The following is a 113,653-nucleotide window of genomic DNA, read 5'->3' as shown; positions in this document are numbered from 1 at the left end:
AGTACGCGGTTCGCGCGCCGATTGCCTTCAAGCCGCACGACCCTCATCGCGCAGAACCGTCCTCGGATATCGTGCGGACTTCGAGTGTACAAAGCATCCAACACTGATCTTGTTAAATCATGATTATCGAGAATTAGTGGGAGGTGTTCTGCGGCCGACCTAAGGTTGGCAGTTCGTCTAGGAATTGCCGAGTGCATCTTCCAGAATAGCCTTAAGACGCGCGGCTTCCTTTACCACCTCGCGATCCAGGTCCGCTTTGATGGCCACGGCATAATCGTTGCTGATCCTACGGCGTGGCCCGAATCGTTGTGGTCCAGCGTTCCTGCGGGCAGGAGCTGATAGGCTCTTATACCCAGGGCGTGCTTATCGTTCGCGCAAGCAGCAACTCGTGCTTCATCATAGGGCTGGGCTTCGACTGTCGGCAGCGGACCGGCATCCAGCGCATCAGTTTAACTCTCCCACGATACGCTTGGTGACCGACCAGAGAGGTCCTCCCACATGCTGTGGAATGTCGGCGCGCGCGTACATCACGTGCCGTCGGGTCGCTTCGCGTGCAAGATGACATAAAGTTTGTTACCGCATTGATCGCCGTTGTGTTCGCTTGCGTGAACGGCTGCTCCAGGTCCCCAGCCAGATGGACAACGAGCCTCAGCGCACGCAACCTGTCTTCCTCAGGGCGTGAATTGTCTTTGAGGATCGCAATCGCCGCCGGAAGACCTTCGAGGATGCAGGTTCCCTGGTTGTGTTCAACCTTGCAACCAAGAGCGACGTCATATGTCGGCCGCTCGATGTCGATATCGACGAAATGCCGGCGATAGGTGTCCTTTCCTTCCGGCGTTGATTTATAGTCGCCCACCCAGTTTGAGATGGCGGCCAGCGAAATGTGCCGATCGGCTCCTTGAGCTTGAGCTGCCGGACTTAAGTGCCGCTACGCCAGTTCCGCGATGACAGAATGACGTAGCTGTCCCCACGCTAGGGCGTAAGCGTCGTTCCGCTCCCACCTTCTCGGGGCACATCGGATAGGCGAGTTTCACGATCTCTTTGAAGGGATCGGCTTGTGTCTATGCTTGACCATACGTTTAAGTCGGACGTGACGGCGCGCCGGCTGGAAGTGATCACGGAGACGGGACGCCGTCGTTGGTTCTCGAAGGACGACAAGGCGCGGATCGTCGAGGAGACGCTGGTACCAGGCGCGGTCGTTTCCGAGATTGCCCGGCGACACGGACTGACCCCACAACAAGTGTTCACCTGGCGCCGGCAAGCCCGCCGGCTGCCCACGGCGATGGCTGACGATCCGCCGTTTGTACCGGCGGTGGCAGACGCCATGGTGCCAGCCGAGGCGGTTGGCCATGAGCGCAAGGGAGCGCGACGCACGGCCAAGCCGGATGCCCGGGCTCGCCGTTGCGATGTCGGGGGCATCGAGATCGAAGCCGAAGGCGTCACGATCCGGGCCGGCCGAGGCGCGGACGTGGCGATGATTGCGGCCATCGTCCATGCGTTGAAGGCAAGCCGGTGATCGGCCCGTCCGGAACTGTCCGGGTAATGGTGGCAACCAAGCCGGTCGACTTTCGCAAGGGAATGGAGGGGCTTGCCATGTTGGTACGCGAGCACATGAAGGCGGATCCGTTCTCGGGTGCTGTTTATGTGTTCCGAGCCAAGCGCGCGGACCGGATCAAGCTGATCTTCTGGGACGGTACGGGTTTATGCCTGTTCGCCAAGCGGCTCGAGGAAGGCGTCTTCCGCTGGCCGAAGATCGAGGATGGCGTGATGCGTTTGTCGGCGGCGGAATTGTCGGCGCTGCTCGAAGGGCTTGATTGGCGGCGTGCACGCGGCACGGGAGACGGTCGTCCCGACGCAAGCCGGATAATTGTGGGCCGCGCTGCGGCGAAGTGAATCAGGGGCATCGAGCACGTCGTCAGGCGGGCGCGAATATGCTCTGATTTGCCTGTGAGCGATAACCTTCCCGATGATCCTGAGACGCTGAAGGCGATGCTGCTTGCAGAGCGGCACGAGAGCGAGCGGCTGCGCCAGATCATCAAGGAGCTGCAGCGTCATCGCTTTGGCCGGAAGGCCGAGTCGCTTCCCGAGGAGCAGATGCTGCTCGGTCTCGAGGACGTCCAACAGGTTGCGGCCTGTACGGAAGCCAGCCAGGACGAGACAGCTCCGGAAGGCCGGGCGGAGCGCGCACGCAAGCGCCGCGTCAATCGTGGAGCACTGCCGGCGCATCTGCCGCGGATCGAGGTCGTCGTCGACATCGACGACAAGACCTGCCCCTGCTGCCAGGGCGAACTGCATCGGATCGGTGAAGACAAGAGCGAGCGACTGGACATGGTGCCGGCGCAGTTCCGCGTTGTCGTCACCCGACGTCCCAAATACGCCTGCAGAGCCTGCGAAGATGGCGTCCTGCAGGCCGAGGCTCCGGCCCGGTTGATCGAGGGCGGACTGCCGACGGAGGCCACCGTCGCCCAGGTTCTGGTGTCCAAATATGCCGATCATCTGCCGCTCTACCGGCAGGCCCAGATCTACGCCCGCCAGGGCATCTATCTCGACCGGTCGACGCTGGCAGACTGGGTGGGACATGCGGCCTTCCATCTGCGCCCGCTGCATGAGCGCCTTCTCACTGTGCTTCGCGCGAGGTCCAAGCTGTTCGCCGACGAGACGACGGTGCCGGTGCTCGATCCCGGTCGAGGGCGCACCAAGACCGGCCAGCTCTGGGCTTATGCCGCCGACGATAGGCCCTGGGGCGGCCTCGATCCACCCGGCATCGCCTATGTCTATGCCCCCGACCGCAAAGCCGAGCGGCTGTTCAGCCATCTTGCCGGCTTCAAGGGCGTCCTGCAGGTCGATGGCTACATCGCCTACCCAAAGCTTGCCGACCGCGGCGAGGTCGAGCTTGCATTCTGCTGGGTGCACATGCGGCGCAACTTCTACGAACTCGCGACCGCCGGCCCCGCGCCAATTGCAAGCGAGGCGCTGAAGCACATCGCCGCATTCTATGCGATCGAGAAGGAGATCCGCGGCCGCAGCGCGGAGGAGCGCCGCCTGGTGCGGCAGCAGAAGAGCCGACCACTGGCCGATGCCTTCGAGGTATGGCTGCGCGCCAAGCTGGCTCTCATCAGCCAGAAGATCAAGCTCGCCGAGGCCATCCGCTACGCCCTCTCGCGCTGGCAAGGTTTAACGCGCTTCATCGATGACGGCCGCATCGAGCTCGACAACAACACGGTCGAACGATCGATCCGTGGCATCAAGCTCAGTCGCAAGAACTCGCTATTTGCTGGATCCGACGGCGGTGCCGAACACTGGGCTGTCGTCGCGTCCCTAGTCGAGACCTGCAAGATCAACGACCTTGATCCGCTCGCCTATCTCACCGATGTCCTGACCAGGATCGTCAACGGACATCCAAACCGCGACATCGACCAGCTACTGCCTTGGGCCTACCGAGCTCAAGCCCTCAAAGCCGTGGCCTGAAAACGACGCTTACGCTAGGGCGGAAGATGTGTTGCCTACAGCTGCGGTGCAGATCGCAAGTATGGGTCTGAGTGATTGCCCAATATTGATGAAGTGCGTCAAGTCGAGAGGACATAGGCAGGTGCTTGTGTTACCGCACGTCAACCGGGGGCATGGATGCCGTCGGGCGTGGCACGAAGCCATTTTGGTGCTGGTCACGTGCCGCCAACATTATCGTAAAAGCCGCGAGGAGGATTAGGAGTAGGGCCAAGGATCCAATACTCACTCTGACGATGGCGACAAGGTAAACGACGGCCAGGAGATTTCTCGCAAGCTTGTCGTAGCCGGTTGTAACGCGCTGAAACCTCCTTGAGCCGGCAGAAGCACGCATCGATAACACCGCATGCTCGTCGGCGAGTTGGGGGTCCACCCGGTTAGATTTGTATGCACGGAGGGAATTCCCCCTTTGTGCGCGCACGCGGTGATGATGACGACTACTGGCTCTAGTAGGTTTGTTGTACCCCCAAATGAGTTAGCGATCAGAATTGCTTTGACAGATGGGTTCCGCGCACAGGGTGCACGCCGGGACAGGAGAAACTCGATGCATTTGACCGCGCTGCGCCACACCTCTCTTGCGCTGATCCTGTTTGCCTGCGGGGGAATGGAGAGCGCTCTAGCCGCCGATTCGGCGCCTGTTCAGGTCACTACGTCGCCCGGCCAGAAGGCTGGCGCTGGGCAAACGCCGAGTATGCGATCGCCGGCCGAGCAGCATCGCCTGCCGCCGGACTCCAGCACCGCGCAAACGCTTGAGCTCCCCGGGCGGACGCTTTCTTTCGTCGCGACCGCCGGCTCCATCCGCCTATTCGACGACAAGGGCGAGCCCCAGGCCGACATCGCCTATACTGCCTATCAGCTTGACGGAGCCGACCGCGGCTCGCGCCCCGTAACATTCTTCTTCAATGGCGGACCGGGCTCATCATCGGCCTGGCTGCACCTCGGTAATGCCGGACCGTGGCGGTTGCCGATCAATGCGGACGAGGTCACGCCATCGACCTTTCCGGAGGCGCGGCCAAACGCGGAAACTTGGCTCGATTTCACCGATCTCGTGTTTCTTGACCCCGTAGGCACCGGCTATAGCCGCTTCGTCGGAACCGGCGATGATGCGCGCAAGCAGCTCTATTCCGTTGACGGCGACGTCAACGCGCTCGCGCTGGTGGTCCGCCGCTGGCTCGAAATGCATGACCGGCTGTTGTCGCCGAAATACATCGTGGGTGAAAGCTATGGCGGGATTCGCGGGCCAAAGGTTGTCCAGCAGTTGCAGATGCAGCAGGGCATAGGCATCAAGGGACTGATTATGGTCTCGCCACTGTTCGACTACAGTCAGTTTACCAGCACGAGCCTGCTGCGATACGTCGCAACCCTGCCAAGCTATGTCGCGACCCTGCGCGAAGCCGAGGGTCCGGTAAAGCGATCTGATCTTGCCGACGTGGAAGCCTATGCACGCGGCGAGTTTCTGGTCGATCTCATGAAAGGCCAGGCGGACAATGAAGCGACCACGCGCCTGGCCGACAAGGCCGCAGCGCTGACTGGCATCGACCAGAAGGTCAGTCGTAGGCTGGCGGGCCGCTTCGGCCTCCCGGAGTTCCGCCGTGAACTCGAGCGTAAAAACGGTAAGTTAATTGGCAATTATGACGCCTCGGTGCGTGGCCTCAATCCGTATCCGGACTCCGATTTCCCACTTTCCGGTGATCCCTCCAGCGATACGCTATTGGCGCCTCTGACCAGCGCCACTGTCGATCTGCTTACGCGCAAGCTTAATTGGCGGCCGGACGGGTCTTACGAGCTGCGCAACGGCGCGGTTGGGCGGGCTTGGGATTTCGGTCGCGGCTCTCCAGAGTCCCTTTCACAGCTGCGCCAGATTCTGGCAACGGACCGGAAGATGAAATTGCTCGTCGCACACGGCCTGTTTGACCTCGTCACCCCCTATTTCGCATCGCAGATCGTGCTGGATCAGTTGCCGCCGTTTGCCTCGGCACCGCGCCTCAAGCTTGTAGTCTATCCGGGCGGCCATATGTTCCATTCACGAGATACCTCGCGCCAAGCTTTTCGTGCAGAGGTCGAAGCGATGATGAAGTAACGCCGACGATTTGGTCACAAGCAAGTTCGCGTGAGGCGAATGACTCGCCGAAAGACTTGTATATCACCTAAAGTCAGGAGCAATGCTCCTGGACGGCCGAGGTTATGATGCGGACCGGAAGAAGGCGCATCGGCCAACATTCCGCAGCGCTGCAATCGCTGAGATCCAATCAATCTTCGCCCGCATCTCTATTTGAACCGGAATTCCGTCGAGCGCTTCCTCAACAACGTCGAGCATACCGGCGCGTGGCACGCGAAGACAAACTCACCGCCAACTACCCGGCCCTCATCCAACTTGCATCGCATCAATCAGGCTGTGGGTGCATGTTGATGAGTGCCCGTGCCAAAGCTGGAACGATCTTTGCTACCATCTCGCGGCTGGCTCAAGCATGCAAGAAGAACCGGCGCGCTGAGAGTACATCGGGTCTGGCACGAGCAATGTTCTACGGCTATGAATCAAAATATGTCGCTTGCAAGAGCAAACTCATCTTGCTCCTGGCCTCGACCATCGTTTCGCTCTCTGCAGCGGCACCTGCATCCGCCGCGACTTTTGCGCTGCCATCCGCCGCCTCTGAGACATCCGCGGCAGCGACCCCAATTCTGCTAGCCCGCGACGTCGCAGAGCCTCTGCCTGGAGCGCTCGAACGCCACAAAGCGAGGACGGCATTAATACCTCCAATGAAAGTGGACAATTGTCGATGCGACGACCCCCTAGGGACCCTCGAGCCGGCGACATTGCACGTCGTAGAATTCTTAGCAGCCTTTTTCGGAATATGCGGGTTGGTGCTTTACCAGTTAGGAGAACGCGCATGCAACCAGGATTACTCGAAACGATATATGCAATTATGAAACGGCTCACATCCCGTGCCCTGGAGAGGGGCGGCCTTACGGGGCATCCCACCCACACAGCCTATTGGCCACCAACACTTCACAAAATTTGATTCTCGTTCGTTCTCGCCGTTAGCCACCGAACAGCGGGACATTTGCGCTCAAAAGATGCATTTTCCCTCGCAGACCGCAGGAATAGTGCAGCGAATTTGAGTAGTAATCGGGTGATCGGCTATTCACCGTGAAGGCAGCCGCCCCCCTCGTGCTGCTTCCCCATGAAGGACGGTTCATGCGCGATCATGACATTGTGTCCGGCAGCCTGTTGGCGCTGACAGCCGCTGGGCTTGCGCTGCTTTGCTCTAGCCTGCTCGCATTTGCTTTGATTTAGATCCCGCGGTCGACCTTTGGCGCGCTAGGATCCCTGCAAGACGTCACGCAAGACGGTACGCAGCCGGACAGAGTGCGCTGGTATGGTTTTCCACTTATGGCGGCCCGGCGGTTGTAGATGACCTGCTTAAGCAGCCGTAGGGATCCGCTTCCTCGAAACGCTTCGCTTTCGCATGTCGTGCCCGCCTTTTTTGAACGGCGGATCTGATCTCCTGGCTGGGCTTCGTGCAGTGCCCACTAACAACGTAGGTCCCTCTCCATCGAACGATATAGTTAGTCTTATGATTGCGCTCGCATCACGCGCTTTTTGCGTGGCTTGCGCAGCATTTCTGCGCCAGGTCAACTTCGGCGCGACAACTATCGACCCTCGAACAATCAGGCACAGGAGCGCTGGGGGCGTCACCCAGCAAATCCCCAACGCGCACAGCGTTTGAGTGAGGCGGCCCCCTCAAGAGCAAGCAGATATGAATGTGCTTCACGGGTAAACCCCTCTACCGGCCCTCATTATTTACCTCACCACCTGGGGCGCAATGCGCAGCTCGTACAAACCCTGATGCGATGAAGCCCCGGTTTTGGGGACAACATTGCTGAAAACGATGCAGCGGGGGTTGCGGCTCGCGGCAGCTCTTGACCATCTTCTGCTATCGCGGCAACGAGAACAACCAAAGCAGATCGAGATGATGAGAGCGGGGTGTGGCTGTGCCGGATCAATCCCAAGCATCGGAGTTGCCGCCGGTCCTGCAGAGACCGTCGAAAGGCTTTCGGTGGATCGTTGCTCTTCTAGCCGTATTGCTCGCTTTTTGCGCCGGAGGCGCCTATTTTTGGACGAATATCGAAACGTTTGCGGAGGCGCCGCCGGCGCATGAAGTCGTGCCTCCCACGCTTGGCTTGTCACCTGAGGATAGGGACGTCCTTTTAGGGATCCAATCAGGGCAGCAGAAGACAGCCGATGAAATTGCCGAGCTCAATCGCAACGTCGATGCGCAGCAAGCCGAGCTAAAGCGGGTCTCGGATCAGATCGCAGCCCTGGCCCAAAGAATCGAGGAGCTGCAGAATCCGGCGCATATTGCTTCTCCTGCTACTTCTACCACTTCGCCACCCGTGCGTACCACATCCAAGCCGGCCAAGAGAGACGTCCGGCCCTCGAAACCGCAAGGTCCGGTTTCTGTCGGAGGCGCGCCGCTGACCGCGGAGCCGAGCACGGAACAGCGCTGATTTCCACAAAATGCCTGCCATTTGACGCTGCGCCTTCCAACCACTTCGGAAACCAACGGTCCACCATCTTGATGGAGCCTCTCATTGCTCCGCGTGGTTTCGGAAATCCTCTGTCAGTCGCAAGAAGTTCATAAGCAGGACGTGCCCCTGTGAGGTAAGTATCGACTCGGGATGGAACTGGACCCCATAGGTGGGATAATAGCCGTGCGTGATGGCCATGATCTCGCCTTCCTCCGAACGCGCTGTCACTATGAAGTTCTGCGCACATGACTGATCAAGCTCGACGATAAGAGAATGGTAGCGCCCGACGTCAAGCGGGGTCGGCAGCCCCTTGAATAACCCTCGGCCGTCATGCGCAACGTATGAGGGCCGACCGTGCATGGGTCGATACGCACGCGCCACCCGTCCTCCGAAAACGCTCGCAATGCACTGATGTCCAAGGCAGATGCCAAGAATTGGCACGCGCCCTGAAAGTTCGCGGACCACTGCTATCGATATTCCTGCCTCTGTTGGGGTGCAGGGGCCGGGCGATATCACCACCGCGCGCGGCTTGAGACCAACGAGCTCGCTGATGCTGATAGCGTCGTTTCGGATCACTTTCGTGGCTTCACCGAGCTTGTGAAAATAGCGGGCAATGTTGAACACGAAGGAATCGTAATTATCGATGATCACAATCAAAATGCACCAGCTGGTTCAGAACCAAATGCATCAAAGATTCGCTCTGCCTTGGCGAGCACTTCCTCGTATTCGGCCTCGGGCTCCGACAGGGCCGTTATACCGCTGCCTGCATGAAACACAGCCAGGTCGCCGTCGATCGTGACAGTGCGGATCGCAATACTTGTGTCCATGTGCCCGTTGAAGCCGATGAAGCCGATCGCCCCGCAATAGACCTCTCGCGCTATGCGCTCGATTTCTGTAATAATTTCCATCGACCGCAGCTTTGGCGCTCCCGTAATGGAGCCGCCCGGAAAGCAAGCACGGAGCAGGCTAACGGCGTCTTCCTCTCCGGCAAGTTCCCCCATAACGATCGACACGAGATGGTGCACCGAGGCATAGGACTCGAGATTGCACAGGGCCGGAACCTCGACCGAATGCGCAGTGCAAACGCGTGACAGATCGTTTCGCAAAAGGTCGACAATCATCGTGTTCTCGGCATGATCCTTTTCGGAAGCGAGGAGAACAGCCGCACGGCGGTGGTCTTCCTTAGAATCAGGCGAACGCGCGATTGTGCCCTTGATGGGTCGTGTCTCGACTTGTCGCCCCTCAAGCTTCAGAAATCGTTCGGGCGAACTTGATGCGATGGTCAGCTTTCCCCATCGCAGCAGGGCCGCAAAAGGCGCCGGATTCAATGATCGCAGCTGGCAATAGAAGGCGATCGGATCAAACGAGGTCGGCAGGCGGGTGCTGAAACGCTGCGCAATATTCGTCTGGAAAACGTCACCGGCCAGGATCAAGTCGATCACGCGCTGCACCGCGGCAATGTAGCCCTCGCGGCTGAAGTTCGAGCGCCATGCGCGCACTTTGCCGGCACAACCGTTCTGTGGCGCCTTTGGACGGGCAAGCAATGCTGCAAACTCGTCGGCTCGACGACGCGCGCGCTCGCTCCGTCGCGCGCGATCCTGCTCCGGCCTTCCGGTCGAGACAATCCAGCATTTGTTATCCCGGTGATCGAAGCTGATGACCACATCATAAAAATGCAGGATGGATTGGGGCAAACCCAGACCGGCAATTGCCGGCGCAGACAGTCGCTCCAATGTCCTGTTCATGTCGTAGCCAAGGTAGCCCGCCGCTCCTCCCTGGAACGGCGGGAGATCCGGACGATGCTCTTGCGGGTACTTCGCGAGTAGCGTGCGAAGGACCTTCCATGGATCGGCCTCGAGAGTCAGTCCGTTCCAACTGCCTTGGCCGTTCGCGACCGTATAGGTGCTGAACGGGTCGCACGTTAGATATGAGTAACGCCCGAGCAACTCGTGCCTTGCTGCGCTATCGAGAAACGCAAGATGCGACCGATGCGCGAGACATTGCATCGCCGTGACAGGTTCAATCCACTGCAATTCGCGAACGTACATGGTGTTATCGGTCACCGGAGCCTGACGTCGAGGAAGTGTCGTTCATCTGTTGCCCCCAACCCGATGAGAATGACGCCCCGTCTGCGATGGGCCGAAAGCTTGGTCCATTGCCAAGTTTACGCGGCGGTAGACTTTTGCTGCCGGCACCGGCTGGCTCATCCTGCCGGGCAGGCGGAAGGTGCAGATACATCGTAGTCGGCCGCGAACCGCAGCTCGCGGAGCGGTCGGACGCGTTTAATCGACTCCTGGTAAAGATCGTGCGCTTTGTACGCTGCGAGCTCCGCCTCGCTGTCGAACTCACCGTAGACCACGATGTCGATATCGTTGCCGAGTTGATCGGCCTTGCGGTTGCGGGCAACCTCAAGCCGGCTGGCATGTGGTATCGTTGTCAGAAGTGAAAGACCTTCGAGGATCTGGTCGATATAGGCCTCGTCCTTGGCGCTGAAGAAGACGATGTGACGAATCATGGCTGTCCGTGAAGATGTCGCTAGCGGGCGGCATAACTATCTGCGAATAGAGCCCGTTGCAATGAGGCGAGTCACTTCCAGCATGATCGTCGCTCGCATCGCCGGCAATCCGCAAGCTGATCCTGCCAGGGTGCTCAGGACGCCGGAAAGGCAAGGCGCTCAATGGTCTGAATGTGCCGCGTCAGCAGGTTACAGGCTTGATCGACGTTGCGCGTTCGCAAGGCTTGCAGAATCAGGCGGTGATCTTGATTGGAGCGCGGTCGCCAGCCCACCGATCGCGCCATCGCGAACACCAATCGTGAATTGGCAAGCTGCAGTCCATCGAGGCTCGCGAGCAGACGCGGCATTCCGCAAGGCGCGACCAAGGCTTGGTGAAAAGCGCGGTTGGCCATCTCAAACTCCTCGATCGTCTTTGCATTGTCTCCTTCGGTCAAGGCGAGCTCGATCCGAGCCAAATGAGCTGTTGTGAGCCTTGGGCCCGAATGGCGCAATGCCACCACTTCCAGCGCGGCGCGCATTTCGGCGATCTCCTTCACTGACCGGGTATCGAGCGGGGCAACCCGAACACCGCGACGCGGCACAGCGACAACAAGATGTTGTGCCTGCAGCTGCCGAAAGGCCTCGCGCACCGGGACGTGGCTGGAATTGAATTCTCGTGCGACGTGATCCTGTCGGAGTGGCGCGCCTGGCTCTAGGGCGCCGCTGATAATGCGCTCAGCGATTGAGTCCGCGATGCGCGCCACCGTCGTCATGTTGTCGCCAGTGATCATAGATTATCTACCGCAATAACCGGTGCATTTGCGAGGCAGCTCGATTAGCATCTCTTCGAGAGCGATGACCATAGATAATTCACGCGATTATCTACAATTGAGCGGGATGGGCTTATGGATGCTGCTGCGCAAGTCCAAGGGAAGGAAACCGGCGACCGGGCGCAGGTTCGTAATCATTGGAGCGTCGAAGAGGCTAAGGCGCTCTACGCCCTTCCTTTTGCCGACCTGATGCTTCAGGCGCAGCGCGCTCATCGCGAGAACTTCGATCCAAACCACCTCGAAACTGCGAGCCTGCTCAGCATCAAGACCGGGGGCTGTCCGGAAGACTGCGGCTACTGCTCGCAAAGCGCGCATTACGAGACCGGCCTGAAAGCCACCCGACTGATGAATTGCGCCGATGTGGTTACGACCGCGCGGCGCGCAAAGGATGCGGGCGCGACGCGCTTCTGCATGGCTGCGGCCTGGCGCACTCCAAAAGATCGCGATCTCGATTCCGTTTGCGACATGGTCAATGCGGTCAAGGGACTTGGCATGGAAACGTGCGTCACGCTCGGCATGCTGACACCGAACCAGGCCGCTCGCCTCGCCGAGGCCGGCCTTGATTTCTACAATCACAATGTCGACACATCACCCGAGTTTTACAGCAAGATCATCACGACTCGCATCCTGCAGGACCGCATCGATACGCTGGCGCATGTGCGCGACGCCGGCATCAAGATCTGCTGCGGCGGGATTATAGGGATGGGCGAGCACGTCGAGGACCGCTTAGGTATGCTCGTGCTGCTCGCCAATCTCCCCAGTCATCCCGAAAGCGTGCCGATCAACCTATGGAACAGGATCGACGGCGTGCCGGTGGAAGACGCCGCGGAGCCTCCCGATCCGATCGCGCTGGTCCGGCTGGTGGCGACCGCGCGGATCATGATGTCGGGTAGTGTCGTTCGCTTGTCCGCCGGGCGGCAATACATGACCGATGAATTGCAGGCGCTTTGCTTCTTGGCCGGCGCAAATTCAATCTTCATCGGCGACGTGCTCTTGACCACCCAAAACCCGAAAGTTAATCGCGATGCAGATCTGCTGGCCCGGCTCGGCATCACGTCCGGGCTCGCCGGAGGGAACCAGTGCGCGTAATCTGTTACCCCTACATCCAGCCTAGGTGAGAAATGCAGATAACCTTAATGAAGGGCAAAATCCATCGCGCCTCAGTGACCGAAGCTGATCTGCACTATGAAGGATCGATCTCGATAGATCGTACGCTCCTGGAGGCAGCAGGAATGGTGATCAACGAGCGCGTCGAGATCTACAATGTCGAAACTGGAATGCGCTTTGCCACCTACGTGATCGAGGCGCCGCCGAGGTCTGGCACGATAAGCTTGAACGGTGCGGCCGCCCGACTGGCGATGCCCGGAGATAAGATCATTATCGTTGCATATGCCTCATTCGACGAGGCCGAAGCAAAGATATTCAAGCCACGCATTGTGCGTGTGGACCGAGATAATCGCGTCCTGGCCGGTTGAGCCTCAACGGCCATCCTTCCTTCTTCAATGGCCCACCGGACCATTTGCGTTTTGCGATCCTGGGAACGATGAATGCGGTCAATCCAAGCAGCTAGACTTAGTCCCTACGTCGCAGCGTTGAATGCCTTGAACGAAGACAAACGGCTGCGCTGTCTCAAGCCGCGCGCGGGGATCGATTTCGCATCAAACGACTATCTGGCGCTCGGGAGCGCGCCGCGCATCAAAAAGGCGATGGTCGCCGCGCTAGAGGCGGGCACTCCGGTCGGAGCCGGTGGGTCGCGGCTTCTGCGCGGCAATTGCGAGGAGCATGAACGGCTCGAAACGGAAGCGGCTCAGTTCTTTGGCGCGGAGGCGGCGCTTTTCTTTGGAGGCGGCTATATAGCAAATTTTGCCCTCCTGACGACGCTGCCGCAGCGCGGCGATCTGCTCGTTCTCGACTCGCTCGTGCACGCCAGTATTCACGAGGGGGCGCGAGCCAGCCGCGCAGATTGCCGAATTCACGCGCACAATGATCCCCAGTCACTTGAAGACGCGATTCGCGACTGGCGAGCCAAAGGTGGAGCGGGCCGCGTCTGGATTGTGGCCGAAAGCCTCTACAGTATGGATGGCGACTTCGCTCCGCTCGAAGAGCTGGTGGCAATCGCCGATCGCCATGACGCATTTCTGATCGTGGATGAGGCTCATGCCACAGGTGCTTACGGGCATCAGGGGCGAGGGCTCACGGCCCCTTATGGCAGGCGCGACAATCTCATCGTCGTTCATACCTGCGGCAAGGCGCTTGGTGCCGCGGGTGCCCTTGTTACGGCCTCCGGCATCCTGCGCGATTTCATGGTCAACCGCTGCCGTCCGTTCATTTTTGCCACCGCCCCATCACCTTTGATGGCTGTTGCCGTTCGAGAGGCACTCCTTATCCTGCAGAAAGAGCCGGAGCGGCAGCAACGGCTTGCCAAACTTGTTGCGTTCGCGCATCGGCGGATCACCTCCCTTGGTTTGCACACGCCGTCGACCTCTCAGATCGTGCCGTACATCATCGGTGACAATGCTCAGGCAATGCGACTTGCCTCTGCTCTGCAGGCGCGCGGCTTCGACATCCGCGGAATTCGGCCGCCAACCGTCCCAACAGGCACCGCCCGCTTGCGAATTTCGTTGACACTCAATGTTCGCGAAGCGGATGTGCGCGCAATGCTCGATGCGCTTGTTGAGGTGACGAGGGGGGCGTTTTGATAAATAAGCGGATCGTCGTGACTGGTACGGACACCGGGGTCGGCAAAACGATATTTTCCGCAGGGCTCGCCGGCCTTCTCGGCGCGAATTACTGGAAGCCGGTCCAGGCTGGTCTCGAACAAGAGACCGACTCCGAGTGCGTCCGCCGCCTCGGCGGCCTCTCGTCCGATCGGATTGTCCCGGAGCTCTATCGACTTCGGACGCCTGCGTCGCCCCATTACTCCGCGGAGATCGACGGCGTTCGCATAGACACAGAGACGCTTGGACTCCCGGACAGCGGCGAGCGGCAACTCGTGATCGAGGGTGCCGGCGGACTCATGGTGCCGCTGACAGCGCGCACTCTTTACATCGACATCTTCGAGCGCTGGCAGCTTCCTGTCGTGCTTTGCGCAAGGACGGGACTGGGCACAATCAATCACTCCTTGCTCTCAATAGAGTCTCTGCGGAAGCGTCAGATCCGAATCCTTGGAATTGCTTTCATTGGGGAAAGAAACGCCGAAACTGAAAGCGCGGTTTGCGAGATCGGGAGAGTGCGTTGGTTGGGACGGCTCCCGTGGCTTGTTCCCCTCACGAACGAAAGTCTGCAGGCCGCTTTCAAAGGATCCTTCGTTGGCAGTGATTTACTGAATCTATGAAGATAACCAAGAGGTCGCGGATCTGGCACCCGTTCACGCAGCATGCTCTGCAGCCGGACATGACGAAGGTGCTGCGGGCAGAGGGGGCTTATCTCTACACCGTAGATGGCCGACGCCTTATCGATGCAATCTCCTCCTGGTGGGTCGTCACCCACGGCCATTGCCATCCATGGATCGTGAACGCCATCCGAGAACAGGCAGACAAGCTCAACCAGGTTATCTTCGCCGGATACACTCACGACCCGGCTGAGCAAGTTGCGACGGAACTATTGAAGGTCACCTGCCCAGCGCTTGAGCATGTGTTCTTCTCCGATAGCGGCTCAACCAGCGTCGAAGTCGCCCTAAAAATGGCGCTCGGCTACTGGCACAATACCGGAAGACAGCGAACCCAAATTGTGGTGATGGAGCACTCGTACCATGGCGACACGATCGGGGCGATGTCGGTAGGTAGCCGAGGCGTCTTCAACTCAGCCTACGGCGCGCTGATGTTCGAGGTCACCTCGATTCCGTTCCCGGCAAGAGATCGCGAGCAAATAACGCTGGATGCGCTGGAAAACGCGTGTCGAAACGAACGTCCCGCAGCCTTTATCGTGGAACCTCTGATATTGGGTGCCGGTGGAATGCTGATGTATTCTCCGTCGGTGCTAAGAGAGATGAAGCGGATCTGCGAAGCCTTCGACGTCCTGTTCATTGCGGACGAGGTCATGACGGGCTGGGGCCGGACAGGTAGCTTGTTTGCGTGTGAGCAGGCCGATGTCACGCCCGATATTGCCTGCTATTCGAAAGGCCTCACGGCGGGGGCGCTGCCGCTCGCCGTCACACTCTGTCGTGCCGATATTTTCGATGCGCATTATTCCCAAGATCGTACGCGCACGTTTTTTCATTCGAGCTCATATACGGCAAATCCAGTGGCCTGCGCCGCAGCCAAGGCTAATCTGGACTTATGGCAGGATCAGGAATATCGCCGCCGCGTGGCGTCCTTGGCCGGGATGCAAGAAAAGGCACTCGCCCCATTCCGCGCCGATTCACGGTTTGCAAACGTTAGGCGGACAGGAACAGTCACAGCGCTCGAACTCAATACGAGCGATGTCGGCTATCTGGCGAACATCGGTCCGAAGCTTTTGGGTTACTTCCAAGCACGGAATCTGCTGTTACGCCCGCTCGGTAACACGATCTACGTGATGCCGCCTTACTGCGTTACGACGGCCGATCTTGATGAAATCTATGCTGCCATCCGTGAGGCTGCCGACTTGCTGATGTGAGATGCATCAGACTTGGCAATCGTGTGCAGTGCAGGATCTGCGAAACTGTCCGTATCGCTGCCATTTGATAGTTCAAGGAGGATGCAGCACCCCGCGGCTAGCGCGCTGACCTGCTTTAAGCACTTGCTTTAAGCGCTCTTGATCCAACCGCCGCAGTAATGCTGCGGAGTAGATAGAAAAGACGCAGCCTTTAGCTAAAATGCCGAGAGAATTGCGTTAATCCCGATAGGGAAATCCACTATCTTGAAAAAAGTCTCGTCGAGGTATTCTGCGCAAAGTCCTGCTTCGCAAGGCAGCCGCATATCAGAGCCAAGGCTCTTGATGGTTGTTTAAATTGGACCGCCGGGCGGCCGCAGCGTTGGAGCCGTGCGTGGTGCTGCGGTGAGAGGTCAGGGGGCTTCCCACGTAAATGCCTAACAGGAGGCGAGAATGCACATTGGCTTCCGTCATTCACTCGACCATTCAGCCACATGCTGTGCGATATGTGGCGGCAAGTTTGGGCTGATCCGCCATTACTGCTGGCGAACGGCCCTTTGCTCCAAGAAATGCGTCAACCGCTTCAAGGCGCGGCGGGAGGCCGATCAGAAATGGCTTCGATGGTTGCGGGCGGCTTAGGAATAGACCGAGCTGTGCCGGTACCGCTCTGGTCAGACTTGTTGCGAGTCCGGTTCGCCCTCTAGAGCGCGTGGAAAATCAAGTGACAGAAACATCGGCAAAAATAATCGACTTCAGGACCTACAGGGCCGCCAGGCTGGCTCAGTCCGAGCGCCTTCGCGACGACATCTACTCGACCGCCATTCTCGCTGCGCTTACAGCGGCCTGTGACCTTTGGACATTCCTGGCCTGGCATCCGTTTGCTTTGCTCGGTGCGCCGGTGCCGAAGCAGGAGCCTCACGAGCATCCCTAGGTTGGCGGACAGGGAGATGTGCCCCATAAGACGATGCATCTGCAGCTCGGGTCCGGTCGAGCCGTCATTTGCAGACACTGCAATCAGCCAAGCAACGCGTGCAGATGGTGGCCCGTCGCGAGCGCCTCTCCCCGATCGAGGCGGCGGCCGGCATAGTCGCTGAAACCGTACGGGAGACGATCTCGGGTGGTGAAGTCGCGATGAGGAAGGTTTTGGCTCATGGTTGCGCGACCAATGGACTTTTTTGCATCGTTCTCCAGAGAGCTGAGGTCTCCATCATCCATGCCATTGACAGGTTTCTCCTGCCTTCTCTAGGAAGCTGCTGACGGTGTGTGGGAGCGGATACGATATGAGCCACAGTTCAGCGCAGCCTCTAGAGCGTGTCACGATTCCGGCACTACAGCAGTGGAAGGATGAAGGACGTCGTGTCGTGATGACCACCGCCTACGATGCGGTTGCGGCGCGCATCGCGGATCCCATTGTCGATATCATTCTGGTTGGCGATAGCGTTGGAAACGTCTGCCTGGGATTCGACAACACGCTGCCCGTCAGCGTGGCCATGATGAATCATCACCTGGAGGCCGTTGCGCGCACCAGGCCTCATGCCCTGCTTGTGGCGGACATGCCCTTTCTTAGCTTTCATCTCGGTTCTGAGGATACGATTCGCAATGCTGGCGGTTTTCTGCAGCGTGGCGCCGATGCTGTGAAACTCGAGGGCGGTGCCAAACGCGTCGAGATGGTACGCGCTTTGGTCGATTGCGAAATTCCTGTGATGGGACATCTGGGGCTGACTCCCCAGAGCGTCAACGTCATGGGTGGATTCAAGGTACAGGGAAGGACAACGGATACAGCCTTGCGGCTGCTCGATGACGCCCACCGTCTGCAGGAAGCCGGCTGTTTCGCCCTGGTCCTGGAGGGAATTCCTGCCGAGCTCGCGGCGCGAGCGACCGAATTTCTCACGATACCAACAATCGGGATCGGAGCAGGACCCGATTGCTCGGGCCAAGTGCTCGTGTTCCACGATGTCTTGGGGTTGACCGAGGGCCATCACCCCAAATTTGTTCGTGCCTATACAGATGGATTCCAGCTGTTTCAGGAGGCGCTGTCGCGCTGGGCTGCCGATATCCGCAAAGGTGCCTTCCCGAGCTCAGAGGAGTGCTATCGGCTTCCTTATGAGCTTCGGCATGCCATTGCCAACTGGGTGCCCTCCAATTCAGCGTGAAGCAAGGTAAGAAATGCAAGTCATTACAAAGGTCGCTGAGCTGCGCCGGGCCCTTGCAGAAGGCCGCAACGCCGAAAAGCGCATCGGGTTCGTTCCGACGATGGGACATCTGCACGACGGCCACCTGGCCCTGATCTCGGCTAGCCGGGGGCACTGCGACGTGACTGTCGTTAGCGTATTCGTCAACCCCACTCAGTTCGGCCCAAATGAGGATCTCAGCAGGTACCCTCGCGACTGCGCGCGCGATGAAGCCTTGTGCCGAAGTGCCGGGGTCTCCATCATCTTCGCGCCAAGTGCGGAAGAGATCTATCCCGCTCAATTTGAGACCTTTGTCGAACCGGGCGAACTCGCAAGACCGCTCTGCGGAGACTTCAGGCCGGGACATTTTCGTGGTGTAGCGACTGTCGTCTGCAAGCTATTCAACATGGTGCAGCCGGACGTGGCGTACTTTGGACAGAAGGATTTTCAACAATGCGCCGTGATACGCCGCATGACGGCTGATCTGAATCTTCCGATCGAGATTGTCACTGTACCAACCGTGCGGGAGGCAGATGGGCTCGCAATGAGCAGTCGCAACCGTTATCTGAGCCCGGAAGAACGTGGTCGGAGCCTTGCGATCAGCCGTGGCTTGTTCGCCGCAGCTCAAGAGTTCGGCTCAGGGGAGCGCGAGGCGTCAACGCTGATTGCGCTTGCAAGAAAGCATTTGGAGAGAGTCGATCGACTCCAGTACCTTGAGCTTGTCGACGCTGGGACCCTCAGGATTGCCGAGAGCCCTCTGCGCTATCCGGCGGTGCTCTGTGTCGCAGCGTACGTCGGCCCGACTCGGTTGATTGACAATGTAGTCCTGAGCTAGCTCGTAGCTAGATCCGCAAGCGACTGAGCTCAGAATCAGTCAAACCCGATCAGTTGGCCCTGAAATCCTCTATCCTGGAAGAACTCTCAAATGGCATCCGGAACTGCTTCTTTGCGTCCTGAACAACCGGCCCCGCGCTCGATCTCATGATGCCAGTTGATTGGGTCTGCCGCTGACACGTGGAGCGGTACGGGGCCGCTCCACGCCACCGAGAGAGCAGCCAGTGCGAGTTCGCTTTCCGTATTATATCTTCGGCTGCTCGCTCAGGCGCTCCCGGACATTCCGACCGCTTCGGGCGCTTTCTGCGACTTGGCGCAAAGCAATTTCAGAAAGTCGTACAACGAGCTGTTTGAGGCGCTCAATCTCCTGCTTACAGCGTTCAAGCTCGTGCTGTTCGGCCGTCATCACAGATGTTGTGCGACGCTGACTGCTGCCGAGATGATTCACGTAGCTTCCTTTCCGGTTCGACAAACACAGCAGAAAATCTGAATAGACCAGTCGCTTCTCTTCTCTGAGCGCCTCGGCGTCAGATCGGAGCGTTTCACATGCAGCCAACCGTGGGCTGGTTTGCTAGCTCACTCCCTGCAAAGGGCTCGCGACCAGCTTGAAGATGCAACTGCACCTTCGGCCATGCCCATCTCGCTCATGCCTCAGCTTAGTTGCAGTAATGGCTCTCAACGGGGCTGCGGAATACGCCGCCCCCGGGGCTGCATGTGAGTTGCTCTGGCGGAGACTGTAACAAAATGGCAATATCGATTAATGCGACCAGCCGCGCTTCCGCGCTCAAATCCTGCATTACGGCAGCGCCCTCCGATGAATTTTGACACGACTTCGCGTGTCCGTGCTGGGGTCCCTCAGCTACACCAGGTGCAGGATGCGAAACGCTTGGGCTTGGTTGGACGCCGCACGCTCGATAAAGCGGCAGTCCTCTGGCCGCAATAGAACCTGATGAGGTCGGCAACGAACTAGCGTCCGAACATTGGCCGTGCGCCGCAGCCGGCCAGCCAGTCCGGCGCTCATAGATGGCTGAGAATGCCGTACATGATCCCAGAGCATGATCACAGGGCGTCACCCTGGCTCTGAGCTCTGCCGATCTTGTCTGTTAAAGCGAGAGGGCGGACGAGAAACAAAAGCAGGTCGATCAAGCGAGCTGCTGCAGTGATCAGTCATCGCAGAGACGCCGGACATTGCACCGCCGTCAAAATCGGGTGACCCGCAGTCGCGAAGCCTCATACGATCTGGTCTACTTGCGTTGCGGTCCAGCACATGCCCATTATCTTCCTCGATGGGATGAGGGAGATCTCCCAATGCTGGACGGTGCCACGACCGCGCTCCTGCGCACGATCCTGGATGAGGTTTGCGAGAACGTCTCACCGTATGACGCCGGCGTCCGCGCCTACGTTGCCTCCAAAATCCTGGAAGCCGCCACCAGAGGTGAGACGCGCCCCGATCTGCTTAAACAGATCGGTCAGGAAGCTCTTTCGAAAGCGCCTACGATGTGGCGATAGATCTAGGACATGGCTTGTCATCGAGGTGAATTTCCAAGTCACAGTGCTGAATATCCTGGCTTGTTATCCAGGTTCGCGCGCCGTCATCGCCTGCTGCGTAGCGATCTGACGAGCTCGCAGGGGTGTATCGTGGTCGCAAATCTACGGCGGGCCGACGTCACACATGATGCGCGTTATCCGTTGAAGCATTGTCATCGCGCATCCTTTTCCCGCGCAGAGGACGCGGACGGCTCGCGCGTTTAAGTTCATTGTTCATTTCGTGGCCGACATTCACCGGCCTGCGGCGGTGGGCGGTGTGCCGATTGAGAATCAGCACGCGGTGTTCGTCGACTACTCGTCCAACGGGACGTTTGTGCGATGGAGACCGGCGAAGTGTCTTATCGTTGCGCTCGAGCCTTCCTGGCGGCAAGAGCGTTGATACGCTCTTAATGCCCATCGCATGCGCAGGCTCGAACGATCACACACCCTCGCATCTCGAAAGCTCAGCTCAAGATCAGACCTTGTTCTCCCGCGAAGCGGTGAGCATTCGCTTTATCCGTTCGGCTTGTTCGACGGTTAGATTGGCTGCCAAGTCGGCCCCAATCAGCGCTGGGCCCTTACGTTCCCGATCATAAACCATCCAACCCTTCCCGCCCTTGCGAACAAAGTATCTGTTTTGCGAACAAGTGCCATCAGTCAATCTTAGTCCCCCCAGTTCTTTACCGCGATCCGTCACGATAGGCCCATGCAAGCCGCCGTCCCGCATTTGCATATGTGAATCGGTTGGCGCATTCCTCGCTGCGAGCGGCTGATCGTTGAAACAAGAGAGCAGCTCGCACAAGAGGTCGCGCATCCAAGGCTCGGCGCACGCATCCATGGGCCGCAATGCCGGTGAGGCGTCGTGCTCATATTTTTCATCCGCAAACGCGTGCGAAATCAGCGTTCGGCGTCGGAGCGCCGTCAACTCACGCGAGCCGGTGCCCCGTTGCTGTTTACTCCGGTGCCAGCGCCGCAAGTGCCTTTTCGATCACTGTGATTTCCTGACTGACCTGAGCGATCGCTTCCTTCGGATCAATTCCAGTAACGCAGTTCAACTTCTGCAGTAGCTCCCGTCGATGCGACAGAAGGTTCTCTAGCGCCTTGCGCTCGTTTAGTTTCACATAGCCGCCCACAATCAATTCAATCGAAAGAGACATCGAAACTCTCAAACAAACCTGTTCTCAACGAAGATGCGTATAGCACAACGGCAGATGATGTTCAGCTCGTCGGGAGAGAATACTGACGGGTGGGCTTGTTGGAGACAGCCGCCACGCGTCCTGACCGACTATTCCTTGGCGCCTTACAAGCGTCCAAGTCTGTTTGAGCGACTAGCCGAGCAGAAAAACGGCGTATGGCGAGCCAGAAACGCCGCGGATCGTCGAAATGGAATGCTAAGGATGATATCAGGAACTGCCCTGGTCCATATTCGCCTGCCGAGCGGCTTCCGAGATGCGATGACAGGCGGCGCGTTGACCGGCGACATGCTCGCCTGATTATCTCTTCGTAGACATTGCGACGACGTCAGGAGCGTCAAGGATGCTCGATGAATATTTGGCCCGCATTCGTGCTCACCGCAACAACATCCACCGCTATCGTCGACTGCTGAAGTCGAACCTGTCGGATGTTGAACGTCAGTTCATCGAAAAACGCCTCACCGAAGAGCAGGCCGCGCTCGAGTCTCTTTCGGCCGAGACCTTTCCGCTCGCGTTTAGTCTTCGGAAGGTTGACATGCCGGCGAGCTAGGCTCGGAGCCGCGAACGACGCGCGGTTCGGGACCTCGGCGGCCGATCTGCTGACCTGCGTGGGGTGCGGGAGGGTGCCGCGGGCGAGAATGTCTGGGTCACTCTGATAGACGCCGATCGCTTGGGTAGACCTCGTCATTGTAGCGGATCGTCCGGCCGGCAAGCTGAATGGATCTGTTTGTGTTCGGCTCTTCGCCTGCCACCAAACGACCGCCGCCACCTTCCGTACGGTGGACGCGCGAGTTGTCAGAATGAACGATATCATCGCCATTGGGGCAGCGCGATCGCCACCGCTGCACGCTTGAACAGCTGCGACCCCTCACGGTGTGGCGGGCGCGTGAAGCTCGGGCAGGACTTGTCGATATTTCCACTGTTGGCTAGTCAAGCGACGTCACGGTTCGCTGCGCCCTTCACTCAGGGCGTAAAACAGAGGAGTGAGAAGATCCTGGATCGGGCGCTTAAGGCCGGCCAAGTCTGCGACGGTCGTCCGTTTGCCTTGAGGAGGTATGGTGGCTCTATCGTGAACGCGAGCCAGTCAGACTAACGGTCTCCGACGCGCCAGTCCGCGCCATGAAGCCGCGTCATCTCGCGATGAGCGCGTCTGATGAAGGCACGTTCCAACCAAAGGCCGGCAGCGAATGACGCGGCGAGCGCGAGGATGCACGCGAAATAGCTGTTCACCAGATCCCAGGCAGCGTTGCCGGCTGCAATCGCGAGGAAAGTTCCTGCCATGACTATATTGCGAATGCGTCCCACCATGTTGGTCCCGGGCAAATAGGAGGGCCGATTTTAGCATTGCAGCCATGGCGATAATCGGCGCGAAGCGGCTGTCACTTGCCGTGTTTCTGCTCAATCGGCCTTATGATGCGCCAAGGTCCACTACGACAGCTCGCCGCGTGGCGGGTCGTTGCCGCCGGGCAGGGACGAAGCTCAACGAGCAGCCGGTACGGAGCGAGCCTCGGAATAGCTCGTCCCCTTACCCTCAGAGTGTCGACCTCCGGACCACAAGTTGCGCGTTTGCCTTTGCTTCCCGGTAGAATCGGCTGCTTTCAGGCAGGCAAACCAGCTAATTACACATAACTCGGAGTAATCGTTGTTTCTCGCTACCTTTCGGGCCCAAGAAAACGCATTTCTGGATGCACTCTACGACATTGTCGAGGAATACGTTCGTAATCACGTCGAGAACCGACGGGTGTGTCCCACTGGAATCCGTCTTGCGAATTCGTGCAAACGGTCAGAGCGAAGCTTCCGTTTCCGAAACCGCTCAATGCGATCCCGTACGGATACTCCTATCTCATGCTGAACAAAGCGGAGGTGCTGCGAAAATTCGGATTAGGATCCGAACGAGATCACCGCGATCGAGGACCCTTGCAAAATGGCAGGCCGTTCGAGGCCTCAGCCAATCCCTTCCAAATCTGCCAGGCATTTTTCGATGTTGTCCTTGGCTTCGTTCAGAAGCCTTTTTGTTTCTCCCAGCCGCATGAAGTCGGGCTTCACCGGGCCAGCACTCACCGCACTCAGGTGACGGCAAATGGTCGTGAAATCGTTGGATATGTCCTCGAGAACGAAAGCTACGTTTTCAAGCGGCACCAGTTCTGAAAAGAAGGTCTTCGATACAGCGTCGTCCTGGCCGGTCGGGCCCTCGAACTTCACCTCCACCAGTGGGACCAGGACATCACGATCGTCACGAGCAGCTTTGCCCATACTCATGATCAGCGAGCTGAAGGTTGTTGAGATGTATGTCAGTCGGTCCACCAAGGCACTTCCGTACAGCACGACAGAGCCGGGATCGCTTTGCGCCTCATCCGGCTTCAAAGCATTAAGATCCTCATTCGGCATGTTCATCCTCTTCGTACAGATGCAGCGCCCCTACAGGGAATGAAGCGGGTTTGGGACTGTTTGCCGCCTCAATGGCGTAGGAGCCGTGGGCTTCGGCCTTTTTTGTCTGGACGACGGTGACGGAAAGACCTTGGTATGAATTCTTTGTCCTTACTTTCATGTATCCGGGCGCTGCAGGTGCTGGTCCATGAAAATGAAGGAGATAGTCTTCCATGGCGCGACGAACTCCAATAGCGCCCGCATTGAGCAGGCCAGCCGTATTCGGGGCGTGCACAGAGCTATGGATCGCCAGGTCAAAGGAGCGAAAAACCGCATCCACATCCGCCATGAGGTGGTGAGGGTGAGCGGCTCCAGCCAGCGGATATTTATCTCCTAGCAGTGCGGGCAATTGGCTGCGCTTCTTGCCTTCACGCTTTTCTCGCTTTTCCAGCTCAAGCAAACCGTCGTGCGTCAAAGCGAAACGAGCGAATTTTCCCTGCGTCGTTCGTTCCACAAATCGCGCATTCGTCATCAACCGGAGAATACGGCTCAGATTGGCGTCCCTGAGCTCTAATTTCTTCGCGATCGCTGCCTTCTCTATCTGGCGCGACGGTGTGTCGCGGAGCAGCCGAAGGATTGCGACCACGTGCTGACGATGCATGACCTCGCTTGGACGCGCGAGCTTGGAGGTGTTGATCGACATCTGCAGAAGGTCGTAGAATGCTCTGAAGCGCTCCGCATAGGCGGCATTCCTCGGCCCGAGCGTTGCGCTGGTCCGCCGCAGGATATCGAACCATTCTCGCAGCTCCGGATCACGCCGGCGGCTCTCGAGCGCGTTCCAAAGCCAGGCGCCGAGCGTGGCGTAGAGTCGCTCTAAGCTTTTTTCGGATCCCTCTTTGAGCAATTCCGAAACGAGGAGCCTAGCCTCCCTCGCCGTCGCATCGCCCGTCTCTATCTTTTCCAATGCTATGTCCGGCATGGGATAGACCTACATCACAACCGTTAAGAACATTTTACAACGCTTTACTCTGATTTTAGTTCCGGAATCTAGGTGTCAAGGGCCCCATTTGTAGGCAGTCCAAACGGTTTTTTGACCCAGTTCCCTAGCTGAAACCGAGCTGGGCTCCTTCAGGAGAGGTAAAATGGTACCTAGTCTTTCATCTTTGAAGGCCGTGTGGGTGGGATGTTGAACCACGAAGCTCCGCGTGCCGAACCGCACCTCAACTTGAGCTGCTGTAATCTGGTGGCCTTGCATGGTGCGGTCGTTCCCCATCGAAGGCACCAGCATCACGTCGACATCAAGCTCGTTGAACGGCGTCGCGCACACGTCGCAAAAATCAAGGCAGATGGCGACGCCGATCAAGGCGCCTTCGGTGGCAAGGACACATATGCGATCGCCCGCAGTGATGTTTTCCGCGCCCCAGTCATCGTCAGCGTAAGGGGCGATCTTGTCGTAGATCAGGCGCTCCTCTCCATATCCGTCGTAGATCCGAGCGCGGTTTACGGTCCCATGGTCACCTGCCTCGTGCCAGGTCCCTGGAATTAGAATTTCGGGCGCTTCGAGCTCATCAGCGACGTCGCGCTCGCGGATAAGTTTGATGATCCTCTCCCGCAAATCCGGGGGAACGGTCAGCTCGGGCCAGACGACCGCGATGCAATTTTCTCGCAGCGCCTGCCCGATCTGCACCGCAATCGCATCTCCCGCAGAAGGCGCCTCCAGGCTGGCGACCGTGAAGCGCTTGTCGTCATCTACGAAAATGAACTCGGGATTGAGCTTCAGCATCTTGAACAGGCAAGCTCCCATCTTCCACTTGCTTGCATCCTTGGACGCACTATGCAGCGTCCGGCTATCGACCACGTGGATGGGATAGCCCTGTATCAGCGCAGGCAATATCCGATGAAAGAGGGTGCCCCGCTTTGAATAGGCTTGCCCCCTTCGGGCAGGACGCAATGCGCTGACGCCATGCCGCGGAATGAACCAGCATCCGAGCTGCTCGATGTGCCACTCACTTGGCCCGATCGGCCAGTGAGAGCGCCGCTCGGCAAGCACGCGATCGATCTCCCGTATGAGGCCGCCCATCCTTAGCGCAGCCAGCTCAGGCGTTTCATCGGATAGCGACCACGAAAGATGGCCGTCTCCTATCGTGTCTGTGAAAGTTTCTCGCGCCTGGTCGATCCGCTTTTCGGTCAGATTGCGGTACGCCTTGTGGACGCTGCCGGGAGCACTGCGAAACAGCGCGTCAAGATCAACCAGAGCTTTCCTGAGCTCGTCCCGGCTGGCATTCGTAATCGCCTCGTGCCCTTGAGCAAGCTCTTGGGCTGCCGTTTTCCAGACCGCAAAAGCCGCTCTCTCGGTTCGATTGTCGACGGGCCCAGGCAAAATCTACATCCAAATCACGCAAGCAATATGTCTCTTCGATAGGCGTGCGTTGGTCTGTTTGCAATCAAATCGATGCGTTGCTCACATTTCTTCGGTCTCGATGTTGTTTGTTGTTCAGCCCGGCATCAATGACGTCCTCGCGGCCCGCGGAAAATCTGCGCCAACATGACCGGGGACAACGAAAAGCTGCAATATGGTCACGGCGCTATTGACGATCCGATCCGACTGTTTATCAATCTGGGCGGGAGATCCGCCGCGCGGTCAGCAACGCGGACGGGGGCGATCATGTGGAAATTCAGCCGCGCCGCGGCTTGCGTTGGCATCTGCCTTGCCATGGGCGGGTGCACCAGCCTGTACTACATTCATGACCCGCAGACCGGCGTTATCACCGCCGGCGAGCTACCGCATTTCCTCAAGTCCATAAGATGCGAGGTCGTGACCTTCTACCAAATTGAGCGCGAAAGGCGGAAGGAATACCTGAAAATCTACAAAACCCGGCCGGAAGAAGCCTTCGACAAGTATGCTCATTTCGACATCGACCCGTTCCTGTATGGCACCTTTTTCCTGGAGTTGAAGGTGACCGATACGGGCGGACTCGGATCCGGTACGGCATTCGATTACAAGCGAATTCTGAATGCGACGAGCAGCGACGTCACTCATGTCGGTCCCACCGCTTCGGCCCAGGACACCTATGACCTGATCTGGTCATTCCTCATGAAGCAGAATGCCCAGCTTGCGTCCGATAGTACTCCAGCTGCTGCCGGTTCGTCGACGTATGAACGTGGCTGCTATCGTGGAACGCCTGCCGATCTGGCCGAGCTCGAGGCTCTCGCCGAAAACAAATTTCCAGAGCGGGTCGCTTACAAGCGCATCATTGTCGATGCTTCGAAGCCGTTTGCAACGTGGTTGCGGGACAACGCTGTTCTCATCTCCGCCAACAATCTGACGCCAGCTATGCCGTCGGAGAGCGCGGAGCCAGCGCAAATGACCTATACTTTCTCGGTTCAGGTGACCGGCGGCATCGAGGCAAAGTACTCCCTCACTTCGGCGCGTTGGACCCCCGCTGCAGTCCAAGCTTCCGCCTCCGCGCAGCAGTTCAGCAATCTCGGGATTTATATCAACGGTCCGAATGCGGTCCTCGCCAATGGAGCCAAATCCGGCTCGGCAGGCTACGCGGCAAGAACGCCGCCGCTCGGATCAAAAGACAATCCCATTTATACCGCGCCCTTGCCAGGCGGTGAGAAATCGCAGGAATTCCCGGGAGGGGCGGGATCTGGCGGCCGCCGTAGCGGGGGCGGACCTCGGACCAATGGTTTCATTGTGGCGCCGGTGCCGGTCTTCCCGCCGAGCCCAACTCCGACGCAGTAAAAAGTATGTTTAGCCCCTGCCTACCCAGACTTGTACTGCTGCTCGCGCTCTTGTTCTCCTGGAGCGCGAATGCACAGCCAGCGCTTCCTTCGGGCGTGTCCGAAGTGGAGTTATTCGGAACGGTCATCCGCGGCTCGAAATGGGACATCAAGGAAATCCCAGTCTGCTGGGAAAACCTCAAAGCGCAGGACGGTAAGTATGCCGAGCTTGTTCGGAAAGCCGTTGCCGAGACTTGGGAGACGGCGGCGCAAGGGGGCGTCCGGTTTGCAAAGACGTGGCCGGCCTGTACCGATGGCGCGCCAGGCGTTCATGTGCGCATAGCCGACGAGGGGGCTCACACCGACGTTGTCGGAAAATACCTGGACGGCAAGCCCTCGGGGATGACGCTCAATTTCAGTTTCCAGCATTGGAGCAAAGGCTGCCAAAACAAGCGCGAATTTTGCATTCGCGCAGTAGCAGTCCATGAATTCGGACATGCACTTGGCTTCACGCATGAGCAGAATCGTGATGATGCTCCGGAGCAGTGCCGCAACGAAAAAGCGTCAGGCTCAGTCGGCGATTACAAAGTCACCAAATACGATCCCGATTCAATCATGAACTATTGTAATTCAGCATGGAACGGAAACGGACAATTAAGCCCTCTCGATATCGCCGCTGTCAGGACGTTCTATCCGTCCTGACATTTGGCATGCTTACATTGACGTTCGCGCCGGCGCGGGCGGACCGTGCAGCGGTCCAGATTGCCGCGCGGTACAACGTCAGGACGGTTCACGTCCAGTTCGTTGGCGTGATGTTCAACGGCAAGCAGGAAGTCGGTGGTGGCTCTGGGCTACTGATCGGCGATAGCCTGGTGCTGACCAACAGTCATGTGATCGGACGCGAGGAGAACTACAAGACGTTCGAGGTCGATGCCCGGCTCGGATCTCGCAATGCGAATCCGATTAAGGTCATGGCCGTGCATCGAGACGATACCCGAGACTTGGCGCTCCTCGAACTGGGGCAGCCCGCGGGAAATAGCGGGGGTGCCTCGCGGTGTCCGATGCCCGTGATCGACGACAAACAGCAGGCTCCGATGGGCACCCAGCTGTATCTGCTCGGCTATCCTCTTGATCTGGATCTCAGCATATCGAGCGGCCTGATCAGCAACCAAAACAACCCCAATGGCCGGTGGCAAACCGATACGGTGATGAATGTCGGCAACAGCGGCGGACCGGCTTTCAATGAGTTCGGCGCACTGCTTGGGATCGCGGTCGGTGGTATCATCAAGTGGAATGAGGCACAAGTTTCGGGTGTCAACTTCATCATCCCCGCGACCGTGATCACGGCAAGCCCACTTTACAACATGATCGCCGCCATTCCCCAGCCGTCCGTTTGCTGGACGAAATGGGTCGACACAACAATCTCGTTTGAGAACTGGAGCAAGCTGAACTCCACGCATGTGCAGACGCAAGCCAACGCTGGCGTGAAGATCCCCGAGATTCTAGCTGGAGCAATCCACACCCTCGTGCCGGAAGACCGCCGCCTCATCGTGAACGTGCCTGTATCGCAGCTTGTCGAGCCGAAGCAGATCGATCGCTCGTATACGGTCGACAAGACCAAGGACGATCACCCGGTCGTGTTTGCCGAGCACTCGGCGGACTATACCCAGACCTTCCCTGCTGAGCCTGGCTACCGGATCACGGGATGCAAATGGCATGTCGAAACTGCAAACGGGGCCAGCAATATCGCTTGTGCGATCAACGACGGCGGAGCGCAGGCGCGCTTCACCTACAAGCTCACCAGCGGCCCCGCTGTGGACAGGTACCGCGGATGGCTGGGTGCCACGGTTAATGTGTCTCAGGTTCTCGCGAAGTAGTTGTCAATAGATGGTCATGCTAACATCGCAATTTCAGCCGGCAAATAATCTGCAACCGATCCGGCGGGTGTTCCGGCGGCTCCGGACAGTATTCATCGTCCTGTTCTGCGCGCTTGGGACCGGTTGCGCCCATCAGGGCCTGGTCTCCCAGCCGATCAAGCCGCACGTCCACAAGGCTCCCCAGAAACATAGGAGCGCGTTCAAGAGATTCGGCTACCGCTACGGTCCTGGATACTACCACGATGTGCGGCGGCACTATCGTGGCCATTGGCGGTGGCCGACAACCGGTGAGGCAAGCGAGGAGGCACCTGCCGGCAAAAGTACCACCGGAGCCGAGGTGGTGGTCGACAAACCCGCGATCAAAGGCGTGGTGCCGGTCTACTTTGCCACGGACCGAGAGGTAGCCGGCGGACCAAGTCTGGAATTAAGCCAGATCTCCTATGCTCGCGCCGCTTCGAATACCTTTGGATATGTAACCGTCAGTATTCCGATCGTTCACAAAATGGGCGAAGTCGAAATTCCCGGAACTAGCTGGCGGGGAACCGAGGCGGAGCAGGACGGAAAACACTTCCGAATCCAGAAGCTCAATCGGCTCTCGCGGGAAGAGTTTGCCGCCGCTATAGCTAATCCGGCCGATAGCCTGATGCTCTTCGTGCACGGCTACAATGTTACGTTTCGAGATGCTGCTTTCAAGGCTGCTCAAATTGCTTTTGACGCGAACTACAAAGGACGTGTCATGATGTATTCATGGCCCTCTAAGGGCGGACTGACGGATTACGACTACGACCGCGAGAGTGCTCTGTACGCCCCGGATGGACTGTTCGACCTTCTCCAACTCATCAAGAAGGAGGGAAAGGTCTCAAGGATCATCGTGATCGCGCATAGCCTGGGTAGCGAAGTCGTCTTAGGCGCGTTGCAGCAAGCTGCGCTAAGCCAGGCCACGCTCGGGATTACCGAGTTGATTTTTGCCGCTCCCGACGTGGATCGCGACGTTTATCTGCAGCGGGCCAGCCAGATCAAGGCCGCGGCGGGCGCGGTGACTCTGTACGCGTCCTCGACGGACCTCGCATTGCTGGCTTCTATGAAGAAAGCGCAATCCAAATCGCGGATGGGGTTCGTGACCAAGAACGGGCCCACTCTAGTGCCAGGTATCGAAACGATCGATGTTTCCGCGGTGGGCAGCGAAATGTTCGCTCTCAACCATAGTACGTATTCTACCAGCCGCGCGGTTCTCGACGACATAGGCCGGATCATCTCTTCTTCGACGCATCTTAGACCCCCGCAGCGGACCCCGACCTTTCGATCGATGCCTGATGATTCCAACACGACTTATTGGATGTATCCCTATTAAGACCTGGCACTTCGGCTGTTTGCAAGAGCCGAAAAGTGTTTGATTGCTGCACACGACAGTCCCGACATCTGTTCGGAGTTGTCCTCCTCTCTAAAGCTGCTCAAGTTACTATGTGCAGACAGCCTGCCTCGGGCCGCTTCGCGGCGAATGATGCCTTCGTCGCGCCGAAAGGCTGCGTTGATTGCTCTAAACGGCACGTATAGCACACCAGATTCCTACTAATAAGAACGAAGCCGTTATTGATTCACTGCGACCTCTCCATTGCAATCGAACAATCTGTGAGGCTCGGGGGCAATCAGAAACGGGTTTGGGCTACGACAGCTGCTGCATTGCTTGCGTTGCCGAATCCAATAGGCCCGAGCGGGCTAAGTAGGTTTCCATAGACATTGGGCTGTTTGGGAGGGGGCAAATGAAGCGCTTCGTGAAAATTGTAGAGAGGGTCGTCGGTTATTCGATCCTTGTCGGAATGATCGTTGCTGTCCTCGTGATCGTCGGCCAACCACAGACCACTGGCGGAAGCCAGGAGGCGTTCTCCGGCCCGTCCAATCAGAGAAAGAGGCTCGCGATTTTTCTCGACGGCACCTGGAATGCGGTGAACAGCAACACCAACGTGTGGCGCATGAGAGCCTTGTGCGCTCCCAAGGATGCTGCCGGAACGCCGCAACTGATCTATTATGAGGTCGGAGTGAATGGCTTTCTTGGCGGGGTCTTTGGCAAAGGCCTCGATGAGAACATACGGCTTGCCTACGAGTGGCTCGTCGAGAACTACAATGACGGGGATGAGATATTCATCTTTGGGTTCAGTCGCGGAGCTTACACCGCGCGAAGTCTGGCCGGCTTGATCGCAAAGCTTGGAATTTTGAAGCCGGGCTCGCCCATCGGCATCACTCAGTTGTATGACCGTTATAAGCGCGGGAACGAGGAGACGATCTGGCAGCTAGCCGAGCTGCAGAGCACGGGAGCCCTTAAGAATATTACGACCGAAGAGCGCTGGTTGCTGAAGTACTCGCAACGGGCTGACGTGAAGATGGTCGGAGTCTGGGACACGGTCGGCTCGCTCGGCCTTAAGGCGTTTAGCATCGAGGGAATTAGCAGGTCGACCTTCGATTTCCTCGAAACAGGCCTTCGGATCCATATCCTCAATGGATACCATGCTCTCGCTATCGATGAACATCGCGGCGACTTCGCGCCGACGCTCTGGAGCGTCCGCCATCCGAAGGATCCCAAGGCCGTCATCGCGGCTGCCAGGCCCATCTCCGGCGTCGAGCAACGCTGGTTCGTCGGCGCCCACGCCAACGTTGGAGGCGGATACGCGACCGACCTATTGCCTCAGGCGCCGCTGCGCTGGATTATGAAGAAGGCGCAGTTGCAAGGACTCGCATTCCGAAGTGAGGTGGATCTGGACGGTGACGGACTGTCGGCGCCGCTTGCAGATTCCTACAAAGAGTTTGCCTCCGGTCTATACTCGAGGGTCACCAAGCCGCTCTATCGGACGATCGGTCAGGAGCCCGACGTCCGAGACAACGGCGCCCACGTGAATGTGAACGAGACGATCGACAAATCGGTTTTCGACCGCTGGCGGACGGATACGTCCTACCGTCCGAGGAATCTCGTCGAATGGGCCGACCGGAAACACGTGGACCCATCCAATCTGACGAGTTCTGTTCGCGCGGACGACCCGGCTGTCGTCGCTCCGGATTGAGAAGTGCGACGTGATCTGACGTAGAGGCCGTCATCGAGCAGCTGGTGACGGTAGGCTACAAGGGAGTTGAATCGATCCGGTGCGTTCGCTATTCCCGGCTCCGCCAAAATGAGGGGCGCGAACAAACCCGCTTCGCAGCGGCGTGAATTCCGTCACGAAAGAGCCGATGGAGGTCGCGGCGAAGCCGACCAGCAAATCGGTTAAAGCGTCACTGCTCAAGGTTGCCAAAGAGGCATTCGCGGTATGACGAGGTCGCCGGCTCCGCATTGCAACCCTAGACGAGACTGTCGGCAAAGGCCGAGGCAACGTTCCAGAGAGCCAAACGGGTTCCACGACGAAAAAAGACCAGCGAAGTCTGCCACCCCGCTATTGAAAGACGGCCGCAACGCTAAAGCCGATCATGTCCTGCGAGAGATGCCGGCGACGTAAGCGACTGAGGCCATCACGCGATCGCCTGAATTGAGCTGGCGAATATGCTCTCCGGACGGCTCAGCCCGTAATGCTCGCGCAGTGTCGTGCCAGTGTAGTCGTGACGGAACAGGCCGCGCTTGCGCAGGATAGGCACGACCTGCTCGGCGAATAGGTCGAAGCCGCCGGGCAGCCATGGCGGCATGACGTTGAAGCCATCGGCGGCACCGTTCTCGAACCAGGTCTGGATGTTGTCGGCGATCTTTTCCGGAGGGCCGGCAATCACCCAATGGCCGCGGGCGCCGGCGAGGCGCTCCACGAGCTGACGGACCGTCGGCTTCTCGCGATCGACGATGTCGACCACGAGCTTGAAGCGGCTGGCGACGCCATGTGCGCCATTGGTGTCGATCAGGTGACGCGGGAAGGGACTGTCGAGATCAAAGCCAGTGAGATCCAGACCGGTCATCTGGCTCAGCTGGGTCAGCGAGAATTCCGGCTGAATTAGCGCGTTGAACTCCTCCTGCAGCCGGTCGGCCTCGATCTGCGTGCTGGCGATGAAGGGAGATATGCCGGGCAAGATCTTGATCTGATCGGGATTGCGCTCGAAGGCGCGCGCCTGTCGCTTGATGTGGGCATAGAACTCCTGCGCGCTCGCAAGCGTCTGATGCGCGGTGAAGACGGCTTCGGCGAAGCGCGCCGCAAAGGCGCGTCCGTCGTCGGACGAGCCGGCCTGAACGTAGACAGGACGCCCCTGCGGCGTCCGGGATACATTGAGCGGGCCGCGTACGCGGAAATGTTTGCCGATGTGATCGATGGAGTGGATCTTGCTGGTTTCGGCGAAGATGCCCGAAACCGGGTCGTTGACCAGCGCATCGTCTTCCCAGCTATCCCATAGCCTGGTGATGACATCGAGATACTCCCGCGCCCGCTCATAGCGCTCATGGTGAGGCGGATGCTCCGGCAGACCGAAATTCTGCGCGGCCTGCGGTGAGCTCGTCGTAACGATATTCCAGCCGGCCCGGCCGGCGCTGATGTGATCCAGCGAGGCAAACAGCCGCGCCAAATTGTAGGGTTCGGAGTACGTCGTTGACGCGGTCGCGATCAGCCCGATCCGTTTCGTGGCCGAGGCGATCGCGGTGAGAAGCGTGATCGGCTCGAGCCGAAACCGTTGCGCATAGCGGACATTGTCTGCCAGCGCAGGCCCGTCGGCGAAGAACACCGCATCGAACTTGTGCGCTTCAGCTCGCTGCGCCAGCTCTTGATAGTAGGTGACGTCGAGAATGCGATCGGTGGTCGACGCCTTGTGGCGCCACGCGGCCTCGTGATGGCCGTCCGGATAGATGAAGAAATTCAGGGATAGTTGCCGCTTGCTCATGTCTGTCTCGTGAATGATCGGTCGATATCGGATGCGTGTCTTGTGGACAAAAAGTCTATGTCGGTGATCTCTAAGCTGTCGATGAAATGAATTTTCTTTGTTGTATCCCGCGCGAGCATGAACCCTATGAGATGGCTGTCCATTGCAGACGAGTGCGCGCGCGGGGCGAAGCGCAGCATTCATTCAAGCAATTGCGCGCGCAGTTCGGGTCGATTTCATGGTCCGCGGAGCGCGCGACCTGCGGATTGAGCGCGACAATTGCAATTCTTTCCGCGGTTGCGCCGCCAACGATGCGATCATTGCCCTGCATCAAAAACAAAGCTGATTTCGTTTCATTGACTGAATCTCGATCGCTTTTACGATCTGCAGCGAGAAATCGAGGTCGTTCACCATGCGGCAATCCGATCTGTCCAACGTTCGCGACCAATCCAGGGGGATCGCGCCTCGGCGCGCGCGATGCTCCGCAAACATGATGGCGGAGAGCTGTATCACCGCGCTTCGCGCGTAGCGGATCAGCCGCCGTCCACCGGAGCGCACCGTGGTCCGCTAGGACCGAAACAAGAAAATCCCATCGGCTCTCCGCTATCGCTTGCGCGGCCTGCGCACGGCGGAGCCTTGTCCACACAATCGCAATCGAGAGAACACGATCATGAGCAACGCCACCACCATCGACAACGTCATTCCACGGTCGGATATTGTCAAGCGCGCGGCCCGGCTCGGAGCCGAGATCAAAAATGTGAAGCTGTCGGGCGTTCTTCCCGAGGAAGTCGTCCGCGCGATCAACCATGTGCTGCTCGAGCACAAAGTGGTCTTTTTCCGCGATCAGGGTCATCTCGACGACGCCGAGCAGGAGCGCTTTGCCGTCAGGCTTGGAAAACTGGTGCCGCACCCGACTGTCGGCGCAACCAAGGGAACGTCCTCGATCCTGGAGCTGGATTCGGGTCAGGGCGGCGGTCGTGCCGACCAGTGGCACACGGACGTCACCTTCGTTGACGCCTATCCGAAAATCTCGGTGCTGCGCGGCGTGGTAATCCCACCCTATGGCGGTGACACCGTGTGGTCGAATACCGCGGCGGCCTATCTCGATTTGCCGGCACCATTGCGCAAGCTCGCCGACGAGCTTTGGGCGGTGCACAGCAATGCCTATGATTACGCCGTGAAGACCCGCGCGAGCGAGGCGGACAGGAAGCATTTCGAGGAGGTTTTCACCGGAACGATCTATGAGACCGAGCATCCTGTGGTCCGGGTTCACCCTGAGACCGGCGAGCGGACGCTGGTGCTCGGCAATTTCGTCCAGCGCTTCGTCGGCCTGTCGAAATATGACGGCCAAAAACTATTCGACCTGTTCCAGTCGCACATCACGGCCCCGGAAAACACCGTGCGGTGGAGCTGGAGGACCGGCGACGTGGCGATCTGGGACAACCGCGCGACACAGCATTATGCGATCAATGATTACGGCGATCAGCACCGGATCGTCCGCCGCGCCACGATCGATGGCGAGGTTCCGCTCAGCGTCGATGGCCGCCGCAGCGTGACCCGTTTGAAGACGTTGAAGCCGCAGGCGGCGAAGGCCGCCTAGACCCAAGTCATTCCAGAAGCACCTAGGATGATAGGCAATGATCAGATTTGTACGCGCGGGACAGGCTACGCGGCTGCTGCTCGCGGGCGTGTTGAGCTTGGGCTGGGTGGCTTCGGCGTTAGCCGAGCCGCGGCTCGAGAAGACCGAAATCCGCTACCAGGGCTGGGCCGGCCAAGTGACGTTCATCGAACTCGCTGAGGACCTCGGCTATCTCGCGCCGCTGAAGCTCAAATGGGTCGGTAACACCATCAGTGGTCCGCAGGATATCCAGACTGTCGTGACCGGTGATATCGACATCGGCGGCGCCTTCTATGGCGCGATCCTCAAGCTGATCGCAGCACGCGCGCCGATCAAGGCCGTGGTCGGCTACTACGGCTCGGACGCAAACACCTATCAGGGCTACTACGTGAGAGACGACAGCCCGATCAAGACAGCGCGCGACCTGATCGGCAAGAAGGTCGCCGTCAACACGTTGGGGGCTCATCTGGAGTTTGTGCTGCGCGAATATCTAGCCCGGAATGGCCTGACCGCGAGCGAGGCCAAGCAGGTCACGCTGGTCGCGGTTCCACCCGTCACGGGCGAGCAGGTACTGCGTCAGGGGCAGGTCGAGGTGAGCACGCTGAGCGGCATCTTGCGTGACAAGGCGCTGGAGCGCGGCGGAATCCACGCGCTCTTCAACGACACCGATCTGTTCGGCCAGTTCACCGGCGGCTCCTACGTGTTGCGGGATAAGTTCATCAGGGACAATCCCGAAGCGTCCCGCAAGCTGGTCGAAGGCGTCTCGCGCGCGATCGCGTGGGCGCAGACGAGGCCGGCGGAAGAGGTCAGGGCACGGTTCGAGCGGATTATCGCCGATCGCAAACGCAACGAGGACGGCTCCTCGATCAAGTACTGGAAGAGCACCGGCGTTGCGATCAAGGGGGGCGTAATCTCGGATGCTGAAATCCAGGTGTGGATCGACTGGCTGGTCAAGGACGGGCTGTTTAAGCCGGGCCAGATCAAGGCGTCCGAGACCTACACCAACGAGTTCAACTATTTCCGTCCCGGTAAGACGGCGGAGGCGAGATGACCCCGATCAAGATCAGCTTCGAGCAGGTCCGCAAGGAATTCGTCACGCGAGGTGAAGGCGGCGGTCCGGCCGGACGGTTCACCGCGCTGGAGGATATTACCCTGGACGTTCGTTCCGGCGAATTCCTGGCCCTGGTCGGTCCGAGCGGTTGCGGGAAATCGACACTGCTCGATTTGCTCGGCGGCCTGTCGAGCCCGACCAGTGGCCGCATCCTGCTCGACGGTCGGCCGATCACCGGGCCGGCCCGTGACCGCGGGATCGTGTTCCAGCAATACGCGCTGTTTCCATGGCGGACCGCCGCGGAGAATGTCGAGTTCGGGCTCGATATTGCCGGCCTCAAGGCAAGGCAGCGGCAAGATATCTCGCGGCATTTCCTCGATCTGGTCGGCCTATCTGGCTTTGCGAACCGCTACCCGCATGAGCTCTCCGGTGGCATGAGGCAGCGCGTCGCGATCGCGCGGAGTCTTGCCTACGATCCGGAAGTGCTGCTGATGGACGAGCCGTTTGCGGCGCTCGACGCGCAGACGCGCGAGACGCTTCAGGGCGAGCTGCTGCGGATCTGGCGCGCGACCGGCAAAACCATCATCTTCATCACGCATGGCATCGATGAAGCGATCGTGCTCGGACAACGGGTGGCCGTGATGACGTCGCGTCCAGGGCGGATCAAGCAGATCGTCGACATCCCCGAAACGCTGCACAAGGAGAACGAGGATGTACGTTCGCTGCCGGAGTTCGGACAAATCCGGCACGAGGTCTGGAGTTCACTGCGCGACGAAGTTCAGAAGGCTCAGGAGGGACAGTTGACGGGCGTCGGGGCAAGCGGTGTTACAAGCAAAGTGAAGGAGGTTACCCATGTCTAGTCTGGAGATGCTGGGATTGCTCGAACTGGCGCAAGCGCGTCAAAGCCAACACGCCGGCGCAGGGGCGCGACAATCGCCGCTCCTGATCCGGGTCCGTTCGACAAGCCGGTGGTTGGCCGGCTTCGGACAACGCTCGTTCTTGCTGATCGCCCTACTGCTGCTGTGGGAGGTGGCTCCGAGGTTAGGGCTGATTGATGCGGTGTTCCTGCCGCCGTTCTCGGAGGTCGTCGCCGCGGGCTGGCAGCTTGCGCAAACCGGCGAGCTGTATGCCGACGTCTCTGCGAGTCTTCTTCGGGCCTTGAGCGGCTTTCTTATATCGGTAGCGGTGATCGTCCCGCTTGGCCTTGCTGTCGGCTGGTATGCGCGGCTCGGCAATCTTCTGAACCAGTTCATCGAGATCTGCCGCAACACGGCTCCGCTCGCGCTGCTGCCGGTGTTCATCCTGCTGCTTGGCATCGGGGAGATGTCGAAGGTCACGATGGTGATCTATAGCTGCGCCTGGCCGCTCCTGCTCAATACCGTCGCTGCGGTGAAGGAGGTTGATCCGCTCCTGATCAAATCGGCGCGGACCATGGGGGCGACGCCGCAGCAATTGTTTCGCAAGGTGATCCTACCGGCCGCGCTTCCCACGATCTTCATCGGCGTTCGTCTCGCCAGCGCGTCCGCGATGCTGGTGCTGGTGGCATCCGAGATGGTCGGCGCCAAAGCGGGTCTCGGCTATCTCATCATCAACAGCCAGCACAGCTTCCTGATCCCGCAGATGTATTTCGGCATCCTCGGCATCACCGTCATCGGTCTTGTGTTGAACGCTGTTCTCGAAGCTCTGGAGCGGCGCGTCATGCGATGGAAGGCAACGGTTGGGACGTGAGGGTGCGAATGGCTGGAGGCGTCGCATACCACCGCAAACATCTAAATCGCCAAGCGGTACGTGCGACGACATCGCCAGGCGCGACTGAGTCGTTCGGAATCGACGAAGCGCCCTGTTAACGTCGCGTCTCGGGAGAGCGAGAAGCTGCAGGAACGGGAAAATCCGAGTCGGCTCAGTTGCGATTTGACTGCGCGCTCGTTCTAGAAATGCAGAAGTTAATCCATTTCCTTTAGTGATGTTGTCGCAAAGTTGATGCGATATTCGATTCCAGCGTCTGCTGTGTCTGCCTTTGCGCGCTCAATCGTGTTTCGAGACCGAGGATAGAGGCGGCGCCTTGCTCGCGCATCCAGCGTGAGACCCATCCGAAGCCGCAACCGAGATCGACGACATGCTTGCCAACAAGACCGGGCATCATGGCTCTGATCTCGGGGCATTCATGAGCGCCATGTGGCCCACCCCTGCCGGGGTGGCTGGCTGTAGCCAGCAAAAAACTCGGGATTGTCGTAGTGCTCTGCGCCTCGCCGTTCTCCAGCTGATGAGAGACAAAGCCCGTTTTAGCGGAGATCCCGCGCCGGTTGAGCTAACCGTCGGCCAGAGCACATTAACCAGTGGCATCGGCGCCGTCAGGTGCGGCACGAAACCTTCCTGATGCCGGCGACGCGCCGTTTCCTGATTCGCTCCCTCTGGTGTCGTCTTTGCTTATTTGTACGATTCCACGCTCGACTGCGCGATAGAAGCGGGGCTGATCTTGCGCCTGAATTAGGTCTCCGCGACGAATGTTGCGGCACGAGTGAGCTTCCCTTCCACACCTTGACTAGCTTCGATGACAAGTCGAACGCAACCAGAAATTACATCAGATACCCCTCTTCGCCTTGCTGATGCCGTGAAGATCGCGTTTCCCTTGGGAGGAATGACGGTCGCGGGCTTACGTCGCGAGCGGGATCGTAACCGATTGGTTATTGAGAAGATTGCCGGCAAGGAATTTACGACACTGGCTCATATCGAACGGATGCGAGAGCTATGCCGCGAAGAAGCAAGGGGGCCAGACTTCAGCTCAAGGCTGCCCGCCGAAACAAGAGCGGAAAGATCACCCACCAAGCGACCTGGATCATCAGAGACAACGGACGGGACGTCGGCACAGGCTGCGCTGCAGATGAGATTGCGGCCGCGGAGGAAATACTAAGGGACTACATAACTTCTAAGCACACACCGAAGCGACGAGTTCGTCACATAGACGATATCGCCGTTGCCGACGTCCTCTCGATCTATCTGGACGCGCAAATGGACAAGCTTCGCGGCCGTTTCAATGTCGATAGCGAGAGCGAAGACAAGATCCCCGATATCCGCAAGCTTAAAAGGCGGATCGAGCGGCTGAACAACTGGTGGGGAGCAAAAATGCTGGGCGAGGTGAACGGGGAGGCGTGTCGCTCATATGCCAGGGAGCGCGCCCAGAGGGGAGGCGCGCGTCGAGACCTTGAGGACCTCCGTGCAGCTATTGGTCACCATGCTGCCGAAGGATTTCATCGGGAAATCGTCAAGATATCGCTGCCAGAGAAGGGCCAACCTCGAGACAAGTGGTTGACGCGCAGCGATGCTGCGAAACTGATTTGGACATGCTGGCGTTATCGCGAAATGCAGAAGGGCTCGCGCCGGCGGACCAACGATTTGAAGGTCCCGACAAGCAAGCGTCCGCTGCGCCATCTTGCACGCTTTATTTTGTTGGGCATCTACAGCGGAACTCGTGCCGGCGCTATTGCAGCTGCGTCTCCCATCCCCGCGATTGGTCGCTCCTATGTCGACTTAGAGCGGGGTCGCTACTACCGCCTGAAGCAGGGCAGCGCAAAAACCAACAAACGGCAACCCACTGTGCCGATCCCCTTGCGCTTGCTCGCTCACCTGCAGCGGTGGCACCGAACCAATCCAGAGGCGAAGCATTTCGTAGAGTACAATGGGAAGGCGGTGACGTCAGTCAAGACTGCATTCAAGAGTGCAGTCAGGCTCGCAAGCCTTAGCCCGGGAATCTCCCCTCACACTTTGCGGCACACCGCAGCGACTTGGCTCATGCAGAGAGGTGCGGACCCTTGGCAGGCAGCTGGCTATCTTGGAATGTCGCTAGAAGTGTTGCTCAACACCTATGGTCATCACCATCCCGACTATTTGTCCGATGCCGTGGAAAAAATCGCCAGTCGAGATCCGGCTGGGGAACGAAAAGCGCACGTATCTGGTGCGATATCTGGTGCGGTGCTTCCGATCAAACGAAAGCGGGCTTGATAAGTCATTGATTTTATTGGTGGGCCCGGCAGGACTCGAACCTGCAACCAGACCGTTATGAGCGGCCGGCTCTAACCATTGAGCTACAGGCCCCGCCGCGAGGCGGCTCGCGGGAACGCGCGGCCGGCAACGGTGCGCGGTTCGTTTACAGGGATGGGGGCGGGGGTGCAATGCCGGCCTCATCGAGACGGAACGCGCGCCTACGCGGCAAGTGCTTGCGTCGGAAGATCGTTGAATTCGGAATAGTCGTATTCTGCCGGTGTGTTGCCCGACGAGTCAAATCGTCTTGCGATGATCCGGCCAGAGGCTCTTTTTGTGCTCCCCTAACCTATTGTAATTCCTGACTTCTTCTACTGTGCATGGGGTTGTTTTCGCGATTTTTATGTTGAGGGGGCCGGCCGGCCCCCTCAAACGTCTTGCCGGCGAGCGATGGTCCGGCGGCGAGTCTACTTGCTAGTCCACCGACACCCCCGCGAACTCCACCACCTTGCGCCACTTCTCGGTCTCGTCGGTGACCAGCTTGCCGAACTCGGCTGATGTCATCGGCTTGGGGAGGCCGCCGACTTCAGTGAGGCGCGCCACCAGCTTCGGGTCCTTCAGCGCTTCGCCGACGGCCTTGTTGAGGATCTCGATCACTTCGGGCGGCGTGCCCTTCGGCGCGGAGATGCCGTAGAAGCCGACCGATTCGAAGCCCGGCACGGTCTCGGCGATCGCGGGCACGTCGGGCACGCTCGGCCACCGCTGCGGCGAGGTCACGCCCAGCGCGCGGACATTGCCGCCTTTCACCTGCTCCATGGCCGAAGGCAGATTGTCGAAGATCAGCTGCACCTTGTTGGAGATGATGTCGGGGAAGGCGATGGCGGAGCCGCGATAGGGCACGTGCACCATGTCGCACTTGGTCAGCACCTTGAAGAGCTCGGCCGACATGTGCACCGAGGTGCCGTTGCCGGACGAGGCAAAGGAGATCTTGCCGGGATTGGCCTTGCAGTAGTCGACGAACTCCTGGACCGTCTTCGCGGGGAACGCGTTGGAGACGACCAGCATGTTGGTGAGCTGCATGATGCTCGCCACCGGCACGGTGTCGCGCAGGAAGTCGAACGGCAGCTTCTTGTAGAGCGAGGTCGAGATCGCGTTGTTGGGCGCGACGAACAGCAGCGTATAGCCGTCGGGCGGCGAGTTGATCGCGGCGGCGGCAGCAATGTTGCCGCCGGATCCCGTCCGGTTCTCGACGATGAATTGCTGGCCGAGACGGTCCGACAGCCACTGCGCCATGATCCGCGCCACGATGTCGACCGGACCGCCGGCGGCAAATCCAATCAGCCAGTGCACGGGACGGTCGGGATAGGCGGCGGAGGCGGGAGGCGTGGCGCTGAAAAGACCTAAAAGGACGGTGAGCCCGAAAAAACCGTTACGCAAAATTCGCAACATGACGCCTCCCATTGTTCTATTGTCGTTGGCGACATGCTTTCACAAAATCCGCACCCTGCCTACATCGCCGCAAGTCGGTGTTGACGCAGGTCCGTCAGGGACGACCATGAGATTCGCGATCCTCACCCTTCTCGGCGCGGCGCTGCTCGCAAGCCCCGTTGCTGCTCAAACCGGAGGCACGGCCATTCCGACCACGACGATCAGTTTGGGCACCGCGACGCCCGGCGGCGGCTTTCCGCTCTATGGCAACGCTCTTGCGGAGGTGATGAACGCGGCCGATCCGCAAATCTCCATCGCGCCACGCAACACCAAGGGCAGCAACGAGAACATTCCGCTCTTGGAGAAGGGCGAGCTCGATCTTGCGCTGGTCGCGGGCGAGCCGGCCTATGAGGCCTTCGCCGGCATCGGACGCGCGCCTGTGCGGCTGAAGATTCTCACCGCGATCTATTCCAACCCCGGCATGTTCGTGGTGCGCGCGGACAGTCCTTACAGGACCATCCGCGATCTCGTCGGCCAGCCCGTTGCGTTCGGCGCCAAGGGCTCGGGCCTGCCGATCCTGGCGCGCTATGTGCTGGATGGGCTCGGCCTGAAGCAGGACGAGGACTTCAAGGCCATCTATCTCGACCGCGCCGGCGACGGCCCCGCGATGGTCGAGGACGGCCGCGTCGCCGCGCTGTGGGGCGCCGGCATCGGCTGGCCCGGCTTTGCCGCGGTGGCATCGAGCGCCTCAGGCGCGCGCTTCATCGCGCCTGATGTTGAAGAGATGACGCGCATCCGCGCCAAGCATGCCTTCCTGAAGCCGCTGCTGGTGCCGGCTAATAGCTATCCGAAGCAGGACGCGCCGATCGCCTCGCTGGGGTCCTGGAGCTTCGTGCTGACGCGCGAGGATCTGCCTGACGAAATTGCCTATCGCCTGGCGAAGACGCTGCACGGCAATGAGGCGACTTTCTGCAAGAAGCTCGCGCAGGCCTGCGAGACCACGGCGTCGAACACAGTGGCAGCGGCGCCGAGGCCGGAGCTGATCCATCCCGGCGTGATGAATTATTTTCGCGAGATCGGGGTGGTGAAGTAGCGAATGGCGAGTTGCGAATAGCGAATGGAAGCATCCCCATTCGCTACTCCCTATTCGCCACTCGCCGATCTCACTTCTTCACCATCGCACACGCCTGGTCCGGCGGACCGAACGCCTTGTCGCCGGAGATCGTGGTGAGGATCTTGTAATAGTCCCACGGATATTTGCTCTCCTCCGGCGTCTTGACCTGCACCAGCCAGAGGTCGTGCACCATCAGATTGTCCTCACGCAGCTTGCCGTTGCGGGCGAAGAAATCCTCGATCGGCTTCTCGCGCATCTTGGCGGCGACCTTGAGCGGATCGTCGGTGCCGGCTTCCTTGATGGCGTTGAGATAGTGCATCACGCTGGAATAGACGCCGGCCTGCCACATCGACGGCATCTTGTTCATCTTGGCGAAATAGCGCTTCGACCATTCGCGGGTCTTGTCATCCATGTCCCAATAGAACGACGTGGTCAGCAGCAGACCTTGCGCCGCCTGCAGGCCGAGGCCGTGGATGTCGGTGATCAGCGCCAGCAGCGCCGCCATCTGCTGGCCGCCCTTGAACACGCCGAACTCCGAGCCGGTCTTGATCTCGTTCATGTTGTTGGGCGGGCCGGCCGCGATGCCGATGATCTTGGCCTTGGAGGCCTGCGCCTGCAGCACGAAGGAGGAAAGATCAGGCGTTGCCAGCGGCGGCCGCACCGAGCCCAGCACCTTGCCGCCATTGGCGGTGACGACCGCGGACGCATCGCGCTCGAGCGAATGGCCGAAGGCGTAATCGTCGGTGATGAAGAACCAGCTGTCGCCGCCGCGCTTGACCACGGCGTCCGCGGTGCCGACCGCGAGCGCGCGGGTGTCGAAAACCCACTGGATCGCGTAAGGCGAGCAGAACTTGCCGTGGAAATCGGCGGTGCCGGTGGAATGGGTGATGAACAGCCGCTTCTTCTCGTTGGCGACGTTCTGCACCGCGAGCCCGACCGCGGAGACCGGCACGTCGACGATCAGGTCGACCTGGTCGACGTCGTACCAGCGCCGCGCGATCGTGCCGCCGATGTCAGCCTTGAGCTGGTGGTCGCCGATCACGATGCTGATCGGCTTGCCGAGCACGGTGCCGCCGAAATCGTCGATCGCCATCTGCGCCGCCGTCACCGAGCCCTGGCCGGTCGGCGCAGAGGCCGGGCCGTTCATGTCGGTGAGCACGCCGATCTTGACGACGTTGTCGGAAACCTGCGCCGATGCCGCACCGGACAGCAGCGCCGCCGTCAAGGCGGCCGCGACCGGCAGTCCAAATCTGATTGGATTCACGCTTGTCCTCCCCTGAGCCGACACGTTGGCCGGTGTTGCCCCGGGTATGCCCGGCTGAATTGGTTTCTTTTGCAACTATTTTGGGGCGGGCGTCAATGTCAGGCTGCGAAGCGGATCCGCCCGGCGGGTGAGGGATCGTAGCCGGTCAGCTCCTCGGCGCGCTGGCGCAGCCGCCGTTCGTTCAGGAATCCGATCAAGGCCTGCATGGCGGGGCGGAAATAGCTGCGCTGCCGCATCGCGAGGTCGAAATTCTCCCAGACCAGCGGCACGAAATCGAGGCCGGCCGAACGCGCCGCGGCGCGCGTCGCGATGCCGCAATCGGCCTGGCCGGCGCGGACCAGCTCCGCAAGATCCGGTCCGGTCAGGGCCGGCGTCTCGACCCTGCGCAAATCCCGCGTCGTGGCGCCCACGCGCTTCAGCAGCACGTCGAGCAGCATCTGCGCGCCCGTGCCCTGTTGCCGCATCGCCATCCGGGCGCCGAGCGCGAGCACGTCAGTCAGGCCGTGCAGGTGCTTGGGATTGCCCTGCGGCAGCACGAGACCCTGTTCGCGGCGCGCGAACGCGACCAGCACCGCATCATGCAAATCCGGAGCGGCCCTCAGCGCCTCGACACTGGCATCCCCAGCGAGATCATCGGAAGCATCCAGGCCGTGGAAATGTATCGCCGCCGCCATCACCTCGTTGCGCTGCAAGCGCTCGAGCCCGCGCACGCTGCCCTCGCTCATCGATCCCAAGCCCGAGCCGGATTCGCGAAGGCTCCAATCCAGCAGCTCGTCCTGGCTGCCGCCGACGACCGGCGGCGGCTCCGCGATCAGCATGCCGGCCGGACGCGCGAGGCCTGAGAGCACCCAGAGATCGAGTTCGTGGCGTGGGAAGAGCCACTTCCCGGTCACCTTGGTGCAGGGGATCGCGCCAGTGGTGACGAGTTCGTAGAGCTTGCGTTCGCCGAGCCGAAGATAGTCGGCGGCTTCGCTGGTCGTCAGGAATTCCATCCTGCATTCCTATGCAAATTCTTGCTTCTTTTTGACGTTCGACGCAGGTGGAATTCTGCATTTCAATTCGTGTCCGCCGGAACCATGCCCGATCATCTCGCTGCTTTGCAACACATCCGCGCGCGCGTCTTTTGCTTTGGTGAATGATCCTGAATCGTTCGGCGCGTTGCCGAAATTTCCCGGGTGACGTGCGCAAAAGGCAAGCGCGTCACGAGTGCGGCGCAATCGATCATCATCATGATCGGGTCGTAGCCAAAGGAACCCCCGATCATGGGCCGCCTGTCCGTTGCATTCGCGCTGTTCTGCGGCCTCACCGCCGCCATTGCGGCGTCATCCGCCGAGGACCGCGGCTTCGTCCTTGCCACGACGACCGCGACGCAGGATTCCGGCCTGCTCGACTATCTGCTGCCGATCTTTCGCGACAAGACCGGTGTCGACGTGACGGTGATCGCGCGGCGCGCCGACGAGGTGCTCGACGGGCCGCGCAGGGGCGAGGCCGACGTCGTGCTGATGCATGCCCGGCCGCAGGAGGAGAAATTCGTCGCGGACGGGTTTGGCGTGAAGCGCTTTGACGTGATGTACAACGACTATGTGCTGATCGGGCCGAAGAACGATCCCGCCGGCGTCAAGGGCAAGGACATCGCGACGGCGCTGAAGGCGATCGAGGCCAAGGGTGCGCCCTTCGTGACGCGCGGCGACCGGTCGGGCACCCATGCTGCGGAGCTTGCGCTCTGGATCGTCGCCGGCATCGACATCGCCGGGGCCAAGGGCGCCTGGTATCGCGAGGCGGCACAGGGCATGGCCTCGGCTCTCGACGCCGCGCGCGCCGCCAATGCCTATGTGCTGTCGGATCGCGGCAGCTGGATCGCCTTCAGGGATCGCGGCGATCTCGATATCGTCGTCGAAGGCGACCGGCGGCTGCTCAATCAGTATGGCGTGATGCTGGTGAACCCCGAGAAGTTTCCGAACGTGAAGAAGGATCTCGCGAAGACCTTCATCGATTGGCTGACCTCGCCGGAGGGGCAGACGGCGATCGCAGGCTACAAGGTCGACGGACAGCAGCTGTTCTTCCCCAATGCGGACAGGTCGGGCGGTTGACGTCGGCATCGCCGGTGGTTGCCAAACCGGGCGATGCATGGTCCACCATGGCGCATGACCCAGCGCCTGCCGCCATCGCTGACGCCGCTCGACACCGCGCTCGCCGCGTTGCTGAGCGGGCTTGAACCGCTTGCACCGGTGGAGTTGCCGCTGAGCGAAGCGGCCGGCTGCATCGCGGCGGGTACGCCGCTGCTTGCGGCCCATCCGCATCACGACATCGCCGCCGCGGATGGCTGGGCACTTTGCGCCAACGATCTCGTCGGCGCGTCCTCTTATTCGCCGCTGCCTTTGCCACAAGCGCCCGCGTGGGTCGAGGCCGGTGACCCGATGCCCGCCGGCTGCGACTGTGTGCTCGATGCCGACGCGGTCGATGCATTGGGGCCGCTCGTGCAGGTGCTGGCGGAGGGCGTGCCGGGGCAGGGCGTCAGGCGTGGCGGCAGCGACATCGCGGAGCGCACGCCGGCCGGCGCCGAGGGCCAACCGGTCGTCGCAGCCGATCTGCTGCTCGCACGCATTGCCGGCTTGGACAAGCTCGGCGTGCGTCGGCCCCGGTTGCGCATCGCCAACGTGCCGGGTGCAACGGCAACGATGCATATGATCGCGGGGATCGCGCGCGCTGCGGGACTGGATGTGAAGACGTGTGAGGCGGGCGCGCGCGATGCGGTGGCGATTGCCGATGCGCTCGATACGTCCTCCTGCGATCTGATTCTCTCAGTCGGCGGCAGCGGCGTTGGCCGCGGCGATGCGGCCGTGACGGCGCTGGCTCAGCGTGGTCAGGTGATCGCCCACGGTCTTGCACTTCAGCCTGGGCGTACCGCCGCGGTCGCGAAGATCGGAAAGGTTCCCGTCGTGGCCTTGCCGGGCTCGCCGGATCATGCGCTGGCGGCGTGGCTCGCGCTCGTGCTTCCGCTGGTCGACCGACTATCGGCGCGCCGGCCGCGCCGGCGCGTGACCCTGCCGCTTGCGCGAAAAATCGCATCCAGCGTCGGCATCGCCGAGATCGCTTTGCTGGCCAGGGAACATCACGGCTGGATGCCGCTTGCCGTGGGCGAATGGCCGCTCCAGGCTATTGCCGGTGCGGACGCATGGCTGCTCATTCCCGACAGGGACGAGGGATTTGCGGCGGGCTTGCCGATCGATGCCTATCTGATGCGGGAATGATATGGGTTTTGACATGTCGATGAACCCGCAATCGCAAATCCGCAGCGCGCTCGAACAAGAGCAGTTCCTCAAGATCCTCTCGCGCGAGGAGGCCCTGGCGCGCTTCGAGGCCGCGTTGTTCCCGCGCGCTGTTCCGAGCGAAAAGCGCAAGCTCGGCGATGCGCTCGGCGTGGCGCTCGCTGAAGACATCACCGCGCCGATCGACGTGCCCCCGTTCGATCGTTCCAATGTCGACGGTTTTGCCGTGCGCTCGGCCGACCTTGCGGCGGCTGGCGAGGGCACTCCCCGGCGCCTCACGCTGAACGGCGAGACCATCCACTGCGGCACCGCGCCGAGGATGCAAGTGGCGGCGGGAACCGCGACGCCGATCGCCACCGGCGGTCCGTTGCCGCGTGGTGCCGACGCGGTCGTCATGGTCGAGCACACCCAGCCGGTTGGATCCGATGCGATCGACGTCCGCCGTGCCGTCTCGCCCGGACAATTCGTGTCGTACGCCGGATCCGACATTGCGCGCGGCGAGGCGCTGCTGCGTGCCGGCACGATCATCGGCTCGCGCGAGATCGGCATGCTCGCGGCTTGCGGCATTGCAGAGGTGCTCGTCGCGCGCAGGCCGCGGGTTGCGGTGATCTCCACCGGTGACGAGCTGGTCCAGCCCGGCGGGGCTCTTCCGCCCGCCGCGATCTACGACACCAACGGCGCGATCGTCGCGGCCGCGATCGACGAGAATGGCGGCGAGGCGGTCTTCCTCGGCGCCATTGCCGACGATGAAGCCAAGCTCGAAGCTGCCATGCGCGCCGCACTCGCCGAGTCCGACATGCTGGTCCTGTCGGGCGGCACCTCGAAAGGCGCGGGCGACCTGTCCCATCGCATCATCGGCCGGCTCGGCCGGCCCGGCATCATCGCGCATGGCGTTGCGCTCAAGCCTGGCAAGCCGTTGTGCCTTGCGGTGTGCGACGGCAAGCCGGTGGTGATCCTGCCGGGCTTTCCGACCTCGGCGATGTTCACCTTCCACGACATGATCGTGCCGGTGCTGCGCAAGCTGGCCGGCCTGCCGCCGCGCTCGGATGCCAAGGTGAACGCGACCGTGCCGGTGCGCATTGCGTCCGAGCTCGGCCGCACCGAGTTCGTCATGGTGTCGCTGGTCGAGGGCAGGAACGGCCTGATCGCCTATCCCTCCGGCAAGGGGTCTGGCGCGATCACGTCCTTCGCGCAGGCCGACGGTTTTTTGCGCATCGACGCGCTCGCCGACCAGATGCCGGCCGGGACCGAAGCCGAGGTGACGCTGTTCACGCCGCATGTGCGCGTGCCCGATCTCGTCATCGTCGGCAGCCATTGCACCGGCCTCGATCTCGTCACCGCACAGCTCGCGCATGCCGGCCTGACCGTGCGCTCGATCGCCGTCGGCAGCCTCGGCGGACTCGCGGCCGCAAAGCGCGGCGAATGCGATCTCGCGCCGATCCATCTGTTCGATGACAAGAGCGAGACGTACAATTCGCCCTATCTCGTCGAGGGCCTCGAGCTCGTGCCGGGCTGGCGGCGGATGCAGGGCATCGTCTTCCGCAAGGACGACAGGCGTTTCGAGGGCCTCGGCGCGAAGGAGGCCGTCGCCGCCGCTCTCGCTGACCCCGCCTGCATCATGGTCAACCGTAACCAGGGCGCCGGCACGCGCATCCTGATCGATCGGCTGCTCGGCGGCGCGCGGCCGGAAGGCTACTGGAATCAGCCGCGTTCGCACAATGCGGTCGCGGCAGCTGTTGCGCAGCACCGCGCCGATTGGGGCATGACCATTGCACCGGTCGCCCATGCGGCCGGCCTCGGTTTCATTCCGTTCGCGGAAGAGCATTATGACTTCGCGCTGGTCACGGAGCGCAAGGACCGGCCGGCGGTGCAGGCGTTTCTCGATGCGCTTGGCTCGAATGATGCCCGTGCCGCGCTGGAGCGCGCCGGATTCCGGCCTGCGTAGCGACGGTGCAGAAGACCTCGCGCATCAAATATCTGGCGGAAGGAGCGGACTGATACCGGCTGGATCTGTAGCTACGATGCCTAGTCGGTGCAGCTGGCGGCTTGATCGGACTGACCGCGTTTGCGCTCCCGTTCCTCGGCTTCGGCGAGCGCACGCTGGGCGGCGGCCGGCAACGGTTTCGGGTCCGGCGGGACTTCGACGGTGTCAGGCTTGCTCAGCTGCTTCGTGCGATCGATTGCGTCCGAAACATCGAACGCGAGATCGACAACGTCGAAAATGACTTCCAAGAGCGAGTCGGCCATGGCTCATCCGGGGCAACGTCCCAATCATTGGTCGTTCGCTTCTCAGGCCCGGTTCATAGCCAGGAGCTCAAGGCCATGAACTCCAGGAAATGCCCTAGGATGTATCATCCAGCGCCGCCAGCCGTTCGGCCTCGGCGATATCCTCGACCGTATTGGCGTTGAAAAAAGGATCGAGCGGCTCGGTCGGCCACGTCACCGTCGCCAGTGGATAGCGCGCGGTCCAGCGGTCGATCTTGCGGAGGTCCTCGACGACCAGCGCGTGCCTGAGCTCGTCGCGCAAGGCGACGCGCCACAGGCCGATCACGGGATGCGACTGCTCGCCTGATGCGGCGACCGCGAGCTGCGCGTTCTCACGCGCGCGCGTGTCATGCAGGCGCGCGACCAGATCGCGTGGCAGGAACGGGCAGTCGCCGGCGGCGCTGAGCACCCATTCGATGCCCGGCCGGTTCGCCGCGGTCCAGTCGAGCGCGGCTAGGATGCCGGCGAGCGGACCGGGAAAGCCGGGAACGTCGTCGGCGACGACCTGCAGGCCGAACGCGGCGAAGCGCGTGGGATCGCCGTTCGCGTTGAGGATCAGCCCGCTGCATTGCGGTGACAGGCGCGCGATCACGCGCTCCAGGATGGTGCGGCCGCCGATGGTGCGCATCGGCTTGTCGCCACCGCCCATGCGCCGCGCCAGGCCGCCGGCGAGCAGCACGCCTTGCGTCGGCAGAATGTCAGTCGTCACCAGCTTCACCCTTGCGCTTGTGCTTGGCCGACTCTTCCTCGACGTAAGCGAGGTCCTGATCGTAGACGATGCGTTCCTTCCCCGCGAGCGCGATGAAGCGCTTGCCGCGCGTGCGTCCGACCAGCGTCAGCCCGACCTGTCTTGCGAGATCGACGCCCCAGGCGGTGAAGCCGGAGCGCGATACTAGGATCGGAATTCCCATGCGGACCGTCTTGATCACCATCTCCGAGGTGAGCCGCCCCGTAGTGTAGAGGATCTTGTCGCTGGCATCGACACCGTGGCGGTACATCCAGCCCGCGATCTTGTCGACGGCGTTGTGGCGGCCGACGTCTTCGGTGTAGCAGAGCGGGGTGCCTTCCTTGCACAGCACACAGCCATGGATCGCGCCGGCCTCGAGATAGAGCGAGGGCATGGTGTTGATGGTCTGCGTCATCTGGTACAGCCAGGACGTGCGCAGCTCGGCCTTCGGCAGCGCGACGCTCTCGACCGCCTCGAGCAGATCGCCGAAGGCGGTGCCCTGCGCGCAGCCCGAGGTCTGCGTGCGCTTCTTCAGCTTGGCCTCGAAATTGGTGTGGTGTGTGGTGCGCACCACGACCACCTGGAGGTCGTCGTCGTATTCGACCTCGGTGACCACGTCATTATATTTCAGCATGTTCTGGTTCAGCAGGTAGCCGAGCGCCAGATATTCGGGGTAATCGCCGATCGTCATCATGGTGACGATCTCCTGGGAGTTCAGGTAGAGCGTCAGCGGCCGCTCCATCGGTACCTTGATCTCGACCCTGGCGCCGGTCTGGTCGGTCCCGGTCACGCTCTGGGTCAGGCGCGGGTCGTCCGGGTTGGGGACGATCAGGGGCACCGGGGCTTTGTCGATCTTCATCATGGCGGCGAGGTTAGCATGACATTCGGGTCAAGCCGATATAAGCATGCTGACGGAAAACGAAATGCCTCCGGTCATCATTGCGAGGAGCGAAGCGAGGAGTTTGGATTGCTTCGCTTCGCTCGCAATGACGGGAAGGGATAGCGGTTCCACCAAAACCAAGTCGCTCGCGGACACGGAGCTGGAATGAAAGTCATCGGCCTTGCAGGCTGGAGCGGTGCGGGCAAGACCACGCTGTTGACGCGGCTGATCCCGCATTTCAACGCGCAAGGGCTGCGCGTCTCGGTCATCAAGCATGCGCATCACCAGTTCGACGTCGACGTGCCCGGCAAGGATTCCTGGCGCCATCGCGAGGCCGGCGCGGCCGAGGTGCTGGTTGCGTCGTCAAACCGCTGGGCCCTGATGCACGAACTGCGCGGGGCGGCGGAGCCGCGGCTGCCGGAGCTCCTGAACAAGCTTTCCGCGGTCGATCTCGTCGTGGTCGAGGGCTTCAAGCGCGAGCCGCATCGCAAGATCGAGGTGCATCGCGCGGCGAACGGCAAGCCGTTGCTGTTTCCCGACGATCCCGGGATTGCCGGGATCGCGGCCGACACCGCCATTGACACCAAGCTGCCGACTGTCCATCTCGACGATGTCGCGGCAGCTGCGGCGTTGCTGCTGCGCGCCGCGATGCCGGTCGAGGAAGCGGTGGCGAAAAGCGCCGCGATACGCTGACGAGGCACCATGGCGCAACTCTCGGACGATTGCTTTGCCTTCGGCGGCCCGATGATGTCGGTCGACGAGGCCGTTGGTCTCATCACGACGCGCGTCAACGCGATCGCAGATCTGGAGACGGTGGCGCTCATCGACGCAGACGGGCGCGTGCTGGCGCGCGATGTCGCAGCGCCCTTGCCGCTGCCGCCCTTCACCAACTCGGCCGTCGACGGCTACGCCGTGCGCAACGGCGACATTCCTGAAGGCGCGGAGCGGGCGTTCCCGCTCGACGGCCGCATCCAGGCCGGCGGCCTCGCACAGGCGCCGATCAAGCCCGGCCATACCGCGCGCATTTTCACGGGCGCGCCGATGCCGCCGGATGCCGAAACCGTCTTCATGCAGGAGGACGTCCGCATCGACGATTCCGGCAGGATCGTGCTGCCGCCGGGGCTGAAGCCCGGTGCCAATGTTCGCCCCGCCGGCGAGGACATCCCGAAAGGGCACGTCGCGCTGCGCGCCGGCCAGCGCTTGCGGCCGCAGCATGTCGCGCTCGCCGCGGCGTTCGGTCTTGTCAGTCTCGACGTCATCAGGCGCATTCGCGTTGCCGTGTTCTCGACCGGCGACGAGTTGGCCTCGCCCGGCGAGCCGCGCGCGGCTTCGCAACTGTTCGATTCCAACCGCTTCATGCTGATGGCGATGCTGCGCCGGCTCGGCTGCGAGGTCAGCGATCTCGGCATCTTGCGCGACGAGCGGACTTCGCTCGGCAATGGCTTGAAGCAGGTGGCCGGTGATCATGACCTGATCCTCACCACCGGCGGCGTCTCGACCGGCGAGGAGGACCACGTCAAGGCGGCGGTCGAGAGCATCGGCTCGCTGGTGCTGTGGCGGATGGCGATCAAGCCTGGCCGTCCCGTGGCGATGGGTATCATCGACGGCACGCCGCTGATCGGATTGCCGGGCAATCCCGTCGCGAGCTTCGTCACCTTCGTCCATGTGGTGCGGCCGACAGTGCTGGCGCTCGCCGGGGGGCTGCCGGAGCCGCTTCTGCCGATCCCCCTGCGGGCGGTTTTCACCTACAAGAAGAAGGCAGGCCGGCGCGAATATGTTCGCGTCTCCTTGCGGCGGGCGGAGGACGGTACGCTGGAGGCGGTGAAGTTTCCGCGCGAAGGGGCCGGGCTGTTGTCCTCGCTGGTCGAGACCGACGGCCTCGTCGAGCTCGGTGAGAGCATCACGGGCGTCGAGCCGGGGCAGGCCGTAGGTTTTTTGTCCTACGCCGATCTGCTCTAGCGGCCTCTCGTTGACGCCATCGATCGGTCCCGCCATGTTGCGCCCATGACCAGAACGACGCTCGATCTCACCGGACTGAAATGCCCGCTGCCCGCCCTGAAGACGCGCAAGGCGCTCAAGCCGTTACAGCCGGGCGATCAGCTCGAGGTCCACTGCACCGATCCCTTGTCGGTGATTGACATTCCAAACCTGATCCGCGAGACCGGCGACAAGGTCGAGATCACCGAACGCAACGAGGCGCGCATCGTGTTCCTGGTCGAAAAGAGCGACGCCCCGTAGAAAGGCGAATATTCACGGCGGCGACGTTTGACTATGTTGCCTGCGCGGGACACGGCCGGAACTTCGCTGCAATGCGAAAGGCCCCGATTGGTGCCGTGGATGAGCTCAAACCCAAGACTCTCAAACCCAAGACTCTCAAACCCAAGACCCTCAATCCCAAGACCCCTCAAACCCAAGACTCTCAAAGACGTCGGGCATGACTTTCTCAACATCGAGGGTAAGCGCTGCCGCAGGTCCCGCGGCGGGCCGTGAACCTGCCGTCAAGCCCGGCAAGACGGCTGCGGGGCCGGAGTTCGGCGCGCTGGCACAGGCCTCCATCCTGATCGTCGACGACGAGCCGGGCATGCGCAATTTCCTGGTGCGTACGCTTGCGCCGCGCTGCAAGCTGGTGGACGAGGCGGCCGATACCGACCAGGCCTCGCGCAAGCTCGATTCCAACCGCTACGACGTCGTCATTCTCGACAACATCATGCCCGGCAAGAACGGCGTCGATTGGCTCGCCGAGCAGCGCGCCGTCGGCTTTTTCGCCGACGCCATCCTGATCACCGCTTACGCCGACCTCGACACCGCGATCCAGGCCCTGCGCGCCGGTGCGGCCGATTTCGTGCTCAAGCCGTTCCGCTCCAACCAGATCCTCAACGCGGTGGCACGATGCCTCGACCGTGTCCGCCTCCAGCGCGAGAACTATGTCCTGCGCTACGCCCTGCGCGCCTCGTCCGACCGCACCTTTCTGCGCGACAATCTGATCGGACAATCGGCAGCGACGCTGCGCGTGCGTGAGACCATCGCGCGTGTCGCGCGCCTGCCGACCTCGGTCCTCCTCACCGGCGCATCCGGCACCGGCAAGGAAGTGGCAGCGCGCTCGATCCACTCGCTGTCCGATCGCGCCGACAAGCCCTTCGTGCCCGTGAATTGCGCGGCGATCCCGCCCGAGATGATCGAGGCGGAGCTGTTCGGACACATCAAGGGCGCGTTCACTGGCGCCGATTCGGGGCGCGAGGGCTTGTTCCTGTATGCCCATGGCGGCACGCTGTTCCTCGACGAGATCGGTGAGCTGCCGCTGCCGATGCAGAGCAAGCTGCTTCGCGTGCTCGAAGACCGCCGCGTCCGTCCGGTCGGCTCCGAGCGTGAAGTTCCGGTCGACCTGCGCTTCATCTTCGCAACCAATGCCGAGCTTCAGAAAGAGGTCGAGAAGGGCCGTTTCCGAGCCGATCTGTTCTACCGGCTCAACGTGATGCAGATCCACCTCCCGCTCCTGAAGGATCGCGGCGATGACGTGCAGGAGCTCGCTGCCATCTTCATGAGCAAGCTGTCGACTCAGCTCGGTATGCCGCCGGTGCCGATCGACGCCTCGGTGCGGGCGGCGCTCGCAAGCTATGACTGGCCGGGCAATGTGCGCGAGCTGCGCAATTTGATCGAGCGCACGCTGATCCTCGGCGCCTTCCCCGACGATTTCGCCGGTCCCCGCAACGACGGCCAGTCGGCGCCTGCGGACAGTCTCGCCGAGCTCGAGCGCCGTCACATCCTCGGTGTGCTGAAGGAGGTCAATGGCAATCGCGAGGAGGCGGCGCGGCGTCTCGGTATCTCGCGCAAGACCATCGACCGCAAATGCGCGTTATGGGATGTCTGATGGTGCCCGCCGCAGCGGTGAGCTCGTGCGGGGACGCTCCGTCCGCTTCCGGTTGCTCGCGATCGCTCTGCTGCCGATGCTGGTCATCCTGCCGCTCCTGCTCGGCGTCGCAATCTATCGCTGGAACGCAAAATTCGACGCGGCCCTGATTTCCAAGGTGAACGGCGATCTCACCATCGCCCATCAATATCTCGCCCGCATCCTGGAAAAGACCGGCGTCCAGATCCGGGCGCTCGGCCTGTCGGCCCGCTTCCAGGAGGTGCTGGCGCCGGATGCGCGCGGCTCGCTGCGGGACCTGCTCGACGAGACCCGCAAGGAGATCGGTCTCGATTTCCTGTACCTGACCAACGATCGCGGCGACGTCCTGGCCTCATCGCCCCCGCTGCAGCGTCAACCGAGAGGCGACTGGCCGATCATCATGTCGGCGCTGTCGGGCCAGGTCCCAGCCACAGGCGTCGACATTTTCGGCAATGACGAGCTCGCCGCAATTTCGCCGGCCCTGGCCGAGCGCGCGCGATTGGACCTGGTGCCGACCCCGAACGCGGTGCCGACCGACCGCAGCACGGAGACGCGCGGCATGGTCGTGCACGCGGCGAGCCGGGCGATGCTGCCTGACGGGGGCGCCGCTGCGCTGGTCGGCGGCACGCTGCTCAACCAGAACCTCGAATTCATCGACACGATCAACGATCTCGTCTACCGCGCGGCGAGCCTGCCGGAGGGCAGCCAGGGCACCGCGACGCTGTTCCTGGACGACGTGCGGATATCGACCAACGTCCGCCTGTTCGAGGGCCGGCGCGCGCTCGGCACGCGCGTGTCGGCGGCGGTGCGCTCGGCCGTGCTGGGCGAGGGGCACACCTGGCTCGACAGCGCTTTCGTGGTCAATGACTGGTACATCTCCGCCTACGAGCCGCTGGTCGACAGTTATGGCAAGCGGGTCGGCATGCTCTATGTCGGCTTTCTGGAGAAGCCGTTCAGCGAAGCCAAATACCAGACGTTGGTGATCATCATCGCTGCGTTCATTGCCATCACCGCCGCGACCGTACCGATCTTCCTGCGCTGGGCGACCTCCATCTTCATGCCGCTGGAGCGCGTCACGGCGACGATCGGCGAGGTGGAGCGCGGGAACCTCTCCGCCCGCACCAAGATGCCGGTGTTGGGTGACGAGATCGGCCGCGTCGCGGTTCATCTCGACAGCCTGCTCGACCAGATCCAGGAACGCGACCGGCAGCTCCGGGAGTGGAATGAGGAACTGAACGTCCGCGTGCTGGAGCGCACCCGCGACCTCGAGCACGCCAATCTCAAGCTCGAGGCAACCACCAAGCAGCTCATCATGTCCGAGAAGCTGGCTGCGATCGGCGAGATCACCGCCGGCGTTGCGCACGAGATCAACAATCCGATCGCGGTGATGCAGGGCAATCTCGACGTCATCCGCAGCGTGTTCGGGGCCGATGCCGACAAGGCGAAGGTCGAGTTTCGCCTGCTCGACGAGCAGATTCACCGCATCAGCCAGATCGTGACCAAGCTGCTGCAGTTTGCAAGGCCGGAGGAATATGCCGGTTATGTCGAGCGCCATGCGCCGACGAGCGTCATCTCCGATTGTCTGCCGCTGGTGCAGCATCTTCTGAACAAGACCGAGATCGCCGTGGTCAGGGACGATCGCGCCAGCCGGCTCGTGCTGATGAACCGGAACGAGCTGCAGCAGGTCCTGGTCAATCTCATCGTCAACGCGATCCACGCCATGCCGGACGGCGGAACCCTGACGCTCCGCTCCTTCGATGCCGAGCGCGACGGCCATCAAGGCGTCGCCATCGAGGTCACTGATACCGGAATCGGCATGAGCGCAGACGTGATCGAAAAGATATTCGACCCCTTCTACACCACCAAACGGCGGCAAGGCACCGGACTGGGCCTCTCCATCAGCCAGACGCTGATCAAGCGCCAGGGCGGACAGATCACGGCGGAAAGCCACCTCGGTTCCGGGAGTACCTTCACGATGTGGCTGCCCGAGGCGACCTGATTGGACATTTTGTCCTTGGAGTCGGGACATTCTGTCCGGCGCGGCACGTTGCGCTGCGGGAAGTCGTTGAATCGTCACGATGCGACTTCTGGCACGCGCGTTGCTCTTCTCAAGACAGGGTGTTGAGGGGGACGAGGGCGCGATAGCCGTCAAGGCAACGCTGCTTGCGAGGCGAAGGGACATCGCCCGCGATCAGTTGCTTGCCCGGCGCACAAGACGGATGCGCACCAGACGATTCCACTTCGGCATGAATGAAGTCCGACCTGTCATGCGCGGCTGAAAGCACGCACACGACCGGTCTCAAACCGATATGCCGGCAAGGCCGCGCTTGGGAGGGAATGCTTATGACAACTGCCGATACCGTTCTTGCACCGGTTGGTGCTTCCGGCTTCCTCGATCGTGAACGCACGATCGCGAAGGCCGGGTTCAATCGCTGGCTGGTGCCGCCGGCCGCGCTGTGCATCCATCTCTGCATCGGCATGGCCTACGGCTTCTCGGTGTTCTGGCTGCCGCTGTCGCGCTCGATCGGCATCACGCAGAGCAAGGCTTGCCCCGACATCTCGCTGTGGCAGGAGCTGTTCACCACGACCTGCGATTGGAAGGTCGCAAGCCTCGGCTGGATGTACACGCTGTTCTTCGTCCTGCTCGGCGTCTCTGCCGCGATTTGGGGCGGTTGGCTCGAGCGTGCCGGCCCGCGCAAGGCAGGTTTCGTTGCCGCGCTTTGCTGGGGCGGCGGCCTGCTGATCGGCGCCTTCGGCGTCTACGTCCATCAACTCTGGATCATGTGGCTCGGGGCCGGCGTCATCGGCGGCGTCGGGCTCGGCCTCGGCTATATCTCGCCGGTGTCGACGCTCATCAAATGGTTCCCCGATCGCCGCGGCATGGCGACGGGCATGGCCATCATGGGGTTTGGCGGTGGTGCGATGATCGGTGCGCCGCTCGCCAATCTGCTGATCAACTACTTCAAGACCGCAACGGATGTCGGCGTCTGGCAGACCTTCGTCGTGATGGGCGTGATCTATTTCATCTTCATGACGATCGGTGCCTTTTCGTATCGGGTGACGCCGCCCGGCTGGCAGCCTGATGGCTGGACGCCGCCAAGCGAGAAGAAGTCGATGATCACCGAGCACCATGTGCACCTCAACAACGCGCACAAGACGCCGCAATTCTGGCTGATCTGGTGGGTGCTCTGCTTGAACGTCTCGGCGGGTATCGGTGTGATCGGCATGGCCTCGCCCATGCTCCAGGAAATCTTCGCCGGCAAGTTGATCGGGCATCCGGAGCTGACGTTCAGCCAGCTTTCGGTCGAACAGAAGGCATCGATCGCGGCGATCGCCGCCGGCTTCGCCGGCCTGCTGTCGCTGTTCAATATCGGCGGCCGGTTCTTCTGGGCGTCGATGTCGGACCTCATGGGGCGCAAGAACACCTACTACACGTTCTTCATCCTCGGCATCGTGCTCTACGCGCTGGCGCCCACCTTCGCGGCGATGGGGTCGAAACTGCTGTTCGTGCTCGGATTCGGCATCATCCTGTCGATGTATGGCGGCGGCTTCGCGACGGTGCCGGCCTATCTTGCCGACATGTTCGGCACCCAGTTCGTCGGCGCCATCCATGGCCGGTTGCTGACGGCATGGTCGACTGCCGGCATCATCGGTCCGGTCGTGGTCAACTACATCCGCGAGTTCCAGCTCGCGGCCGGCGTGCCGCGTGATCAGCTCTACAACACGACGATGTACATCCTGTGTGCCATGCTGATCGCCGGTTTGATCTGCAACTACCTGATCAAGCCGGTCGATCCGAAGTGGAACATGAGCCACGAGGAGGTGGCCCGCCTGCAGGCGGCCAGTGCGAAGAGCGAGGCGTCGGTCCAGCACGGCTCGTTCGGCATCGGCAAGGGCGGTCTGGATGCCAATGCGGCGCTGTTCTGGGCCTTTGTCGGCGTGCCGCTGGCTTGGGGCGTCTGGAAGACGCTGGAGAGCGCGGTCAAGATCTTCTGATCGCACGTTCATCGCGGCGGGAGCGCACCATGGCGCTCCCGCCGCTCATTTCGACTGTTTCAAAACTTCCCTGGGGGAATTCGATGGTTCGTAAGCTCGTTTGTGCAGCCGCCGTGCTGCTCGTCGCCGGCGCCCTGCAATCCGTATCCGCACAAACCGCCGCGGCACCGGCTGTAACGCCGCCCGCCGCGACCGAGGCCAAGCCCGGCAAGATCAAGCTGACCGCGCAGAAGCTCAAGGACATGAAGGCCAAGTGGAGCGCCAACAAGCCGAAGCTTAAGGAGTGCCGCAAGGACGTGAAGGCCAAGGGCCTCGCGGGCGACGATCGCTGGTTCTATATCGAGGAGTGCATGGGCAAGAGCTGACCCGTCAGCATCGGGGCACGGAGAGGTCACCTGCAGCCTCGGAGCGGAGCTCGATACGATTTCGCTATCGCAGCATAGGAAGCCTTTATTGATCTCCAGACCAATTCAGGCTTCGTTCTATCGATTGGCGCGTTGGACGAACGCAAGGTCGTGTCCGGGCAGCGATCCAGGGTTGCCCTTGGGCTGCGCTTAACTGCTTCCGTGAGCATGATAATTTGCTTGGCATCTGGCATGCCAGGAGCTAGAACTGGAGTCGTTCTAAAAGACGAGATCGAGACGAATCGATGAGCCACGACGACGTGCACAAGGTCCGCCCGTTCGAGCATCCCGGTGAGGGACGCAAGCGCGCCAAGGCCACGCCCAAGGGGCGGCAGGTCGATCCCACCGCCGCGCACGAGATCGAGCAGCTGCTCGGCGACAGGCCGCGGCGGCGTGATCTCCTGATCGAATATCTGCACCTGATCCAGGACAGATATCATCAGATCTCGGCCGCGCATCTGGCCGCGCTCGCCGACGAGATGAAGCTCGCTTTCGCCGAAGTGTTCGAGACCGCGACGTTCTACGCGCATTTCGACGTGGTGAAGGAGGGCGAGCCGGATATCGCCCCGCTGACGATCCGCGTCTGTGACTCCCTGACCTGTGCGATGCTCGGCGGTGAGAAGCTGCTCGAGGATCTGCAAAGCGCAAGCGGCCCTGGCATCCGTGTGGTGCGCGCGCCCTGCGTCGGTCGTTGTGATACTGCGCCGGCAGCCGAGGTCGGGCACAATTTCGTCGATCATGCGACCGTCGCCAATGTGATGGCGGCGGCGAAGGTCGGCGACACTCACGCGCATCTGCCCAACTATATCGGCTACGAGGCCTACGTCGCGGGCGGCGGCTACAAGCTGCTGGGCCGCCTGCGCTCGGGCGAACTGTCGACCGACAATCTTTTGAAATCGCTCGACGATGCTTCGCTGCGCGGCCTTGGCGGCGCCGGCTTCCCGACGGGACGGAAATGGCGCGCCGTGCTCGGCGAGCCCGGCCCGCGGCTGATGGCGATCAACGGCGACGAGGGCGAGCCCGGCACGTTCAAGGACCGCGTCTATCTCGAAAGCGACCCGCATCGCTTCATCGAGGGCATGCTGATCGGCGCGCATGTGGTGCAGGCGAGCGATGTCTACATCTACCTGCGCGACGAATATCCGGCCTCGCGCGAGATTCTGGAGCGCGAGATCGCAAAGCTTCCGCCGGGCGGTCCGACGCTGCACATGCGCCGCGGCGCCGGCGCCTATATCTGCGGCGAGGAATCCTCACTGCTCGAAAGCATCGAGGGCAAGCGTGGCCTGCCCCGGCACAAGCCGCCTTATCCGTTCCAGGTCGGCCTGTTCGGCCTGCCGACGCTGATCAACAACATCGAGACGCTGTGGTGGGTGCGCGACATCGTCGAGAAGGGCGCTGATTGGTGGAAGGGCAATGGTCGCCACGAGCGTCATGGCCTGCGCAGCTTCTCGGTCTCGGGCCGAGTCAAGAATCCCGGCATGAAGCTCGCACCCGCGGGCATCACCGTGCGCGAGCTAATCGACGAATTCTGCGGCGGCATGGCCGATGGCCATCAGTTCTATGCGTACCTGCCGGGCGGCGCATCCGGCGGTATCCTGCCGGCGTCGATGGACGATATCCCGCTCGATTTCGGCACGCTGGAAAAATACGGCTGCTTCATCGGCTCTGCCGCGATCGTGATCCTGTCGCAAAAGGACAGCGTGCGCGCGGCGGCGTTGAACCTGATGAAATTCTTCGAGGACGAAAGCTGCGGCCAGTGCACGCCGTGCCGTGTCGGAACCCAGAAGGCGGCGCTGCTGATGCAGAAGCCGGTCTGGAACCGGGCTCTTCTGGAAGAATTGAGCCAGGCGATGCGCGATGCCTCGATTTGCGGGCTTGGACAGGCGGCATCGAATCCGCTGGCCACCGTGATCAAATATTTCCCTGACGAGTTCAAGGAAGCGGCCGAATGACCAAGATTACGTTTGAGCTCGACGGCAAGCAGGTCGAAGCCAATCCCGGCGAGACAATCTGGCAAGTCGCAAAACGCCAGGGCCGCGAGATCCCGCATCTGTGCTATTCGCCCGCGCCCGATTATCGGCCCGACGGCAATTGCCGCGCCTGCATGGTCGAGATCGAGGGCGAGCGCGTGCTGGCTGCGTCCTGCAAGCGCACGCCGTCGGTCGGCATGAAGGTGAAGTCGGAGTCCGCGCGCGCGGTGTCGGCGCAGAAGATGGTGATGGAGCTGCTCGTCGCCGACCAGCCGGCGCGCGAGACCAGCCACGATCCGGATTCGAAATTCTGGCACTGGGCCGAGACGACAGGCGTCACCGAGAGCCGCTTCCCCGCCGCCGAGCGCTGGGCAACCGACGCCAGCCATCCGGCGATGCGCGTCAACCTCGACGCCTGCATCCAGTGCGGCTTGTGCGTACGCGCCTGCCGCGAGGTCCAGGTCAACGACGTCATCGGCATGGCCTATCGCAACCATGGCTCGAAGATCGTGTTCGACTTCGACGATCCCATGGGCGAGTCCACCTGCGTCGCCTGCGGCGAATGCGTGCAGGCCTGCCCGACCGGCGCGTTGATGCCGGCCGTGATGCTCGACGAGAAGCAGACCCGTGTCACCTACGCCGACAAGAAGGTGGATTCGCTCTGCCCGTTCTGCGGCGTCGGCTGTCAGGTGACCTACGAGGTCAAGGACGAGAAGGTGATCTATGCCGAGGGCCGCGACGGCCCCGCCAATCGCAACCGTCTCTGTGTGAAGGGCCGTTTCGGCTTCGACTACATCCACCATCCGCATCGCCTGACCAAGCCGCTGGTGCGGCTGCCGAACGCGAAGAAGGATGCCAACGACCAGGTCGATCCCGCCAATCCCTTCACCCATTTCCGTGAAGCGAGCTGGGAGGAAGCGCTCGACATCGCCGCCAAGGGCCTCGTCAAGATCCGCGACGAGAAGGGTGTGAAGGCGCTGGCGGGCTTCGGCTCGGCCAAGGGCTCGAACGAAGAGGCCTATCTGTTCCAGAAGCTGGTGCGTACCGGCTTCGGCTCCAACAACGTCGACCATTGCACCCGACTGTGCCACGCCTCGTCGGTGGCGGCGCTGTTCGAAGGCCTAAGCTCGGGCGCGGTATCGGCGCCATTCTCGGCTGCGATGGATGCCGAAGTGATCATCGTGATCGGCGCCAACCCGACCGTGAACCATCCGGTCGCCGCGACCTTCATCAAGAATGCGGTCAAGCAGAACGGCGCAAAGCTGTTCGTGATGGATCCGCGCCGGCAGACGCTGTCGCGCCACGCGACCAAACACCTGCAGTTCAAGCCCGGCTCCGACGTCGCGATGCTGAACGCGATGATCCACACGATCATCACCGAAGGCCTGACCGACGACCAGTACATCGCCGGCTACACCGAAGGCTTCGAGGACCTCAAGGAGAAGATCAAGGAATTCGCGCCGGAGAAGATGGAAGCGATCTGCGGCATCCCGGCGCAAACCTTGCGCGAGGTTGCCCGGACATATGCCCGCGCAAAATCGTCGATCATCTTCTGGGGCATGGGCATCAGCCAGCATGTCCACGGCACCGACAATGCGCGCTGCCTGATTGCGCTGGCGCTGATCACCGGCCAGGTCGGCCGTCCTGGCACCGGCCTGCATCCGCTGCGCGGCCAGAACAACGTGCAGGGCGCCTCCGACGCCGGCCTGATCCCGATGTTCCTGCCGGACTATCAGCCGGTTGGTCGCGACGATCTGCGCGGCAGCTTCGAAAAGCTCTGGCAGCAGGATCTTGATCCCGTCCGCGGCCTGACCGTGGTCGAGATCATGAATGCGATCCACGCCGGCGAGATCACGGGCATGTATATCGAGGGTGAGAACCCCGCGATGTCCGATCCGGATCTGCAGCATGCGCGCCATGCGCTCGCCATGCTCGATCATCTCGTGGTGCAGGATCTCTTCGTCACCGAGACCGCATTCCATGCCGACGTCATCCTGCCGGCTTCGGCCTTCGCGGAGAAGGACGGCTCCTTCACCAATACCGATCGCCGCGTGCAGCTCGCCCGCCAGGTGATCAAGCCTCCGGGCGATGCGCGGCAGGATCTCTGGATCATCCAGGAGATCGGCAAGCGCATGGGCCTGCCCTGGAATTACGCCGGCCCGGGCGACGTCTTCACCGAGATGGCAGAGCTGATGCCGTCGCTGAAGAACATCACCTGGGAGCGGCTGGTGCGCGAAGGCGCGGTGACCTATCCGGTCGACGATCCCAACAAGCCCGGCAATGAGATCATCTTCACCACGGGCTTCCCGACCGCCAGCGGCCGCGGCAAGATCGTGCCGGCCAAGGTCATCCCGCCGGACGAGATCCCCGACGCCGAGTATCCGATGGTGCTGTCGACCGGTCGCGTGCTGGAGCACTGGCACACCGGTTCGATGACCCGCCGCGCCCAGGTGCTCGACCAGATCGAGCCGGAGGCGGTCGCCTTCATGTCGCCGAAGGACATGCGCAAGAAGAACCTTACACCGGGCGATTTCATTCGTCTGGAGACCCGCCGCGGCGCGGTCGAGGTCAAGGTCCGCTCGGACCGCGACGTGCCGGAGAACATGGTGTTCATGCCGTTCTGCTATGCGGAGGCGGCGGCGAACCTGCTGACCAATCCGGCGCTCGATCCGTTCGGCAAGATCCCGGAGTTCAAGTTCTGCGCGGCCCGGGCCGAGCGCGTGGAAATGCGGGACGCGGCGGAGTAGGGCACTGGCGTTAGTTGGCGGCTCAGTGCCGCCAATTTACCGGTGTCGTCCCGGCGAAAGCCAGGACCCATACCGCGTGATCCATCGATTGCAGACGGTCGCAGTACCGGACTGCGAGCCTTAGCCAAACTCTTCCCTGGGGTTATGGGTCCCCGCGTACGCGGGGACGACAACGGAGAGCGTGGCGGGGAATTGTACCCCTACATCGTCATCGCTTCGCTCCTCGCAATGACGGTGCTAAACGTGGCCCATGTCCAAGGTCACCCCCGCCACTCGCGCGCTCACGGCCGCCGGTGTTGCCTTCACCGTCCATGCCTACGACTATGATCCTGACGCCGAGAGCATTGGGCTGCAGGCGGCCGCCGCGCTCGGTGAAGACCCGGCACGTGTCCTCAAGACGCTGATGGCGCTGGTGGACGGCAAGCCGGTCTGTGTGGTCGTGCCGTCCGACCAGGAGGTCTCGATGAAGAAGCTCGCCGCAGCCGCGGGCGGCAAGTCGGCGCAGATGATGAAGCCGCCGGAGGCCGAGCGCGTCACCGGCTACAAGGTCGGCGGCATCAGCCCGTTCGGGCAGCGCAAGCCCATTCGCGCCGTGATCGAGCAGAGCGCGCTCGCGCATGATCTCGTCTATCTCAATGGCGGCCAGCGCGGGTTGCAGGTGCGGCTCAAGCCGGGCGACGTGAGGGACGTCGTGAAAGCGGTCGTCGCGGATGTGCTGGCGTGACGGCAATGGAGCGCGATCATGAGGCGGCCACCGCTACTGTGGTTCGCGATCTTGCTTGTGGTCTGCCCGTCGGCTGAGGCGCATCAGATCAATCTTGTGACCGCGCGCGTGGCCCTCACCGCCGGTCGCACTGTGAACGTCGAGATGGGATTGAAGGGCAGCGATGTCGATCGCCTGATCGGCACGAAGATCCATGATGCGGGGCAGGATGCGGTCGACCCGGTCGCGGTCGAAGCGGCCAAATCCGCAATCATCGATTATCTCGGCCGGCACCTGGCCGTCACAGGCGGCGGTACGGCTTGTTCGGCGGGCGATGCCGCGATCCTGCCTGATGGTGACGGTATCGTCTATCGCAACAGCTTTGCTTGCGCGGACGCAGCCGGCGACATCGTCTATCGCTCCACCGTGCTGACGGAGAAAGACAAGACCGCGCGACAGGTGGTGCTGATCGCGCAGGGCAGGTCCGAGGCGCAGGCCTTGCTCGATGCCGACAATACGACGGTGACGCTCTCGACGGCGCCGCCATCGCCGTTCTCGATCATGCAACGCTATTTGCTCACCGGCATCGAGCACATCTTTCTCGGTTACGATCACATCGCATTTCTGGTCGCGATCGTCTTGTGGGCGCGACGGCTCTTGCCGGTCGTCAAGATCGTGACCGCTTTCACCATCGCCCACTCCCTGACATTGTCGCTCGCGGCGCTGAATGTCCTGGTCATCCCGAGCCGCATCGTGGAGCCGGCGATCGCGGCCTCGATCGTGTTCGTGGCGGCCGAGAATTTCTTCTCGCGGGACGTCGACAAGCGCTGGCGCGTGGCTCTTCTGTTTGGTCTGATCCACGGCTTTGGCTTCGCCGGCGCTCTTCACGAGATCGGCCTGCCGCCGGATGCGATCGTCCCGGCGCTGGCCGCCTTCAACATCGGCGTCGAGATCGGGCAGATCGCGATCGTCGCGCTGATGGTGCCGATACTTGGCCTGTTGGACCGTGTGACTATGGTCGGGCCGGATGAGCCGGCACGCGCGACGAGACTGGTCTACTCGGTGTCCGCGGCGATTGGGCTGCTCGGTGGATATTGGCTGCTGACGCGCGTGCTCGAGGCGTGATCGGGCCGGCCTACTGCTTCTGTAACAGCTTCAGCCGGCAGCGCAGCGCCTCGCGGATGTGTGCGCGGGCAAGCTGCTCTGCTTTGTCGCCGTTGCGCGCGGCGATGGCGTTGATGATGGCCTGGTGCTCGCCATGGCTGGACGAGGGGCGGCCCGATACGGAGAAGGTGGTCGGGCCGAGCAGGGCGATCCAGTCCTGCAATTCCCGCGAAGCGTTGTCGAGATAGCGGTTGCGCGCGGCCCGGCATATGGCCTCGTGGAAGCTGCGATTGAGTCTTGCCATCTCGGCCGCGTCCGCTGCGGGAGCTTCGACAAAAGCCTGCTCGATATCCCGGAGCGCATCGACCTCGGGCGCCGAAGCGTGTTCAGCGGCAAGGCGCGCCGCGGCGCCTTCCATGATCTCGCGCATGGCGTAAAGCTCGAGAACCTCGGAGATGTCGAGATTGCGCACGATCAGCCCGCGGCCGCCGGCGGGCTCGACGAAGCCGCGCGCGGCGAGCCGGCCGAGCGCTTCGCGCACCGGGGTGCGGCTGACCTTGAGCCGCTGTGCGACCTCTTCCTCGCGCAGGCGATCTCCGGCGCGGTAGTTGCCGGCCTGGAGTGCTTCGCAGAGCGACCGGAATACGGCCTCGCCGAGCGCAATGCTGCCGCCGCGCGCGATTGATCCGCCTGTCTTTGCCGGGCGCCTCGCCATGTTCCCTCGACGCAAGGCGCATCCTGCCCATGCAGAGATGTCGCTTGCACAGGTTATGTATATCTTTGTATACAAAGGTACGCAATGGCGGTGCGGGTGACCGGTGCCGCCGGTGGATAGAATGTCTCCACTTCGTCGTATCGGACGGACGGCATGAGCAGCAAATACGACGTGCTGGTGATCGGCGGCGGCAACGCGGCGCTGTGCGCGGCGATTGCGGCACGGCGCGGTGGTGCGTCGGTGCTGGTGCTCGAAGGCGCGCCGAAGTTCTATCGCGGCGGCAATACCCGCCACACCCGCAACATGCGTTGCGCCCATGACGCCGCAACCGAAATCCTGACCGGTCCCTACACTGAGGACGAGTTCTGGGAGGACCTGCTGCGCGTCACCGGCGGGCAGACCGACGAGGTGCTCGCGCGCCACATGATCCGCGAATCCAAGGACATCCTGAACTGGATCGTGGAGCAGGGCGTGCGCTGGCAGCCCTCGCTCGGCGGCACGCTGAGCCTCGGCCGCACCAATTCCTTCTTCCTCGGCGGCGGCCGGGCGATGCTGAATGCGCTCTATCTCACCGCCGAGCGGCTCGGCGTCGAGGTCGAATACGACGCCGAGGTCACCGACCTCGTGATCGAAGACGGCATGTTCCTCGCCGCGCGCCTGAAACGGCCGATCAAGGGCGAGACCGAGATCCGCGCGACCTCGCTGGTCGCGGCGGCCGGCGGGTTCGAGGCCAACATCGAATGGCTGAAGCAATATTGGGGCGAGGCCGCCGACAATTTCCTGATCCGCGGCACGCCCTATAATCGTGGTTCGATCCTGAAGATGTTGCTCGACAAGGGCGTGCAGGAGGTCGGCGATCCCACCCAGTGCCATGCGGTCGCGATCGACGCCCGCGCGCCGAAATTCGACGGCGGCATCATCACACGTCATGACTCCGTGGTGTTCGGCATCGTCGTCAACAAGCACGCCCAGCGCTTCTACGATGAAGGCGAGGACATCTGGCCGAAGCGCTATGCGATCTGGGGCCGGTTGGTCGCGGCGCAGCCCGACCAGATCGCCTACATCATCTTCGACCCCACCGTGGTCACGAGCTTCATGCCGACGCTGTTTCCGCCGATCGCCGGACAGACCGTGGCCGAGCTCGCCGGCAAACTGGAGCTCGACCCGGCAGCGCTGGAAAAGACGATCGCCGAATTCAACGCCGCGGTGCTATCAGGCACCTTCGACCACACGATTCTGGATGATTGCCGCACCGAAGGCATCACGCCGCCCAAGACGCACTGGGCGCGCAAGATCGAGACGCCGCCTTATCTCGCCTATCCGGTGCGGCCCGGCATCACCTTCACCTATCTCGGCACGCGCGTGACCAAGGAGGCGCGGATGCTGATGGCTGACGGCAAGCCGTCAGGCAACATGTTCGCCGCCGGCGAGATCATGGCCGGCAACGTGCTCGGCAAAGGCTACGCAGCTGGCATGGGCATGACCATCGGCAGCGTGTTCGGGCGGATCGCGGGACGGGAAGCGGCAAAACATGCACGGAACTAGGATCCTGGACGAAGCCGACCGCCTGATGACGGTCTGCAATTCCTGCCGCTATTGCGAGGGGCTGTGCGCGGTATTTCCCGCCATGGAAATGCGCCGCGCCTTCTCGGACGGCGACCTCAACTATCTCGCCAATCTCTGCCATTCCTGCGGCGCCTGCTACGTCGATTGCCAGTTCTCGCCGCCGCACGAGTTCAACGTCAACGTTCCCCAGACGCTAGCGATTGCGCGCGCGGAATCCTATGCCGCTTATGCCTGGCCGAGGGCGCTGTCCGGCGCCTTCGCGCGCAACGGTCTGGTCATCAGCATCGTCGCTGCGCTCAGCATGGCAGTTTTCATCCTCGGCTTTGCCGCTTTGAATGACCGCAGCGTTCTGTTCGGCGTGCACAGCGGTCCTGGTGCGTTCTACAAGCTGATGCCGCACAACGCGATGGCCGCGCTGTTCAGCGCCGCATTCCTCTTTGCGATCCTCGCACTGATCATGAGCGTGCGCGCCTTCTGGCGCGACATCGGGCCGCCGATCGGCGGTCGCGCCGATGGGGGATCAATCTTCCGGGCGATACGCGATGCCGGCGAGCTGCGCTATCTCCATGGCGGGGGCGTCGGCTGCTACAACGAGGACGACAAGCCAACCGACCGGCGCAAGCTGTACCATCATCTGACGTTCTACGGCTTCATCCTGTGCTTTGCGGCGACATCGGTGGCCACACTCTATCACTACTTGCTTGCGCGCGAGGCGCCGTATCCTTGGTGGGATCTGCCCGTCGTGCTCGGCTCGCTCGGCGGCATCGGCCTTGTCGTCGGGCCAGTCGGGCTGTTCGTCGCGAAGCTGCGCAGGGCGCCGGAACTGCTCGACGAGAACCGCTACGGCATGGATGTCGGCTTCATCGCCATGCTGTTCCTGACCGGGCTCACCGGCATGGCGCTTCTGGTCCTGCGTGAGACCGCCGCAATGGGGCCATTGCTGGCGCTGCATCTCGGCGCGGTGTTCGCGCTGTTCGTCACCATGCCCTATGGCAAGTTCGTGCACGGCATCTACCGTTTCGCCGCGCTGGTGCGCTACGCGCAGGAGCGGCGGACTGCAGGGTGACCCGTTACTTCGGTTGAAAGCGGCCCTCGCGCAGGAAGGCGATGGTCTGCGCGATCGCGGCGGCGTGGCGCGGAAGCCCGGTATGCGACGTCTTCACGACGATATGGTCGGCCATGCCGGCCAGCCCCGTGCTTTGCACCGAGACCCGTCCGTCATTTGGCTTAGGCAGAACGAGCAGGCCGGCGACGGGATCGATGAAGCGGCTTCCGGCGATCACGCCGACCGGATAGTCGATGGCGGAGAGGGCATTCGGCGCGGTCGCAGGCGTGGTGGTGAGCTCGAGCCCGGCTGGCCCGTAGAATTTGCGATAGGGCAAAGATCCCCGCAGGAGATCGGCGACCTCGCTGCCGCTGTTCGGCGTGCCCAGCATCACGACGCGGCCAAGCCGGGCCGGCCGGTGTTTCGCGATATAAGCGCGCGCGACGAGCCCGCCCATCGAATGCGCGACGAAATGCAGCGGTGCGTCGCGCTCGGCGAAACGGGTGATCGCCGGGTGGATATCGTCCGCAAGCGCGGCGATCGGCTTGCTGCGGCTGGGATAGTCGATGTTGAGCGTTGCGAAGCTGGCCGCACGGAGCGCCTGCTCCAGCCTACTTAGGGATGCCGAGGTCCGCGCGATGCCGTGAAGCAGAACCACTCCCGGGCATCGCGCGTCGCCTGAATGAGGCGCCTCGTGCATCTGTCTTACGCCACCTCGCGCTCCGGCGCGGACGCCTGCTCGCGCGCCATCGTCGTCGCGGTGACGTAGTCGGTCTTGCCGGTGCCGAGCAGCGGCACCTTGTCGACCACCAAGATCGCCGCGGGAACGGTCAGTTCGGACGCGCCGATCGTCTTGGCCTGGCCCTGCATTGCGCTGCGCTCAGCGTTCTTCTCCGTCGTCAGCAGCACGATGCGCTCGCCCTTGCGCGGGTCGGGGATCGAGACGGCGACCGATGCGGCCTGCGGCCACAACGTCGCGGCGATGCTCTCGACCGCGGACAGCGAGACCATTTCGCCGGCAATCTTGGCAAAGCGCTTGGCACGGCCCTTGATGGTGATGAAGCCGGCGGCGTCGATCGCCACGATGTCGCCGGTGTCGTGCCAGCCCTCGGGAAGCTTTTCGAGCACGCCCGGATTTTCGGCCCTGAGGTAACCGAGCATCACGTTCGGCCCGCGCACCGAGAGGCGCCCGCCTTCCTCGATGCCGGGGACAGGATCCAGCCTGCTTTCCATCAGCGGCGAGAGGCGGCCGACGGTGCCGGGGCGGTTGGCCATCGGCGTGTTCATCGCCAGCACCGGCGCCGTCTCGGTGACGCCGTAGCCTTCGAGGATGCGGATGCCATAGCGCTCCATGAACACCTGCCGCGTGCGGTCCTTGACCGCCTCGGCGCCGGCGATCACGAGGCGCAGGGTGCGGAAGTCGTAGGCGTGCGCCGAGCGGGCGTAGCCGGTGAGGAACGTATCGGTGCCGAACAGGATCGTGGCGCCGGTCTGGTAGATCAGCTCGGGCACGATCCGGTAGTGCAGCGGCGAGGGGTACATGTAGATTGGAATGCCCCCGAGCAGCGGCATCATCATCCCGCCGGTCAGCCCGAACGAATGGAACACCGGCAGCACGTTGAACACCTTGTCATTGGCGTTGGCATCGACCCGCGCCAGCGCCTGCGCCGCGTTGGCGAGGATGTTGCGGTGGGACAGCACCACGCCCTTGGGCGTGCCTTCCGAACCCGACGTGAACAGCACGACGGCGGGGTCGCTGGCCTGGCGGGCGACGCGCGGCGCGGTGCCTGCGAGCAGGCCCTTGATCTTGTCGGCTGTCCCGATCGAGGAGCGGACGTCCTCGAGATAGACGACCCGGGCTTCCGCGGAGATCGCAGCCATCAGCTTGTCGAGTTTGCCTTTCTCGATGAAGGCCTTCGATGTCAGCACGGTCTTGACCTCTGCGGCCTTCATGGCCGCGAGGACGTTGACCGGGCCGGCCGAGAAGTTGAGCATCGCCGGGACCCGGCCGATGTTCTGCAGCGCCATGAAGACCACGGCGACGCCTGCGGAATTCGGCAACAGCACGCCGACATTCTCGCCCACGGCGGTGCCGGTCTCGAGCTTCCGGCTCAAGACCTGCGCGCCAAGGATCAGCTTGCGATAGGTCAGCTTGGTACCGAGCGCGTCCTCGATGATGACCTTGCCGGTGTCACGGTCGCGATAGGCGTGTCCGAGCGCTTCAAACAGGGTGTGATCGAGCATGGCGTTCTTGACCATCGCATCGATCATCACGTCCTGGAGTGCGGCGCCGGCGGCGTTGCGGCGCGCCTTGCCCTTCAGCGCCGGGTCGACCGGCAGCTTGATCGGCGGCAGGATGGTGACCGTCACACGCGGGAACCACGAACGCTTGATCTGGCTGGAGTTGAGATAGCTGAGATGCGAGCGCTGCGCGCCTTCGATGCGAACGGGTACGACCACCGCATCGGCCTTGTCCGCGATCATCGCGGTGCCGTCATAGACCTTCATCAGCGAGCCCGAGACGGTGATGCGTCCTTCCGGAAAGATCACCACCGGCTCGCCGGCGGCGACCAGCTTGATCAGGTCGCGCGCAGCCAGCGGCTTGCTCGGATCCATGGTGTAGTGCTTGACGACGCGCAGGAACGGCTTGGCCCACCAGGCCTTGGCGATGCCGGTGTCGACCGCGAAGCTCGCGTCGATCGGTAGCACGGCGTGGAGCAGCGGGCCATCGATCAGGCTGACATGGTTCGGGGCGATCAGCATGCGCGTGCCGGCAGGCGGCAGGTTCTCGAGGCCGCGAACCTCGGTGCGGAACAGTGCGCGGAACAGCAGTCCGCCGAAATCGCGCACGCCTTCCTTGCCCCATTTCGTCAGCACGAACCAGACTGCGCCGAAGCTGGCGACGCCGAGCCCGAAGAAGATCCAGCCGATGTGAAGGCCGGCCGCCTGCAGCAGCGCGACGAACAGCGAGCCGACCACCATGAAGGCGGCCTGCAGCACGTTGCCGGCGGCGATGATGCGGGCGCGCTCGGACGGTGCCGACCAGGCCTGGACCGCGGCAAAGGAGGGAACGACGAACAAGCCGCCGCCGAATGCGAAGGCGACGAAGTCGACGAGCATACGCAGGCCTGCGAACGAGGTCGCGAAGCCGGCCGCGGTGATGTCCTGCCCCTTGGCGGTCACGCCGATGGCCCAGGCGAGATCGAGGCCGGCAAACCCCATGATGATGGCGCCGATCGGCACCAGCGCGAGATTCGGGCGAACGTGGCTGAGGCTCGCGGCAAACAGCGAGCCGATGGCGATGCCGATCGCGAAGATCGCAAGGCACAGCGTCACCACGCCCTCGGTGCCGCCAACGACATCCTTGACCAGCGCCGGCAGCAGCGACAGCACGATCGCGCCGACCAGCCAGAACCAGGAGACGATCACCGTGCCGTCCCACAGCCGGTGGTCGGCATGCAACGTCCTAAGAAGGCTCACCGTCGAGGTCCAGGGATTGGCGTCGACGGGCAGATCGGGCGCCGACGGCGTCGTCTGCGGAATGCGGGAGGCGAAGGCCCATGACAGCAAGGCCAGCACGACCACGGCCGACGCGACCCAGCCCATATGCGCGGATCCCGCCACGAACTGGCCGCCGGCGACGGTGCCGAGCAGGATGGCCATGAAGGTCGCGCCTTCGACCAGCGCGTTGCCGGTCGCGAGCTCGCCGAGCTCGAGCTGATCCGGCAGCATGGCGTACTTTACGGGCCCGAATAGCGCGGCGATGGTGCCGAACAGGGCGAGCGCCGCGAACAGGAGCGGCACCGAGTGCAGGAAGAAGCCGGCGGCGGCAAAGCAAGCAGCGAAGATCTCGGCGAACTTGAGCCGCCTTGCGACGACGGATTTGACGTATTTGTCGGCGAGCTGGCCGCCGAGCCCGGACAGGATGAAATAGGGGAAGATGAAGACCGCGCCTGCCACCGTCACCAGCGCATCGCCGTGGCCGGTTGCGGCGCTGTAAAGCAGGATGATGACGAGCGCGTTCTTGAGCACGTTGTCATTGAGCGCCGAGAAGAATTGCGCCCAGAACAGTGGAGCAAAGCGGCGTGACGACATCAATTCCCTGATCATGACTAGTCCTGTTTTGGAAAGGCAGAATGAGGTTCGTTACGTTGTCTTTGAAGCGTCACGACCGGAAGGGGAGGGGACGAACGATTGCGGGCGCTGATGGCCGGCCTGCCTTGTCCCCTCGATCCCTCTGATCCTGTTGGTCTCCAAGCGGCGTCGTTAGGTTCGCAAAATATCTGGGCGCGCCTTACCGGGTATGCGCCGAGCGATGAGGAAAAGCTGAACCGCGTCACTGAAGTCTGGCGAGATCGGCCGCGAACATCGGGACATGGTGAGTCCTTCCTTGCAACCAGTTCTTGCATTCGAGACGACCTGCGTGTGCAGGTCGGGTGCGCCTCAGGTGAGATGGGCGAGGTGACGAAAGGGCGAGAGGCGGCGGAGCAGGCTGATCCGGCGGCCGTCCTGACGGGCACGCGCGCGGCTCGCCCGCCACATCCGGAAGGTCGCCCGGCGTTCTGTCAGCACGCCGGCAATGTCGCAGGCATTTGCGATGCGATCGATCGGCGTCATCGCGAACCGCAGCAGGGCGCGGCCAAGGCCGGTCACGAGGGCGGTGGCGTCGTCGACGAAGGTGGCGGCGATATCAACAGCGAGGGTTTGCATTTTGGTCGTCTCCAGGTTAATTTGAACAATGTTCACATGAGTAGCTCGAAAATGAACAATGTTCAAGAAGAATCGTTGCGGGATCAGAAAAAAAATCGGCGACGGCTCCAGATCCTGGAGATCGCGCGGGGGATTATCGCGACTAAAGGATTGAGATCGTTGAAGGTTCGGGACGTTGCCGAGGCCGCCGGCTGCTCCGTTGGCAGCGTCTACAACGAGTTCGGCGACTTCGACGGGGTCATCCTGACCGTCAATCGGGAGACCGTTCAGGCGCTCACGGCCCGGCTTCGCGGGGTTCCGGCCGAAGATCCCGTTCGCCAGCTCTACGGGCTTGCCGAGACCTATCTCGAATTCTTCGCGGAGCACGCCAATCTGCTGCGCTCGCTGTTCGAGCATCGGATGGAGGACGACCGTCCCTATCCCGACGACATCCTGCAGATGGTGATGGACGCTTTTGCGCTGATGCATCCGCCCCTGGTGCGGCTGCTACCGGATGCGGATGACGTGAAGATCGCGCTGTTGTCGCGCACCTTGTTTTCTGCCGTGCACGGAATCATCTCGCTCGGTCTCGAGGAGCGCATGGTGGCCGTGCCGCCGCAGATGCTGCGTCAGCAGATCGAACAGTTCGTCGACGCCCATCTCGCCGGCCTCGGCATTCTGCCGGTCGGCGCGCGGAAGTCTTGATCGGGCGCCGGTGCTACCAGGCGTATCGCAGGCTCGCGGTGCCGGAATAGGTGGTGCTGCGGGCCGCGAACTCGCCGTCGAACTTGGCCGACAACGCAACACCGTTCGAAAACTTCAGCTCGGCCCCGGCCGATGCAAGCGCGGGGTCCTTTGCCGGCGTCGCGCCTTGCACGATGAAGCTCGCGCCGGGCAGCGCCTGGAATGCGGCGACGAGCGTCGGATCGCTCACCCAATCATGGGCCCAGGCCGCGCGGCCGCGCAACGTCAGGACCGCGTTCGGTGCGACCAGTGTGGCGCGATCGAAGCGCGCGCCGAGTTCGCTGCGCGTGTCGGAGGCCGTACGCCCCCGATAGGTCAGGCCGAAGCCGCTGCCGGCCAAATCGGTCTCGGTATAAGTCGGCGTGCGAAACGCCTGCACCTGTGCTGCCGCATATGGCGTCAAGCCGCCGATCGGCGTCGCGAAGCGATAGCCACCCTCGATGCGGCCGCCGACGGTCTGCGCATCGAACTTCGCGGTCAGCTGGTTGCTGAACGGCGCCAGGCGGTCCGTCGACATCCAGTGATTGGCCACGGCGAGCGAGGCGGCGAAATAGGCAGGCCCGTTGCGGACCACGGTGTAGACGCCGGCCTGGATCGCCTCGCTCTTGCCGCCGCCGAGCGCCTGCGCGAGATCCCATCTGGTGCCGCCGCCGGAGAGCGCAAAGCCGACGATCGCGTCGCGGCTGAAATGATAGTCCGCACCGGCCGCGACGCCGCCTGCGCGCGCGCCGAGGTCGTGGCTGCCGATCACGATCGGATCGCCGCCGGTCTGGTTGGTGCCGCCGAACGCCGCGCCCCAGGCGGTCCAGCGCTCGGCAAAGGTCGGCGCCTTTGCCGTCGGCGCGCCCAATATCTTGTTGTAGGCGAGGGCGGCATCGTCCGGCATCGCGGCGCGATCGGTGTTGAAGCCGAGTGCGGCGTCGCCGGTGCCGACGTTCACGCCCCTGCGTCCGCTGACGAATGGATCGAGCATGAGGCCGAGGAACTGACTCGTGAACTGGAAAGCGCCCTGCTGGGCCCCGGTCGTCGCTTCTCCTGAAAGCTGATCCAGGCTGTAGCGGAGCTGCGCGTCGCTCTGGCCCGCGAAAGACGACAGGAAGGGCAGGTTCGGGCCGAATGCGCTCAGCGCGCCGGCCACTTCCTTCTGGTTCTGCGTCTGGGCGATCGAGAGGAAAGCGGCATTGTTGTAGTTGAGCGTCAGGAAGACGCTGAATCCGTCATAGCTGAGGGAGGACGCGAACAGCTGCGGATTGTATCCGCTGACAGTCACGCCAGAGAAACTACCGGTGAGGCCAGCCGTCGTGCTGAGGATGGTGTACTGCGTCGAGGGATTGTAGGCGCCGGCAATCGTGTTAACGGCGACGGTGCCGCCGGTCAGCGTCGCGCTCACGGCGGCAATCTTGTCTGATTGTCCGGCCGCGTTGACCGAGATTGCGTAGGTTGACCCTGACTGGAACGCCGCATTGCTGTTGACGACGAGTTGACCGAGATTTCCGGGCGCGACCCTGCCGCCGGACAGCACCGTGAGCGATCCGATCATGCCGCTGCCACTGAGCGTGCCGCCGCTCACCACAGTCCCGATGTTGGCCATCGTGCCGTTGACAATGAGGGTGCCGGCCTGGACGTTCATGGCGGCCGCGTCCATCGTGGTGCCCGTCAGCGTCCAGGTCGAACTGCCGGTCTTTTCCAGCATCTCGAAGTCCTTGAACTGGCCGGCCGCACCGAATGTGCCGAGGTCGAACGCCGCGTTGGCGGTTCCGCCCAGGCGCAACGTGTCCATTCCGCTACCACCCACGACCCAGCCCGTGATGTTCGATCCCGCGCGGAGCTCGAAGACGTCGTTGCCGCCCTTGAGGTCGACAGCCGTGCTGACAATGTTGTTGATGATCGTGCCGGCGTTGATGACGGTGTCCTGACTGTTAGAGCCGAAGATTGCGGTGCCCGAGGCATTCGATATCGTGCCGGCGTTGTTGATGGTGTTGCCGTCTGCCGCGCCGTTGAGCTCGATGGCCGCCGGGCCGTTGCCCTGGACGAGGCCGCTCGACAGGACATTCACTTGGTTGCTCGCGGAGCCGGCGAAGATGCCGATGCCAGAGGTTCCGGCAGCGCCGCTTCCAACCGTACCTCCGATCACGATGGTGTTGTTGCTCGAACCGGACAGACCAAGCCCCGTCGAGCCGAGGGCCGGTGACCCGGTTGCGGCACCCCCATCCACGGTAATTGTATTGTTGCCTCCGCCTGACACGATGATGCCGTCGCTGTTGGCTGGCGCGACCGATGCGTTGTTGAAGATCCTGATCGAGCTGTTGGATGCTGTTTGAAGCACAATGCCCGCAAAAGTGGGGTCATTCACTGAGGTCGCGGTGGTGCCGTCGCCGATGTTGATGGTGACGCCGTTGACCACGGGGAATGTCTTGATCTGGGTGTTATTCCCGACGCAGGTGATCGAATCACCCGATTGAAGCGTCGTCAGCGTGCCGGCTCCGGTCACCACACACACCGCTTGCGCCGGCGTGATGAACCACGGTAGCGAACCGCTTGCGGCGAGGGCGCCGATCGCGGTGCTCAGAAGTAGCATGCGCCGCCGGGGCGTGTTCGAGCGGACGATATTGCGCGGGGTTAGCAAACGATTCCAAGGCACTTCCAAACTCCTCCTGCGGCGCAACCCGTGGAATCGCGCCGCAAATATCGGGCAGTGCCATGCTTAGAGAAGGAGGCGCCGGCCATCGTGGCCCGGCGCGCAATGTGATGTGTGCGAATGCGAAGAGCGCCGCTTTTTCAAAGCCATGTGGCCGCGACGTCACAACTGCGCCGTATCACTGCACTGTCCGGCGCGCCAGAGTGGACCGAGACGTCATCGGGTCGGTCTGAGGCGAACTCAACCCGATCGCAATGTCGGCCGACCGTCGAATTGAAATGATGCGCGGGCGGCAATCAGCCTTGCGCGGCGGCGGCTTCGCGGTGCCAAGGCGCGACCACGACGACGTCCGGTCGCCCGCCATCGACCTGAACGCGGTTGCGTCCCTTTACTTTGGCGCGGTAGCAGGCCGCATCGGCGCGCCGCATTGCATCCTCGAGCGTGATGTTTCGATCCGCGATGCAGGCGACGCCGACGCTGGCGGTCACCGCAAAGCAGCGATGGTCCCAGGCGAAATTGAACAGCTCGAGCGATCGCCGCAGCCGTTCGGCGATGTCGACCGCGTTCGCAGGCGAGCACTGCGGCAGGATCAGGCCGAATTCGTCGCCGCCCAGCCGGGCCACCAGGTCACGCGGATGCCGGTCCTGTTGCAGGAGGCGGGAGACCTGGCAGAGCAGGCTGTCGCCGGCAAGGTGCCCGCAGCTGTCGTTGACGTTCTTGAACTGGTCGAGGTCGAGCAGGATCAGGCCCAGCGAACCCGCCGCGGCAACGTCCAGCTCGCTTTGCAGGCGCGCCTCGAAGGCGCGGCGGTTGGACAGGCCGGTCAGCCAGTCGTGCGATGCCTGCCACCCCAAGCGTTCCTTCTCGGCATGCAAGGCATCTTCGAAGGCCTGCCGCTGCAGCACCAAGCGCCTGGTGTGCCAGATCAGGAGCAGGATCAGCGCCGCGGCGGTGACGATATTGATGCCGGTCAGTGCCAGCTTGATGGCGCGGGAGCCTTCGCCGAGCACCGTGGAGAACCGTTTGGCATGCACCGTGAATTGGGCGTTGAGCTCGGAGAGCCGCGATGACAGGACTTGCAGGCGGTTCGTGTCCTGAATGGGTCCCTTCGCGAGCTCGGACCGGATGACCTCGCCGAACACGCTCAGCTCCAGCAGCATCGGATCGGTGGCAGCCCACTCGCGGATCGCGTCCTGAAGGAAGCTGACGCGGTTGAAGTAGCGAAACAGCCAGATCAGTCCCGGCACGTCGTCGGGATGGTTGCCGCCTTGCAGGAAGCCGATGCGGGCGGCCTCGACGTCGACCGGATCACGCTCGAGTGCCCAGCGCGCGAACTCGTCACCGATGGGAACGGCAAGCGAGGCCTGGTATTGCGTGAACTGGCTGGCATCGCCCGAATGCAAGTAGAGATTGAGGAAATAGACGGCGTTCTTCTGCGAGCGCGACCACATCGCTTCGCCCGCGACATAGGCGCGGACCGACGACATCACCTCGAGACTGAATCCCGCGATCGCCGCCTGGAGCACGACGACCATCACGAAAGGCGATACGAGCTTGATGACATGAAGGAAGCTGTGTCCCTTCGTCGACGTCGCTGTTCTGCGAAACACCCTGCGTTCCCCAAATCGCGCAATGACCCCCAGCGGAGCGCTGCGCCTGCAACGCCAAGTAGAGGATATGGTTGCTTAACTCGGCCTGAAAGGCGCGGGAGACTGCATCGCAGGGTGAAAGCGCTGTGAAGCCGATATGCGCAGATCGCTTCAAATGCCGGTAAATAGGACAAGGCGCCGCATCGACGAACGAATGCCTCGCATTCGTCGTGCGCGGTTTACCCGATCGAGAGAGTTTCGTCGGTGCCGTTAGACCAGCACCGGCTTGCGGACGCGGCCGGCGTCGCCGAACACGCGCAGATACCGCTCGATCTCCGAGGGCATGCCGGTCGCCTTCTCCGGATTGTCGGAGAGCTTGACGGCCGGATGGCCATCGACCGACGACACCTTGCAGACCAGCGAGATCGGATCGAGATTGAACGAGCCGTCCGGCGGGCAGCCGACGAAGTCGTTGGTGAGGTTGGTGCCCCAGCCGAAGGAGAGCCGCACCCGGCCGGCGAAGTGGTGATAGGTCTCCTCGATCGAGCCGACATCCATGGCATCCGAAAAGACGAGCAGCTTGTCCTTGGGATTGCGCCCCTTCCTTTCCCACCAGGCGACGATCTCCTCGCCGGCCTGGATCGGCGGCGCGCTGTCGGGGCGGAAGCCGGTCCAGTCCGCGACCCATTCCGGCGCATCGCGCAGGAAGGCCTTGGTGCCGAAGGCGTCGGGCAGCGCGATCAGCAAATTGCCGCCGTAAGTCTGGCGCCACTGGTCGAGAATGCGATAGGGCGCCCAGCGCAACTCCTCGTCGTCCCTGGCGAGTGCCGCGGCGACCATCGGCAGCTCATGCGCGTTGGTGCCGATGGCTTCGAGATCGTTGTCCATCGCGAGCAGCACGTTGGAGGTGCCGATGAAGGACGGACCCAGGCCTTCCTTCACCGCCTCCACACACCAGCGCTGCCAGAGGAAGCCGTGACGCCGACGTGTGCCGAAGTCGGACAGGCGCAGATTCTCCAGCTTGCGCAGCCGCTCCACCTTGGTCCACAGCTTGGCCTTGGCGCGGGCATAGAGCACGTCCAGCTCGAAGCGGCCGCGGCCCTTCGTCGCCGCGCGCGAGCGCAGCTCGTTGAGGATCGCGAGCGCCGGGATCTCCCACATCGTGGTGTGGGTCCACGGTCCGTGGAAATGCAATTCGTACTGGCCCTCGACCTTGCGCAGCTCATACTCGGGGAGGCGGAATTCGGCCAGCCAGCGGATGAAGTCCGCCGAGAACATGTGGGTCTTGCCGTAGAAGGTGTTACCAGCCAGCCAGATCAGCTCCTTCTTGGTGAAGCGGATGGTGCGGGCATGGTCGAGCTGGGCGCGCAGCTCGCCTTCGTCGATGATCTCGGCAAGCCGCACATGGCGCGAGCGGTTGATGACCGAGAAGGTCACCTGCTGATCCGGGTAGTCTTCCCGAATCATTTGCAACATCAATAGCTTGTAGAAGTCGGTATCAAGCAGGCTGCGGATGATGGGGTCCAGCCGCCAGCTGTGATTGTAGGTCCGGCTCGCAATATCGGTCACTGTCATGGGGGGATTTTAGCGCGGCGGCCCGCGCGCAACCAGTGGGTTTGGCGAGGGGTGGTCTTCCGAAAGGCGGTATCGGCGATCAGGCCTTCAAGCCTTGGCGGCCGTCGCTGCGACCGTCTCGAGCTGGCTCCTGACCCAACGATGAGCCGGATCTTTCTGATAGCGCTGGTGCCAGACCATGAACATCGGCAGCTCGGCCAGCGTCCGCGTGCGGGACGCCAGCGGAATCCGCGTTTGCGCGAAGCCGCGCATCACGCCGGATGCGAGCAGGCTCGGCATGCTCGCCAGCATCTGCGAGCCGCGCAGGAAGGACGGCACGCCGGAAAAGCTCGGCACCGAGATCGCGATGTCGCGGTGAAGACCGTTGGCCGCCAACCGGCGGTCGAAATCGAGCCTCTCATTGTCGGTATAGACGACGGTGATGTGGCGCGCGGCGAGATAGGTGCTGCGGCTGGCCGGCGCAGTACGCGCCTTGGCATCGAAATAACAGACGTAATGATCCCTCAGCAGGCGCTTCTGCACGATGTCGATGCCGGACGGCGGCAGCGGCGTGATCAGGAGATCGCAGCGGTTCTCACGCAGCATCGCGGGGGAGGGCGACTGCGAGGGGATCACGCGCAAATTCAGGCTCTTCACCTGGCCGGCGACATGATCGAAGAATCGGGGCAGCAGCAGATCGCGCTGGAAGTCATTGGCCGCGATCGTCAACGAAAGCTGCGCGCGCGGCGGCTCGAAGCTGACGCCGCCGGCAAAGCTTCGCATCTCGTCGATCAGTGCGCGCGCCTTTGCGGCCAACGCTTGCGCGTGCGCGGTTGCGACGATGCCGCGGCCGGACTTGGCGAACAGGGGATCGCCCGCGATCCGCCGCAGCTTGTTCAGGGCGTGGCTGACGGCGGATTGCGTCAGGCCGAGCCGTGTGGCGGCAGCCGTGACCGAGCCTTCCTCCAGCACCGCAAGGAACAGCTCGAGGGCGTGGCCGTCGAGGGCCAAATGATCGATTTCTTTCATGCAATATATTATAATCAATCTATTTATCTGAGGAATAGACCGGCTCATGATCTCCCGATAAGCCGCGCGTCCGGACCCGGGCGCCCCAGGGAGAGACACGATGAATGCCCAGGCGCCAGCCTTGCGGGATCCCCGCCTCAATCGCCCCGAGCCCCTGACGCCGCCGCTTGGTGATGGCGGCTTCTTCCAGCGCGATCGTTCGATCCATCCGCCCGCGCATGCGCCCGGTTACAAATCCTCGGTCCTTCGCTCGCCGCGGCAGTCGCTGCTGTCGCTGGAGGGCTCGGTCTCGGAGATCACGGGGCCGGTGTTCGGCCACAACGATCTCGGTCCGCTCGACAATGATCTGATCCGTAACTACGCCAAGGACGGCGATCCCGTCGGCGAGCGCATCATCGTCCACGGCCGCGTGCTGGACGAGACCGGCCGCGGCGTTCCGAACACCCTGGTCGAGTTCTGGCAGGCCAACGCCGGCGGCCGCTACCGGCACAAGAAGGACACCTATCTGGCGCCGGTCGACCCGAATTTCGGCGGCTGCGGGCGCGCGCTGACCGACGACACCGGTTACTATTATTTCCGCACCGTGAAGCCGGGGCCCTATCCCTGGCGCAACTACGTCAACAGCTGGCGTCCCGCCCACATCCATTTCTCGGTGTTCGGTTCGGGCTTTGCGCAGCGGCTGATCACGCAGATGTATTTCGAGGGCGATCCGCTGATCCCGGTCTGTCCGATCCTGACGACGATTCCGGACCAGGATGCGCTCGACCGCCTCGTGGCGCCGCTCGACCTCAACGCCTCGGCGCCGTTCGACTCGCTGGCCTACCGCTTCGACATCGTCCTGCGCGGCCAGCGCTCCACCTATTTTGAAAACCGCACCGCGGGGAACTGAGCCATGCCGCAGCCGCTCAACTATCTCAAGGAAACCGCCTCGCAGACGGCCGGGCCCTACGTCCATATCGGCTTGATCCCGGCGATGGCCGGCTTCGACATCTTCGAGAAGAACTTCTCGAATGTCCTGACAACGCCGAATACAGAGGGCGAGCGCATCACGCTGGAAGGCAAGGTGCTCGACGGCACCGGTACGCCGCTGCGCGACGTGCTGCTGGAGATCTGGCAGGCCAATGCGAGCGGCCGCTACAACCATCCGGCCGATCGGTCGGCCGGCGCGCTGGAGCAGGAGTTTCGCGGCTGGGGCCGCGCCGGCTCGGACTTCGAGAGCGGCCTCGTGACCTTCGAGACCATCAAGCCGGGCGCAATCGTCGACAAGGCGGGCCGGACATGCGCGCCGCACATCAATGTCTGGATCGTCGCGCGCGGCATCAACATCGGCCTCAACACGCGGCTCTATTTCTCGGACGAAGAGACCGCCAACGCCGCCGACCCCGTGCTCAACCTGATCGAACAGCCGTCCCGGCGCTCGACGCTGGTCGCCAAGCGCAGCGAGCGCGGCGGCAAGGTCGTGTATTCCTTCACGATCCATCTGCAGGGGCCGGAGGAGACGGTGTTCTTCGATGTGTGAGGATCTGGCCGCCGTCCGGCAGGATCACTCCACCGGATCGCCGCGATTGATCGCTCCGCGGGCGAGGAATTGCGGCGACTGACGCATTTCGCGCGATCCCGGCCGGTCGACCGGATCGCGCCCCACTTTTTGTCTCAGTTCTGCCAGGTCAATGAATACATCGGCCTGCCGGCGCAGGTCGTCGGCGACCATGGGTGGCTGAGTGGAGAGTGTGGAGACGACCGTCACGCGGACGCCGCGGCGTTGCAGGGCTTCCACCAGCGAACGAAAATCCCCGTCGCCCGAGAACAGCACGATCTGATCGACGTGCTTGGCGAGCTCCATCGCACTTACGGCGAGATCGACATCCATGCTGCCCTTCACCTTGCGGCGGCCCGTGGTGGCGTCGACGAACTCCTTGGTGAGCTTGGTGACGACGGTGTATCCGTTATAGTCGAGCCAATCGATCAACGGGCGGATCGACGAATATTCCTGATTCTCGATGAGGGTCGTGTAGTAGAAGGCCCGCAACAGCACACCCCGGCTTTGGAATTCGCCGAGCAGACGCCTGTAATCGATGTCGAAGCCGAGCGCCTTGGAGGTGGCATGGAGATTGGAGCCATCGATAAAGAGTGCGATCTTCTCAATCGAAGACATTGTGCTCAAATCTCCAGTCCACACGAAAGCTGGCCGATCAGCTGTCGGGGTACGGTATGTCGGCCGGAAAATACTGAAGGCGCCGATGGCTTGCTGAAAAAGCGGCGCAGACGACCGGACAGGGGTGGCCGTCTTGCGCCAAGGTAAGGGAGGTTCCATGCCACCAGCGCCAGGGCGCCGAATGCAGCCACGCTAAGGCGCGAGCAGGCCCTGCTCAATTGTACTGAGGTAAGGGGCTTCTATGCAAAGGATAGGACCCGATATACGAAGGTAAGTGGCTGCACCGGCAGCAAAGGCGGCCATTGCGGCAATGTCGCCTTCATCCATGGGCGCGCTCGGTCTTTCGTCCGACGTGTCAACCTTCATCGCCATGCAGCTGCGCGCGGAAGGCGCGCGGCGACACTCCCGTGGCTGCGGCATAGACCCGGCTGAAATAGGCGGGATCCTCGAAGCCGAGCGTGTAGGCAATCGTCGAGATCGGCAAATTGGTGTAGACGAGGTTGCGCCGCGCCTCGCGGATCAGCCGGTTGAGGATGAGGTGCGAGGCGGTATCACCGGTTGCCGCCCGTGTGATCCGGTTGAGATGTGTCGGCGTCACCGCCAGCGCCTCGGCATAGTCCGCGACGCTCCAGCGTTCCAGGTGATGCTGCTCCAGCAGCGCCTCGAAACGGCGGAACAGGCTGGATTCGACCGTGCCGTTGCCGCCGCTCTCGCTGGTCAGCGCGCGGGCCACCAGCCCGATCATGGCCGACGACAACGCCCGCAGCACATGTGCGCGGCCGAAATCGCGCGCGGCGTGTTCGGCGAAGATCTGCTTCATGGTGGTGCGGATCTGCGGCGTTCCGCGCACCACGGCTGAGCGGGCCAGTGCACCGCGCAGACCCTCGGCGGCAAGCAGCGCCTCGTCCAGAATTTCCGCGGCGATGGTCAGCACCCAACCTTGCGTATCCGGCACGAAGCGGAAGCCGTGGACGTGACCGACAGGCACGTTGACGATCTGCATCGGCTTCAGCTGCACCACGCGCCCGTCGAGCGTCGCCTCGCCGCCGCCGCGCTCGATCAGCAGCACCTGGTGCAGCCGGGCATGACGGTGCACGGCGAGGGTCCAGTCGTGCAGCACCGAGCGGGACGCAATGGTCTCGCAATGCACGACGTCGGGCAGATCGCCGGACTCGCCGAACAAATTGTAGACCCGGATCGTCGGGGCAGGGAGCGCGCTTCTCATGTTCGAATAGTACAAGACAATGGCGAAACCCTCCATCGGTCTGCGCCGCCAAATCTGCAAAAAAGTGCCGACGGGAGGACGCGAAAATGAAGGTTCAGGTCTGTATCATCGGCGGCGGGCCGTCCGGGCTGTTGTTATCCCAGCTGCTGCACCTCAAGGGCATCGACGCGGTCGTGCTCGAGAAATACAGCCGCGACCATGTGCTCGCCCGCATCCGCGCCGGCGTGCTCGAACATGGCTTCGCCGAGCTGATGCGCGAGGCGCAGTGCGGCGAGCGGATGGACCGCGAAGGCGAGATCCACACCGGTTTCGAGATCGCCCATGACGGCGTGCTGTCCAAGATCGATCTGCACAAGCATTCCGGCGGCAGTTCGGTGCTGGTCTACGGCCAGACCGAGCTGACGCGCGATCTCTATGAGGCGCGGGACCGCCTCGGCGGCAAGGTCGTGCACAATGCGCAGGACGTGACGCCGCATGATCTGACATCGGACCGCCCCTACGTGACCTATCGATCGAACGGCGAGACCGTCCGCGTCGATTGCGACTACATCGTCGGCGCAGACGGTTTCCACGGCGTCAGCCGCAAGTCGATCCCGAAGGATGTGCTGCGCGAATATGAGAAGGTCTATCCGTTCGGCTGGCTCGGGGTGCTGTCGCGCACCAAGCCGGTGTCGCCCGAGCTGATCTATGTGAAGCACGAGCGCGGCTTTGCGCTCTGTTCGCTCCGCTCGCAGGTGCTGAGCCGCTACTACGTCCAGGTGCCGCTGACCGATAAGGTCGAGGATTGGAGCGACGATGCGTTCTGGGCCGAGCTGAAGCGCCGCTTGCCGGAGGAGGTCGCCGGCAAGCTGATCACGGGGCCGTCGATCGAGAAGAGCATCGCGCCGCTGCGCAGCTTCGTCGCCGAGCCGATGAGCTATGGCCGCCTGTTCCTCGCCGGCGATGCCGCTCACATCGTGCCGCCGACGGGCGCGCGCGGGCTGAACAGCGCGGCGTCCGACATCTACTATCTCTATCACGCCTTGCTCGCGCATTATCAGCGCGGCGATGATTCCGGGCTTGCCGGCTATTCCGCCAAGGCGCTCGCGCGGATCTGGAAGGCGCAGCGCTTCTCCTGGTGGATGACGATGCTCTTGCACCGCTTCCCCGACCGGCTCGAATACGAGGACCGGCTTCAGCAGACGGAATTGGACTATCTGCTCTCGTCCGAGACGGCGCAGCGCCTGCTCGCGGAGAATTACGTGGGACTGCCGTTTTAGGCGCGGCGCGTCTGGGCTGACGTCGCTACTTCCCTTCCAGCGTATTGACCGGGGTCCAATCTGGCGGCGGTGGATTCGCGGTGAATGCCGTCGCGCGCTTCGCAAACAGCGCTGACGCCGGATCAGTCTCCGCCATCTGCCCGAAGGCATCAGCCGCCTTCGCAAAATCCCGCGCGCGCCAGCGCGCCAGTCCTTCAGCATAAGCTGCGGCGACCTTCGCCTGCTCGGCGCCTTCCGCGCCTTTCTCCGCCAGCGGCTCGAACACCCTGATGGCTTCGCCGCGCCCCAGCACCCTGATCGCATCCAGCTCGCGCCAGGCAAAGGCGTCGCCGCTCTGCGTCATGGTCGTCTCCGAGGCCATGATCGCGGTACCGTAATATTTGTTGGCGCCCTCGAGCCGCGAGGCGACGTTCACGGTGTCGCTCATCACGGTGTAGTTGAAGCGGCGGCGCGAGCCGATATTGCCGACCACGGCTTCGCCGCTGTTGAGCCCGATGCGATGCGACAGGCCGTGACCGGCGAAGACGGGATTGCCCGCATTGAGCTCCGCCAGCTTCTCATGGCACTTCAGCGCGGCGCGAACGGCGTTGGCGGCGTGTGCGGGATCGTCGGCCGGCGCGCCGAACATCGCGACGATGGAATCGCCGATATATTTGTCGACGTAACCGCCATGGCCTTCGATGATATCCGTCATGGCGGACAGATATTCGTTCATCAGCGTCACCAGTTCTCCCGGCGTCATGGTCTCGGCAATGGACGAGAAACCGCTGAGGTCGGAGAAGAACATGGTGACGTTGCGCATCTCGCCGCCGAGTGCCGGCATCTTGCCGGAGGTGACCATGGTCTCGATGACCTCGGGCGCGAGGTAGAAGGCAAAGCTCTTGCGCAGGAAGCGCTCGTCGCGATCGGCCAGCATGAATCGGTAGCCGATCATGATCGCGAGCGCAGCAAGGCTCGCGAGTGCCGGCTCCGTCAGCGGCAGCGCCAAGGCATGGACGAACGCGCTGACGGCTATGGCTGCATAAACGAGGGTGAGAGCGGACCACGTGAGCAGCGCGCCACTCGGTGCGAGCAGGCAGGCCGCGCAGGCGATGATCGCCGCGAACGCGATCGTGAGAATGGTCCGCATTGGGAAGCCGAGCTCGGTCACGGCATCGCGCTCGATCAGATTTCGGACCGCGGTGGCGTGCACGAACACACCGGCGACGTCGCTGCGAGACTTTTGCACAGTGCTTGCCGGCGCGGGCAGGGCACATCGTGCCGCCGGCGTGCCGTCATACCCGCCGGAGAGGCGCATCGAGGTGAGCTTGCGGTCCTCGAAATTCAGGACCGTACCGAGCAGCACGACCTTGCCGCCGAAAGCGCGGCGAAAAAAGTCGCGGTCACCCTTTTCGACGCAGGCGCGCAGATCGACGAAGGAGAAGGTCGGGATGTCGCGTCCCAGCCCTCGGAAGTTGAGCGTCATTGTATTCGGCACGGCACTTGGGATCGCATAGCCGGACAATTCGGTCGCGCCAGAGGGCGCAATCTCGGGCTTTGCGCCCGTCGCGCGCGCAGTGAGCTCGACCGCCATCGCGGGGACCGGCCGGCCCTCGATGGCAAAGCTCAGCGGCATCCGTCGGATGACGTCGTCGTGGTCGGTGTGGACATTGAGTGCCCGCACGGTGTTGCGCACGGCGACTTGCTGGGCGCGATAGGGCACTTCCGGATGGTCATTGCTCAGGATTTCGCCGAGCACCAATTTGCCGCTATCGGAGATTTGCCGGAGCGCGATCAAGTAATCCCGATCGAATCCCTTCATGCGGCCGCCAACGGCGGTGTCGCCAAAAGGAATCTCCGATTGCTCGATCGAGCTCGGAAAGATGACGTCGAAGCCGATCACCTTGGCGCCGCCCTCGGTGACGCTGCCGAGCACCCGGCCGATCTCGCGCGTCCAGGTCTGCGTCGGCGATCCCTTGAACGGTGGCGTGTCGTAGGTTTCGCTGTCGATCGCCACGACGACGACCGGCGATGTCGCGATGTCGCGGCTGTCGCCGAGAAGCCTCCCGCGCATCGCCGTGAGGATGTCGAGCGAAAGGCCTTGCAGGGTCTGAAGCGGCGGCGACGTGAAGATCGCGCCCGTCACGAGCGCAATCAGGGTCGCCGCAACGATGTCCCGTCCCCCGATCCGCCGCATCGCCCGGTCGCTAGGTCTGCTTATTCGAGCCGCAGCAGGCGGCCGATGATCGGGGTTGGCGAGGCGGTCGCGCTGGCATCGACCTGGAAGGTGTAACGCTTGGCCCCGAGGCTTGCGAGATAGCTGCCGCCCGGGGTCAGCGACTTCCCGGCCTTGGCAAAGTCGTAGAACTTGCCGCGGATCATGATGTCGTTCTTGAGCGGCACGCTGATCGTGGGTTCCTTGCCGTCGGTGCGCTCGATCACCAGCGTGCTGCCGCTCTTGGCCTGGATCAGGGGCGCGACGCCGTAAATCGTCGGCAGCTTGGACGGTGCGCTCTTGGCATCGGACCGCATGGTCCGGAACGTGGTCGCCGCACTCTGGTTCGCCTCGCGTTCGGAGAGCTGCGCCGCCTTGGTGTCACAGGGCACCTTGGCACGCTGCACGTCGCCGAGCTGCACGGTGCTCTGCTCGGCGCCGACCATCACGACGCCCTCGCTGATGGTCTCGCGCAGGCAGGATTTGAGATAGCTGAGCGTAATGCTGGCCTTGGGCCCGAGCTTGATGATCTTGCCCGCGGCGACATAGTCCATGAACTCGACGCCATCGACCTTGCCTTGCACATCCTCGACGATCGCGGCCGGCGTCTCTGCCAAGGCAGGGGCCGCAGTACAGAACGCGCCGACAACAGCGCCGATCAGGCTTCTCATGACTGTTCTCATTCAATTCGACCGATAATTTTTGCTAGGTCTCCGTCCCGGTGCGATTTTTAGCATCGGGGCGCCCAAGCAAGTGTGACCAGAATCACTCTTTGATTATTGGTGCACTCTAGCAGGAAGTGGTTCAAGCCGGCCATCGCCGACGAAGGAAGATGCCAAGCTGTTGGCCGGACGGCGAAATCAGCTGGCCGGGACAACCTCAGGCGAACGGCCCTCGGCCGGTGCCTCCATGGCCGGAGTGAGCGGAGCCTCGGCCTTGTGAAATGGCGTTGCCCGCTCACCGGCGGCGATCTCGACCACCTCGTCCCAGCGCGACAAGAAAGCCTCGACGCAGGCCGGATCGAACTGGCGGCCCTGGTTCTCGACCAAATAGCCGCGAGCCAGCTCGATCGGCATCGGCTCTTTATATGGTCGTCGCGTCGTCAGCGCGTCGAAGACGTCGGCGACCGCGACCACGCGCGCGGCGACCGGGATCTCGTCTGCCCTCAGACCGTTTGGATAGCCCGCACCGTCCCAGCGTTCGTGATGGCCTGCGGCAATTTGCGCACCGAGCTGGATCAGCTCGCAGCCGGAGTTCGCCAGGATCCGCTCGCCGATCGTTGCATGGGTGCGGATCACCGCCATCTCATCGTCGGTCAGCCTGCCGGGCTTGAGCAGAATGTTGTCGGGAATGGCGACCTTGCCGACGTCATGCAGGGGCGCGGCCAGATAAATGTCGCGACAAAGCCGGGCCGGCAGTCCGAGCTGCTCGGCGATGATGCGGCTGTACCGGGCAACCCGCAGCGTGTGCTCGCCGGTGTCGTTGTCACGGTATTCGACCGCGAGTGCGAGCCGCAGGATGATCTCCTCCTCGCGTTCGCCGAGCTTTTGCGTCGCGGCTGCGACTTCGCTGGCCAGATGCGCCGCACGGTCGTTGAGCTTGCGTACGGCTGCACCAAGCTGAATCAAATTCCGCAGGCGCACCGTCATCTCGACGCTTTGCGGCTGCTTGGGCAGGAAGTCGGTTGCACCGGCCTGCAGCGCTTCCATCTTGACGTCATCGGTCTGCCGCGACGTGATCATCGCGATCGGGATGTCGGCACAGCCGGGCAGGGCACGGAAGGTGCGGATGAAGCTGATGCCGTCCATGTGCGGCATCTCGTAGTCGACCAGCACGAGATCGAAGCCGCGTTCCCGCGCGCAAGTCAACGCTTCCACGGGATCGAGGAAGGTGGTGGCCTCGACCAAGCCTTCGGCCTCGATGTGACGTTTCAGGAAGTTGAGGACGGAACGGCTGTCGTCAACCAGAAGCGCTTGGGTCAGCATCGGCGGCCGGGGCTCTCTTCGCTGGCAAAGACACGAACCCAAGCCATAGCCCGAGCGAATTTAACGCGAAGCAAATGCGCCGTACGGGAGCACCCGCGCCGCGGATATGCGCGCCGCGCATGAAAGATTTCAGGAGGTTGTATACGTCTGCATGCAGTTGCGCGAATTCCGCGAGAATGTGACCCGTAGTTGTACGGATGCCCGCGTTAGGAGTTTGCTCACCGGATTCGCGTCAAACGAGTAGTGGAATTTTAGCAAAGGCGGGGCAGCGATGGCGCTCAATCCCACGGAGCCAAAGTGGTCGTTGCGGTTGCCCGCCGATTGCAGCATCGCGGCCATCCGCAATGTCTATGAGCTCATTCGCGAGGCGTTCGGCCGCCAGGAGCGGCTCGAGATCGACTGTTCGAGCGTCGACAAGGCCGACGTGACCTCGATCCAGCTTCTGCTGTCGACAGCCAAGACGGGCCAGGCTCAGGGCCGCCCGGTGGTGCTGACCTCATTCTCACAGTCTCTTCGCAACACCCTTCGCCGCGCCGGCTTCACCAGCGAGGCGATGATCGATCAGCATTTCCCGCAAAAGAAAGATGGCACCTAATGGCCACGATTCTGACCGTCGACGATTCCCCCAGCATCCGGCAAATGATCAAGGTGGTGCTCGAGCCGGCCGGTCACAGCGTGATCGAGGCCGGCGACGGTGCGCAAGGCCTCGCCAAGGCGCAGGCCGGCAAGCTCGATCTCGTGATCACCGACCTCAACATGCCCGTCATGAACGGGCTGGAGCTGATCCGGGCGCTGCGCAAGCTGCCGAGTGCGGTCGGCATGCCCATCGTGTTCCTGACGACCGAATCCAACGACACGGTGAAGCAGGAAGCCAAGAGCGCCGGCGCCACCGGCTGGATCACCAAACCGTTCAAGCCTGAGCAGTTGCTCGCCGTGGTCGGCAAGCTGGTGCGCGCATGAGCGCAATGGACCCGACCGAGGTCTTTCGTCAGGAAGCCAGCGAGCTCTTCGAAGTCCTTGAAGGGGCCTTGCTCGATCTCGGCCAGCGTCCCGATGACCGCGAACTGGTCGATTCCGCCTTCCGCGCCCTGCATACGATCAAGGGCTCGGGCGCCATGTTCGGCTTCGACAAGGTCGCCTCCTTCACCCACGAATTCGAGACCGCCTTCGACCGCGTCCGCAAGGGCGAGATCAAGCCGACCCAGGAGCTGATCTCGGTCGCGCTCGCGGCCAAGGACTACATCCGCGCGTTGATCGAAGATCCCCAGTCGACCGACGACATCATTGGCGAGGCCATTCTCGACGACCTCAAGCGCTTCGTCTCGGCCGACCAGCCTGTTGCAGCGGTGATGGAGATTGCCGAAGCGCCGCCGCTGGCTCCCGCCGTGACCAAGCAGGCCGGCTGGCACCTTTATCTGGAATTCGAAACCCATATCCTGCGCAACGGCTCGAACCCGCTCGACCTGCTGGAAGACCTCTGCAAGCTCGGCCCCTGCTTCGTCGTGCCCGTTACCGACGGCGTCCCGTTCCTCGACGAGATGGAGCCGGAAGACTGCTATCTGAAGTGGGACGTCAAGCTGCACGCGGCCTGCGACAAGGATGCGATCGACGACGTCTTCATGTTCGTCCAGGACGAGATGAAGCTGACGCTGTCGCCTTTGGAGCATGTCGAAGCGCCTGCGCCGGCACCGCTGTTCCAGCTGCTCGACGAGGAGCTGGCCCCGGTGGCCGAAATGCCTGCGCCGCCGGTCGAGGCTGCTGCGGCGCCCGTCGCCGAGCAGGCGGTCGCAAAGACGGAACCGAAATCCGAATCAAAGCCTGAACCGAAGCTCGAGGCCAAGCGCGACGATCGCGGCATTGCCACCGTCCGCGTCCAGGCCGAGCGTCTCGACGAGCTGATGGACCGCGTTGGCGAGCTCGTCATCGCCCAGGCGCGGCTGACCCAGCTCGCCGCCTCCGGCTCCGATCTCTCGATCAAGATGATCGCCGAGGAGATCGAGCGCCTCGCCTCCTCCTTGCGCGATACCACGATGGGTGCGCGCATGGTGCCGATCGGATCGCTGTTCGGTCGCTTCCGCCGCCTCGTGCATGATCTGTCGCGGGATCTGTCCAAGCCCGTCGAATTCGTCACCTCGGGCGAAGATACCGAACTCGACAAGACAATGATCGAGTGCCTGGCAGATCCGCTGGTGCATCTGATCCGTAATGCCGTCGACCACGGCATCGAAGACACCGCCACGCGCGCTGCCAATGGCAAGACCGAGCAAGGCCGGATCGAGCTCGCCGCCGTCCATTCCGGTGCGCAGGTGCTCGTCACCGTGAAGGACAATGGCGGCGGCCTCAACACCGCGCGTATCCGTGCGAAAGCCGAAGAACAGGGGCTGATCGCGACTGGCGCCGTGCTCACCGATCACGAGGTCCATCAGTTCCTGTTCCATCCCGGCTTCTCGACCGCACAGACCATCTCGGCGCTATCAGGCCGCGGCGTCGGCATGGACGTGGTCAAGCGTACCATCGAGAACATGCGTGGCTCGATCGACCTGTCGACCCGGCCGGGCCAGGGCACCACGGTGACGCTGCGCCTGCCGCTGACGCTGGCAATCATCGAAGGTCTTCTGATCCGCGTCGGCGAAGGCCGCTACATCATTCCGCTGTCCGCGGTCGAAGAATGCATCGAGCTGACCGCCGAGGACGAGCGCTCGCGCGGTCGCAATTTCCTCAACGTGCGCGGCAATCTGGTGCCCTTCCTCCGGCTGCGCGAGATCATGACGGCATCGGGCACGCCCGACCGTCATCAGAAGACGATCATCATCTCGACCGGCGAGACTCACGTCGGTCTCGTCGCCGACCAGATCATCGGCAACCACCAGACCGTGATCAAGTCGCTCTCAAAGCTGCATTCGGATGTCACGATGTTCTCGGGCGCGACCATCCTGGGCGATGGCACGGCGGCATTGATCCTCGACGTCGCGCAGCTCGTCGCGTTGGCGCAGTCGAAGGTCGAGAAGCAGCATATCAGCGAGGCGGCGTGATGAACGATAGTTTGGCCGGCGAACGGCAGGCTGACGCGATGCAGGTCGTGATGATCGGCCTTGGCGAGGAGAAGTTCGCGCTCGACGCCGGCCTCGTGCGCGAGATCATCGATCCCGTCCCCGTCACCAAGGTGGCAGGCGCGCGCGCCTTCGTTCCCAGCGTGATCAACGTGCGCGGCAACGTCATTCCGCTCGCCGACCTGCGCATCCGCTTCGGCATGCCGCAGCTCGAGGATTCGGCCGATACGCGCATCGTGGTGATCGAGCTCGAGCTCGATGGCGAGCCGGTTCTGGTCGGCGTCACCGCCGACAAGGTCTACGAGGTCACGGAGATCTCCCAGACCGACGTGCAGCAGACGCCGCGCGTCGGCATGCACTGGAAGCCGGAGTTCATCCGCTTCATCGCGAAGTGGCGCGAAGAGTTCGTCATCGTTCCGAACATGGAACGCATTCTAAATTGAGATGAGGTCTCGGGCGAGACCGGGGTAGGGGCTGGAAATGAGATTTACCGTCAAGGCAAAGCTTGCCAGTGCGTTCGGCGTGATCATCGTCCTGTCCGGGATTGCGGGCGGCGTGGCTTACATGAAGCTCGGCGACATGATGGCGACCGCTGACAGCATGGTTCTGCGCGCAAACCGCATGGAAAAGGCGACGCAGATCGAAAAGGACATTTTGCTTCAGCTACGTGCCGAGAAGAACTCGGTGCTCGGTACGGAGGCTCAGGCCGAACAGTTTGCCGCCGATGCCGCCAGGCTTCGCGAGGAAGCGATGAAGACCAGGGATGAGGTCTACGCGCTGGCGAGCGAGAACGGCAGGAAGCTACTCGACAGCTTTGCAGCCACATACGCGAAGATGAATACCTACCAGGAAGAGACGATCCGGCTGGCGAAGACCGACAAGACGAAGGCCATGGAGCGCTCGATGGGTGACGGCCGCAAGGTCGTCGCAGACGCGATGGAATCCATGGGCGCCTATGTCGCCAATACGAAGAAGCAGATGGCCGAGCAGGCCGTCCAGTCCAGGGCAGAGGGGCACCAGGCCCAGTTCCTGCTGATGACGCTGATCGGCATCTCGCTGGCGGTTGCGATCGGGGCTGCGCTCTGGATTTCCATCTCGATTAGCCGCTCGCTCGGAAGAGCGGTTGGCCTTGCAGGTGCGGTCGCGGAGGGCGATCTCAGCCAGACCATTCCCTCCGCAAGCAACGACGAGATCGGAGATCTCATCAAGTCGCTGAATGCGATGGTCGAAAAGCTCCGGCAAATCGTTGCCGAGGCGATCACTGCGGCGCAGAACGTCTCCGCCGGAAGCCAGGAGCTATCCGCCAGCGCCGAGCAGCTCTCGCAAGGCGCGACCGAGCAGGCTTCGTCCGCCGAGGAAGCCTCCTCCTCGATGGAGGAGATGGCCTCGAACGTGAAACAGAATGCCGACAACGCCAACCAGACCGAGAAGATTGCGGGGCAGTCGGCCAAGGACGCTGAAGCCAGCGGTGTCGCCGTGGGCCGTGCCGTCGAGGCGATGCAGACCATCGCCGAGAAGATCACGATCGTGCAGGAGATCGCACGCCAGACCGACCTGCTCGCGCTCAACGCGGCCGTGGAAGCCGCTCGCGCAGGCGAGCACGGCAAGGGCTTTGCTGTGGTCGCCTCCGAAGTGCGCAAGCTTGCCGAGCGCAGCCAGGCCGCCGCGGCCGACATCGGGACGCTTTCCACGGAGAGCGTGAAGGTCGCCCAGGAGGCCGGCCAGATGCTGTCCAAGCTCGTGCCCGACATCAAGAAGACCGCCGAGCTGGTGCAGGAGATCACCGCGGCCTGCCGTGAGCAGGACGTCGGCTCGGCCCAGATCAACCAGGCGATCCAGCAGCTCGACAAGGTCGGCCAGCAGAACGCCAGCGCCTCCGAGCAGGTGTCGTCGACCTCGGAGGAGCTCGCCTCGCAAGCCGAGCAGCTGCAGTCCACTATCTCGTTCTTCCGGATCGAGCATGCCACGCGCAAGGAGAAGGCTGCGGCCGAGCCGATCGACCGCGCCGTCGGTCAGCTCCGGGCCAAGGCAGCGCACATGGCGGCCGCCGATCGCGGCATGAAGAAGCCGGTGCTTGTCCGCAAGCCGGCACGTGCGATGAAGGTCGCCGGTGGCGGTGGCTTCGCCTTCGACATGAATGACGGCGAAGACGATCGCGACGCCGAGTTCCAACGCTGATCAACCGGTCCGGCCTTGTGCCGGACCGTACCCATTTCCAACCGGGAATCCTGGACTGCATCATGGCCGCAACCTCGCAATATCTGACGCTCGGGCTCGCCGGCGAGACGTTCGGCATCAGCATCCGCAACGTCCGGGAAATTCTCGACATGCGGCCGATCTCGCGGCTTCCGCATGCGCCGAACTTTCTGCTCGGCATGATCGACGTGCGCGGCAGCGGCTGTCCGATCGTCGATCTCAGGAACAAGCTCGGCCTGCCCAGCGTGGCCGCCACCGAGGCGACCCGCATCATCATCCTCGATGTGCCGATGAAGGACCGTCTGGTCGGCGTCGGCTTCGTCGCCGACTGCGTGTTCGAGGTCACGGACATCGACGAGCAGGCAATCGAGCCCGTGCCAGAGGTCGGCGGGAAATGGCAATCGGACTATGCCGCCGGTATCGGCCGCAAGGGCGAGAAGTTCGTCGTGATCTTCGATCTCGCCAAGCTGATGGCCAATGACGAAGTTCCGGAAGGCCGCGACACGGCTACAGATGCGCCGCGCGCCGCCTGAGTTTGCAAGAGTGAAGCGTGGTCACGCGTAAGCACCCCAATTCGAACCAACGAGACTGAAAATGAGATTCACCGTCAAAGCCAAGCTCGCCAGCGCGTTTGGCGTCGTCATTCTTCTGTTCATGGTAGCAGGCGCCGTGAGCTACATGAAGTTGTCCGACATGGCCGCGACCGCAGATTCCATGGTGCTTCGCGCCAAGCGGATGGAGAAAGCAGCCGAGGTCGAAAAGATCATCTGGCAGCAGGTCAGGGCGGAAAAGAACGCAATTCTGGGAACGGCAAGCGAGGCCGAGGAATTCGCGGTGAACGCGGCCAAGCTCCGCGATGAGGCCATGAAGATCAGGGACGAGGTCTATGCGATGGCCAGCGAAGGCGGCAAGAAGCTGCTCGACAATTTCGCCAGCGCCTACGCTAGAATGAACGTCTTTCAGGAAGAGACGATCAGGCTGGCAAAGACCGATAAGACCAAGGCCACCGAGCGCTCGATGGGCGACGGGCGCAAGGTGGTTGCGGATGCGACGGAGGCGATGGGAGCCTATGTCGCCAATACGAAGAGGCAGATGGCCGAGCAGGCGGTGCAGTCCAACGAAGACAGCCGCCGTGCGCAGTTGGTTCTGATCGTCCTCGTCATCGTCTCGCTCATCGTTGCCGCGATTGGCGCAGTCTGGATCTCGATCAATATCAGCCGGTCCCTCGCCAAGGCGGTCGGGCTGGCGGATGCCGTCGCGATCGGTGATCTCAGCCACAAGATCGATGCTTCCAGCAACGACGAGATCGGCGATCTCGTGAAATCCCTGAACGCGATGACCGCCAATCTGAACGCCACCGCGGCCGTCGCCAACGAGATCGCGCAGGGCAACCTCACGATCGAAGCCAAGCCGCTGTCGGACAAGGACACGCTGGGCCTTGCGCTCGAGCGCATGGTGGAGAAGCTTCGCCAGATCGTGTCCGAAGCGCTGACGGCAGCGCAGAACGTCTCGGCCGGCAGCCAGGAGCTCTCCGCGAGCGCCGAGCAGCTGTCGCAGGGCGCGACCGAGCAGGCCTCGTCCGCCGAGGAAGCTTCCTCCTCGATGGAGGAGATGGCCTCCAACGTGAAGCAGAACGCCGATAACGCCAACCAGACTGAGAAGATCGCCGCGCAGTCGGCAAAGGACGCCGAAGCCAGCGGTGCCGCGGTCGGCCGCGCCGTCAACGCGATGCAGACCATCGCCGAGAAGATCACGATCGTGCAGGAGATCGCACGCCAGACCGATCTGCTCGCGCTCAACGCCGCGGTCGAGGCCGCGCGTGCCGGCGAGCACGGCAAGGGCTTTGCGGTGGTCGCCTCCGAAGTGCGCAAGCTCGCCGAGCGCAGCCAGGCTGCCGCGGCCGAGATCGGCACGCTCTCGGCCGACACCGTCAAGGTGGCACAGGAGGCCGGCGCGATGCTCTCCAAGCTTGTCCCTGACATCAAGAGGACTGCCGAGCTCGTCGAGGAGATCACCGCGGCCTGCCGCGAGCAGGACGTCGGCTCGGCCCAGATCAACCAGGCGATCCAGCAGCTCGACAAGGTCGGTCAGCAGAACGCCAGCGCGTCCGAGCAGGTGTCCTCGACCTCGGAGGAGCTCGCTTCGCAGGCCGAACAGCTTCAATCCACCATCGCCTATTTCCGCATCGAGCACGGCGCCAAGAGCCAGGCGCCGGCGCCGATCGACCGGGCGGTGAGCCAGTTGCGCGCCAAGGCGGTTATGATGGCGGCTGCCGAGCGTCCGGCGAAAAAGGTCGTGCAGGCCCGGCCGGCGCGCGCCGTGAAGGTTGCCGGTGGCGGCGGCTTTGCCTTCGACATGCATGACGGCGAGGATGATCGGGACGCCGATTTTCAGCGCTAGGATTTTTGCAGGCCGGTCTGCCCTGGGACGGTGGACCGGTCTTCTTTCATCGGTTGTTTAAACCCGTAGGATTCGAGATGGCCCGTACGGCCCGACATTCAGTGCAGGTGGCCGTCGCGGACCGGGGCCGGCGGTCATGATGCCCGCCGTACAGGATACGGCCGTGCATCTGTCGGACCGCCATTTCCGCACCATCGCCGAACTGATCGAGGGCCAGGTTGGCATCAAGCTGCCGCAGGGCAAGCGGCTGATGCTGGAGGGGCGGCTGCACAAGCGCGTGCGCGCGCTCAACTTCACCGGTCTCAACGAATATGTCGAGAACCTGTTCGAGGCCGGTCATTTCGATACCGAGCTCACCCATCTCATCGACGTGGTGACGACCAACAAGACCGACTTCTTCCGCGAGCCGCAGCACTTCACCTTCATGCGCGACGTCGCGATTCCCGGCCTGCTCAAGTCGCATGGACGCAAGAACGCGAACCTGAAGATCTGGAGCTCGGCGAGCTCAACCGGCATGGAGGCCTACACCACCGCGATGGTGCTGGACGACATGACGCGGAACGGCTCGCGCTTCCAGTACCGCATCCTCGGGACCGACATCTCGACCGCGGTGCTGCGCCTCGCCAAGACTGCGATCTACACGCGCGACGTGCTCGGCCCGGTGCCGGAGCAATTCGTGAAACGATATTTCTCGACGTCGCGGGACAAGTCGCGCGGTGAGGTGCGGGTCGTACCCGAGCTGCGGCGCGCGACACATTTCATGAGGATGAACCTCATGGACAAGTCCTATCCGGTCGATCGTGACGTCGACATCATCTTCTGCCGCAACGTCCTGATCTATTTCGAACGCGAGACCCAGCGCAAGGTGGTCGAGCAATTGTGCAGCCATTTGCGTCCGGGCGGCTATTTGCTGGTCGGACATTCGGAATCGATGATTCACAGTGCCGTGCCCGGGCTGAAGCAGGTTCAGCCAACCATTTTCCAGGTCTAGCCGGAGCGCAACCAAGATGCCGAGGGAGAAGGTTCGCGTGCTGATCGTGGACGATTCGGCGTCGGTGCGCCAAATCCTGCAGACGATCCTCAACGACGATCCCGATATCGAGGTGATGGCAACGGCCTGCGATCCGTTCGTGGCTGCGAAGCGTCTTCAGGACGAGATCCCCGATGTCATGATCCTCGACCTGGAAATGCCGCGGATGGATGGCATGACGTTTCTACGCAAGATCATGGCGCAACGCCCGATCCCGGTGATCATCTGCTCCTCGCTGACCGAAGAGGGCTCGAACGTGATGTTCGAGGCGTTCGAGGCGGGCGCGGTCGATATCGTGCCGAAACCGAAGATCGACACGCGCCTTGCGCTGCTCGAATGCTCGACGCGGCTGCGCGAGGCGGTGAAGTCGGCAGCGCGCGCGCGAGTGCGGCCGCGTGCGGAACGCCGGGCCATCGAGAAGAAGCTGACCGCCGACGCCATCATCCCGGCGCCGGTGCAGGGCAGGGTCCGGCCGACGACGGAGCGCATCGTCTGCATCGGTGCGTCGACCGGCGGGACCGAAGCGCTCAATGACGTCCTCGAGATGCTGCCGCCGCACTGTCCGCCGATCGTCATCGTCCAGCACATGCCGGCAGGCTTCACCGCGGCCTTTGCCAAGCGTCTCGACGGCGTCTGCCAGATCAGGGTCAAGGAGGCCGAGGACGGCGAGCCGGTGCTGCCGGGCTGCGCCTATATCGCGCCCGGCGCCCGCCACATGCTGCTCCAGCGCATCGGCCTGCGCTACCAGATCGCGATCAAGGACGGCCCGCCGGTGTCGCGGCATCGCCCCTCAGTCGACGTGTTGTTCCGCTCGGCGGCCCAGCATGCCGGCGCCAACGCGCTCGGCGTCATCATGACTGGCATGGGCGACGACGGCGCGCGCGGGATGCTGGAGATGCGCAAGCTCGGCGCCTCGACGCGGGCGCAGGACGAAGAGAGCTGCGTGGTGTTCGGCATGCCCAAGGAAGCCATCGCCCATGGCGGTGTCGAGAAGGTCGTTTCGCTGCATCACATCCCGCGCGAGATCATGCTCTGGTATCAGGCCGGGCACGCCGCGGTGGCGGGTTGATGGCCATGTCGCCCGTTCCGGCCAACACGCTCACCGAGGCAACCGCCGCGATCGAGGACGTCTCCTCGCGCATCGAGGACGTGTTCGCGCGCGTCGGTCACGAGCTCGGCCGCGGCCACCTCATCTTCAAGGAGCTGAACCAGGGTTTGGCGACGCTCTCGGGCGAGCTTTCCGGCGCCGAGATCGAGGGTGCAGCAACAGCGCTGCAGGAGATCGCCGCGCAGCTGAGCGAGCTGGCGCAGGCGCTGCCGGCGGAGAGCGCCCTGCTGGAGACAATCGGCAAGAGCACGGCGGAGGCGTCTTCGCTGCTCAAGCCGCTGTTCAAGCACATCCAGATGATCACCATCATCGCGCGCAGCGCGCGGATCGAGGCGGCCTCGCTCGACGGCGACCGCGAGGGCTTTCTCGCCTTCACCCAGGAAGCCTACGATCTCGGCAGGGCCGTGCAGCGCTCGATCGAAGGCTGCGCGCGCGACCAGCAGCGCCTGTCCGAGGCGGTTGCCACCGCCTCCGCCCGGCAGAAGGAATTCGAGAGCCGCTACCGGTCCCAGCTGATGTCGGAGAGCGCCGAGCTCGGCGCGGCCTATTCCGGCTTGCGCGACCAGCGCAGCAAGAGCAGCCATCTGGCCGACCGCGCCAGTGCCAGCACCAGGAAGATCGCCGAGGCGGTCGGCAGCGCGATCATCTCGCTGCAGGCGGGCGACAGCACGCGTCAGCGTCTCGAGCACGTGTCCCATGGCCTCGGCCTTGTGTCGGAATCAGCGCCGAGCCTCGTTCCTGAAACGGTGCCGAGCGATGACGGCGTGCGTGCGATTTGCCGGCTGCAGGCGGCCCAGCTCAGGGATGCCCAGCGCGAGTTCGGCGGCGACGTCGGCCAGATCGTCGGCGCGCTGACGGCCATCCTGCACGATGCGGGCAGCGTCGTCGGCCACGGCCGCACGCTGTTCGGCGGCGAGGAGGGCGGCTCGTCGTCGTTCCTGACGCGCATCAAGCAGACGCTGGCGCACGCATCGACCCTGATCGCTACCTGCGAGAGTGCCGGCCGCTCGGTCGACGAGGCGCTAGCGATCGTCGAGGACACGCTGACGAAATTTCGCCAGGCGATCGCCGGTCTTGCCGAAGCGACTGTCGACATCACGCTGATCGGAATGAATGCCGGCCTCAAGGCGAGCCATCTCGGCAGCCGCGGCAGCGCCTTCGTCGTCATCGCCAACGAGCTCAAGGCGACCGCCGACCAGGTCTCCGCGGGGGCGGGCCGCCTGAGGCCGGTGCTCGACGGGATCGAGCGCTCGGCCAATGAGCTGAAGGAGCTCCGCGTGCAGGGTGATCCCACCCAGCTTGCCAAGCTGGAGCCGCAAATCCTTCAGGCGCTGCGCGAGGTCGAGGCCGGCAATGAACGGCTCGGCAAGCTGATGAGCCGGCTCGTCGACGAAGGCGTGGAATTCGAGAGGCTGATGAATTCGGCCCAGGGCCTGATGACAAGGCTCGGCGAAAGCTCCGCAGCCTTGCCTGCGGTCGCCACGCGGCTCGAGACTGCGAGCGCAAGCGCGCAGCGGCTACAGCCGGAGCTGCAGGATCAGGCGATCCTCGACGATCTCTTCGCGCGCTACACGATGGAGCGCGAGCGGGACGTTCATCGGGAGTTCCTGCAAGCGCTGGGACTGGCATCGATCGCCACCATGCGCCGGGTCGAGGCGGTCGAGACTGCGGATGACGGCATAGAATTGTTTTGATTGCGTCGCCACGTGATGCGGCGGCAATTTGACGAGTCGGCTTTGCAGGGCGTTAACCGTCGCGGAATACTCGCCGCGTCGGTCATTGTCGCGCCCCAGAGTTGGTTGCAAATATCAGTGAATTTTACGGCGGACATTTCCATGATGCGAGACGGCAAATACGCGGCCTGGTTCAGGACGCCGCGCGGCCAGGGCACGGGTATCGTGCATCTGGCGGAGGGACGGATCTCCGGCAGCGACAGCTTCTTCACCTATGGCGGCTCCTATCAGTTCGATGACGATCAGCGCTTCACGGCCGTGCTGACCACGCGGCGCTATGCCGAGGGGCCGCCGACCGTGTTCGGTCTGGACGAGGTCGAGGTCAGCCTCGCCGGCGTGTGCAGCGGTGCGATGGCGACCTGCTCCGGAACGGCCAGGGAAGCGCCCGACGTGATGTTCGAGGTGACGCTGATCTACAGCCAGGAAGATGCGCCGGCTGTGGAGGCGCGAGGCGCCGTCGTGAAGCTCAATGACAAATTGCCCAAGGGCCTCGACAGCCGTTCGCGGCCGCGCCAATTTCCTGCGCCTTCCAGGCCGCCGCCCGCATCTTAGTCTTGCGTTGACGCTATCGCAGCGAAGCGGGCTGCGACCGCGCTGCGGCAACGATGCATTCAGGCGCAGAAAGTTAGGAATGAGGCGGCAATAAAGGACGGACGAGACCATGCCTCAGATCTGGATGGCATACGACGAATTGGCGACACTCAGCGGCTGTTCGCCGGCAGAAGCCAAAATGCGCGCCGTCCATCTGTCGCTCGACCGTCGCAAGAGCCGCGACGGCGCAACGCGCGTCAAGCTCGACCTGGCGCTGACGGCCAAGTTCTTCGCCTCAATCCGCGAAGCGGATTTCGATCTCGACGGCGCGATCGAGGCGCTGCAGAGCACGCACAGGCAGATGGCCGAACTCCTGGCCCCGACCGGGTTCCGCGAGCGCGGGGCAGCCTAGCTCGCTTGGCGTCAGGCCCCGCAGATCGTTCCACGTGCCACCGGTGGATCGCCGCCAGCTTTTCGCGAATCAGACATAGACTCGTCTCCGGAATTTCGAGCCGGGGCCGGGGTTTCAACCGCATCGGGCCGTAGAGCCTGTAGGAGAATGCCATGAGGAAAGCCAAGTATCGGGTCGGCGTGACGCTGTTGGGAACGGTGATGTTCGGTGGGCTGCTGATCGTCACAACCGCGCCGTCATGTGCGGAGGTCGTCAAGCTGCAGGCCGACCTCAAGGGCAGCAATGAAGTGCCTCCGAACGGCTCGTCCGGTTCAGGCAAGGCGGAGGCCGCGTTCGACACCCAGACCAAAGTCCTGACCTATACGATTACATTTGCCAATCTGACTGGTCCGGCGATGGGGGCCCATTTTCATGGCCCCAGTGATGCGGGCAAGAACGCCGGCATCGCTCTGCCCTTCAAGACGGTCCAGAGTCCTATCCAGGGCAGCGCCACGCTCACGGATGCCCAGGCGGCGGATCTATTGGCCGGCAAATGGTACGCGAACATCCATACGGCCGCGAACCCAGGCGGCGAATTGCGCGGGCAGATGATGAAGTAGGGGGATGTCGCGCTGGCGCTGAAGAATGTGTCAGCGCCGTGGGCTTCAGGCTGGCGGCCGAGGCAAGAAGGCCAGGATCGTCTGGGCGAGGATGACACCGACGGTGCCTCCTGCCGCCTTTTGCAGCACGTCCAGGAAACCCGGATCACGATCGGGGGTCAGCGTTTGCAGGACTTCCAGCCCCATCGCAACTGCGATGACGAGCGAGCAGGCCAAAGCGAGTCGGCCGGGCAACAGGAAAGCGAGCAGGAAGCCCAACAGGCCATAGGCGCTGAAGCGCTCGATGACGACGATCCAGTAAGCCTCGTGATGCCCCATCAGCGCCGGCCGCCCCGCCAGCCTTGCCAGGGTGGCATAGGCGATGAGGGCGAGGCAGATTCCCGCGGCTGCGATGAGGTGATTTCGACGCATGGCCTACCATAACCGCTCGAGGGCCATTCCGCTTCGAAAGACGAGAACATCGTTAAAGCGCCTCGTCGCTCTTCGGGCGGCGCGGGCTGCCTAAAACCTGGCCGCTATCGCCGGCCGGGAGGCGGTCCGGCGAAGATGGTCAGGCCACCAGGACGTCGCCGGCCGGCGCTGCGGATGCGGAGTGGCGGCGTGAATCGACGAGCTCGCTGAATTTCGCAAAGGGCAGCGGTGCGGCGACGAGATAGCCCTGCCCTTCCTCGACGCCGGAGGCGATCAGGGCGCGGCGCTGCTCCTCGGTCTCGATTCCTTCGGCGACGACCGTCATGCGGAAGTCCTTGGCGAGCGCGACCAACATCTCGACGATCGTCGTGGTCGATGCATCCACGGTGATGGTGTCGACGAAGAACTTGTCGATCTTGATCGTGTTGGCGCCAAGTCCCTTCAGTCGCGACAGACCGCTGTGACCCACGCCGACGTCGTCGATTGCGACGCGGAAGCCGTGGTCGCGTAACTCGGCCACGACGGTCGCGGCGTGCGCGAGATCGTCGAGCTCGTCGCGTTCGGTTACCTCGACCACGATCTGGCGTGCGGAGATTCTCGCTGCCAGGACCGTGCGACGCAGCGTCTCGACGAAGCCGGCACTCAGCAGGTGTTTGGGCACGACATTCACGGACATCTTGAAGGTCTTGTCCGCCTTCAGCACGCCCTGCAGGTCGGTGAGTGCCGATTTCAGGATCTGCCAGGTCATCACCTGGATGCGCCCGCTGGATTCGGCCAGCGGAATGAAGTTCATCGGCGGCACCACCGAGCCGTCCCGACGAACCCAGCGCGCCAGAATCTCGCAGCCGGTGATCTGGCCCGTCCTGAGCTCGAAGATGGGTTGGTAATATGGCTTGAATTCGCCGGCTGCGAGGCCGCGATCGAGATCGGCGACCGGCCCTTCCATCCGGCGGCTGCGTGCCAGCAGGATGCCGAACAGTGCACCAAGCCCAAGGGCGACTGCGAGCGCCGGCCAATACGCCTCGCTGTTCCAGCTCGAAAGCACGGCGTGCTCGAGCCGGATCGTGGCGTGAAGCGGGAAGCGCGTGGAATGCCTGTCGAAGCTGATCGGCCCTGGCAGGGGCCTGTCGGCATCGAGCCGGAAATCGCCGAGCTTCTCGCCATTGCTCAAGGCGAGGATCACCTCGCTGTGCGCGCGCAGCTCGGCGGGCATGAGATCGAACAGGCCGGCGTTGATGCCGACGATGGCGACCAGCGCGGAGCTGCGATTGACGTCCCTGAGCACGCCCAATGCGTCGCCGCCGAACTGCTCCACGCGGAACAGCGAGAGCCTCTTGTCGTGCGAGGGCAGCATGTCGCGCCGATCCGCCCATCCCTTGTCGAACTCGAGCGTCTCGGAATAGGCCGAGCAGATCACCGATCCGTCCGGGTTGACGAGACGGACGTCCTTGATCGCCGAGCGCTGGTAGACGTGGAGCCGGATGGCTTGCAGCGCCGCCGGTGCGCAGCTGGCAAGATCACGCTTGGCGAGTTCGTCGAGGCTGGCCGCGGCGAAATCGACCGCAAATTCGGAGCGGCGCAGAACGACCTCGGTCAGCTCGTTCAGTTGATGCGCCTGCTGGTGGCGAATGACGCCGTCTGCCGCAAAATGGCCCGCCAGCCCGAACGCCATCGTGCTCGCAACAACGAGCGCCGCAAACGAGAGGTTCGGCCGCTGTAATCTCATCCGGTCCAGGCGAAATTCAGGAGAGGCTTGGTGACTGATCTCGGAACTGATTTTGGGAATTGATTCTAGCCAGCGGGGGCTAAGATAGGGTTTAACGAGCGGACCGGTCCGGAAGGGCTACCCAGGGGTTGCCTGACTGATGGTCGTGCGGCCCGAGCATGGAAAGTTGAGCAGTATGATCAGGACGTTAAGCCTCCTCCTCCTGTCGTTCGTCGTCGGAAGCTCCGCGGCTTGGGCGCAGGGAACCAAAGACCAGCCATCGGGCACTCAGCCCACCTCCCGCAGCGGCACGGCCACGAATTCCGGTTCGGACAGCATGGGCGGAGCCTTCAAGGGGACGGGGACACCCAACTATGGAACGAGCCCTGGGATGGGGTCCCAGAAGAAGACGCGCAACTAGGTCAGGTCAGCTTGGTCGCGCTCATCGGGGGCGCGGGGAGACGGCCTCTGGATAAGCTCTGCCTGACCTGTCGGTGTGGGGCGCTGCGGGATCACGGGCGGCCCGCAGCCGAAGCACCACGAAGGCGATGTTGATCGCCAGCCAAACCAAAACCGCGGAAATGGCAAAGTGGAGCACTGCCAGACCTCGCTGTGAGATTCGAACTAACACCCGAACGTGGGTCTGGTTCCGTCCCGGCGAGGCAAAGCCATGATTACTTCGAAAGAATGTCTGTTTCGAAAGACTGTAGGCTGACGTCCGCATCTGCGGAGTCGTGACCTCTGAGCCTTTTGCAGTGACCTGCTGGCCCCGACAGTGAGGTCGGTCGTCATTCACCGCACGCGGGAGGTCGTGCTGCGGGGCTCAAGGCGAGCACCGTCGCCTTTCCGAGGCTAGCTCTTTTTGCCCGTCTTCGGCTTCAGCGAAAGACCAAGCCGCAAGGCCATGCGCTTGATCGCATCAGGCGAGCGTCCGAGAACTTTCGCGGCCTCTTCCAGCGAAGCCGAAGACTTGGCCAGCTCCATGAGCCGGCGGTCTTCTTTGAACGACCAGGGCTTGCGCGCCATAACCGAAATCATCCTCTTGTCGACACAACGACAAAGCCGCCAAGCGACCCATGTTCGCTCGACGGCTTTGCTTGGGTGGGGCCGGGCTTGGGGGAGCCCGGTGCGAGATGGATATGCGATCGGTGAGACTTCGCAACAAACAACGCGGATTAAGCTAACTGCTCAACCTTACTGCGATGAAATCGATGCGCGACGCTCCGTATAACCACGGTGTTTCGCTGGCGAATCCGATGCGCGCCCTCCCACGGCGGTCTCATCCGTGCCGGTCGACGTTTGAAGCACCAAGATGAACGAGGGTTCATGGTGTCGGCGTGGCGAGTTCTGGTAAAAAGAACTGGAGCCTCTTCTCCGCGCTCTGTGCCCTCGCGTGCCGACCAATCTTCGAGCATCACGTTGCACAAACTTCATCTTCGTCTGACAAAAGTTTCAGCGGTGACGAACTTGAAGTCGACACAACGAAAAGATGAAAATGAGCGCGGGAGGAGCGTTCCGGCAAACGTGGGAATATTCCAATGTTAGCTGCTTTGGTTTTGATTTCGATTTTCGCAGCGGGTTTTGGCTGCGGCTATGCCGTACGGGCGTGGCGCTCGCGGAAGCGATCGGCACGATATCGTCTCTATGCACCCTATACCCCCGCTTCGATGGAAGCCGGTCGCACCCAGCGGCCATCGTAACCGCGGGGCCGCGCGCGTGCTGACCCGGGTGAATGGTCGTCGTGGCGGAGTCGAAATAACCATGTGCGGTTAGGTTAATCTGCCGCCGTCCTTGAGCGCCCAGGCAAGGCAACCTAAGACGGATCAGTTCATTGCGAGTTCGGGCCCTCTATTTCCGGAGGGCGTGCGGGTAGGCGTAGATGACGTGGCTGATTGCGTTGCTGGGCGCGACGACTTGCGCTCTTATTTTGATTGCGTTTGTTTGTAGCTATGGCCGGCATCTGAGAGATCTTCCAGGTCCTTGGATCATGAGCGAGGGTCATTCAAATGATTGATCAACGGCAGAACGCGCCGCGCAGGTATTTTGTTGACGCGCAAGGGCATCGTGTTCTGATAGGCCTTTCGCTGGAGGAGACGGCGGAATTCGAGGCGCTGGATCTTGCCTCGAAGGAGACGGTGCAAATCGTGGCCGAAACCCGCGCAGGCACGAGAGCGGCCGCGGTTGACGACGTTCGGTGGCTGGAGCTCTATTCCAAGCACGAAGGAGCCTGGCGGGCCTGGATCGCACAAAGCCAGGCGGGGCGGACGCAGGATTTAGGCTTTGTTAACTATGCCTGACCGATGGTAGCGGCTTAGATCTCGAAAATGGGGATGGCCCACATGTTTCAGCTATTCCTGAGAGCACGCGCGCATAATCTTCTCGGCTCCCGCCGCGAGGACAAAGGTTTTAAGGCCCGCTCCGCGGAGCGTGATGCGGAGACCGATCGCACGCGGATCGGTGCCGTCCTGACGGCGATCGAAACGGCATTGCAGGAAGCGGAGAGGGAGCAGGCCGGCCTCAACCGGCGTGTCGATGACGCAGTTGCGCGCGCATCCGTCACCTTCGGAAACGGTACCGACGAGTACCTTGAGCGAGAGGCGCTCGACAATCATCACCAGGATCTCTTTGCGGCGGACATCTCCAATGGCCAGCGCCGGCTCAAGGAATTGGCGAGCAGCATCGGGCACCTGAAGTTCGTCAAGACCGCAATGCTCACGCGTTTTCCGAATTTCAAGCCGCCGCAGCTCAACAGCTAGTATTGGAGCTCTTGCCGCGCGCTCGGCCATCCTTCGAGACGCCCAGGCCACACCGCGTGACAATTCGGCGCCGCTTTGCGGTTTGGCGCGTCGATCCTTTTTGCTATGGTCCCGGCAAGCATTCACGCTTCGAGGGAGCAGCAAGGTGCCGGTCAGGAATATGCGAAGGTTGGTTGGATTGGCATGCGTGTTGACGTTGGCTGCGCCGGCGACGGCGTCGGCCATCACCGCCGAAGTGGCGCGCGCATGCGAAGCGGCGGTGGCCAAGGCGTTTCCGCCCAGGCAAATCGGCAACCCGGCGGCGGGGAGCGCCAAGGGAACGGCCAAGGATCAGCGCGCATACTTCCAAAAATGCGTCGCGAACAACGGTAAGGTCGACGACGCGCCGGCGGAGGCGGCCAAGGACAGCAAGCCCAGTAAGTAGCGGCCGTCGATCTAACGCGGCGGCGGGCAGGGAGAATAGAACGCGCCGTTCGCCGCGTTGATGCGTTCGACGCATTGGTTGGGATCGGTGATCGTCCCTGCCACCGTGAAATCGTAGCCGATGCCTTTAACGACGACAATGTAGCGGCCCGGCGACAGCGTGAAGCCGTCCTGCTCCGGTTGCAGCAACAGCATCCTTTGCTGATCCTCAACCGGCCCCACTTTGTAGGGGTAGGACATGCTGCGAATGACCCAGGAATCGCCCGCGTTGACTATGGCGGCCTTGCCGGAGGCATCGACGCCCATTGACCGGGACACCTTCGCGACGACTCGAACCTCGGTCACGCTTGCCTCAATGCTTCCGTCCGGTCTGAACACGATGAAGTTGACATCTCCGCTTGTCAGGGTCGTTGCACTCGGCGTGTTGATGGCCGCCGAGATCGCAACGCGGCGGTCTGGAATCTTTCCGGGGACCGGCTTCAGTTCCTGGAGCTGCCCCTCGTTCAGCGCGTAGACGCCGAAGGTCGTCGGCAAAGGCATGGAGGGGTGTGCAGGTGGCGCCGGCTCCTTTGCGCTGTCGGGCGCTCGTTCGACACTCACGCTCTCCGACGGGGGCGGGGCGGTGGTCGGCCGGGGCTCGGGGTTGCCCGGCGCGCGCTCGGATGGCAGCACCAATTGTGACAGTGCGGACACTTGGGTCCTCAAACGCGGCCAATAGATCACCGTGGTGCTGGCGCCGGCCATGAGCAGGAGAATGCCGGCCAGTCGAACCAGAAAGGTGAAGGCGCCGCTGCGTTTGGTTTGATCCGGCGATCGCGGCGAAACCACGGGACGGCGCGGTGCTCCCGCGTCCTTCGCAGCAGGCGGCGAAGCCGAAACCGGAGCGGGGGCCGGGATCGGCGGGGGTACAACATTTTGCGGTTCCGACGCATCACTGCGCTCGAAGGAACGCTCGACCTCCTTGATGGCACTTTCGAGGACCTGCTGAAGCTCCCGGGATTCCCGCGCCTCGGCGTGGGTGAATTGCTCCAGAAGCTTGACGCGCGCCAGCTCATAAACGATCTCCCGCATCTGCCGGGGATCGTCGGATACGGCGCGGATTCGGCTCGACAGGAGACGGATAAACCCGGCTTTGATCTGTTGCGTCGAAGGAGCGTTGGCCGCAATTTCACCGGAGTCGGTCATCAAGGCCGATCAAGTAGCCCGGTTAGGGCTATTTCGCTAGGTCTTTCCGCTTGAAACGTCTCCACCGAGGCAGCTTCCCCTGTCATTGCCGGGCCTGGCAAAGCCCCGCGGTGTTTCGAAGGTGCTTGCTTTTAGAGGAAAACCTGTGACATTTCGCCAAGCTCCTCATTCTGGTGTTCGGCCATGCGCGGCGTTCTAGCAGTCCTTTCGGTTTTGACGTTCCTGGCTTCGCCTGCCGTTGCACAAGGGATCAAGGATCAGGCCAACACCACGAGCTCCAGCATCATCACCACGCCGACGAAGAAGGCGCAAACCAATCAGACGGCCTCGCGGCCGACCGCCGTTCGGAACCTCTCGGGCAGGCTGCCTGCTGGAAAGTCGGCTCAAGGCGTCTGGCGCGATGGCAAGCTGGTTGCCGTTCCCCGCTGAGGCTGCGACCCAACGAAGCGTGAAGGAACGGTGATCGCCTCCCTGACGTTCATGCTTGGGAGATATCGTATGAAACGACCAGTTCTGATCGCCATTGCGTTGCTTGTGCCCGCCGCTGCCTGGGCCCAGGGCGTCAACGACCCTTCGACGCCCAACCGCAACGTGATCATTGTCAATCCGTCGCAGCCGTCGGGCAGCACGGCCACGCCGAATTACCCGAGCCGGATCCAGGCGCCCCTGACCCGCGGCGGGCGAGCTATACCCTATTACGGAAACAGAACCCGGGGCAGTGCCTCAAGTAGGCGGTAGGTGTGCCGCCGGCTGGCCTAAGAGAACATCGCGAACATCAGCCGTTCGGCCGCCGTGCCCGATTTTCGGTAAATAACGGAACGCTCCTGTCCCCTAAGAGAGCGGCGTCTCGGCGAGCTATTGAGGATTGACCTCGACCTCTAGGGTCGATGTCCCTGCACCGTGAAGCTTTTTACCCGAGATCAGAAGGGTGAATTTATCGGGACCTTGCTTGTCGGCTGCTGCCAGATAGCGGAAGCCGGACCCGACCACGGTCAATTGTCCCCTTGATGGTCCGCTCACGACCGATACCTTGAAGATCTGCATGTACGACCAACGCAGGCCCTGGATGCAGTCGGATCCAGGCTGGATGGTCAGCGTCCACGTCACTGTGTCTCCCGACAGTTCGAACGGCGTCCGTTCCTTGATGCAGAGCGGACTGGCGTGAGCCGCCATGACTAGCGCAGCGGAAGCTGCGATGCAGGCAGCTAGCAGCAACAAGGGTTTTTGAGGCATGCGACGGCAGCTCCACGCGCAATTCCCGAAGAGAATATCAGCGAGCTAACGAGGTCTTCGACTCCTCGGGCTCGCCAGGTGCTCGTCAACTTCGTGCCAGACGAGGTTGCAAGCTAAAGCGCAAAGCTTGCCTGCGAATTCGCTTTCTTGCAATTGGCAAAGGTATAGATTGATGAGCCGGGCATAAGGAGTTTCCGGCCAATGGTTGTCCTTATGCTCTGTCTTTGGAGTTATCAGCGTGCGAACCGCTCGACGTGACCATTCGCTAGATGACGGAAGGCGGTTGGGGACGCTGTCTCGAGCTGTCGTTTCCCTTGCCGCTGCCCTCGGCCTTGGTCTCGCCTACCCTTGCTTCTGTCTTGCTCAGGCCGATCCGGAGCCCTCGCTCAGCGACTATCTTCCACCAAGCGAGCCAGAAGTAACGCGCGACGAATGGCGGCAGCGGATCGAGGACGCTCGGCGCCGCGCCAAGGAAGCTTCGCGCGAGCGGCGGGAGCATCCCGAGCTCTACAAGCCGATTCCGGAAGATCCGGACCTTGTCGCGACCGAACGCCTTCTCCGCGACGATAGCCTGCAGCGAGGCGATATCGTCACGACCAAGAAGGGCATGTTCGTCTATCAGGGGCGATCCGACCAACCGCGTCGCGATCAGGACTTCGTGCCGGTCAACCCGAAATCGGTGCGCTGAAATTCAGTAACGCCGCAAGATCTCGTTGAATTTGGGATCGGTCACTTTCGTGGTGTCGAGCAGCAGCGCCTTGCCTTGCGGCGTTGCCTGCACATAGGCCGCGATCAGCAGCGGCTCGTAACGCGAGCGATTGGCAAGCGCCGAGCGGATGTCGGATTGCGCCAGCAGCTTGATCTCCTCGTCCGTTGCAGCCGCGCCCGAGGTCACGGTCCGGACGCGAGCCAAGGCGACGTCGATCGGCACCGATCCCGTCAAGTAGGACATCTTCACCGCAGGCGTTGCCGCTTCGCCGGCCTGGGCCTGCAGCGTGCCGAGCGTGTGCCAGAGCGCGGGCCTGATTGGTGAGACCTTCAAGGCAGCGACGACGGCGCTTTGGGCGGCCTTGTTCTCGCCGGTCCGTCCGGCCGCATCGGTTGAAGGACGGTGAAGAACGTCAGCCGCCATTGCCGCCGCGTAGTTCGCGAGCAGGTCGCCATCCAGCGAAATTGATGCCAAGACGCCGCCGGCCGCCAGCTTGGCCTTCTCGGGCGGAATCTCACCCGAGAACAAGTCGCTCGCGCGAAAGTTCGGCCGTACGAGATCGCCAAAGAACGTTATGCCGGCGTGAAGCAGCAGCACGAACGCAGTGCAGATGCCGATGACGCGAAGCAGGAACATGCGGTTCATGGTGAAATCGACGAGTCCTGTGAGGGCGAACCGAAGACGGGACCGATAGGACGGCCGGGCTCTTAAATTGCGAGCAGACTATCACCTTGGATGGTCAGCAGCGTCAAGTTTCCGGTCGCATAGGCGCCCGTGTCGATGTTGATGCGGTTCGGGCGAATATCGGGCGCGCTGACCGGCGTGTGACCGTGGACGATATATTTGCCGAAGCGCTCCTCCGACGCGAGGAATTCCTCGCGGATCCAGAGCAGGTCCTCATCCTTCTGGCGCTCGAGCGGCACGCCGGGCTTGACGCCGGC

General features: G+C 62.4%; 104 protein-coding genes and 1 tRNA gene (1 of these 105 running past the window's edge). 63 read left to right on the top strand and 42 right to left on the bottom strand.

Annotation, left to right across the window (positions count from 1 at the left end; translation table 11 throughout):
• Positions 1 to 346: 346 nt before the first annotated feature.
• The gene (locus tag BM190_RS41970) at positions 347 to 883 is read right to left on the bottom strand and encodes a S1/P1 nuclease (protein ID WP_092261745.1); all 537 of its coding nucleotides are present in this window, start codon (positions 881 to 883) and stop codon (positions 347 to 349) included.
• Positions 884 to 1,063: 180 nt separating this feature from the next.
• Between BM190_RS41970 and tnpA the strand changes: the two genes are divergently transcribed.
• The 5 genes from tnpA to BM190_RS32780 all read left to right on the top strand — a co-directional run bounded on the left by tnpA (position 1,064) and on the right by BM190_RS32780 (position 8,013).
• Positions 1,064 to 1,516 carry an IS66-like element accessory protein TnpA gene (gene tnpA / locus BM190_RS32805; RefSeq protein WP_092261744.1) on the top strand — a complete coding sequence of 151 codons (453 nt, stop codon included), beginning with the start codon at positions 1,064 to 1,066 and terminating at the stop codon, positions 1,514 to 1,516.
• Positions 1,513 to 1,893 carry an IS66 family insertion sequence element accessory protein TnpB gene (gene tnpB / locus BM190_RS32800; protein ID WP_092261743.1) on the top strand — a complete coding sequence of 127 codons (381 nt, stop codon included), beginning with the start codon at positions 1,513 to 1,515 and terminating at the stop codon, positions 1,891 to 1,893. Before tnpA ends, tnpB begins: the two co-directional genes overlap by 4 nt.
• Before the next feature lie 96 nt (positions 1,894 to 1,989).
• Positions 1,990 to 3,468 carry an IS66 family transposase gene (gene tnpC / locus BM190_RS32795; RefSeq protein ID WP_092261759.1) on the top strand — a complete coding sequence of 493 codons (1,479 nt, stop codon included), beginning with the start codon at positions 1,990 to 1,992 and terminating at the stop codon, positions 3,466 to 3,468.
• Positions 3,469 to 4,048: 580 nt separating this feature from the next.
• Positions 4,049 to 5,584 carry a S10 family peptidase gene (locus BM190_RS32785; protein ID WP_177237430.1) on the top strand — a complete coding sequence of 512 codons (1,536 nt, stop codon included), beginning with the start codon at positions 4,049 to 4,051 and terminating at the stop codon, positions 5,582 to 5,584.
• 1,907 nt (positions 5,585 to 7,491) lie between these two features.
• Positions 7,492 to 8,013, top strand: a complete 522-nt coding sequence (locus tag BM190_RS32780; RefSeq protein WP_177237429.1) for a hypothetical protein — start codon at positions 7,492 to 7,494, stop codon at positions 8,011 to 8,013.
• A gap of 81 nt (positions 8,014 to 8,094) precedes the next feature.
• Here BM190_RS32780 and BM190_RS32775 read toward each other — a convergent pair whose 3' ends face one another.
• From BM190_RS32775 to BM190_RS32760, 4 genes are all read right to left on the bottom strand, one after another.
• Positions 8,095 to 8,691 carry an anthranilate synthase component II gene (locus BM190_RS32775; protein ID WP_177237428.1) on the bottom strand — a complete coding sequence of 199 codons (597 nt, stop codon included), beginning with the start codon at positions 8,689 to 8,691 and terminating at the stop codon, positions 8,095 to 8,097.
• Entirely contained in the window at positions 8,688 to 10,082 is a 1,395-nt protein-coding gene (pabB, locus tag BM190_RS32770; protein ID WP_177237427.1) for an aminodeoxychorismate synthase component I, read from the bottom strand. The genes BM190_RS32775 and pabB overlap by 4 nt, the downstream gene beginning before the upstream one ends.
• 155 nt (positions 10,083 to 10,237) lie before the next feature.
• Positions 10,238 to 10,549, bottom strand: coding sequence for a Dabb family protein (locus BM190_RS32765; protein ID WP_092261739.1), 312 nt, complete (start codon positions 10,547 to 10,549; stop codon positions 10,238 to 10,240).
• A gap of 134 nt (positions 10,550 to 10,683) precedes the next feature.
• On the bottom strand, positions 10,684 to 11,319 hold the full coding sequence (locus BM190_RS32760; RefSeq protein WP_092261738.1) for a GntR family transcriptional regulator: 636 nt from the start codon (positions 11,317 to 11,319) through the stop codon (positions 10,684 to 10,686).
• 114 nt (positions 11,320 to 11,433) lie between these two features.
• Here BM190_RS32760 and bioB point away from each other — a divergent pair, with 114 nt between their 5' ends.
• The 5 genes from bioB to BM190_RS32735 all read left to right on the top strand — a co-directional run bounded on the left by bioB (position 11,434) and on the right by BM190_RS32735 (position 15,954).
• Positions 11,434 to 12,447: a biotin synthase BioB gene (gene bioB, locus BM190_RS32755; protein WP_092261737.1), complete on the top strand. Its 1,014-nt coding sequence runs from the start codon at positions 11,434 to 11,436 to the stop codon at positions 12,445 to 12,447.
• Positions 12,448 to 12,479: 32 nt separating this feature from the next.
• A complete protein-coding gene (gene panD / locus BM190_RS32750) occupies positions 12,480 to 12,833 on the top strand; it encodes an aspartate 1-decarboxylase (protein ID WP_092261736.1) in 354 nt (117 codons plus the stop codon).
• A gap of 72 nt (positions 12,834 to 12,905) precedes the next feature.
• On the top strand, positions 12,906 to 14,057 hold the full coding sequence (locus tag BM190_RS32745) for an 8-amino-7-oxononanoate synthase (RefSeq protein ID WP_092261735.1): 1,152 nt from the start codon (positions 12,906 to 12,908) through the stop codon (positions 14,055 to 14,057).
• Positions 14,057 to 14,692 carry a dethiobiotin synthase gene (bioD, locus tag BM190_RS32740; protein ID WP_092261757.1) on the top strand — a complete coding sequence of 212 codons (636 nt, stop codon included), beginning with the start codon at positions 14,057 to 14,059 and terminating at the stop codon, positions 14,690 to 14,692. Before BM190_RS32745 ends, bioD begins: the two co-directional genes overlap by 1 nt.
• Positions 14,689 to 15,954: an adenosylmethionine--8-amino-7-oxononanoate transaminase gene (locus BM190_RS32735; RefSeq protein WP_092261734.1), complete on the top strand. Its 1,266-nt coding sequence runs from the start codon at positions 14,689 to 14,691 to the stop codon at positions 15,952 to 15,954. Before bioD ends, BM190_RS32735 begins: the two co-directional genes overlap by 4 nt.
• Positions 15,955 to 16,944: 990 nt before the next feature.
• On the opposite strand, the gene BM190_RS40780 is transcribed toward BM190_RS32735, so the two are convergent.
• Entirely contained in the window at positions 16,945 to 17,145 is a 201-nt protein-coding gene (locus BM190_RS40780; RefSeq protein WP_177237426.1) for a hypothetical protein, read from the bottom strand.
• A gap of 65 nt (positions 17,146 to 17,210) precedes the next feature.
• On the opposite strand from BM190_RS40780, the gene panB reads away from it, so the two are divergent.
• Both panB and panC read left to right on the top strand, forming a co-directional pair.
• Complete coding sequence (gene panB / locus BM190_RS32715; RefSeq protein WP_092261756.1) at positions 17,211 to 18,083, top strand: 3-methyl-2-oxobutanoate hydroxymethyltransferase; 873 nt, start codon at positions 17,211 to 17,213, stop codon at positions 18,081 to 18,083.
• 13 nt (positions 18,084 to 18,096) lie between these two features.
• Entirely contained in the window at positions 18,097 to 18,936 is an 840-nt protein-coding gene (panC, locus tag BM190_RS32710; protein WP_092261731.1) for a pantoate--beta-alanine ligase, read from the top strand.
• A gap of 243 nt (positions 18,937 to 19,179) precedes the next feature.
• Here the strand turns inward: panC and BM190_RS39925 are convergent, their stop codons facing one another.
• Entirely contained in the window at positions 19,180 to 19,383 is a 204-nt protein-coding gene (locus tag BM190_RS39925) for a hypothetical protein (RefSeq protein ID WP_143109127.1), read from the bottom strand.
• An 860-nt stretch (positions 19,384 to 20,243) separates the two neighbouring features.
• Between BM190_RS39925 and BM190_RS40775 the strand changes: the two genes are divergently transcribed.
• A complete protein-coding gene (locus BM190_RS40775) occupies positions 20,244 to 20,444 on the top strand; it encodes a hypothetical protein (RefSeq protein WP_104463791.1) in 201 nt (66 codons plus the stop codon).
• A gap of 493 nt (positions 20,445 to 20,937) precedes the next feature.
• Here BM190_RS40775 and BM190_RS32700 read toward each other — a convergent pair whose 3' ends face one another.
• Together BM190_RS32700 and BM190_RS32695 are read right to left on the bottom strand one after the other, a co-directional pair.
• Complete coding sequence (locus tag BM190_RS32700; protein WP_143109126.1) at positions 20,938 to 21,276, bottom strand: hypothetical protein; 339 nt, start codon at positions 21,274 to 21,276, stop codon at positions 20,938 to 20,940.
• A 139-nt stretch (positions 21,277 to 21,415) separates the two neighbouring features.
• Positions 21,416 to 21,619, bottom strand: a complete 204-nt coding sequence (locus tag BM190_RS32695; protein ID WP_092261729.1) for a hypothetical protein — start codon at positions 21,617 to 21,619, stop codon at positions 21,416 to 21,418.
• A gap of 379 nt (positions 21,620 to 21,998) precedes the next feature.
• On the opposite strand from BM190_RS32695, the gene BM190_RS32690 reads away from it, so the two are divergent.
• Complete coding sequence (locus BM190_RS32690; RefSeq protein WP_092261728.1) at positions 21,999 to 22,205, top strand: DUF4349 domain-containing protein; 207 nt, start codon at positions 21,999 to 22,001, stop codon at positions 22,203 to 22,205.
• A gap of 539 nt (positions 22,206 to 22,744) precedes the next feature.
• Here the strand turns inward: BM190_RS32690 and BM190_RS32680 are convergent.
• The 4 genes from BM190_RS32680 to BM190_RS32665 all read right to left on the bottom strand — a co-directional run bounded on the left by BM190_RS32680 (position 22,745) and on the right by BM190_RS32665 (position 26,402).
• A complete protein-coding gene (locus BM190_RS32680; protein ID WP_092261726.1) occupies positions 22,745 to 22,963 on the bottom strand; it encodes a hypothetical protein in 219 nt (72 codons plus the stop codon).
• A 636-nt stretch (positions 22,964 to 23,599) separates the two neighbouring features.
• Positions 23,600 to 24,043: a hypothetical protein gene (locus tag BM190_RS32675; protein WP_143109125.1), complete on the bottom strand. Its 444-nt coding sequence runs from the start codon at positions 24,041 to 24,043 to the stop codon at positions 23,600 to 23,602.
• On the bottom strand, positions 24,033 to 25,001 hold the full coding sequence (locus BM190_RS32670; RefSeq protein ID WP_092261724.1) for a helix-turn-helix domain-containing protein: 969 nt from the start codon (positions 24,999 to 25,001) through the stop codon (positions 24,033 to 24,035). Before BM190_RS32670 ends, BM190_RS32675 begins: the two co-directional genes overlap by 11 nt.
• A gap of 75 nt (positions 25,002 to 25,076) precedes the next feature.
• Entirely contained in the window at positions 25,077 to 26,402 is a 1,326-nt protein-coding gene (locus tag BM190_RS32665; protein WP_092261723.1) for a carbon-nitrogen hydrolase family protein, read from the bottom strand.
• Positions 26,403 to 26,567: 165 nt separating this feature from the next.
• Between BM190_RS32665 and BM190_RS32660 the strand changes: the two genes are divergently transcribed.
• The 5 genes from BM190_RS32660 to BM190_RS32635 all read left to right on the top strand — a co-directional run bounded on the left by BM190_RS32660 (position 26,568) and on the right by BM190_RS32635 (position 32,678).
• Complete coding sequence (locus BM190_RS32660; protein WP_092261722.1) at positions 26,568 to 27,770, top strand: hypothetical protein; 1,203 nt, start codon at positions 26,568 to 26,570, stop codon at positions 27,768 to 27,770.
• Between the two features lie 5 nt (positions 27,771 to 27,775).
• Positions 27,776 to 28,450, top strand: coding sequence for a M57 family metalloprotease (locus BM190_RS32655; RefSeq protein ID WP_092261721.1), 675 nt, complete (start codon positions 27,776 to 27,778; stop codon positions 28,448 to 28,450).
• An 8-nt stretch (positions 28,451 to 28,458) separates the two neighbouring features.
• A complete protein-coding gene (locus BM190_RS41335) occupies positions 28,459 to 29,625 on the top strand; it encodes a S1 family peptidase (RefSeq protein ID WP_244550794.1) in 1,167 nt (388 codons plus the stop codon).
• A gap of 10 nt (positions 29,626 to 29,635) precedes the next feature.
• Positions 29,636 to 30,976 (top strand): alpha/beta hydrolase, encoded by a 1,341-nt coding sequence (locus tag BM190_RS32640; protein ID WP_244550793.1) that lies wholly within the window; start codon positions 29,636 to 29,638, stop codon positions 30,974 to 30,976.
• Between the two features lie 409 nt (positions 30,977 to 31,385).
• Positions 31,386 to 32,678, top strand: coding sequence for a T6SS phospholipase effector Tle1-like catalytic domain-containing protein (locus tag BM190_RS32635; RefSeq protein WP_244550792.1), 1,293 nt, complete (start codon positions 31,386 to 31,388; stop codon positions 32,676 to 32,678).
• 442 nt (positions 32,679 to 33,120) lie between these two features.
• Here the strand turns inward: BM190_RS32635 and BM190_RS32630 are convergent, their stop codons facing one another.
• Positions 33,121 to 34,461 carry an LLM class flavin-dependent oxidoreductase gene (locus BM190_RS32630; RefSeq protein ID WP_092261719.1) on the bottom strand — a complete coding sequence of 447 codons (1,341 nt, stop codon included), beginning with the start codon at positions 34,459 to 34,461 and terminating at the stop codon, positions 33,121 to 33,123.
• A gap of 124 nt (positions 34,462 to 34,585) precedes the next feature.
• Complete coding sequence (locus BM190_RS39920; RefSeq protein WP_143109123.1) at positions 34,586 to 34,888, bottom strand: hypothetical protein; 303 nt, start codon at positions 34,886 to 34,888, stop codon at positions 34,586 to 34,588.
• Between the two features lie 222 nt (positions 34,889 to 35,110).
• Between BM190_RS39920 and BM190_RS32615 the strand changes: the two genes are divergently transcribed.
• The 5 genes from BM190_RS32615 (at position 35,111) to BM190_RS32585 (ending at position 41,108) form a co-directional block, all read left to right on the top strand.
• Entirely contained in the window at positions 35,111 to 36,040 is a 930-nt protein-coding gene (locus BM190_RS32615) for a TauD/TfdA dioxygenase family protein (protein WP_092261716.1), read from the top strand.
• A gap of 37 nt (positions 36,041 to 36,077) precedes the next feature.
• Positions 36,078 to 37,109 carry an ABC transporter substrate-binding protein gene (locus BM190_RS32610; protein ID WP_092261715.1) on the top strand — a complete coding sequence of 344 codons (1,032 nt, stop codon included), beginning with the start codon at positions 36,078 to 36,080 and terminating at the stop codon, positions 37,107 to 37,109.
• A complete protein-coding gene (locus BM190_RS32605) occupies positions 37,106 to 37,969 on the top strand; it encodes an ABC transporter ATP-binding protein (protein ID WP_092261714.1) in 864 nt (287 codons plus the stop codon). The genes BM190_RS32610 and BM190_RS32605 overlap by 4 nt, the downstream gene beginning before the upstream one ends.
• Complete coding sequence (locus BM190_RS32600; RefSeq protein ID WP_177237425.1) at positions 37,962 to 38,837, top strand: ABC transporter permease; 876 nt, start codon at positions 37,962 to 37,964, stop codon at positions 38,835 to 38,837. Before BM190_RS32605 ends, BM190_RS32600 begins: the two co-directional genes overlap by 8 nt.
• Before the next feature lie 1,281 nt (positions 38,838 to 40,118).
• Positions 40,119 to 41,108: a tyrosine-type recombinase/integrase gene (locus BM190_RS32585; protein ID WP_244550791.1), complete on the top strand. Its 990-nt coding sequence runs from the start codon at positions 40,119 to 40,121 to the stop codon at positions 41,106 to 41,108.
• A 17-nt stretch (positions 41,109 to 41,125) separates the two neighbouring features.
• Here BM190_RS32585 and BM190_RS32580 read toward each other — a convergent pair.
• Together BM190_RS32580 and BM190_RS32575 are read right to left on the bottom strand one after the other, a co-directional pair.
• Positions 41,126 to 41,201 (bottom strand) — tRNA-Ile (locus tag BM190_RS32580).
• Between the two features lie 360 nt (positions 41,202 to 41,561).
• Positions 41,562 to 42,536 carry a Bug family tripartite tricarboxylate transporter substrate binding protein gene (locus BM190_RS32575; protein ID WP_092261753.1) on the bottom strand — a complete coding sequence of 325 codons (975 nt, stop codon included), beginning with the start codon at positions 42,534 to 42,536 and terminating at the stop codon, positions 41,562 to 41,564.
• Positions 42,537 to 42,642: 106 nt separating this feature from the next.
• On the opposite strand from BM190_RS32575, the gene BM190_RS32570 reads away from it, so the two are divergent.
• Positions 42,643 to 43,608, top strand: a complete 966-nt coding sequence (locus tag BM190_RS32570; RefSeq protein ID WP_092261711.1) for a TAXI family TRAP transporter solute-binding subunit — start codon at positions 42,643 to 42,645, stop codon at positions 43,606 to 43,608.
• Between the two features lie 70 nt (positions 43,609 to 43,678).
• Here BM190_RS32570 and BM190_RS32565 read toward each other — a convergent pair whose 3' ends face one another.
• The 3 genes from BM190_RS32565 to BM190_RS39915 all read right to left on the bottom strand — a co-directional run bounded on the left by BM190_RS32565 (position 43,679) and on the right by BM190_RS39915 (position 46,110).
• Complete coding sequence (locus BM190_RS32565; protein ID WP_092261710.1) at positions 43,679 to 44,893, bottom strand: ABC transporter substrate-binding protein; 1,215 nt, start codon at positions 44,891 to 44,893, stop codon at positions 43,679 to 43,681.
• A 98-nt stretch (positions 44,894 to 44,991) separates the two neighbouring features.
• Positions 44,992 to 45,885 carry a substrate-binding domain-containing protein gene (locus BM190_RS32560; protein ID WP_092261709.1) on the bottom strand — a complete coding sequence of 298 codons (894 nt, stop codon included), beginning with the start codon at positions 45,883 to 45,885 and terminating at the stop codon, positions 44,992 to 44,994.
• Between the two features lie 9 nt (positions 45,886 to 45,894).
• A complete protein-coding gene (locus tag BM190_RS39915; protein WP_143109122.1) occupies positions 45,895 to 46,110 on the bottom strand; it encodes a hypothetical protein in 216 nt (71 codons plus the stop codon).
• Between the two features lie 45 nt (positions 46,111 to 46,155).
• Here BM190_RS39915 and BM190_RS32555 point away from each other — a divergent pair, with 45 nt between their 5' ends.
• From BM190_RS32555 to BM190_RS32545, 3 genes are read left to right on the top strand one after another with little or no spacing between them, the layout of a single operon-like run.
• A complete protein-coding gene (locus BM190_RS32555) occupies positions 46,156 to 46,983 on the top strand; it encodes an ABC transporter substrate-binding protein (RefSeq protein ID WP_092261708.1) in 828 nt (275 codons plus the stop codon).
• A 54-nt stretch (positions 46,984 to 47,037) separates the two neighbouring features.
• Positions 47,038 to 48,144 carry a molybdopterin-binding protein gene (locus tag BM190_RS32550; RefSeq protein WP_092261707.1) on the top strand — a complete coding sequence of 369 codons (1,107 nt, stop codon included), beginning with the start codon at positions 47,038 to 47,040 and terminating at the stop codon, positions 48,142 to 48,144.
• A 13-nt stretch (positions 48,145 to 48,157) separates the two neighbouring features.
• Positions 48,158 to 50,107 (top strand): molybdopterin biosynthesis protein, encoded by a 1,950-nt coding sequence (locus BM190_RS32545; RefSeq protein ID WP_244550798.1) that lies wholly within the window; start codon positions 48,158 to 48,160, stop codon positions 50,105 to 50,107.
• 80 nt (positions 50,108 to 50,187) lie between these two features.
• On the opposite strand, the gene BM190_RS32540 is transcribed toward BM190_RS32545, so the two are convergent.
• The 3 genes from BM190_RS32540 to fdhD all read right to left on the bottom strand — a co-directional run bounded on the left by BM190_RS32540 (position 50,188) and on the right by fdhD (position 52,016).
• Positions 50,188 to 50,409: a hypothetical protein gene (locus tag BM190_RS32540; RefSeq protein ID WP_092261705.1), complete on the bottom strand. Its 222-nt coding sequence runs from the start codon at positions 50,407 to 50,409 to the stop codon at positions 50,188 to 50,190.
• 94 nt (positions 50,410 to 50,503) lie between these two features.
• Positions 50,504 to 51,136, bottom strand: a complete 633-nt coding sequence (gene mobA / locus BM190_RS32535; RefSeq protein ID WP_409362468.1) for a molybdenum cofactor guanylyltransferase MobA — start codon at positions 51,134 to 51,136, stop codon at positions 50,504 to 50,506.
• A complete protein-coding gene (gene fdhD / locus BM190_RS32530) occupies positions 51,126 to 52,016 on the bottom strand; it encodes a formate dehydrogenase accessory sulfurtransferase FdhD (RefSeq protein ID WP_092261703.1) in 891 nt (296 codons plus the stop codon). Before fdhD ends, mobA begins: the two co-directional genes overlap by 11 nt.
• 183 nt (positions 52,017 to 52,199) lie before the next feature.
• Between fdhD and mobB the strand changes: the two genes are divergently transcribed.
• The 11 genes from mobB to BM190_RS32475 all read left to right on the top strand — a co-directional run bounded on the left by mobB (position 52,200) and on the right by BM190_RS32475 (position 66,865).
• Complete coding sequence (mobB, locus tag BM190_RS32525; protein WP_092261702.1) at positions 52,200 to 52,727, top strand: molybdopterin-guanine dinucleotide biosynthesis protein B; 528 nt, start codon at positions 52,200 to 52,202, stop codon at positions 52,725 to 52,727.
• Between the two features lie 9 nt (positions 52,728 to 52,736).
• Positions 52,737 to 53,993, top strand: a complete 1,257-nt coding sequence (locus BM190_RS32520) for a molybdopterin molybdotransferase MoeA (RefSeq protein WP_092261701.1) — start codon at positions 52,737 to 52,739, stop codon at positions 53,991 to 53,993.
• A gap of 45 nt (positions 53,994 to 54,038) precedes the next feature.
• Positions 54,039 to 54,272: a sulfurtransferase TusA family protein gene (locus BM190_RS32515; protein ID WP_028142272.1), complete on the top strand. Its 234-nt coding sequence runs from the start codon at positions 54,039 to 54,041 to the stop codon at positions 54,270 to 54,272.
• 196 nt (positions 54,273 to 54,468) lie between these two features.
• Positions 54,469 to 55,902: a sigma-54-dependent transcriptional regulator gene (locus BM190_RS32510; RefSeq protein ID WP_092261700.1), complete on the top strand. Its 1,434-nt coding sequence runs from the start codon at positions 54,469 to 54,471 to the stop codon at positions 55,900 to 55,902.
• Complete coding sequence (locus tag BM190_RS32505; protein WP_092261699.1) at positions 55,895 to 57,919, top strand: sensor histidine kinase; 2,025 nt, start codon at positions 55,895 to 55,897, stop codon at positions 57,917 to 57,919. The genes BM190_RS32510 and BM190_RS32505 overlap by 8 nt, the downstream gene beginning before the upstream one ends.
• Before the next feature lie 344 nt (positions 57,920 to 58,263).
• A complete protein-coding gene (locus BM190_RS32500) occupies positions 58,264 to 59,916 on the top strand; it encodes an OFA family MFS transporter (protein WP_028142275.1) in 1,653 nt (550 codons plus the stop codon).
• 83 nt (positions 59,917 to 59,999) lie between these two features.
• Positions 60,000 to 60,281, top strand: a complete 282-nt coding sequence (locus BM190_RS32495) for a hypothetical protein (RefSeq protein WP_092261698.1) — start codon at positions 60,000 to 60,002, stop codon at positions 60,279 to 60,281.
• Between the two features lie 284 nt (positions 60,282 to 60,565).
• A complete protein-coding gene (locus BM190_RS32490; RefSeq protein ID WP_092261697.1) occupies positions 60,566 to 62,272 on the top strand; it encodes an NADH-ubiquinone oxidoreductase-F iron-sulfur binding region domain-containing protein in 1,707 nt (568 codons plus the stop codon).
• Entirely contained in the window at positions 62,269 to 65,037 is a 2,769-nt protein-coding gene (gene fdhF, locus BM190_RS32485) for a formate dehydrogenase subunit alpha (RefSeq protein ID WP_018317020.1), read from the top strand. Before BM190_RS32490 ends, fdhF begins: the two co-directional genes overlap by 4 nt.
• Positions 65,038 to 65,287: 250 nt before the next feature.
• Positions 65,288 to 65,761 (top strand): Cys-tRNA(Pro) deacylase, encoded by a 474-nt coding sequence (gene ybaK, locus BM190_RS32480; protein WP_018317021.1) that lies wholly within the window; start codon positions 65,288 to 65,290, stop codon positions 65,759 to 65,761.
• A gap of 18 nt (positions 65,762 to 65,779) precedes the next feature.
• On the top strand, positions 65,780 to 66,865 hold the full coding sequence (locus tag BM190_RS32475) for a HupE/UreJ family protein (RefSeq protein ID WP_092261696.1): 1,086 nt from the start codon (positions 65,780 to 65,782) through the stop codon (positions 66,863 to 66,865).
• 10 nt (positions 66,866 to 66,875) lie between these two features.
• On the opposite strand, the gene BM190_RS32470 is transcribed toward BM190_RS32475, so the two are convergent.
• Entirely contained in the window at positions 66,876 to 67,559 is a 684-nt protein-coding gene (locus BM190_RS32470; RefSeq protein ID WP_092261695.1) for a GntR family transcriptional regulator, read from the bottom strand.
• A 153-nt stretch (positions 67,560 to 67,712) separates the two neighbouring features.
• Here BM190_RS32470 and tcuA point away from each other — a divergent pair, with 153 nt between their 5' ends.
• Positions 67,713 to 69,104 (top strand): FAD-dependent tricarballylate dehydrogenase TcuA, encoded by a 1,392-nt coding sequence (gene tcuA, locus BM190_RS32465; protein WP_092261694.1) that lies wholly within the window; start codon positions 67,713 to 67,715, stop codon positions 69,102 to 69,104.
• Positions 69,091 to 70,191 carry a tricarballylate utilization 4Fe-4S protein TcuB gene (gene tcuB, locus BM190_RS32460; protein WP_092261693.1) on the top strand — a complete coding sequence of 367 codons (1,101 nt, stop codon included), beginning with the start codon at positions 69,091 to 69,093 and terminating at the stop codon, positions 70,189 to 70,191. Before tcuA ends, tcuB begins: the two co-directional genes overlap by 14 nt.
• 4 nt (positions 70,192 to 70,195) lie before the next feature.
• On the opposite strand, the gene BM190_RS32455 is transcribed toward tcuB, so the two are convergent.
• Together BM190_RS32455 and BM190_RS32450 are read right to left on the bottom strand one after the other, a co-directional pair.
• A complete protein-coding gene (locus BM190_RS32455; RefSeq protein WP_092261692.1) occupies positions 70,196 to 70,870 on the bottom strand; it encodes an esterase/lipase family protein in 675 nt (224 codons plus the stop codon).
• 5 nt (positions 70,871 to 70,875) lie between these two features.
• Positions 70,876 to 74,280, bottom strand: a complete 3,405-nt coding sequence (locus BM190_RS32450; RefSeq protein WP_092261691.1) for an acyl-[ACP]--phospholipid O-acyltransferase — start codon at positions 74,278 to 74,280, stop codon at positions 70,876 to 70,878.
• Between the two features lie 651 nt (positions 74,281 to 74,931).
• Between BM190_RS32450 and BM190_RS32445 the strand changes: the two genes are divergently transcribed.
• Positions 74,932 to 75,564, top strand: coding sequence for a TetR/AcrR family transcriptional regulator (locus tag BM190_RS32445; RefSeq protein WP_026201775.1), 633 nt, complete (start codon positions 74,932 to 74,934; stop codon positions 75,562 to 75,564).
• A 13-nt stretch (positions 75,565 to 75,577) separates the two neighbouring features.
• Here BM190_RS32445 and BM190_RS32440 read toward each other — a convergent pair whose 3' ends face one another.
• From BM190_RS32440 to BM190_RS32425, 4 genes are all read right to left on the bottom strand, one after another.
• Positions 75,578 to 78,181 (bottom strand): autotransporter outer membrane beta-barrel domain-containing protein, encoded by a 2,604-nt coding sequence (locus BM190_RS32440; protein WP_092261689.1) that lies wholly within the window; start codon positions 78,179 to 78,181, stop codon positions 75,578 to 75,580.
• A gap of 356 nt (positions 78,182 to 78,537) precedes the next feature.
• Positions 78,538 to 79,851 (bottom strand): GGDEF domain-containing protein, encoded by a 1,314-nt coding sequence (locus BM190_RS32435; RefSeq protein ID WP_092261688.1) that lies wholly within the window; start codon positions 79,849 to 79,851, stop codon positions 78,538 to 78,540.
• Positions 79,852 to 80,100: 249 nt separating this feature from the next.
• Positions 80,101 to 81,405 carry a nicotinate phosphoribosyltransferase gene (gene pncB / locus BM190_RS32430; protein ID WP_018317032.1) on the bottom strand — a complete coding sequence of 435 codons (1,305 nt, stop codon included), beginning with the start codon at positions 81,403 to 81,405 and terminating at the stop codon, positions 80,101 to 80,103.
• 87 nt (positions 81,406 to 81,492) lie between these two features.
• A complete protein-coding gene (locus BM190_RS32425; RefSeq protein ID WP_018317033.1) occupies positions 81,493 to 82,413 on the bottom strand; it encodes a LysR family transcriptional regulator in 921 nt (306 codons plus the stop codon).
• 100 nt (positions 82,414 to 82,513) lie between these two features.
• Between BM190_RS32425 and pcaH the strand changes: the two genes are divergently transcribed.
• Positions 82,514 to 83,302 carry a protocatechuate 3,4-dioxygenase subunit beta gene (pcaH, locus tag BM190_RS32420; RefSeq protein WP_018317034.1) on the top strand — a complete coding sequence of 263 codons (789 nt, stop codon included), beginning with the start codon at positions 82,514 to 82,516 and terminating at the stop codon, positions 83,300 to 83,302.
• Between the two features lie 3 nt (positions 83,303 to 83,305).
• Positions 83,306 to 83,932 (top strand): protocatechuate 3,4-dioxygenase subunit alpha, encoded by a 627-nt coding sequence (gene pcaG, locus BM190_RS32415; RefSeq protein WP_092261686.1) that lies wholly within the window; start codon positions 83,306 to 83,308, stop codon positions 83,930 to 83,932.
• Between the two features lie 24 nt (positions 83,933 to 83,956).
• On the opposite strand, the gene BM190_RS32410 is transcribed toward pcaG, so the two are convergent.
• Together BM190_RS32410 and BM190_RS32405 are read right to left on the bottom strand one after the other, a co-directional pair.
• Positions 83,957 to 84,568 (bottom strand): LabA-like NYN domain-containing protein, encoded by a 612-nt coding sequence (locus BM190_RS32410; RefSeq protein ID WP_018317036.1) that lies wholly within the window; start codon positions 84,566 to 84,568, stop codon positions 83,957 to 83,959.
• A 355-nt stretch (positions 84,569 to 84,923) separates the two neighbouring features.
• Positions 84,924 to 85,829, bottom strand: a complete 906-nt coding sequence (locus BM190_RS32405; RefSeq protein ID WP_092261685.1) for a helix-turn-helix domain-containing protein — start codon at positions 85,827 to 85,829, stop codon at positions 84,924 to 84,926.
• A gap of 50 nt (positions 85,830 to 85,879) precedes the next feature.
• On the opposite strand from BM190_RS32405, the gene pobA reads away from it, so the two are divergent.
• The gene (gene pobA, locus BM190_RS32400) at positions 85,880 to 87,052 is read left to right on the top strand and encodes a 4-hydroxybenzoate 3-monooxygenase (protein WP_018317038.1); all 1,173 of its coding nucleotides are present in this window, start codon (positions 85,880 to 85,882) and stop codon (positions 87,050 to 87,052) included.
• Positions 87,053 to 87,077: 25 nt separating this feature from the next.
• Here the strand turns inward: pobA and BM190_RS32395 are convergent, their stop codons facing one another.
• From BM190_RS32395 to BM190_RS32385, 3 genes are all read right to left on the bottom strand, one after another.
• Positions 87,078 to 89,228 (bottom strand): adenylate/guanylate cyclase domain-containing protein, encoded by a 2,151-nt coding sequence (locus BM190_RS32395; protein WP_092261684.1) that lies wholly within the window; start codon positions 89,226 to 89,228, stop codon positions 87,078 to 87,080.
• A gap of 20 nt (positions 89,229 to 89,248) precedes the next feature.
• The gene (locus BM190_RS32390) at positions 89,249 to 89,917 is read right to left on the bottom strand and encodes a hypothetical protein (protein ID WP_177237423.1); all 669 of its coding nucleotides are present in this window, start codon (positions 89,915 to 89,917) and stop codon (positions 89,249 to 89,251) included.
• Positions 89,918 to 90,106: 189 nt separating this feature from the next.
• Positions 90,107 to 91,231 (bottom strand): HD domain-containing phosphohydrolase, encoded by a 1,125-nt coding sequence (locus BM190_RS32385; protein ID WP_092261682.1) that lies wholly within the window; start codon positions 91,229 to 91,231, stop codon positions 90,107 to 90,109.
• Positions 91,232 to 91,502: 271 nt separating this feature from the next.
• Here BM190_RS32385 and BM190_RS32380 point away from each other — a divergent pair, with 271 nt between their 5' ends.
• The 13 genes from BM190_RS32380 to BM190_RS32320 all read left to right on the top strand — a co-directional run bounded on the left by BM190_RS32380 (position 91,503) and on the right by BM190_RS32320 (position 104,290).
• Complete coding sequence (locus BM190_RS32380) at positions 91,503 to 91,826, top strand: STAS domain-containing protein (protein WP_018317042.1); 324 nt, start codon at positions 91,503 to 91,505, stop codon at positions 91,824 to 91,826.
• The gene (locus BM190_RS32375) at positions 91,826 to 92,191 is read left to right on the top strand and encodes a response regulator (RefSeq protein WP_018317043.1); all 366 of its coding nucleotides are present in this window, start codon (positions 91,826 to 91,828) and stop codon (positions 92,189 to 92,191) included. The genes BM190_RS32380 and BM190_RS32375 overlap by 1 nt, the downstream gene beginning before the upstream one ends.
• Entirely contained in the window at positions 92,188 to 94,263 is a 2,076-nt protein-coding gene (locus BM190_RS32370; RefSeq protein ID WP_092261681.1) for a chemotaxis protein CheA, read from the top strand. Before BM190_RS32375 ends, BM190_RS32370 begins: the two co-directional genes overlap by 4 nt.
• Positions 94,263 to 94,724 (top strand): chemotaxis protein CheW, encoded by a 462-nt coding sequence (locus BM190_RS32365; RefSeq protein WP_177237422.1) that lies wholly within the window; start codon positions 94,263 to 94,265, stop codon positions 94,722 to 94,724. The genes BM190_RS32370 and BM190_RS32365 overlap by 1 nt, the downstream gene beginning before the upstream one ends.
• Before the next feature lie 37 nt (positions 94,725 to 94,761).
• Positions 94,762 to 96,459 (top strand): methyl-accepting chemotaxis protein, encoded by a 1,698-nt coding sequence (locus BM190_RS32360; RefSeq protein WP_092261679.1) that lies wholly within the window; start codon positions 94,762 to 94,764, stop codon positions 96,457 to 96,459.
• 62 nt (positions 96,460 to 96,521) lie between these two features.
• Positions 96,522 to 97,010 (top strand): chemotaxis protein CheW, encoded by a 489-nt coding sequence (locus tag BM190_RS32355; RefSeq protein WP_092261678.1) that lies wholly within the window; start codon positions 96,522 to 96,524, stop codon positions 97,008 to 97,010.
• A gap of 61 nt (positions 97,011 to 97,071) precedes the next feature.
• The gene (locus BM190_RS32350; RefSeq protein WP_092261677.1) at positions 97,072 to 98,877 is read left to right on the top strand and encodes a methyl-accepting chemotaxis protein; all 1,806 of its coding nucleotides are present in this window, start codon (positions 97,072 to 97,074) and stop codon (positions 98,875 to 98,877) included.
• A 136-nt stretch (positions 98,878 to 99,013) separates the two neighbouring features.
• The gene (locus BM190_RS32345) at positions 99,014 to 99,868 is read left to right on the top strand and encodes a CheR family methyltransferase (RefSeq protein ID WP_092261676.1); all 855 of its coding nucleotides are present in this window, start codon (positions 99,014 to 99,016) and stop codon (positions 99,866 to 99,868) included.
• Between the two features lie 16 nt (positions 99,869 to 99,884).
• Positions 99,885 to 100,976 (top strand): protein-glutamate methylesterase/protein-glutamine glutaminase, encoded by a 1,092-nt coding sequence (locus BM190_RS32340; RefSeq protein ID WP_092261675.1) that lies wholly within the window; start codon positions 99,885 to 99,887, stop codon positions 100,974 to 100,976.
• 5 nt (positions 100,977 to 100,981) lie between these two features.
• Positions 100,982 to 102,709 (top strand): chemotaxis protein, encoded by a 1,728-nt coding sequence (locus BM190_RS32335; protein WP_092261752.1) that lies wholly within the window; start codon positions 100,982 to 100,984, stop codon positions 102,707 to 102,709.
• A gap of 141 nt (positions 102,710 to 102,850) precedes the next feature.
• Entirely contained in the window at positions 102,851 to 103,300 is a 450-nt protein-coding gene (locus BM190_RS32330) for a hypothetical protein (protein ID WP_092261674.1), read from the top strand.
• 109 nt (positions 103,301 to 103,409) lie between these two features.
• Positions 103,410 to 103,691: a hypothetical protein gene (locus BM190_RS32325; protein WP_092261673.1), complete on the top strand. Its 282-nt coding sequence runs from the start codon at positions 103,410 to 103,412 to the stop codon at positions 103,689 to 103,691.
• A 152-nt stretch (positions 103,692 to 103,843) separates the two neighbouring features.
• Positions 103,844 to 104,290 carry a CHRD domain-containing protein gene (locus BM190_RS32320; protein ID WP_092261672.1) on the top strand — a complete coding sequence of 149 codons (447 nt, stop codon included), beginning with the start codon at positions 103,844 to 103,846 and terminating at the stop codon, positions 104,288 to 104,290.
• A gap of 45 nt (positions 104,291 to 104,335) precedes the next feature.
• Here BM190_RS32320 and BM190_RS32315 read toward each other — a convergent pair whose 3' ends face one another.
• From BM190_RS32315 to BM190_RS40770, 3 genes are all read right to left on the bottom strand, one after another.
• On the bottom strand, positions 104,336 to 104,701 hold the full coding sequence (locus BM190_RS32315) for a VanZ family protein (protein ID WP_018317055.1): 366 nt from the start codon (positions 104,699 to 104,701) through the stop codon (positions 104,336 to 104,338).
• Positions 104,702 to 104,840: 139 nt separating this feature from the next.
• Positions 104,841 to 106,427, bottom strand: coding sequence for an EAL domain-containing protein (locus BM190_RS32310; RefSeq protein WP_092261671.1), 1,587 nt, complete (start codon positions 106,425 to 106,427; stop codon positions 104,841 to 104,843).
• Positions 106,428 to 107,258: 831 nt separating this feature from the next.
• Positions 107,259 to 107,432 (bottom strand): hypothetical protein, encoded by a 174-nt coding sequence (locus tag BM190_RS40770; protein WP_018317058.1) that lies wholly within the window; start codon positions 107,430 to 107,432, stop codon positions 107,259 to 107,261.
• Between the two features lie 980 nt (positions 107,433 to 108,412).
• Between BM190_RS40770 and BM190_RS32300 the strand changes: the two genes are divergently transcribed.
• The 3 genes from BM190_RS32300 (at position 108,413) to BM190_RS32290 (ending at position 109,586) form a co-directional block, all read left to right on the top strand.
• Positions 108,413 to 108,703: a hypothetical protein gene (locus BM190_RS32300; protein ID WP_092261669.1), complete on the top strand. Its 291-nt coding sequence runs from the start codon at positions 108,413 to 108,415 to the stop codon at positions 108,701 to 108,703.
• A 42-nt stretch (positions 108,704 to 108,745) separates the two neighbouring features.
• Positions 108,746 to 109,162, top strand: coding sequence for a hypothetical protein (locus tag BM190_RS32295; RefSeq protein WP_092261751.1), 417 nt, complete (start codon positions 108,746 to 108,748; stop codon positions 109,160 to 109,162).
• Between the two features lie 187 nt (positions 109,163 to 109,349).
• Positions 109,350 to 109,586: a hypothetical protein gene (locus tag BM190_RS32290; RefSeq protein WP_244550789.1), complete on the top strand. Its 237-nt coding sequence runs from the start codon at positions 109,350 to 109,352 to the stop codon at positions 109,584 to 109,586.
• Positions 109,587 to 109,597: 11 nt separating this feature from the next.
• Here BM190_RS32290 and BM190_RS32285 read toward each other — a convergent pair whose 3' ends face one another.
• Entirely contained in the window at positions 109,598 to 110,770 is a 1,173-nt protein-coding gene (locus tag BM190_RS32285; RefSeq protein WP_092261668.1) for a hypothetical protein, read from the bottom strand.
• A 183-nt stretch (positions 110,771 to 110,953) separates the two neighbouring features.
• Between BM190_RS32285 and BM190_RS32280 the strand changes: the two genes are divergently transcribed.
• Positions 110,954 to 111,199 (top strand): hypothetical protein, encoded by a 246-nt coding sequence (locus BM190_RS32280; RefSeq protein WP_018317063.1) that lies wholly within the window; start codon positions 110,954 to 110,956, stop codon positions 111,197 to 111,199.
• Positions 111,200 to 111,625: 426 nt separating this feature from the next.
• Here BM190_RS32280 and BM190_RS32275 read toward each other — a convergent pair whose 3' ends face one another.
• The gene (locus BM190_RS32275) at positions 111,626 to 112,003 is read right to left on the bottom strand and encodes an Ig-like domain-containing protein (protein ID WP_018317064.1); all 378 of its coding nucleotides are present in this window, start codon (positions 112,001 to 112,003) and stop codon (positions 111,626 to 111,628) included.
• A 283-nt stretch (positions 112,004 to 112,286) separates the two neighbouring features.
• Here BM190_RS32275 and BM190_RS32270 point away from each other — a divergent pair, with 283 nt between their 5' ends.
• Positions 112,287 to 112,691 (top strand): hypothetical protein, encoded by a 405-nt coding sequence (locus BM190_RS32270; RefSeq protein WP_018317065.1) that lies wholly within the window; start codon positions 112,287 to 112,289, stop codon positions 112,689 to 112,691.
• Positions 112,692 to 112,694: 3 nt separating this feature from the next.
• Here BM190_RS32270 and BM190_RS32265 read toward each other — a convergent pair whose 3' ends face one another.
• Both BM190_RS32265 and BM190_RS32260 read right to left on the bottom strand, forming a co-directional pair.
• Entirely contained in the window at positions 112,695 to 113,357 is a 663-nt protein-coding gene (locus BM190_RS32265) for a hypothetical protein (protein ID WP_018317066.1), read from the bottom strand.
• 62 nt (positions 113,358 to 113,419) lie between these two features.
• Positions 113,420 to 113,653, bottom strand: partial view of a metallophosphoesterase family protein gene (locus BM190_RS32260; RefSeq protein WP_018317067.1) — the 3' portion only. It continues 504 nt past the right edge of the window; only the last 234 of its 738 coding nucleotides appear in the window; its start codon lies off the right edge, out of view; its stop codon occupies positions 113,420 to 113,422.

Source organism: Bradyrhizobium sp. Rc3b (assembly GCF_900114915.1).
Lineage (GTDB): Bacteria > Pseudomonadota > Alphaproteobacteria > Rhizobiales > Xanthobacteraceae > Bradyrhizobium.
This window is presented reverse-complemented; position numbering and strand designations above follow the sequence as displayed.

Bases quoted from the DNA above. Each gene is read 5' to 3' on its own strand.
- tnpA (WP_092261744.1), top strand. From the start codon at position 1,064: ATGCTTGACCATACGTTTAAGTCGGACGTGACGGCGCGCCGGCTGGAA.
- tnpC (WP_092261759.1), top strand. From the start codon at position 1,990: ATGCTGCTTGCAGAGCGGCACGAGAGCGAGCGGCTGCGCCAGATCATC.
- BM190_RS32785 (WP_177237430.1), top strand. From the start codon at position 4,049: ATGCATTTGACCGCGCTGCGCCACACCTCTCTTGCGCTGATCCTGTTT.
- pabB (WP_177237427.1), bottom strand. From the start codon at position 10,082: ATGTACGTTCGCGAATTGCAGTGGATTGAACCTGTCACGGCGATGCAA.
- BM190_RS32765 (WP_092261739.1), bottom strand. From the start codon at position 10,549: ATGATTCGTCACATCGTCTTCTTCAGCGCCAAGGACGAGGCCTATATC.
- BM190_RS32760 (WP_092261738.1), bottom strand. From the start codon at position 11,319: ATGATCACTGGCGACAACATGACGACGGTGGCGCGCATCGCGGACTCA.
- bioB (WP_092261737.1), top strand. From the start codon at position 11,434: ATGGATGCTGCTGCGCAAGTCCAAGGGAAGGAAACCGGCGACCGGGCG.
- panD (WP_092261736.1), top strand. From the start codon at position 12,480: ATGCAGATAACCTTAATGAAGGGCAAAATCCATCGCGCCTCAGTGACC.
- BM190_RS32745 (WP_092261735.1), top strand. From the start codon at position 12,906: ATGCGGTCAATCCAAGCAGCTAGACTTAGTCCCTACGTCGCAGCGTTG.
- BM190_RS32735 (WP_092261734.1), top strand. From the start codon at position 14,689: ATGAAGATAACCAAGAGGTCGCGGATCTGGCACCCGTTCACGCAGCAT.
- BM190_RS40780 (WP_177237426.1), bottom strand. From the start codon at position 17,145: ATGGATGATGGAGACCTCAGCTCTCTGGAGAACGATGCAAAAAAGTCC.
- panB (WP_092261756.1), top strand. From the start codon at position 17,211: ATGAGCCACAGTTCAGCGCAGCCTCTAGAGCGTGTCACGATTCCGGCA.
- panC (WP_092261731.1), top strand. From the start codon at position 18,097: ATGCAAGTCATTACAAAGGTCGCTGAGCTGCGCCGGGCCCTTGCAGAA.
- BM190_RS40775 (WP_104463791.1), top strand. From the start codon at position 20,244: ATGCTGGACGGTGCCACGACCGCGCTCCTGCGCACGATCCTGGATGAG.
- BM190_RS32700 (WP_143109126.1), bottom strand. From the start codon at position 21,276: ATGCGCGACCTCTTGTGCGAGCTGCTCTCTTGTTTCAACGATCAGCCG.
- BM190_RS32695 (WP_092261729.1), bottom strand. From the start codon at position 21,619: ATGTCTCTTTCGATTGAATTGATTGTGGGCGGCTATGTGAAACTAAAC.
- BM190_RS32690 (WP_092261728.1), top strand. From the start codon at position 21,999: ATGCTCGATGAATATTTGGCCCGCATTCGTGCTCACCGCAACAACATC.
- BM190_RS32680 (WP_092261726.1), bottom strand. From the start codon at position 22,963: ATGGTGGGACGCATTCGCAATATAGTCATGGCAGGAACTTTCCTCGCG.
- BM190_RS32675 (WP_143109125.1), bottom strand. From the start codon at position 24,043: ATGCCGAATGAGGATCTTAATGCTTTGAAGCCGGATGAGGCGCAAAGC.
- BM190_RS32670 (WP_092261724.1), bottom strand. From the start codon at position 25,001: ATGCCGGACATAGCATTGGAAAAGATAGAGACGGGCGATGCGACGGCG.
- BM190_RS32660 (WP_092261722.1), top strand. From the start codon at position 26,568: ATGACCGGGGACAACGAAAAGCTGCAATATGGTCACGGCGCTATTGAC.
- BM190_RS32655 (WP_092261721.1), top strand. From the start codon at position 27,776: ATGTTTAGCCCCTGCCTACCCAGACTTGTACTGCTGCTCGCGCTCTTG.
- BM190_RS41335 (WP_244550794.1), top strand. From the start codon at position 28,459: ATGCTTACATTGACGTTCGCGCCGGCGCGGGCGGACCGTGCAGCGGTC.
- BM190_RS32640 (WP_244550793.1), top strand. From the start codon at position 29,636: ATGGTCATGCTAACATCGCAATTTCAGCCGGCAAATAATCTGCAACCG.
- BM190_RS32635 (WP_244550792.1), top strand. From the start codon at position 31,386: ATGAAGCGCTTCGTGAAAATTGTAGAGAGGGTCGTCGGTTATTCGATC.
- BM190_RS32630 (WP_092261719.1), bottom strand. From the start codon at position 34,461: ATGAGCAAGCGGCAACTATCCCTGAATTTCTTCATCTATCCGGACGGC.
- BM190_RS32615 (WP_092261716.1), top strand. From the start codon at position 35,111: ATGAGCAACGCCACCACCATCGACAACGTCATTCCACGGTCGGATATT.
- BM190_RS32610 (WP_092261715.1), top strand. From the start codon at position 36,078: ATGATCAGATTTGTACGCGCGGGACAGGCTACGCGGCTGCTGCTCGCG.
- BM190_RS32605 (WP_092261714.1), top strand. From the start codon at position 37,106: ATGACCCCGATCAAGATCAGCTTCGAGCAGGTCCGCAAGGAATTCGTC.
- BM190_RS32600 (WP_177237425.1), top strand. From the start codon at position 37,962: ATGTCTAGTCTGGAGATGCTGGGATTGCTCGAACTGGCGCAAGCGCGT.
- BM190_RS32585 (WP_244550791.1), top strand. From the start codon at position 40,119: ATGGACAAGCTTCGCGGCCGTTTCAATGTCGATAGCGAGAGCGAAGAC.
- BM190_RS32575 (WP_092261753.1), bottom strand. From the start codon at position 42,536: ATGTTGCGAATTTTGCGTAACGGTTTTTTCGGGCTCACCGTCCTTTTA.
- BM190_RS32570 (WP_092261711.1), top strand. From the start codon at position 42,643: ATGAGATTCGCGATCCTCACCCTTCTCGGCGCGGCGCTGCTCGCAAGC.
- BM190_RS32560 (WP_092261709.1), bottom strand. From the start codon at position 45,885: ATGGAATTCCTGACGACCAGCGAAGCCGCCGACTATCTTCGGCTCGGC.
- BM190_RS32555 (WP_092261708.1), top strand. From the start codon at position 46,156: ATGGGCCGCCTGTCCGTTGCATTCGCGCTGTTCTGCGGCCTCACCGCC.
- BM190_RS32550 (WP_092261707.1), top strand. From the start codon at position 47,038: ATGACCCAGCGCCTGCCGCCATCGCTGACGCCGCTCGACACCGCGCTC.
- BM190_RS32545 (WP_244550798.1), top strand. From the start codon at position 48,158: ATGTCGATGAACCCGCAATCGCAAATCCGCAGCGCGCTCGAACAAGAG.
- BM190_RS32540 (WP_092261705.1), bottom strand. From the start codon at position 50,409: ATGGCCGACTCGCTCTTGGAAGTCATTTTCGACGTTGTCGATCTCGCG.
- fdhD (WP_092261703.1), bottom strand. From the start codon at position 52,016: ATGATGAAGATCGACAAAGCCCCGGTGCCCCTGATCGTCCCCAACCCG.
- mobB (WP_092261702.1), top strand. From the start codon at position 52,200: ATGAAAGTCATCGGCCTTGCAGGCTGGAGCGGTGCGGGCAAGACCACG.
- BM190_RS32520 (WP_092261701.1), top strand. From the start codon at position 52,737: ATGGCGCAACTCTCGGACGATTGCTTTGCCTTCGGCGGCCCGATGATG.
- BM190_RS32515 (WP_028142272.1), top strand. From the start codon at position 54,039: ATGACCAGAACGACGCTCGATCTCACCGGACTGAAATGCCCGCTGCCC.
- BM190_RS32510 (WP_092261700.1), top strand. From the start codon at position 54,469: ATGACTTTCTCAACATCGAGGGTAAGCGCTGCCGCAGGTCCCGCGGCG.
- BM190_RS32505 (WP_092261699.1), top strand. From the start codon at position 55,895: ATGTCTGATGGTGCCCGCCGCAGCGGTGAGCTCGTGCGGGGACGCTCC.
- BM190_RS32500 (WP_028142275.1), top strand. From the start codon at position 58,264: ATGACAACTGCCGATACCGTTCTTGCACCGGTTGGTGCTTCCGGCTTC.
- BM190_RS32495 (WP_092261698.1), top strand. From the start codon at position 60,000: ATGGTTCGTAAGCTCGTTTGTGCAGCCGCCGTGCTGCTCGTCGCCGGC.
- BM190_RS32490 (WP_092261697.1), top strand. From the start codon at position 60,566: ATGAGCCACGACGACGTGCACAAGGTCCGCCCGTTCGAGCATCCCGGT.
- fdhF (WP_018317020.1), top strand. From the start codon at position 62,269: ATGACCAAGATTACGTTTGAGCTCGACGGCAAGCAGGTCGAAGCCAAT.
- ybaK (WP_018317021.1), top strand. From the start codon at position 65,288: ATGTCCAAGGTCACCCCCGCCACTCGCGCGCTCACGGCCGCCGGTGTT.
- BM190_RS32475 (WP_092261696.1), top strand. From the start codon at position 65,780: ATGAGGCGGCCACCGCTACTGTGGTTCGCGATCTTGCTTGTGGTCTGC.
- BM190_RS32470 (WP_092261695.1), bottom strand. From the start codon at position 67,559: ATGGCGAGGCGCCCGGCAAAGACAGGCGGATCAATCGCGCGCGGCGGC.
- tcuA (WP_092261694.1), top strand. From the start codon at position 67,713: ATGAGCAGCAAATACGACGTGCTGGTGATCGGCGGCGGCAACGCGGCG.
- tcuB (WP_092261693.1), top strand. From the start codon at position 69,091: ATGCACGGAACTAGGATCCTGGACGAAGCCGACCGCCTGATGACGGTC.
- BM190_RS32455 (WP_092261692.1), bottom strand. From the start codon at position 70,870: ATGCACGAGGCGCCTCATTCAGGCGACGCGCGATGCCCGGGAGTGGTT.
- BM190_RS32450 (WP_092261691.1), bottom strand. From the start codon at position 74,280: ATGATCAGGGAATTGATGTCGTCACGCCGCTTTGCTCCACTGTTCTGG.
- BM190_RS32445 (WP_026201775.1), top strand. From the start codon at position 74,932: ATGAACAATGTTCAAGAAGAATCGTTGCGGGATCAGAAAAAAAATCGG.
- BM190_RS32440 (WP_092261689.1), bottom strand. From the start codon at position 78,181: ATGCTACTTCTGAGCACCGCGATCGGCGCCCTCGCCGCAAGCGGTTCG.
- pncB (WP_018317032.1), bottom strand. From the start codon at position 81,405: ATGACAGTGACCGATATTGCGAGCCGGACCTACAATCACAGCTGGCGG.
- BM190_RS32425 (WP_018317033.1), bottom strand. From the start codon at position 82,413: ATGAAAGAAATCGATCATTTGGCCCTCGACGGCCACGCCCTCGAGCTG.
- pcaH (WP_018317034.1), top strand. From the start codon at position 82,514: ATGAATGCCCAGGCGCCAGCCTTGCGGGATCCCCGCCTCAATCGCCCC.
- pcaG (WP_092261686.1), top strand. From the start codon at position 83,306: ATGCCGCAGCCGCTCAACTATCTCAAGGAAACCGCCTCGCAGACGGCC.
- BM190_RS32410 (WP_018317036.1), bottom strand. From the start codon at position 84,568: ATGTCTTCGATTGAGAAGATCGCACTCTTTATCGATGGCTCCAATCTC.
- BM190_RS32405 (WP_092261685.1), bottom strand. From the start codon at position 85,829: ATGGAGGGTTTCGCCATTGTCTTGTACTATTCGAACATGAGAAGCGCG.
- pobA (WP_018317038.1), top strand. From the start codon at position 85,880: ATGAAGGTTCAGGTCTGTATCATCGGCGGCGGGCCGTCCGGGCTGTTG.
- BM190_RS32395 (WP_092261684.1), bottom strand. From the start codon at position 89,228: ATGCGGCGGATCGGGGGACGGGACATCGTTGCGGCGACCCTGATTGCG.
- BM190_RS32390 (WP_177237423.1), bottom strand. From the start codon at position 89,917: ATGAGAAGCCTGATCGGCGCTGTTGTCGGCGCGTTCTGTACTGCGGCC.
- BM190_RS32385 (WP_092261682.1), bottom strand. From the start codon at position 91,231: ATGCTGACCCAAGCGCTTCTGGTTGACGACAGCCGTTCCGTCCTCAAC.
- BM190_RS32380 (WP_018317042.1), top strand. From the start codon at position 91,503: ATGGCGCTCAATCCCACGGAGCCAAAGTGGTCGTTGCGGTTGCCCGCC.
- BM190_RS32375 (WP_018317043.1), top strand. From the start codon at position 91,826: ATGGCCACGATTCTGACCGTCGACGATTCCCCCAGCATCCGGCAAATG.
- BM190_RS32370 (WP_092261681.1), top strand. From the start codon at position 92,188: ATGAGCGCAATGGACCCGACCGAGGTCTTTCGTCAGGAAGCCAGCGAG.
- BM190_RS32365 (WP_177237422.1), top strand. From the start codon at position 94,263: ATGAACGATAGTTTGGCCGGCGAACGGCAGGCTGACGCGATGCAGGTC.
- BM190_RS32360 (WP_092261679.1), top strand. From the start codon at position 94,762: ATGAGATTTACCGTCAAGGCAAAGCTTGCCAGTGCGTTCGGCGTGATC.
- BM190_RS32355 (WP_092261678.1), top strand. From the start codon at position 96,522: ATGGCCGCAACCTCGCAATATCTGACGCTCGGGCTCGCCGGCGAGACG.
- BM190_RS32350 (WP_092261677.1), top strand. From the start codon at position 97,072: ATGAGATTCACCGTCAAAGCCAAGCTCGCCAGCGCGTTTGGCGTCGTC.
- BM190_RS32345 (WP_092261676.1), top strand. From the start codon at position 99,014: ATGATGCCCGCCGTACAGGATACGGCCGTGCATCTGTCGGACCGCCAT.
- BM190_RS32340 (WP_092261675.1), top strand. From the start codon at position 99,885: ATGCCGAGGGAGAAGGTTCGCGTGCTGATCGTGGACGATTCGGCGTCG.
- BM190_RS32335 (WP_092261752.1), top strand. From the start codon at position 100,982: ATGTCGCCCGTTCCGGCCAACACGCTCACCGAGGCAACCGCCGCGATC.
- BM190_RS32330 (WP_092261674.1), top strand. From the start codon at position 102,851: ATGATGCGAGACGGCAAATACGCGGCCTGGTTCAGGACGCCGCGCGGC.
- BM190_RS32325 (WP_092261673.1), top strand. From the start codon at position 103,410: ATGCCTCAGATCTGGATGGCATACGACGAATTGGCGACACTCAGCGGC.
- BM190_RS32320 (WP_092261672.1), top strand. From the start codon at position 103,844: ATGAGGAAAGCCAAGTATCGGGTCGGCGTGACGCTGTTGGGAACGGTG.
- BM190_RS32315 (WP_018317055.1), bottom strand. From the start codon at position 104,701: ATGCGTCGAAATCACCTCATCGCAGCCGCGGGAATCTGCCTCGCCCTC.
- BM190_RS32310 (WP_092261671.1), bottom strand. From the start codon at position 106,427: ATGAGATTACAGCGGCCGAACCTCTCGTTTGCGGCGCTCGTTGTTGCG.
- BM190_RS40770 (WP_018317058.1), bottom strand. From the start codon at position 107,432: ATGGCGCGCAAGCCCTGGTCGTTCAAAGAAGACCGCCGGCTCATGGAG.
- BM190_RS32300 (WP_092261669.1), top strand. From the start codon at position 108,413: ATGATTGATCAACGGCAGAACGCGCCGCGCAGGTATTTTGTTGACGCG.
- BM190_RS32295 (WP_092261751.1), top strand. From the start codon at position 108,746: ATGTTTCAGCTATTCCTGAGAGCACGCGCGCATAATCTTCTCGGCTCC.
- BM190_RS32285 (WP_092261668.1), bottom strand. From the start codon at position 110,770: ATGACCGACTCCGGTGAAATTGCGGCCAACGCTCCTTCGACGCAACAG.
- BM190_RS32280 (WP_018317063.1), top strand. From the start codon at position 110,954: ATGCGCGGCGTTCTAGCAGTCCTTTCGGTTTTGACGTTCCTGGCTTCG.
- BM190_RS32275 (WP_018317064.1), bottom strand. From the start codon at position 112,003: ATGCCTCAAAAACCCTTGTTGCTGCTAGCTGCCTGCATCGCAGCTTCC.
- BM190_RS32265 (WP_018317066.1), bottom strand. From the start codon at position 113,357: ATGAACCGCATGTTCCTGCTTCGCGTCATCGGCATCTGCACTGCGTTC.